The 113,156-nt window shown below is 68.3% G+C and carries 96 protein-coding genes and 2 pseudogenes (1 of these 98 cut by a window edge); 33 read left to right on the forward strand and 65 right to left on the reverse strand.

All coding sequences use genetic code 11. The features are described from left to right. Window positions 1-48: 48 nt before the first annotated feature. The 5 genes from phnK to phnG are packed head-to-tail and all read right to left on the reverse strand — an operon-like array spanning window position 49 to window position 3,743. Window positions 49-819: a phosphonate C-P lyase system protein PhnK gene (gene phnK / locus ACRDNQ_RS15470; protein WP_431829588.1), complete on the reverse strand. Its 771-nt coding sequence runs from the start codon at window positions 817-819 to the stop codon at window positions 49-51. Next, window positions 816-1,649: an alpha-D-ribose 1-methylphosphonate 5-phosphate C-P-lyase PhnJ gene (locus ACRDNQ_RS15475; RefSeq protein ID WP_431829589.1), complete on the reverse strand. Its 834-nt coding sequence runs from the start codon at window positions 1,647-1,649 to the stop codon at window positions 816-818. The genes phnK and ACRDNQ_RS15475 overlap by 4 nt, the downstream gene beginning before the upstream one ends. After that, on the reverse strand, window positions 1,646-2,734 hold the full coding sequence (locus tag ACRDNQ_RS15480) for a carbon-phosphorus lyase complex subunit (protein ID WP_431829590.1): 1,089 nt from the start codon (window positions 2,732-2,734) through the stop codon (window positions 1,646-1,648). Before ACRDNQ_RS15480 ends, ACRDNQ_RS15475 begins: the two co-directional genes overlap by 4 nt. Then, a complete protein-coding gene (gene phnH / locus ACRDNQ_RS15485; protein WP_431829591.1) occupies window positions 2,734-3,300 on the reverse strand; it encodes a phosphonate C-P lyase system protein PhnH in 567 nt (188 codons plus the stop codon). The genes ACRDNQ_RS15480 and phnH overlap by 1 nt, the downstream gene beginning before the upstream one ends. Continuing rightward, on the reverse strand, window positions 3,300-3,743 hold the full coding sequence (gene phnG, locus ACRDNQ_RS15490) for a phosphonate C-P lyase system protein PhnG (protein WP_431829592.1): 444 nt from the start codon (window positions 3,741-3,743) through the stop codon (window positions 3,300-3,302). The genes phnH and phnG overlap by 1 nt, the downstream gene beginning before the upstream one ends. 99 nt (window positions 3,744-3,842) lie before the next feature. Between phnG and phnF the strand changes: the two genes are divergently transcribed. Continuing rightward, window positions 3,843-4,595: a phosphonate metabolism transcriptional regulator PhnF gene (gene phnF / locus ACRDNQ_RS15495; RefSeq protein ID WP_431829593.1), complete on the forward strand. Its 753-nt coding sequence runs from the start codon at window positions 3,843-3,845 to the stop codon at window positions 4,593-4,595. Window positions 4,596-4,618: 23 nt separating this feature from the next. Next, window positions 4,619-5,797: an alpha-D-ribose 1-methylphosphonate 5-triphosphate diphosphatase gene (locus tag ACRDNQ_RS15500; protein WP_431829594.1), complete on the forward strand. Its 1,179-nt coding sequence runs from the start codon at window positions 4,619-4,621 to the stop codon at window positions 5,795-5,797. Between the two features lie 4 nt (window positions 5,798-5,801). Here ACRDNQ_RS15500 and ACRDNQ_RS15505 read toward each other — a convergent pair whose 3' ends face one another. The 11 genes from ACRDNQ_RS15505 to ACRDNQ_RS15555 form a co-directional block, all read right to left on the reverse strand. Next, on the reverse strand, window positions 5,802-6,419 hold the full coding sequence (locus ACRDNQ_RS15505; RefSeq protein ID WP_431829806.1) for an LbetaH domain-containing protein: 618 nt from the start codon (window positions 6,417-6,419) through the stop codon (window positions 5,802-5,804). Window positions 6,420-6,436: 17 nt separating this feature from the next. After that, a complete protein-coding gene (gene phnE / locus ACRDNQ_RS15510) occupies window positions 6,437-7,783 on the reverse strand; it encodes a phosphonate ABC transporter, permease protein PhnE (RefSeq protein ID WP_431829595.1) in 1,347 nt (448 codons plus the stop codon). Next, a complete protein-coding gene (phnE, locus tag ACRDNQ_RS15515) occupies window positions 7,780-8,652 on the reverse strand; it encodes a phosphonate ABC transporter, permease protein PhnE (RefSeq protein WP_431829596.1) in 873 nt (290 codons plus the stop codon). Before phnE (ACRDNQ_RS15515) ends, phnE (ACRDNQ_RS15510) begins: the two co-directional genes overlap by 4 nt. Window positions 8,653-8,710: 58 nt before the next feature. Continuing rightward, on the reverse strand, window positions 8,711-9,628 hold the full coding sequence (gene phnD / locus ACRDNQ_RS15520; RefSeq protein WP_431829597.1) for a phosphonate ABC transporter substrate-binding protein: 918 nt from the start codon (window positions 9,626-9,628) through the stop codon (window positions 8,711-8,713). Window positions 9,629-9,697: 69 nt separating this feature from the next. Further along, window positions 9,698-10,522, reverse strand: a complete 825-nt coding sequence (gene phnC / locus ACRDNQ_RS15525; RefSeq protein ID WP_431829598.1) for a phosphonate ABC transporter ATP-binding protein — start codon at window positions 10,520-10,522, stop codon at window positions 9,698-9,700. A gap of 108 nt (window positions 10,523-10,630) precedes the next feature. After that, window positions 10,631-11,872, reverse strand: coding sequence for a CoA transferase (locus ACRDNQ_RS15530; protein ID WP_431829599.1), 1,242 nt, complete (start codon window positions 11,870-11,872; stop codon window positions 10,631-10,633). Beyond that, entirely contained in the window at window positions 11,869-12,744 is an 876-nt protein-coding gene (locus ACRDNQ_RS15535; RefSeq protein WP_431829600.1) for an HTD2 family dehydratase, read from the reverse strand. The genes ACRDNQ_RS15530 and ACRDNQ_RS15535 overlap by 4 nt, the downstream gene beginning before the upstream one ends. Continuing rightward, the gene (gene sucD, locus ACRDNQ_RS15540; protein ID WP_431829601.1) at window positions 12,741-13,637 is read right to left on the reverse strand and encodes a succinate--CoA ligase subunit alpha; all 897 of its coding nucleotides are present in this window, start codon (window positions 13,635-13,637) and stop codon (window positions 12,741-12,743) included. The genes ACRDNQ_RS15535 and sucD overlap by 4 nt, the downstream gene beginning before the upstream one ends. 14 nt (window positions 13,638-13,651) lie before the next feature. Then, complete coding sequence (locus ACRDNQ_RS15545) at window positions 13,652-14,827, reverse strand: malate--CoA ligase subunit beta (protein ID WP_431829602.1); 1,176 nt, start codon at window positions 14,825-14,827, stop codon at window positions 13,652-13,654. Window positions 14,828-14,849: 22 nt separating this feature from the next. Continuing rightward, window positions 14,850-15,803, reverse strand: a complete 954-nt coding sequence (locus tag ACRDNQ_RS15550; RefSeq protein WP_431829603.1) for an HpcH/HpaI aldolase/citrate lyase family protein — start codon at window positions 15,801-15,803, stop codon at window positions 14,850-14,852. A 29-nt stretch (window positions 15,804-15,832) separates the two neighbouring features. Beyond that, window positions 15,833-17,035, reverse strand: a complete 1,203-nt coding sequence (locus ACRDNQ_RS15555) for a pyridoxal-phosphate-dependent aminotransferase family protein (RefSeq protein WP_431829604.1) — start codon at window positions 17,033-17,035, stop codon at window positions 15,833-15,835. 139 nt (window positions 17,036-17,174) lie between these two features. Here ACRDNQ_RS15555 and ACRDNQ_RS15560 point away from each other — a divergent pair, with 139 nt between their 5' ends. Next, on the forward strand, window positions 17,175-18,578 hold the full coding sequence (locus ACRDNQ_RS15560) for a helix-turn-helix domain-containing protein (RefSeq protein WP_431829605.1): 1,404 nt from the start codon (window positions 17,175-17,177) through the stop codon (window positions 18,576-18,578). A gap of 22 nt (window positions 18,579-18,600) precedes the next feature. Here ACRDNQ_RS15560 and ACRDNQ_RS15565 read toward each other — a convergent pair whose 3' ends face one another. The 7 genes and pseudogenes from ACRDNQ_RS15565 to ACRDNQ_RS15595 all read right to left on the reverse strand — a co-directional run bounded on the left by ACRDNQ_RS15565 (window position 18,601) and on the right by ACRDNQ_RS15595 (window position 28,814). Then, window positions 18,601-20,286: a calcium-binding protein gene (locus ACRDNQ_RS15565; protein ID WP_431829606.1), complete on the reverse strand. Its 1,686-nt coding sequence runs from the start codon at window positions 20,284-20,286 to the stop codon at window positions 18,601-18,603. A 33-nt stretch (window positions 20,287-20,319) separates the two neighbouring features. Further along, a complete protein-coding gene (locus ACRDNQ_RS15570) occupies window positions 20,320-21,720 on the reverse strand; it encodes a nucleotide sugar dehydrogenase (protein WP_431829607.1) in 1,401 nt (466 codons plus the stop codon). A gap of 112 nt (window positions 21,721-21,832) precedes the next feature. Continuing rightward, window positions 21,833-23,419 carry a glycosyltransferase gene (locus ACRDNQ_RS15575; protein WP_431829608.1) on the reverse strand — a complete coding sequence of 529 codons (1,587 nt, stop codon included), beginning with the start codon at window positions 23,417-23,419 and terminating at the stop codon, window positions 21,833-21,835. Beyond that, window positions 23,416-24,102 (reverse strand): hypothetical protein, encoded by a 687-nt coding sequence (locus tag ACRDNQ_RS15580; RefSeq protein ID WP_431829609.1) that lies wholly within the window; start codon window positions 24,100-24,102, stop codon window positions 23,416-23,418. The genes ACRDNQ_RS15575 and ACRDNQ_RS15580 overlap by 4 nt, the downstream gene beginning before the upstream one ends. 259 nt (window positions 24,103-24,361) lie before the next feature. Beyond that, the gene (gene bfr / locus ACRDNQ_RS15585; RefSeq protein ID WP_431829610.1) at window positions 24,362-24,847 is read right to left on the reverse strand and encodes a bacterioferritin; all 486 of its coding nucleotides are present in this window, start codon (window positions 24,845-24,847) and stop codon (window positions 24,362-24,364) included. 26 nt (window positions 24,848-24,873) lie between these two features. After that, a pseudogene (locus ACRDNQ_RS15590) lies at window positions 24,874-25,089 on the reverse strand ((2Fe-2S)-binding protein); the annotation flags it as partial. A gap of 119 nt (window positions 25,090-25,208) precedes the next feature. Continuing rightward, window positions 25,209-28,814, reverse strand: coding sequence for a hydantoinase B/oxoprolinase family protein (locus ACRDNQ_RS15595; protein ID WP_431829611.1), 3,606 nt, complete (start codon window positions 28,812-28,814; stop codon window positions 25,209-25,211). Between the two features lie 436 nt (window positions 28,815-29,250). Here ACRDNQ_RS15595 and ACRDNQ_RS15600 point away from each other — a divergent pair, with 436 nt between their 5' ends. Both ACRDNQ_RS15600 and ACRDNQ_RS15605 read left to right on the forward strand, forming a co-directional pair. After that, a complete protein-coding gene (locus tag ACRDNQ_RS15600) occupies window positions 29,251-29,562 on the forward strand; it encodes a MocE family 2Fe-2S type ferredoxin (RefSeq protein ID WP_431829612.1) in 312 nt (103 codons plus the stop codon). Between the two features lie 186 nt (window positions 29,563-29,748). Beyond that, window positions 29,749-30,864: a Gfo/Idh/MocA family protein gene (locus ACRDNQ_RS15605; RefSeq protein ID WP_431829613.1), complete on the forward strand. Its 1,116-nt coding sequence runs from the start codon at window positions 29,749-29,751 to the stop codon at window positions 30,862-30,864. Here the strand turns inward: ACRDNQ_RS15605 and ACRDNQ_RS15610 are convergent. The 3 genes from ACRDNQ_RS15610 to ACRDNQ_RS15620 are packed head-to-tail and all read right to left on the reverse strand — an operon-like array spanning window position 30,861 to window position 34,926. Beyond that, the gene (locus ACRDNQ_RS15610; protein ID WP_431829614.1) at window positions 30,861-32,303 is read right to left on the reverse strand and encodes an FGGY family carbohydrate kinase; all 1,443 of its coding nucleotides are present in this window, start codon (window positions 32,301-32,303) and stop codon (window positions 30,861-30,863) included. The genes ACRDNQ_RS15605 and ACRDNQ_RS15610 overlap by 4 nt on opposite strands. A gap of 3 nt (window positions 32,304-32,306) precedes the next feature. Beyond that, window positions 32,307-33,527 (reverse strand): FAD-dependent oxidoreductase, encoded by a 1,221-nt coding sequence (locus ACRDNQ_RS15615; RefSeq protein ID WP_431829615.1) that lies wholly within the window; start codon window positions 33,525-33,527, stop codon window positions 32,307-32,309. Then, entirely contained in the window at window positions 33,520-34,926 is a 1,407-nt protein-coding gene (locus ACRDNQ_RS15620; RefSeq protein ID WP_431829616.1) for an NAD(P)/FAD-dependent oxidoreductase, read from the reverse strand. Before ACRDNQ_RS15620 ends, ACRDNQ_RS15615 begins: the two co-directional genes overlap by 8 nt. Before the next feature lie 178 nt (window positions 34,927-35,104). Between ACRDNQ_RS15620 and ACRDNQ_RS15625 the strand changes: the two genes are divergently transcribed. The 11 genes from ACRDNQ_RS15625 (at window position 35,105) to ACRDNQ_RS15675 (ending at window position 47,135) form a co-directional block, all read left to right on the forward strand. Continuing rightward, complete coding sequence (locus tag ACRDNQ_RS15625) at window positions 35,105-35,860, forward strand: DeoR/GlpR family DNA-binding transcription regulator (RefSeq protein ID WP_431829617.1); 756 nt, start codon at window positions 35,105-35,107, stop codon at window positions 35,858-35,860. A 40-nt stretch (window positions 35,861-35,900) separates the two neighbouring features. Then, entirely contained in the window at window positions 35,901-36,467 is a 567-nt protein-coding gene (locus tag ACRDNQ_RS15630; protein ID WP_431829618.1) for a TRAP transporter small permease subunit, read from the forward strand. Further along, window positions 36,464-37,798 carry a TRAP transporter large permease gene (locus ACRDNQ_RS15635; protein WP_431829619.1) on the forward strand — a complete coding sequence of 445 codons (1,335 nt, stop codon included), beginning with the start codon at window positions 36,464-36,466 and terminating at the stop codon, window positions 37,796-37,798. The genes ACRDNQ_RS15630 and ACRDNQ_RS15635 overlap by 4 nt, the downstream gene beginning before the upstream one ends. A 109-nt stretch (window positions 37,799-37,907) precedes the next feature. Further along, window positions 37,908-38,957, forward strand: a complete 1,050-nt coding sequence (locus tag ACRDNQ_RS15640) for a twin-arginine translocation signal domain-containing protein (protein ID WP_431829807.1) — start codon at window positions 37,908-37,910, stop codon at window positions 38,955-38,957. A 94-nt stretch (window positions 38,958-39,051) separates the two neighbouring features. Continuing rightward, a complete protein-coding gene (locus ACRDNQ_RS15645) occupies window positions 39,052-40,416 on the forward strand; it encodes a glutamine synthetase family protein (protein WP_431829620.1) in 1,365 nt (454 codons plus the stop codon). 33 nt (window positions 40,417-40,449) lie between these two features. Further along, window positions 40,450-41,838, forward strand: a complete 1,389-nt coding sequence (locus ACRDNQ_RS15650) for an aldehyde dehydrogenase family protein (RefSeq protein ID WP_431829621.1) — start codon at window positions 40,450-40,452, stop codon at window positions 41,836-41,838. Beyond that, window positions 41,835-42,980 (forward strand): iron-containing alcohol dehydrogenase, encoded by a 1,146-nt coding sequence (locus ACRDNQ_RS15655; RefSeq protein ID WP_431829622.1) that lies wholly within the window; start codon window positions 41,835-41,837, stop codon window positions 42,978-42,980. The genes ACRDNQ_RS15650 and ACRDNQ_RS15655 overlap by 4 nt, the downstream gene beginning before the upstream one ends. A 282-nt stretch (window positions 42,981-43,262) precedes the next feature. Next, entirely contained in the window at window positions 43,263-44,375 is a 1,113-nt protein-coding gene (locus ACRDNQ_RS15660; protein WP_431829623.1) for an ABC transporter substrate-binding protein, read from the forward strand. Between the two features lie 65 nt (window positions 44,376-44,440). After that, a complete protein-coding gene (locus ACRDNQ_RS15665; RefSeq protein ID WP_431829624.1) occupies window positions 44,441-45,307 on the forward strand; it encodes an ABC transporter permease in 867 nt (288 codons plus the stop codon). After that, window positions 45,304-46,086, forward strand: coding sequence for an ABC transporter permease (locus tag ACRDNQ_RS15670; protein WP_431829625.1), 783 nt, complete (start codon window positions 45,304-45,306; stop codon window positions 46,084-46,086). The genes ACRDNQ_RS15665 and ACRDNQ_RS15670 overlap by 4 nt, the downstream gene beginning before the upstream one ends. Then, window positions 46,086-47,135, forward strand: coding sequence for an ABC transporter ATP-binding protein (locus tag ACRDNQ_RS15675; protein WP_431829626.1), 1,050 nt, complete (start codon window positions 46,086-46,088; stop codon window positions 47,133-47,135). Before ACRDNQ_RS15670 ends, ACRDNQ_RS15675 begins: the two co-directional genes overlap by 1 nt. Before the next feature lie 9 nt (window positions 47,136-47,144). Here ACRDNQ_RS15675 and ACRDNQ_RS15680 read toward each other — a convergent pair whose 3' ends face one another. From ACRDNQ_RS15680 to ACRDNQ_RS15710, 7 genes are all read right to left on the reverse strand, one after another. After that, a complete protein-coding gene (locus tag ACRDNQ_RS15680) occupies window positions 47,145-47,852 on the reverse strand; it encodes a response regulator transcription factor (RefSeq protein WP_431829627.1) in 708 nt (235 codons plus the stop codon). Window positions 47,853-48,588: 736 nt separating this feature from the next. Further along, on the reverse strand, window positions 48,589-48,795 hold the full coding sequence (locus tag ACRDNQ_RS15685; RefSeq protein WP_431829628.1) for a hypothetical protein: 207 nt from the start codon (window positions 48,793-48,795) through the stop codon (window positions 48,589-48,591). Window positions 48,796-48,877: 82 nt separating this feature from the next. Further along, complete coding sequence (locus ACRDNQ_RS15690; protein WP_431829629.1) at window positions 48,878-51,751, reverse strand: S8 family serine peptidase; 2,874 nt, start codon at window positions 51,749-51,751, stop codon at window positions 48,878-48,880. A 68-nt stretch (window positions 51,752-51,819) separates the two neighbouring features. Next, the gene (locus tag ACRDNQ_RS15695; protein WP_431829630.1) at window positions 51,820-52,425 is read right to left on the reverse strand and encodes a hypothetical protein; all 606 of its coding nucleotides are present in this window, start codon (window positions 52,423-52,425) and stop codon (window positions 51,820-51,822) included. After that, entirely contained in the window at window positions 52,425-52,979 is a 555-nt protein-coding gene (locus ACRDNQ_RS15700) for an RNA polymerase sigma factor (RefSeq protein WP_431829631.1), read from the reverse strand. The genes ACRDNQ_RS15695 and ACRDNQ_RS15700 overlap by 1 nt, the downstream gene beginning before the upstream one ends. Window positions 52,980-53,130: 151 nt before the next feature. Next, entirely contained in the window at window positions 53,131-54,078 is a 948-nt protein-coding gene (gene speB, locus ACRDNQ_RS15705) for an agmatinase (protein WP_431829632.1), read from the reverse strand. After that, complete coding sequence (locus tag ACRDNQ_RS15710) at window positions 54,075-54,698, reverse strand: TetR/AcrR family transcriptional regulator (RefSeq protein WP_431829633.1); 624 nt, start codon at window positions 54,696-54,698, stop codon at window positions 54,075-54,077. The genes speB and ACRDNQ_RS15710 overlap by 4 nt, the downstream gene beginning before the upstream one ends. A gap of 125 nt (window positions 54,699-54,823) precedes the next feature. Between ACRDNQ_RS15710 and ACRDNQ_RS15715 the strand changes: the two genes are divergently transcribed. From ACRDNQ_RS15715 to ACRDNQ_RS15735, 5 genes are read left to right on the forward strand one after another with little or no spacing between them, the layout of a single operon-like run. Beyond that, window positions 54,824-55,879, forward strand: coding sequence for an extracellular solute-binding protein (locus ACRDNQ_RS15715; RefSeq protein ID WP_431829634.1), 1,056 nt, complete (start codon window positions 54,824-54,826; stop codon window positions 55,877-55,879). A gap of 10 nt (window positions 55,880-55,889) precedes the next feature. Further along, window positions 55,890-56,744 (forward strand): ABC transporter permease, encoded by an 855-nt coding sequence (locus tag ACRDNQ_RS15720; protein ID WP_431829635.1) that lies wholly within the window; start codon window positions 55,890-55,892, stop codon window positions 56,742-56,744. Beyond that, complete coding sequence (locus tag ACRDNQ_RS15725; RefSeq protein WP_431829636.1) at window positions 56,744-57,514, forward strand: ABC transporter permease; 771 nt, start codon at window positions 56,744-56,746, stop codon at window positions 57,512-57,514. Before ACRDNQ_RS15720 ends, ACRDNQ_RS15725 begins: the two co-directional genes overlap by 1 nt. Continuing rightward, window positions 57,511-58,551: an ABC transporter ATP-binding protein gene (locus ACRDNQ_RS15730; RefSeq protein WP_431829637.1), complete on the forward strand. Its 1,041-nt coding sequence runs from the start codon at window positions 57,511-57,513 to the stop codon at window positions 58,549-58,551. Before ACRDNQ_RS15725 ends, ACRDNQ_RS15730 begins: the two co-directional genes overlap by 4 nt. 2 nt (window positions 58,552-58,553) lie before the next feature. Continuing rightward, window positions 58,554-59,285, forward strand: coding sequence for an MBL fold metallo-hydrolase (locus ACRDNQ_RS15735; RefSeq protein ID WP_431829638.1), 732 nt, complete (start codon window positions 58,554-58,556; stop codon window positions 59,283-59,285). Window positions 59,286-59,288: 3 nt separating this feature from the next. On the opposite strand, the gene ACRDNQ_RS15740 is transcribed toward ACRDNQ_RS15735, so the two are convergent. The 17 genes from ACRDNQ_RS15740 to ACRDNQ_RS15820 all read right to left on the reverse strand — a co-directional run bounded on the left by ACRDNQ_RS15740 (window position 59,289) and on the right by ACRDNQ_RS15820 (window position 80,710). Then, entirely contained in the window at window positions 59,289-62,390 is a 3,102-nt protein-coding gene (locus ACRDNQ_RS15740) for an efflux RND transporter permease subunit (RefSeq protein ID WP_431829639.1), read from the reverse strand. 4 nt (window positions 62,391-62,394) lie between these two features. Continuing rightward, window positions 62,395-63,567 (reverse strand): efflux RND transporter periplasmic adaptor subunit, encoded by a 1,173-nt coding sequence (locus ACRDNQ_RS15745; RefSeq protein ID WP_431829640.1) that lies wholly within the window; start codon window positions 63,565-63,567, stop codon window positions 62,395-62,397. 108 nt (window positions 63,568-63,675) lie between these two features. Continuing rightward, window positions 63,676-63,879 carry a formate dehydrogenase subunit delta gene (locus ACRDNQ_RS15750; protein ID WP_431829641.1) on the reverse strand — a complete coding sequence of 68 codons (204 nt, stop codon included), beginning with the start codon at window positions 63,877-63,879 and terminating at the stop codon, window positions 63,676-63,678. After that, window positions 63,869-64,690 carry a formate dehydrogenase accessory sulfurtransferase FdhD gene (fdhD, locus tag ACRDNQ_RS15755; protein ID WP_431829642.1) on the reverse strand — a complete coding sequence of 274 codons (822 nt, stop codon included), beginning with the start codon at window positions 64,688-64,690 and terminating at the stop codon, window positions 63,869-63,871. Before fdhD ends, ACRDNQ_RS15750 begins: the two co-directional genes overlap by 11 nt. 5 nt (window positions 64,691-64,695) lie before the next feature. After that, a complete protein-coding gene (gene fdhF, locus ACRDNQ_RS15760; RefSeq protein WP_431829643.1) occupies window positions 64,696-67,593 on the reverse strand; it encodes a formate dehydrogenase subunit alpha in 2,898 nt (965 codons plus the stop codon). Continuing rightward, on the reverse strand, window positions 67,590-69,107 hold the full coding sequence (locus ACRDNQ_RS15765) for a formate dehydrogenase beta subunit (protein ID WP_431829644.1): 1,518 nt from the start codon (window positions 69,105-69,107) through the stop codon (window positions 67,590-67,592). The genes fdhF and ACRDNQ_RS15765 overlap by 4 nt, the downstream gene beginning before the upstream one ends. Beyond that, complete coding sequence (locus tag ACRDNQ_RS15770) at window positions 69,104-69,583, reverse strand: formate dehydrogenase subunit gamma (RefSeq protein WP_431829645.1); 480 nt, start codon at window positions 69,581-69,583, stop codon at window positions 69,104-69,106. Before ACRDNQ_RS15770 ends, ACRDNQ_RS15765 begins: the two co-directional genes overlap by 4 nt. Window positions 69,584-69,673: 90 nt before the next feature. Continuing rightward, window positions 69,674-70,564, reverse strand: coding sequence for a LysR family transcriptional regulator (locus ACRDNQ_RS15775; protein WP_431829646.1), 891 nt, complete (start codon window positions 70,562-70,564; stop codon window positions 69,674-69,676). Window positions 70,565-70,654: 90 nt separating this feature from the next. Continuing rightward, the gene (locus ACRDNQ_RS15780) at window positions 70,655-72,139 is read right to left on the reverse strand and encodes an aldehyde dehydrogenase family protein (protein ID WP_431829647.1); all 1,485 of its coding nucleotides are present in this window, start codon (window positions 72,137-72,139) and stop codon (window positions 70,655-70,657) included. A gap of 10 nt (window positions 72,140-72,149) precedes the next feature. Further along, window positions 72,150-73,370: a saccharopine dehydrogenase family protein gene (locus ACRDNQ_RS15785; protein ID WP_431829648.1), complete on the reverse strand. Its 1,221-nt coding sequence runs from the start codon at window positions 73,368-73,370 to the stop codon at window positions 72,150-72,152. After that, window positions 73,367-74,863: an aldehyde dehydrogenase family protein gene (locus tag ACRDNQ_RS15790; RefSeq protein ID WP_431829649.1), complete on the reverse strand. Its 1,497-nt coding sequence runs from the start codon at window positions 74,861-74,863 to the stop codon at window positions 73,367-73,369. Before ACRDNQ_RS15790 ends, ACRDNQ_RS15785 begins: the two co-directional genes overlap by 4 nt. Next, window positions 74,860-75,579: a cupin domain-containing protein gene (locus tag ACRDNQ_RS15795; RefSeq protein WP_431829650.1), complete on the reverse strand. Its 720-nt coding sequence runs from the start codon at window positions 75,577-75,579 to the stop codon at window positions 74,860-74,862. Before ACRDNQ_RS15795 ends, ACRDNQ_RS15790 begins: the two co-directional genes overlap by 4 nt. Beyond that, on the reverse strand, window positions 75,576-76,862 hold the full coding sequence (locus tag ACRDNQ_RS15800; RefSeq protein ID WP_431829651.1) for a glycosyltransferase: 1,287 nt from the start codon (window positions 76,860-76,862) through the stop codon (window positions 75,576-75,578). The genes ACRDNQ_RS15795 and ACRDNQ_RS15800 overlap by 4 nt, the downstream gene beginning before the upstream one ends. A gap of 19 nt (window positions 76,863-76,881) precedes the next feature. Then, window positions 76,882-77,949, reverse strand: coding sequence for an ABC transporter ATP-binding protein (locus ACRDNQ_RS15805; protein WP_431829652.1), 1,068 nt, complete (start codon window positions 77,947-77,949; stop codon window positions 76,882-76,884). Beyond that, on the reverse strand, window positions 77,946-78,740 hold the full coding sequence (locus ACRDNQ_RS15810; protein ID WP_431829653.1) for an ABC transporter permease: 795 nt from the start codon (window positions 78,738-78,740) through the stop codon (window positions 77,946-77,948). The genes ACRDNQ_RS15805 and ACRDNQ_RS15810 overlap by 4 nt, the downstream gene beginning before the upstream one ends. Next, window positions 78,737-79,603 (reverse strand): ABC transporter permease, encoded by an 867-nt coding sequence (locus tag ACRDNQ_RS15815; RefSeq protein WP_431829654.1) that lies wholly within the window; start codon window positions 79,601-79,603, stop codon window positions 78,737-78,739. Before ACRDNQ_RS15815 ends, ACRDNQ_RS15810 begins: the two co-directional genes overlap by 4 nt. 63 nt (window positions 79,604-79,666) lie before the next feature. After that, window positions 79,667-80,710, reverse strand: coding sequence for a polyamine ABC transporter substrate-binding protein (locus tag ACRDNQ_RS15820; protein ID WP_431829655.1), 1,044 nt, complete (start codon window positions 80,708-80,710; stop codon window positions 79,667-79,669). A 180-nt stretch (window positions 80,711-80,890) separates the two neighbouring features. On the opposite strand from ACRDNQ_RS15820, the gene ACRDNQ_RS15825 reads away from it, so the two are divergent. Then, window positions 80,891-81,832: a GntR family transcriptional regulator gene (locus ACRDNQ_RS15825; RefSeq protein ID WP_431829656.1), complete on the forward strand. Its 942-nt coding sequence runs from the start codon at window positions 80,891-80,893 to the stop codon at window positions 81,830-81,832. Then, on the forward strand, window positions 81,832-83,151 hold the full coding sequence (locus ACRDNQ_RS15830; RefSeq protein WP_431829657.1) for a nucleotide disphospho-sugar-binding domain-containing protein: 1,320 nt from the start codon (window positions 81,832-81,834) through the stop codon (window positions 83,149-83,151). The genes ACRDNQ_RS15825 and ACRDNQ_RS15830 overlap by 1 nt, the downstream gene beginning before the upstream one ends. Here the strand turns inward: ACRDNQ_RS15830 and ACRDNQ_RS15835 are convergent. Genes ACRDNQ_RS15835 through ACRDNQ_RS15850 form a run of 4 tightly spaced genes read right to left on the reverse strand, consistent with a single transcriptional unit; the run spans window position 83,141 to window position 87,100 of the window. Beyond that, window positions 83,141-84,223, reverse strand: a complete 1,083-nt coding sequence (locus ACRDNQ_RS15835; RefSeq protein WP_431829658.1) for an ABC transporter ATP-binding protein — start codon at window positions 84,221-84,223, stop codon at window positions 83,141-83,143. The genes ACRDNQ_RS15830 and ACRDNQ_RS15835 overlap by 11 nt on opposite strands. Further along, the gene (locus ACRDNQ_RS15840) at window positions 84,220-85,068 is read right to left on the reverse strand and encodes an ABC transporter permease (RefSeq protein WP_431829659.1); all 849 of its coding nucleotides are present in this window, start codon (window positions 85,066-85,068) and stop codon (window positions 84,220-84,222) included. Before ACRDNQ_RS15840 ends, ACRDNQ_RS15835 begins: the two co-directional genes overlap by 4 nt. After that, complete coding sequence (locus ACRDNQ_RS15845) at window positions 85,061-85,984, reverse strand: ABC transporter permease (RefSeq protein WP_431829660.1); 924 nt, start codon at window positions 85,982-85,984, stop codon at window positions 85,061-85,063. The genes ACRDNQ_RS15840 and ACRDNQ_RS15845 overlap by 8 nt, the downstream gene beginning before the upstream one ends. A gap of 45 nt (window positions 85,985-86,029) precedes the next feature. Continuing rightward, window positions 86,030-87,100, reverse strand: a complete 1,071-nt coding sequence (locus ACRDNQ_RS15850) for an ABC transporter substrate-binding protein (protein WP_431829661.1) — start codon at window positions 87,098-87,100, stop codon at window positions 86,030-86,032. Window positions 87,101-87,283: 183 nt separating this feature from the next. Between ACRDNQ_RS15850 and ACRDNQ_RS15855 the strand changes: the two genes are divergently transcribed. Both ACRDNQ_RS15855 and ACRDNQ_RS15860 read left to right on the forward strand, forming a co-directional pair. Further along, the gene (locus ACRDNQ_RS15855) at window positions 87,284-87,991 is read left to right on the forward strand and encodes a GntR family transcriptional regulator (RefSeq protein WP_431829662.1); all 708 of its coding nucleotides are present in this window, start codon (window positions 87,284-87,286) and stop codon (window positions 87,989-87,991) included. Next, the gene (locus ACRDNQ_RS15860; protein WP_431829663.1) at window positions 87,988-89,385 is read left to right on the forward strand and encodes an aspartate aminotransferase family protein; all 1,398 of its coding nucleotides are present in this window, start codon (window positions 87,988-87,990) and stop codon (window positions 89,383-89,385) included. Before ACRDNQ_RS15855 ends, ACRDNQ_RS15860 begins: the two co-directional genes overlap by 4 nt. Window positions 89,386-89,433: 48 nt before the next feature. On the opposite strand, the gene ACRDNQ_RS15865 is transcribed toward ACRDNQ_RS15860, so the two are convergent. The 3 genes and pseudogenes from ACRDNQ_RS15865 to ACRDNQ_RS15875 form a co-directional block, all read right to left on the reverse strand. After that, window positions 89,434-92,139: a cation-translocating P-type ATPase gene (locus ACRDNQ_RS15865; RefSeq protein ID WP_431829664.1), complete on the reverse strand. Its 2,706-nt coding sequence runs from the start codon at window positions 92,137-92,139 to the stop codon at window positions 89,434-89,436. 66 nt (window positions 92,140-92,205) lie between these two features. After that, window positions 92,206-92,439: pseudogene (locus tag ACRDNQ_RS15870) on the reverse strand (SpoIIAA family protein); the annotation flags it as partial. A gap of 76 nt (window positions 92,440-92,515) precedes the next feature. Then, entirely contained in the window at window positions 92,516-92,947 is a 432-nt protein-coding gene (locus ACRDNQ_RS15875; RefSeq protein WP_431829665.1) for a hypothetical protein, read from the reverse strand. Window positions 92,948-93,111: 164 nt separating this feature from the next. On the opposite strand from ACRDNQ_RS15875, the gene ACRDNQ_RS15880 reads away from it, so the two are divergent. Beyond that, a complete protein-coding gene (locus ACRDNQ_RS15880) occupies window positions 93,112-94,473 on the forward strand; it encodes a PP2C family protein-serine/threonine phosphatase (protein ID WP_431829666.1) in 1,362 nt (453 codons plus the stop codon). Here the strand turns inward: ACRDNQ_RS15880 and ACRDNQ_RS15885 are convergent. The 3 genes from ACRDNQ_RS15885 to ACRDNQ_RS15895 all read right to left on the reverse strand — a co-directional run bounded on the left by ACRDNQ_RS15885 (window position 94,428) and on the right by ACRDNQ_RS15895 (window position 96,405). Next, complete coding sequence (locus tag ACRDNQ_RS15885; RefSeq protein WP_431829667.1) at window positions 94,428-94,886, reverse strand: ATP-binding protein; 459 nt, start codon at window positions 94,884-94,886, stop codon at window positions 94,428-94,430. The two genes, ACRDNQ_RS15880 and ACRDNQ_RS15885, sit on opposite strands and share 46 nt — an antisense overlap. A 42-nt stretch (window positions 94,887-94,928) precedes the next feature. Then, a complete protein-coding gene (locus ACRDNQ_RS15890; protein WP_431829668.1) occupies window positions 94,929-95,267 on the reverse strand; it encodes an STAS domain-containing protein in 339 nt (112 codons plus the stop codon). Between the two features lie 163 nt (window positions 95,268-95,430). Next, a complete protein-coding gene (locus ACRDNQ_RS15895; RefSeq protein ID WP_431829669.1) occupies window positions 95,431-96,405 on the reverse strand; it encodes a GlxA family transcriptional regulator in 975 nt (324 codons plus the stop codon). An 80-nt stretch (window positions 96,406-96,485) separates the two neighbouring features. Between ACRDNQ_RS15895 and ACRDNQ_RS15900 the strand changes: the two genes are divergently transcribed. The 6 genes from ACRDNQ_RS15900 to ACRDNQ_RS15925 are packed head-to-tail and all read left to right on the forward strand — an operon-like array spanning window position 96,486 to window position 103,509. Then, on the forward strand, window positions 96,486-97,646 hold the full coding sequence (locus ACRDNQ_RS15900; RefSeq protein WP_431829670.1) for an acyl-CoA dehydrogenase family protein: 1,161 nt from the start codon (window positions 96,486-96,488) through the stop codon (window positions 97,644-97,646). Between the two features lie 3 nt (window positions 97,647-97,649). Further along, window positions 97,650-99,683 (forward strand): acetate--CoA ligase family protein, encoded by a 2,034-nt coding sequence (locus ACRDNQ_RS15905; protein ID WP_431829671.1) that lies wholly within the window; start codon window positions 97,650-97,652, stop codon window positions 99,681-99,683. After that, window positions 99,680-100,465 (forward strand): carnitinyl-CoA dehydratase, encoded by a 786-nt coding sequence (locus ACRDNQ_RS15910; RefSeq protein WP_431829672.1) that lies wholly within the window; start codon window positions 99,680-99,682, stop codon window positions 100,463-100,465. Before ACRDNQ_RS15905 ends, ACRDNQ_RS15910 begins: the two co-directional genes overlap by 4 nt. 11 nt (window positions 100,466-100,476) lie before the next feature. After that, window positions 100,477-101,391: a beta-keto acid cleavage family enzyme gene (locus ACRDNQ_RS15915; RefSeq protein WP_431829673.1), complete on the forward strand. Its 915-nt coding sequence runs from the start codon at window positions 100,477-100,479 to the stop codon at window positions 101,389-101,391. Window positions 101,392-101,400: 9 nt separating this feature from the next. Continuing rightward, complete coding sequence (locus ACRDNQ_RS15920; protein ID WP_431829674.1) at window positions 101,401-102,042, forward strand: HD domain-containing protein; 642 nt, start codon at window positions 101,401-101,403, stop codon at window positions 102,040-102,042. 39 nt (window positions 102,043-102,081) lie between these two features. Next, window positions 102,082-103,509, forward strand: a complete 1,428-nt coding sequence (locus ACRDNQ_RS15925) for a carnitine 3-dehydrogenase (protein ID WP_431829675.1) — start codon at window positions 102,082-102,084, stop codon at window positions 103,507-103,509. Between the two features lie 4 nt (window positions 103,510-103,513). Here the strand turns inward: ACRDNQ_RS15925 and ACRDNQ_RS15930 are convergent, their stop codons facing one another. From ACRDNQ_RS15930 to ACRDNQ_RS15945, 4 genes are read right to left on the reverse strand one after another with little or no spacing between them, the layout of a single operon-like run. Further along, the gene (locus ACRDNQ_RS15930) at window positions 103,514-105,058 is read right to left on the reverse strand and encodes a trimethylamine methyltransferase family protein (RefSeq protein WP_431829676.1); all 1,545 of its coding nucleotides are present in this window, start codon (window positions 105,056-105,058) and stop codon (window positions 103,514-103,516) included. After that, complete coding sequence (locus ACRDNQ_RS15935) at window positions 105,055-107,499, reverse strand: GcvT family protein (RefSeq protein WP_431829677.1); 2,445 nt, start codon at window positions 107,497-107,499, stop codon at window positions 105,055-105,057. The genes ACRDNQ_RS15930 and ACRDNQ_RS15935 overlap by 4 nt, the downstream gene beginning before the upstream one ends. 47 nt (window positions 107,500-107,546) lie before the next feature. Continuing rightward, window positions 107,547-108,443 carry a homocysteine S-methyltransferase family protein gene (locus ACRDNQ_RS15940; RefSeq protein ID WP_431829678.1) on the reverse strand — a complete coding sequence of 299 codons (897 nt, stop codon included), beginning with the start codon at window positions 108,441-108,443 and terminating at the stop codon, window positions 107,547-107,549. Window position 108,444: 1 nt separating this feature from the next. Then, window positions 108,445-110,889, reverse strand: a complete 2,445-nt coding sequence (locus ACRDNQ_RS15945; protein ID WP_431829679.1) for a GcvT family protein — start codon at window positions 110,887-110,889, stop codon at window positions 108,445-108,447. Window positions 110,890-110,991: 102 nt separating this feature from the next. Here ACRDNQ_RS15945 and ACRDNQ_RS15950 point away from each other — a divergent pair, with 102 nt between their 5' ends. Continuing rightward, window positions 110,992-111,885, forward strand: coding sequence for a LysR family transcriptional regulator (locus ACRDNQ_RS15950; protein ID WP_431829680.1), 894 nt, complete (start codon window positions 110,992-110,994; stop codon window positions 111,883-111,885). Here the strand turns inward: ACRDNQ_RS15950 and ACRDNQ_RS15955 are convergent. Further along, window positions 111,870-113,156, reverse strand: partial view of an aldehyde dehydrogenase family protein gene (locus tag ACRDNQ_RS15955; RefSeq protein WP_431829681.1) — the 3' portion only. The gene runs 156 nt beyond the window's last position; only the last 1,287 of its 1,443 coding nucleotides appear in the window; its start codon lies beyond the right edge, outside the window; its stop codon occupies window positions 111,870-111,872. The genes ACRDNQ_RS15950 and ACRDNQ_RS15955 overlap by 16 nt on opposite strands.

The raw sequence follows: 113,156 nt of genomic DNA on the forward strand, positions 1-113,156 counted from the left end.
CTTCTCTTCTCAAGTACTCCGGGGGTGCGGGGGCGGCGCCCCCGCGTCTCACGCCTGCAAGACGCTCGACACAAGCAATTGCGTATAGCCGTGCTGGGGGTCGTCCAGCACCTGGTCGGTCAGCCCGGCCTCGACGACCCGCCCCGCCTTCATCACCATCAGCCGGTGCGCCAGTAGCCGAACCACGGCCAGATCATGCGTCACCACGATCGCCGACAGGCCCATCTCGCGCACGAGGCCGCGCAGAAGGTCCAGAAGCCGCGCCTGAACGCTGACGTCCAGACCGCCCGTGGGCTCGTCCATGAACACAAGGCGCGGCCCGCTGACCAGGTTGCGTGCGATCTGAAGCCGCTGCTGCATCCCGCCCGAGAAGCTCGTGGGCCGGTCGTCCACGCGGTCCTCGGCGATCTCGACACGTCCCAGCCAGTCGATTGCGGTGGCGCGGATCTGTCCATAGTGGCGCGCGCCCACGGCCATCATCCGCTCGCCCACGTTGCCGCCCGCGCTGACGCCCATGCGCAGCCCGTCGCGGGGGTTCTGGTGGACGAAGGCCCAGTCGGTGCGGCCCAGCATGCGCCGCTCGGCCTCCGACATCGCCAGCGTATCGCGCGGCCCCTCGGCGCGGGTGTCGAACAGGATGCGCCCGTCGTCAGGGCGAAGATGGCCCGCCAGGCAATTGAGAAGCGTGGACTTTCCCGACCCGCTTTCACCGACGATCCCCATGACCTCGCCCGGCCAGAGATCGAAGCTCACGTCCGCGCAGCCGATCCGCGCGCCATAGCGCCGGGTCAGCCCCTCGACCTGCAAGAGCGGGGTCATGCGGCCTCCTCGCGCGTCGCGCGGCAGAAATCGGTGTCGGAACAGACGAACATGCGGGTGCCGTCGTCGTCGACGATCACCTCGTCGAGATAGCTCGCCGTCGATCCGCACAGCGCGCAGGGATGGTCGGCCTTCGAGGGCTCGAAGGGGTGGTCCTCGAAGTCGAGGCTGACCACCCTAGTATGGGGCGGCAGGGCATAGATCCTCTGCTCGCGCCCCGCGCCGAACAACTGGATCGCCGGGCAGTCCGACAGCTTCGGGTTGTCGAACTTGGGGATGGGCGAAGGATCCATGACATAGCGCCCCTCGACCTTGACGGGATAGGCGTAGGAGGTGGCGATCGCCCCGTGCCGGGCGATGTCCTCGTAAAGCCGAACATGCATCAACCCGTAGTCCTCCAGCGCATGCATCGTCCGCGTCTCGGTCTCGCGCGGCTCGAGAAAGCGCAGGGGTTCGGGGATCGGCACCTGGTAGACAAGGATCTGGTCTTCGGTCAAAGCCGTCTCGGGGATGCGGTGGCGGGTCTGGATCACGGTGGCCTCGGCCGTGGCCTCGGTCGTGGCGACACGGGCGGTCTTTTCGAAGAACTTGCGGATCGACACCGCGTTCGTCGTGTCGTCCGCGCCCTGGTCGATGACCTTGAGCCGGTCCTCCGGCACCAGCGTCGCCGCCGTCACCTGCACGCCGCCCGTGCCCCACCCGTAGGGCATCGGCATCTCGCGGCTGGCGAAGGGGACCTGATAGCCCGGGATCGCCAGCGCCTTGAGGATTGCGCGGCGGATCATCCGCTTGGTCTGTTCGTCAAGATAGGCGAAGTTGTAGTCGGTCATTCCGCCGCCTCCTGCATCCCGTCCTGCATCGCCTCGCGCCGCAGCTTCCGGATCAGTTCAAGTTCGGACTGGAAGTCCACGTAATGCGGCAGCTTTATGTGCTCGAGAAATCCGGTCGCCTGGATGTTGTCGGCGTGGTAAAGCACGAACTCGGCGTCCTGCGCCGGAACGCCGGCGAACTCCTCGCCAAGTTCGTCCCAGCGCAGCGCGCGGTCGACAAGACTCATCGAGATGGCCTTCCTCTCGGACTGCCCGAAGACCAGACCGTAACCCCTTGTGAACTGTGGAGGTTCCGTCTTCGATCCTGTGAACTGGTTGACGGTTTCGCATTCGGTCAGCTCGACCTCGCCGATGTCGACAGCAAAGCCCAGTTCGGGGATCTCCATCCCGACCGCGACCCGGCCGATCCGAAGCTCGCCCACGAAGGCATGCGTCCGGCCATAGCCGCGCTGCGTCGAATAGGCCAGCGACAGGAGAAACCCCTCGTCGCCGCGCGCCAGCGCCTGAAGCCGCAGCGGCCGGTCGGCCGGCAGCTCAAGGGGCTCGCGCGTCAGGTCCCCCGGCTGAACCCCGGATGGAACTTCGTCCTGTATCAGGCCTTCACGGTTGAGAAATTCGACGACATGGGGTGTCGGTTCGCGGCGCGGATCGGCCTTGGGCGCGTGCGGCACCTCGCCCTCCGCCGCCAGCGCAAAATCGAGAAGGCGGTGCGTATAGTCGAAGGTCGGCCCCAGCACCTGCCCGCCCGGCACGTCCTTGAAGGTGGCGCTGATCCGCCGGTCGCAGGCCATGGCGCCGGTATCCACAGGATCCGAGGCGCCGAAGCGCGGCAGCGTCGTGCGATAGGCGCGGATCAGGAACACCGCCTCGATCAGGTCGCCACGGGCCTGCTTGATCGCCAGCGCGGCAAGGTCGGGGTCGTAAAGCGAGCCCTCGGCCATCACCCGGTTCACGGCCAGCGTCATCTGCTCGCGGATCTGCGCCACGCCCAGTTCCGGCACCGAGGGATCGCCGCGCCGTTCCTCGGCCAGCCAGGCGTGGGCATTCTCGATGGCGCGTTCGCCGCCCTTCGTCGCGACATACATCAGGCGGTCACTTTCGTGGTGCGCGGCAGGGCGGCCACCCGGTCGCCCGCGGTGAAGAAGAAATCGAGGCCCAGCGGAAAAAGCCGGGCGTTGGCCGCGAAGGCGGCGGCCTCGGGAAGCCCGAGCCGCGCCGCGCCGTCGATCCCCGGTCCGGTCAGGGTGGCGCCCGCGGCCTCAAGCCGGTCGACCTCGACGATCAGCGTGGCCGACCGGTCGGGGTATTCGGCGGTGCCCGGCCGATAATCCGACAAGGGCAGAAGCGCGTCCCACGTGCCAAGGGCGAAGACCGCGTCGGCGCGCCCCACCAGCGGCGCGCCGGTGTGAAAGGCGATCCAGTCGCGGACCCCGTCCCGGTCGTGCGAGGGGGCAAGGAACAGCCCCGTGTCGGGGTCGCACAGCGTCAGGATCAGCGTGCCCGCCGCCACCGACAGCGGCGCGGGCGGGCGCGCGCCCGACAGGGTCTCGATCCGGCCCGGCCGGGCCAGCGCCGTCATCGCCGCGCGAAAGGCCCGCGCGGCCTCGATCGGCGCCTCCGCGAATCCGCCTTCCAGTGCCGTCGCCTGCATCAGTCGTCCCCCCGGACCATGGTGAAGAAGTCGACCTTGGTCGCCGCCGCCCTGGCCGCGCGCGCGTCCTTCGCCCGGGTCTGGGCGGCTGCAAGCGGCGCGACCAGGCGCGCCTCGACCTCGGCCGCGCGGGGCGACTGCATCAGCGCGTCGGCAATGGCGGCGCGACGGGCCTTCTCGCGGCTGCGGCCCTGGACATAGGCATGCCCGACCTCGCCCGTGGCCAGCCGCAGCGAACAGCGCGTCACCGTCATCTCGCCCAGGTTGAAGGCGGCGCCCGTTCCCCCGGCGCGCCCACGCACCATGACTGTCCCGACCTCGGGCGCGCGCAGCCAGTCGAAGGCGGGCTCGGCGCCAAGATCGGGCCAGAGACGGTCCAGCGCGGCTTCGGGCGCCTTCGCGAGAACGCCCATCCATCTTTGCCGTGGGGTCTGGTCGGTCATGTCTCGACACCTTGCGGGGTTGTCTAATTGACTATACAACTAGACAAATCATTACCCGAACCGGCCGGATCGGGCAAGTCGTCCAGAGGTGAAGTTTTGATGACAGGCGCCCGCACGCCGCTGTGGCAATCCATCGCGACCGCCCTGTCGAACGAAATCGCGGCAGGCCATTACGCGCTTGGCGACCGGCTGCCGACCGAGGCGGTGCTGTCGGCCCGCTTCGGGGTGAACCGCCACACCCTGCGCCGCGCGCTGGGCGACCTGGCCGAACGGGGGCTGGTGCATTCACGCCGGGGCTCGGGCGTGTTCGTGGCGGCAAAGCCCACCGACTATCCCCTTGGACGCCGCGTGCGTTTCCACCGCAACCTTCGGGCCGCCGGGCGGCTTCCGGGCAAGGCGATCCTGGCGACCGAGACGCGCGCGGCAAACGCGGACGAGGCCCGCGCGCTGGCCCTGCCCACCGGCGCAATGGTGCATGTCCACGACGGCCTGTCGCTGGCCGACAGCCAGCCCATCGCCGTCTTCCGCAGCGTCTTTCCCGCCGCGCGTTTTCCCGATCTGCCGACCGCGCTTCACGACGAAGGCAGCGTGACCGCGGCGCTCGCGCGCTTCGGGGTCGCAGACTATACCCGCGCCTCGACGCGGCTCAACGCCGTGACCGCCACGCCCACCCAGGCGCTGCACCTGCGCATCCGCGAGGGCGCACCGGTCCTGCGCACCACCGGCATCAACGTGGACAGCGACGGCAGGCCCGTGGAATATGGCACCACCTGGTTCGCGGGCGACCGGGTGACGATCACGCTCGACCCCGAGGCCGAGGGGCGTCATGGTTCTGTCACCGAAGCGGACTAGGTCAGCCCGAAACAGGAGAACCCATGCCGCTTCCCCCGCCCCTTCGCCTGACCGGCGCGCAGGTCCTGCGCGACGGCGCATTGCGCGACGCCGACCTCGCGCTGGCCGAGGGCATCATCGTCGAGGGACCGGGGGCCGAGGTCGACCTGTCGGGCTTTCTTGTCCTGCCCGGCATCGTCGACCTGCACGGCGACGGGTTCGAACGCCACATCGCCCCCCGCCCGACCGCCCCCTTCGACAAGGCGCGCGCGCTGCGCTCGGCGGCGGCGGAACTGGCGGCGAACGGCGTCACCACCGCCTGGCTGGCGCAAAGCTGGAGCTGGGAGGGCGGCTTCCGCGCGGGCAGCTTCGCCGAGGACCTGATGGCCGCGCTCGACGCGGCGCGCGACTACCTCCTGCCGGACGTGCGTCTCCAGATCCGTCTCGAGACGCATGTGGTGCCGGAACACCCGGCAGTCCTTGCCGCCATCGACCGGCACGGCATCGACTATGTGGTCTTCAACAACCACCTGCCCGAAGCCCTTGAGATCGCGTCGGGCCGTCCCGACCGCTTCGCCGCCTGGGCCGCGCAGCACGGCCGCGGCGCGGACGAGCACATGGGCTATGTCCGCCGCGCGCTGGAACAGGAGGCCGAGGTGCCGCGCGCGCTGACCGCCCTTGCCGCACGGCTGAGCGAACGCGGCGTGCGCCTTGGCTCGCACGACGACGGCGACGCGGCGACGCGGGCCTTCTACCGGGGCATCGGCGCCCATGTCTGCGAGTTTCCGACCACGGTCGCGGCGGCGCAGGCCGCCCGCGCCGCGGGCGAACCGGTTCTGATGGGCGCGCCGAACGTGGTGCGCGGCGGCAGCCAGTCGGGCAACATCGGCGCCGAGGCACTGGTGGCCGCGGGCCTTTGTGACGCACTTGTGTCGGATTACTACTACCCGGCGCTGGCGCAGTCCGCCTGGCACCTAGCGGACGCAGGCACCCTGCCTTTCGCAGTGGCCTGGCAGGCGATCTCGACCGTGCCGGCGCGGGTGGCGGGCCTGTCCGACCGCGGCGTCCTGACCCCCGGCGCGCGCGCCGATGTGGTGGTCATCGACCCCGAGACGCGCCATGTCGAGGCGACCTTCGCCGCCGGGCGCATCGCGCATCTGAGCGGGCGGGCCGCGGCGCGCTTCCTGGCGTCGCGCGCGGCGGCGGCGCTGGCGGCGGAGTGACTGCCTAGCCTTCGTATTTCTCGAGGAATTCCTCGGCCTTGAGGCTGCGGAAATCGTGCAGCGTCTCGCGCAGGCGGTCGTGGCTCCAGTCCCACCAGGCCAGCGCGACCAGCCGCTCGGCGATGGCCGGGGGCTGGCGGTCGCGCAGCTTCACCGCGGGCGTGCCGGCGACGATCGCGTAAGGGGCGACGTCCTTCGTCACGATCGCCCCCGAGGCCACGACCGCGCCGTGGCCCACCGTGACGTCGGGCTTGATCTGCGCGGCATGACCGATCCAGGTGTCGTGCCCGATGGTCGCGCGACGCGCGCGGCGGCGGGCGAACCAGTCGGCGTCGTCGGTCACGTCGTCCCAGTAAAGCGCCGAGCGGTACATGAAGTGGTGCAAGCTCGCCCGGTCGAGCGGATGGTCCGTCGCCCCGATCCGCACGAAGGCCGCGATGTTGGCGTGCTTGCCCACGTCGGCATTGGCGATGTCGCAGTAGCGGTCGCAGTAGGAGTAATCGCCGATCACGGCGTGGGCGATGCGGCTGCCCTTGCCGATCTCCACATAGCGGCCGAAGCTCGCGTCGACGATATCGCAGTCGACATGGACGAAGGGACTATCGGGCGTGAGGCGCGGCATGGCACGGTCCGAAAGGATCACTGCCCCGCATCCGTGCCCTTGATCAGGCGCCGGCGCAAGAGGCCCGACAGCCAGTCCATCGCGACCACCATGAGCACGATGAGAACGATGTAGTAGGTGACCTCTTCCCAGTCCTTCTGGGTCTGCATCGCCTGGGTCAGGAACAGCCCGATCCCGCCGCCGGTGATCGCGCCGATGATCGTGGCCGAGCGGGTGTTCGATTCGAAGTAGTAAAGCACCTGGCTGAGCAGCACCGGCGTCACCTGCGGGATCACCCCGAAGCGATAGCGCTGCACCGCGCTTGCGCCGGTGGACTGCACGCCCTCGATCTGCTTCTGGTCCACGTTCTCGAGCGCTTCGGAAAAGCTCTTTCCGAAGCCGCCCACGTCGGTGATCAGGATGGCAAGCGTCCCGGTCAGCGGTCCGGGGCCGAAGGCGCGGGCCAGGATGATCGTCCAGATCAGCCCGTCGACCCCGCGCACGAAGTCGAAGACCCGCCGGACCCCAAAGCGCACCGCGACCAGGGGCGCGAAGTTCTTCGCGGCCAGGAAGGCCAGCGGCAGCGCCACGATGGCCGCGCCGAAGGTGCCGAGGAAGGCCATCAGCACCGTCTCGCCCATGGCCCAGGCGACGTCGCCGTGCCGCCACATCGCGTTGGTCCAGAAATCCTGGGCCGCGCCGGCCCAGTTCGTGCGCCCGGCGTCAAGCTGTGGGCCGAAAAGGATCTGGAAGGCCGACTTGCCGCTATAGGGGCTGTCGAGCATGAACCAGAACTGCTCCCAGCCGAAGGAATACTTGAAGACCTCGGCCTTCGAGCGGGTGAAGCTGACCCGGCCGGCGTCGGTGGTGATGTCGATCCGCGCGGCCGAGGCGCTGATCCAGTCGGGCATCCCCCCGGGCGCCAGATCGGACAGGTTCGACACGATCTCGCGCCCGTCCAGCGCGATCTCGACCGGGCCGAAGTCGGGGATGTCGTAGCGCAGCGCATGCCCGGGCAGGAAGCGTATGACGTGGCCGTCGTCAAGATCGACGGTCACGACATCGTCCTGCAGCGTGGCCCAGTCGGGGATCTGGCCCTCGGGATAGCGCCCTTTGGCCTCGCCCTCGATGGCGAAGCTCACCTCGCCCGAACGGTTGTCGCGCGTCACGTGCGTCTTGTAGCTGTAGCTGTCGGCGACAAGGATACGGGCGTTGTCCATGCGGGCGCGGTCGACCAGCCCCGGCACGTCGAAGGCGAAGACGATGTAGGCGAGATACGCCAGGATCACCACCGGCACGGCCAGCGCCGTCCGCCGCTTGGCGCCGATCAGGGCGATGGCCTGGGCGTGCAGGTCGCGCGGCGGGTTGGTGGTGGCGGTGGTCATGGGGCGCTCCCGTGGACAAGCCTGTTGCGGAAGTGGCTCGACACCTGGTCGAAGACGACGATCGTCAGGAACAGCAGGATGAAGATCGCCGCCGCCTCGTCGAACTTGCCCATGCCGAAGGTCATCGAGTTGCGCAGCTCGTACCCGATGCCGCCCGCGCCAACGAAGCCCAGGATGGCCGAGGCGCGGATGTTGATCTCGAACCGCATCAGCGCGTAGCTGAGGTAGTTGGGCGCCACTTGCGGCATCACCCCCAGAAGCATCCGCTGCGCCCAACTGGCGCCCGTGGATTGCAGCCCCTCGACGGGCTTGAGATCGGCGTTCTCGGCCACTTCGGAGAACAGTTTGCCCATCGCGCCGGCGGTGTGGATGGCGATGGCGATCATCGCCGGCACCGGACCGCCGCCCAGCACGAAGATCAGCACCAGCGCGATCACGATCTCGGGGAAGGCGCGCTGCACGTCCATGATCCGCCGCCAGAGCGGGATGAGCGCCGGCCAGGGCGCCAGTCCGCGCGTGCCCAGAAGCGACAGGATCAGCCCGCCGATCACGCCCAGAAGGGTCGAGACGGCGGCGATGTTGATCGTCTCGATCAGGGGCGGCAGGTAGCGGACCAGAAGCGCCGGCATGTCTGCGCGGTCGGCCCAGGCTTCGGCGATCACACCGGCGGGGAAGTCGAAGACCCGGTGCAGCCCGTCCCAGAAGCCGCCCGCGTTGCGCGCGTCGACCACCTGGAAGCCCAGGATCATCGCCACCACGAACAGCAGAAGCGTCAGCCCGCCGTAAAGGCGCTTGCGCCGGACAAGCTCCATGTAATGCCCATGGGCATCGTGGGGCAGCGCGGCGCGGCTTGCGGTGATCTCGGCCATGGGTCCTCGGAAAACGAAGGCGCGGCCCCGCCGGGCGGGGCCGCGCAGGAAGGGGGCCTCAGCCGCCGATTTCGCGGCGGCGGATCTCGATGATCGTCTCGTAGGCGTCGTGGCCGATCGGCGTGAACCCGGCCGTCTCGCCCGCCGCGACGCCGTAGGCACAATCGGGGTCGGTGGCGTGCAGGTTCGCCGTCAACTCGACCATCTTCGCCTTCACGTCCTCGGGCAGCGCCTTGCGCAGCACGATCGGGCCTTCGGGGATCGGTTTCGATTTCCAGATCTCGACCAGTTCGTTCATGTCGACGAGGCCCGCGTCGACCGCGCGGCGCAGGGCGCCCGAATTGTAGCCGTCTTCCCATTCGCCCAGACCGTCGGCCCAGGTCACGCCCGCGTCGATGTCGCCGTTGAACACCGCGACGATGGTCTGCTCGTGGCCGCCGGTGAACTTGACCTCGCCGAAGTAGTCGCCCGACTCCATCGAGGCGCCGGTCGCCTCGGGGATCTCGACCGAGGGGATCAGGTAGCCCGAGGTCGAGTTCGGATCACCGAAGCCGAAGACCTTGCCCTTGACGTCGGCAAGCGAGGTGATGCCCGAATCCGCCCGCGCGAAGCCGATCGAATGATAGGTGAAGGACCCGTCGAGATTGGTCTTCACCAGCACCGGTTCGACCGCCTCGGGGTCCTCGACATAGACCGCGGCATAGGCCGAGGCGCCAAGCCAGGCCATGTCGAGCGTGCCGCCGATCAGGCCCTGTATCACGCCGTTGTAGTCGGCCGCGGTGAACAGCCGCGTCGGCACGCCAAGCAGTTCTTCGGTGTAGGCGCGGAAGCATTCGTTCGACGCAAGGCGGTCCTGCGCGTTCTCGCCGCCAAGAAGGCCGATGCGGAATTCGGTGATCTCCTGGGCAGAGACCGGTGCGGTCAGGGTCGCGGTCAGGGCCGTCGTGGCCATCGCGGCAGCGATCAGTCGGTTCATGGTCGTCCTCTTTCTCGGGTTGCAGAAGTCCCGGAGGCCGCGCCCCCGGCGACGGGAAATTCGCAGGGCTCAGGTGCCGGCTTCGACGGCGCGGATCAGGCGCTGGGCCGGGGTTTCAAGCGTTTCGATGGCAGTCGAGGTGGCGGCCTCGCTGAAGGATGCGTCGGCGCCGTAGATGTCGCGGGCGACGCCTGTGGTCAGCTGCGCGGGCGTGCCGTCGAAGACGACGCGCCCATCGCGCATCCCCACGACCCGGTCGCAGTACCGACGCGCGGTGTCGAGCGTGTGCAGGTTCGCCACGACCATGCGCCCGTCTTCCTCGTGGATGCGGCGCAGGTCGTCCATCACGATCTGCGCGTTCATCGGGTCGAGCGAGGCGATGGGTTCGTCGGCCAGCACGATCCTGGGGTCCTGCATGATGGCGCGGGCGATCGCCACGCGCTGCTGCTGGCCGCCTGACAGCGCCTCGGCGCGCTTGGGCGCGTGCTCGGCGATGCCAAGACGCTCGAGGATGTCGATGGCGCGACGGATGTCCTCGTCGGGGTAAAGGTTGAACATCGCGGCCAGCGTCGAGCGGCGGTTCAGCGTGCCGTGAAGCACGTTCGACACCACGTCGAGCCGGGGAACGAGGTTGAACTGCTGGAAGATCATCGCGCAATCGGACTGCCAGCGGCGCACGGCGGCGCCCGTCAGGGCGGTCACGTCCTGCCCCTCGAAGAGGATCCGGCCCTCGGTCGCGTCGGTCAGTCGGTTGATCATGCGCAGAAGGGTCGACTTCCCCGCGCCCGAACGGCCGATGATGCCCAGCATGATCGGCCGGTCCACGGCGATCGTCACCCGGTCGACGGCGGCCTTTTGACCAAATCGCTTGGTCAGCGCATCGATGTGCAGCATGCGGTCCCCCTTGCGGTCCCGGGGTGGGTACCGGCAGGGGCACACGGTTTCTTGACGCTTCGGCGAAAGTTTTGTGACGGCGGCGGCGGGCCGCCGCCGGCCCGCGCCTCAGGACGCGAGGCGGCGCGGGGTGTTCGGTTCGGCCACGATCCCGGCGTCGAACAGCGCGGCGATCGCGTGGCTTGGCAGACGGGCGACGTCGGCCAGGATTTCCTCGGTGTGCTCGCCCAGGCGCGGGGCGCGCACCGGCGCCTCGCGCGGGAGGGCCGAGAAGCCAAGGGGCGAGCCCGGCACGAGGTAGCGCCCTATCCCGGGCTGGTCGATCTCGGAAAAGACCGGGTTCCGGGTCGACAGGTCGGGGTCTTCGGCCAGCGCCTGGGCGAAGCTGCGGAAGACCGACCAGGTGACGCCGGCGGCGTCGAAGTCGGCCGCAAAGTCGTCGACGCGGCGCACCGCGAACCAGGGCGCGAGGATTTCCGTGATCCGCGCCCGCGCTTTCCAGCGTGCGCCCTCGTCGGCGAGGTCGAGCTTCAGGTCCCGGCCAAGCGCCGCCATGGCCTCGGCCGTGCCAGTGACCTTGACAAGCCCCGCCCATTGCCGGTCGGTCAGGCCGATCACCATGACCCGCCGCCCGTCGCGGCACAGGAAATCCTGCCCGTAGGCGCCGTAAAGCGCGTTCCCGGCCTTGGGCCGGTCGACGCCGTTCACCGCGACCTCGCCGATGATGCCGAGGTTGCCCAGCATCGCCGCCGCCACGTCCTTGAGCGTCAGCACCGCCTCCTGCCCCTGCCCCGTCCGCAGACGGTGCCGTTCGGCGGCCAGAAGCGCGCTGACCACCATGTTGCCCGCAATACAGTCCCAGGCCGGCAGCACATGGCAGACCGGGTCGGCCGAGCCCTCGGGCCCTGTCGCGGCGGGAAAGCCCACCGCGGGGTTCACCGTGTAGTCGACCGCCGGGCGCCCGTGCCGGTCGCCCAGAAGCGTCACCATGCACAGGTCCGGGCGGCGGGCCGACAGCGTGGCATGGTCCATCCACCCCTTGACCCGCAGGTTCGTCAGGAACAACCCCGCGTCGTCGCCGGGGGCGGTAATGATCTCGGTGATGATTTCGCGTCCGCGGGGGTCTTTCATGTCGATCGCGATCGACCGCTTGCCCTTGTTGAGGCCGGCCCAGAACAGGCTTTGCCCCGAGGCGGTGACCGGCCAGCGCCCGGCGTCAAGCCCGCCCTCCAGCCGGTCGAAGCGGATCACGTCCGCGCCCATCTGCGCCAGCGTCATGCCGGCCAGCGGAACGGCGACGAAGGCCGAGCCTTCGACCACGCGCATGCCCTTGAGGATGCCGCCGCTCATGCGTCCCACTCCAGCCGGGCCTGCATGCCCTGGTGTCCGCTTGCGGCCGCGGTGCACAGCTCGGCCGCGCCCTCGCCCGGCACGCGGGTGCCGATCAGGCGCAGGTCCTGGTCGTGGAACATCGGATGCACCCCCTTGAAGCGGAAGCGGCGCGGCGTCGCGCCGAAATGGCGGCAGGCGGCCTCGATCAGAAGCGTGGCCTGCATCGGCCCATGCACGACGAGCGCGGGGTATCTCTCGATCTCGCGCGCATAGGGCAGATCGTAATGGATGCGGTGGGCGTTGAAGGTGGCCGCCGAATAGCGGAACAGCCGCGCCTCGGTCATCGGCACGGTCTCGTCGAAGTCGGCCGCCCGGGGCGCGGGGATCGCCTTCGGCGGGCGGAAGCGGTCGGGGATGTCGAGATAGACGATGTCCTGCTCTTCACTGATGCGGCCCTCGGCCCCCTCGATGTCGTGGCCCACGCGCACGAAGACCATCGGGCCGGTGGCCCCCTCCTTTTCGGTAATCGCCAGAAGTTCCGAACGGCGGTGCAGCACCTCGCCCACGGTCAGCCGGCCCTCCCAGGTCAGCTTGCCGCCCGCCCACATCCGCCGCGCATAGGGCAGCGGCGGCAGGAAGCCGCCAAGCGCCGGGTGCCCGTCGGCGCCCAGCCCCGCCATCGGCACGAACTCGGGGAAGGCCACCCAGTGCCAGAGCGGCGGCATCGGCGCGCCGGGGGTCAGGTCGCGCGCGGCCGCCAGCGGATGCGACAGCGTCGCCCCCAGCATCCCCGCGAATTCCGGCGTAAGCGCCCCTTCGCGCGTCTCGACCCGGCCGACCCAGACCTGCGGGTCGGCCTCGTCCTCGGGAAAGGCGTTCCGCTCGATCATGCCGCGGCCTTGCGCCCCAGCACGGCCGCCATCGTCGCGCCCATGGCCGAAGGATTGGGCGCCACGGTGATGCCCGCCGCGCTGAGCAGTTCGACCTTTTCCTGCGCACTTTCCCCGAAGGCCGAGATGATCGCGCCCGCGTGCCCCATCTTGCGGCCCTTAGGCGCCGACAGGCCGGCGACATAGGCCACCACGGGCTTCGTCATGTGGTCTCGGACGAAGGCCGCGGCCTCGGCCTCCTGCGGGCCGCCGATCTCGCCGATCATCATCACCGCGTCGGTGCCCGGATCGGCCTCGAACAGTTCGAGGATGTCGCGGAAACTCGATCCGTTGATCGGGTCGCCGCCGATGCCCACCGAGGTCGAGACGCCGATCCCCAGCGCCTTCATCTGGCTGGCCGCCTCGTAGCCCAGCGTGCCCGACCGGCCGACGATGCCGACGCGGCCCGGCATGTAGATATGCGGCGGCATGATGCCCATGAAGCCCTTGCCCGGGCTGATCACGCCGGCGCAGTTCGGGCCGATCAGGCGCATCTTCCTGTCGCGCGGATAACGGCGCAGGAAGCGCTTGACGCGCATCATGTCCTGCGCGGGAATGCCGTCGGTCACGCAGACGGCGGTGCGGATGCCGGCGTCGGCGGCCTCCATCATGGCGTCGGCGGCGAAGGGCGGCGGCACGAAGATCAGGCTGGCCTCGGCGCCGGTGGCCTCGACCGCCTGGCGCACGGTGTCGAAGAGCGGGCGGTTCAGCACAGTTCCGCCGCCCTTGCCGGGGGTGACGCCGGCCACGACCTTCGTGCCCGCCTCGATCATCTCCTGCGCGTGGAACTGGCCGATCCGGCCGGACATGCCCTGCACGAGGACCTTCGTCGTCTCGTCGATCAGAATTGCCATGATGTGCCCTCCTCTCAGGCGGCGGCGGACGTGGGGCGGGCGGCGACGGCGGCCTCGGCCGCCTCGGCCAGCGTGTCGGCGGCGACGATCGGCAGGCCCGAGCCGCGCAGGATCTCGCGCCCGGCCTCGACGTTGGTTCCGGCAAGGCGGACCACCACCGGCAGGGTCAGCCCGACCTCGCGATAGGCCTGCACCACGCCCTTCGCGATCCAGTCGCAGCGGTTGATGCCGGCGAAGATGTTGACGAGGATCACGCTGACGTTGCCGTCCGACAGCACCGTGCGAAAGGCCTGGCAGACCCGTTCGGGGCTGGCGCCGCCACCGATGTCGAGGAAGTTCGCAGGCTCGCCGCCCGCAAGCTTGATCATGTCCATCGTCGCCATGGCCAGGCCGGCGCCGTTGATGATGCAGCCGATGTCGCCTTCAAGGCCCACGTAGGCCAGGCCGTTGTCGGCGGCCATCGCCTCGCGCGGGTCTTCCTGGCTGGGGTCGCGCAGTGCGGCCACCTGCGGGCGGCGGAACAGCGCGTTGGTGTCGAAGCTCATCTTTGCGTCGAGCGCCACCAGATCGCCCGCGCCGGTCACGACCAGGGGGTTGATCTCGACCATCATGGCGTCAAGGTCGCGGTAGGCGCGGTAGCAGGCGCGCAGCACGTTCACCATCTGACCGACCTGCCCGCCCGAAAGGCCCAGAGCGAAGGCCAGTTCGCGGGCCTGGAACTCGGCCAGACCCACCGCCGGGTCGACGACCATGCGCACAAGGCTGGCCGGGTCGCGCTCGGCCAGATCCTCGATCTCCATGCCGCCATGGGCGGAGGCGACGATCATGATGCGCTCGGACTTCCGGTCGAGGACGAAGCCCAGATAGAGTTCGCGCGCGATGTCCGATCCTTCCTCGACCCAAAGCCGATAGACGCCCTTGCCCGCCGCGCCGGTCTGTTTCGTCACCAGCGCACGCCCCAGAAGCGAAGCGGCGTAGCTGCGGACCTCGTCTTCGGACCGGCAAAGCTTCACGCCGCCCGCCTCGCCACGGCCGCCCGAATGGATCTGCGCCTTGACGACCCAAAGCCTGCCGCCCAGTTCCCGCGCCCGGTAGGCCGCCTGTTCGGGGCTGTAGGCCACCCCGCCGCGCGGCACCGGCACGCCGAAACCGGCAAGGATTTCCTTGGCCTGATGTTCGTGGATGTCCATGTCGTTCTCCCCTTGCGGCCGCTCACGCCTTGGCGGCGATGGCGCGGGCCGTGTCGATTACGTTGCGCGCCATCTTTTCGGACGCGGCGTCGATCATCTTGCCGTCCAGCGCGGCGGCCCCCCGGCCTTCGGCCTCGGCCTTCCTGAGTTCCTCGATGATGCGGTTGGCCCGGGTCACCTCGGCCTCGGGCGGGCTGAAGACCTCGTTGGCCATGCCGACCTGGCTGGGGTGGATGGCCCATTTGCCCTCGCAGCCCAGCGCCGCCGCACGGCGCGCGCCGGCCTTGTAGCCCTCGGGGTCGCTGAAGTCGCCGAACGGGCCGTCGATGGCGCGCAGGCCATAGGCGCGGCAGGCGATGACCATGCGGGTGATCGAGGCATGCCACTGATCGCCCGGGTAGTCGGGGTTGAGCCCGCCGATGTTGACCGTGCGCGCCCGCATCGAGGCGGCGTAGTCGGCGACGCCGAAGTGCAGCGCCTCGAGCCGGCCCTGCCCCTGATTGGCGAATTGCGCGATCGCCTCGACATTGGCCATGCCCAGCGCCGTCTCGATCAGCGCCTCGAGGCCGACCCGCGTCTCGCAGCCGGTCGCCTGTTCGATCTGGCTCACCATGGCCTCGACCATGTAGAGGTCGGCCGGAACACCCACCTTCGGCACCAGAAGCGTGTGCACCCGGTCGCCGGCCTTCTCCATCACGTCGACGACGTCGCGGTACATGTAGTGCGTATCAAGCCCGTTGATCCGCACCGATACGGTCTTGCCCTTGCCGGTCCAGTCGATGTCGTTCAGCGCCTCGATGGCGTTCCTGCGCGCCTGCTCCTTCTCGGGCGGGGCGACGGCATCCTCAAGGTCGAGAAACACGAAATCGGCGGCGCTGTCGGCGGCCTTGTCGATCATCGCCGGGTTCGAGGCCGGAACGGCCAGTTCGGACCGCTGGAGCCTTTGCTTGCGCAAGGGATGAAGTGTGTGCGACATCGTCTTGTCTTTCCTGTCTTTTCAGATCGTCATTCGGCGGCAAGAGGCAGCCGCGCTGCGGCCCGGTCGGGGCCCGCGAACCACAGCTGGGCCGCCCCCACGCCCGCGCCGGGCTGAAGCTGCACGCCGGCGCGCAGCAGCGCCATTTCGGCCACTGAAAGCGCGGTCAGGCACATCGCCTCGTTCAGGTCGCCCAGATGCCCGATACGGAAGGCACGGCCCTGGAGCGGCCCCAGGCCCGCGCCGAAGGAGGTGTGGAAATCGTCATAGGCGATGCGCAGAACGTCGCGCGCGTCGACGCCCTGCGGCACTCGGATCGCCGAGACGGTGTCCGAGCACAGCGACGGATGCGCCGCGATCAGATCAAGGCCCCAGGCCGCGATGCCCCGCCGCACCCCTTCGGCCAGCCGGCGGTGGCGGGCGATCACGGCATCGAGCCCCTCGGCATCGATCCGGTCGAGCGCGGCGCGCAGGCCATGCAGAAGCGGTATCGGCGGGGTGTAGGGGAAATAGCCGCCCGCGTTCATGCGCACCATGTCCGAGAACTCGAAATAGGCGCGGCGCAGGGTGGCGGTGCGGGACGCCTCCATCGCCTTTTCGCTGACCGCGAGGATGCCCAGCCCCGGCGGCAGCATCAGGCCCTTCTGGCTGCCGGTCACGGCAAGGTCGACGCCCCAGTCGTCCATGCGGAAGTCGATCGAGGCGATCGAGGACACCCCGTCGACGAAAAGCAGCGCGTCGTGGAAACATTCGTCCAGCGCCCGGCGCACGGCGGCCACGTCCGAGGTCACGCCGGTCGCGGTTTCGTTGTGGGTGACGAAGACCGCGCGTATCCGGTCCTTGCGGTCGTTGCCAAGGTGCCGAGCGAAGTCGGCCACCGGGCAGCCCGCGCCCCAAGGAACGTCGATCACCTCGACGTCAAGGCCCAGCCGCTCGGCCATCTCGACCCACAGGGCCGAGAACTGGCCGTGCCGCGCCATCAGCACCCTGTCACCGGGGTTGAGCGTATTGGTGATCGCCGCCTCCCATGCGGCGGTGCCCGAGCCCGGGAACATCATCACCTGCCCCGTCCGGGTGCGGAACAGCCCCCTGAGGCGGTCGAAGAGCGGCAGCGTGAGGTCGCCGAAGTCGGACGCGCGCATGTCCTGCATGGGCACGTTCATCGCCTGGCGGACGCTGTCGGGCACGTTGGTCGGGCCGGGAATGAAAAGCTGAAGCTGTCCGGTGCGCATCTTGGGTCCTCCCTCACACGGCGGTCCCTAGATGCGCCCGAAGCCGCGAAACTCGAAATCCTTCCGGGTCCTGCTGTGAATGCGAGATTTTACAGAAGTCCCAAATTGTAAATCTGTGAAGTTTGCGGTATGAAAAGGGATGCTCAAGACCTTCATCGGACCACGCCTGCGCCGCCTGCGCCTTGAACATGGGGAAACCCAGGCGCAGATGGCGCGCGCGCTGGGGATCAGCACCTCCTACGTCAACCTGCTGGAAAAGAACGAGCGGAGCGTCTCGGTCCCGGTGATGCTCAAGCTCTTCGAGGCCTACGGCGTCGACTGGCGCGACATCGCCGAGGATGACGACACCTCGACCCTGGCCGACCTGCGCGCCGCGCTTCAGGACCCGCTCTTCGAGGTCCAGCGCCCGGATCTGACGCAGCTGCGCGCGGCCCAGATCCACAGTCCCGACCTGGTGTCGAGCTTTCTCAAGCTGCATCGCGCCTTTCTGGCCGCGACCGACCAGCTGCTCAGCCTTGCCGGGGCGGGCGAGGCGCGCGAGGTCCTGCAAAGCTCGCCCGAGGCGACGGTGCACAACTTCTTTCGCCGCAACCGCAACCACTTCGAGGCGCTCGAGGCCGCCGCCGGCCGGTTCTGGGAGGGCGAACGCGTGCCCACCGACGACGCCTATGCCCGGGTGAAGGCGCGGCTTCTCGACAAGCTGGGCCTGCGCGTGCGGCTGGTCACGGTGGCCGAGATGCCCGACACCCTGCGCCAGTACGACGAGGCGCGGCGCGAGGTGCTGCTCTCCGAGGCGCTCGACCATCCGAACCGGCTGTTCCAGCTTGTCCACGTGGCCGGCCTGATCGAGCAGCGCGCGGTGCTGGACGACCTGCTGGCGCAGTCGGGCATCGACGATCCGCACGGCCTTGCCCGCTGCCGGGTCGAGTTGGCCAACTACTTCGCCGCCGCCGTGCTGATGCCCTATGGCCCCTTCCTGGCCGAGGCGCTGGCGTCGAAATACGATTTCGACCACCTCGCCACCCGCTTCGGCGTCAGCTTCGAACAGGCCTGCCACCGCGCCACCACTTTGCAGCGGTCAGGCGCGCAGGGGGTGCCGTTCTTCTTCCTGCGCATCGACAAGGCCGGCAACGTCACCAAGCGCTTCAACGCGACGGATTTCCATCTGGCCGAATACGGCGGCGCCTGCCCCCGGCTCGAGGTTCATTCCTCGTTCCGCACGCCGGGGCGGATCGTGCCGCAGTTCGTCGAGATGCCGGACGCAAGCCAGTTCTTCGTCTTCGCCCGCACCGTCGACCGGCCGAGCTTCACGCGCCATTCGCAGGACATGCGCCTTGCGGTGGCGATGGGCTGCGGGGTCGAGCACGTGGGCCAGATCGGCTATGCCGAGGACCTGCGCCTTTCGGACGCGCGCACCACCCCGATCGGGATCAACTGCCGGGTCTGTCCGCGCATGTCCTGCGACCAGCGCGCGCACCAGGCCGCCGTGATCTCGGAGCCGCTGGACGAGCGGCGCCGGGGCGCCACCCGATACGCGAGCTAGGCCGCGCGACGGCCGGACGGGCCTAGGCCCAGTCGATCCCGGCTTCGACCAGCGCCGTGAAGGCAAGGCCGTCCATGCCGCGGAAGTTGTCGATCTGGATCTCCAGGTCGCCAAAGTCCAGAAGGCCGTGACCGCCCTCGATCAGGCTGAACGCATCGGCGAAAAGATCGGCCGGGTCGAGCCCGCCGAAGCCGAGGCCCACGAATTGAATCGTGTCGCCGGCCGAGAAGTCGGTGATGCGGTTGCGCGATCCGTCCGCGGCGTCCTTGCGGAACACGAAGACGTCGGCCCCGGACCCGCCGGTGAGAAGGTCGAAGCCCGCCCCGGCCTCGAGCTGGTCGTCGCCCGAGGTGCCCAGAAGCGTGTCGTTGCCCGCCCCGCCGCGCAGGGTGTCGTTGCCGCTGTTGCCGTTCAGAAGGTCGTCTCCGGCGCCGCCGTCCAGAAGGTCGTTCTCCGTGCCGCCCGACATCACGTCGTTGCCGGCCTGACCGAACAGGATGTCGTCGCCCTGTCCGCCCGACAGGACGTCGTTGCCATTGCCGCCGCGCAGAAGGTCGTTGCCGCTGTCGCCGTTGATCAGGTCGTCGCCGTCCTGTCCGTCGAGGGTGTCGTCGCCGAGGCCGCCGTAAAGCGAATCGTTGCCCTGGTTGCCGTTCAGGACGTCGTTGCCCTCGCCGCCGTGCATCTTGTCGTTGCCAAGGCCGCCGCGCAGCGTGTCGTTGCCGGTGTCGCCCCACATCTCGTCGTTTCCGTCGCCGCCGATCAGAAGGTCGTCGCCCGCGTCACCCGACAGGAAGTCGTTGCCCTTGCCGCCGTTCAGCACGTCCGCGCCCTCACCACCCATCAGGTCGTCGTCGCCAGCGCCGCCCTGCAGCGTGTCGGCGCCGTCGCCGCCCACCAGGACGTCGTTGCCGTCACCGCCCGAAAGGAAGTCGTTCCCCAGGGAGCCGGAAAGAACGTCGTCGCCCTTCCCGCCGTTCAGGCGATCGTTGCCCAGACCGCCGAAAAGCGTGTCGTTGCCCGAACCGCCGTCCAGCCGGTCGTCGCCGTCGCCGCCATCGAGATCGTCGTCGCCGTCGTCGCCGAAAAGCCGGTCGTTGCCCGCGCCCCCCAGAAGCACGTCGTGGCCGCGGCCTCCGCGCAGGGTGTCGTTGCCCATACCGCCGATCAGCCGGTCGTCGTCGTCGCCGCCATCGAGAAGGTCGTTGCCGTCCCCGCCGTCAAGCACATCCGCGCCCGCGCCGCCCCGGACGGTGTCGTTGCCGCCGTCGCCCGAGACGGTGTCGTTCCCCGAGCCCGCATTGATCGTGTCGTTGCCGTCCCCGCCTGCGATCTGGTCGTTGCCCGGCAGCCCCAGGATGCGCTCGGCCGACGCGGTGCCGGTCAGCACGTCGTCGCCGGGCGTGCCGCGCAGCGGCCCGCCGCCGTCGGCGGGGTTGCCCTTGGGCTTGTCGTTGCCCACGGGCTTGTCGTTGCCGTTGGGCTTGTCGTTGCCGTTGGGCTTGTCATTGCCGGCGGGATTGTCGTTGCCGGCAGGAGTGTCGTCGCCCTTCGGCTTGTCGTCGTCCTTCGGCTTGTCGTCGCCCTTCGGCTTGTCGTTGCCGTTCGTGCCGCTGTTGCCTGGCGCGGCACCCTCGCCGAAGATGTCGTCGAGAACAGGCGGAAATTCGGGCTGGAAGGCGGGGGGGAAGGCAGCGGGTTTGGCCATGAACGGGGTCTTTCCTGATCTGAAATGTGGGGGTTACCAGCCGATGCCGGCGTAGCCGCGGCCTTCCGGAGCAGTCTCGAAAAGCTGGACGACGTCGATCACCTGCACCGGCGCCCGAGCAAGAAGCGCGCGATAGATCGGCAGGCTGTGGGTGACGATCACCGCATCCGAGGCGGCGATCACGTCTTCGGGCGTGTCGCACAACAGCCCCGGCAGGCGGCGGGCAAGCCGCGCAAGCCCCGGCGCGCCGTTGCGTACATAGGCAAGCTGCTGTTCGATCGGCGTGTCGGGCGTAACCGCCGCGTCATGCGCCAGAAGCTTGACGCCGTCGTCCATCAGCTCGGACATCACATCGAGGATCGGGCTTTCGCGCAGGTCGTCGGTGCCCGCCTTGAAGGCGACGCCCAGAACGCCGATCCGCCGGGCGCCGGTCGCGCGGGCCAGCCGCAGGGCCTCGGCGATCTGGACCCCATTCGACGGGGCGAGGCTTTCGATCAGCGGCAGGTCGACCCCGTGGGCGCCCGCCAGATGGGTCACGGCGCGCACCTCTTTCGGCAGGCAGGACCCGCCGTAGGCAAAGCCCGGCTTGAGATAGTAGGGCGACAGGTTCAGTTTCTCGTCCTGGACAAAAACGTCCATCACGTCGCGCCCGTCCACGCCCATCGCCTTCGAGAGCCGTCCGACCTCGTTGGCGAAGCAGACCTTCATCGCATGCCAGACGTTGTCGACATACTTCACCATTTCGGCGGTCTCGATCGTGGCGCGGATCGGCGCCGCGTCGACGGGGTCGAAGATCCGCTCGACCATGGCGGCGGTGCGGTCGTCGGTGGCGCCGATCACGGTCTTCGGCGGGTTGTGGAAGTCGTCGACCGCGACGCCTTCGCGCAGGAACTCGGGCACGAAGGCCAGGCCGAAGCCCTTGCCCGCGACCTTGCCCGAGACCTCTTCGATGATGCGCCCCATGACCCCGCGGGTCGTCCCCGGCGGAACCGAGCAGCGCAGCACGACGGCGTGGAAGTCCGACTTGTCGGCCAACGCCCGGCCGATCTCGCGCGCGGCGGCTTCGATGTGGCGATGGTCGCAGCCGCCGTCCTCGGCGGTCGGCGTGCCCACGGCGACGATCGTCAGCGTCGTCGCGCGCACCGCGGCGGCAAGGTCATCGGTCGTTCCAAGACGGCCGGTCGCCACGCCGTCGGCCAGCAGGTCGCCCAGCCCCGCCTCGTGGATCGGCGCCTGGCCAAGTCCGATCATCTCGACCTTGCGGGGATCGAGGTCGACACCGATCACCGGATGCCCCAGCGCGGTCAGGCAGCCGCAGGAGACGGCGCCGACATAGCCAAGGCCCACGACGCTGATCGCGACCTTGTCACTGACGATCTGGGGACGAAACGATGCGGCAGTGTCTGCAATCAGCGCGGTGGTCGCGTCGAACATTCCGGGCACCCGTTAACCTTGAATTTCCGTTAACGTGAAATGACCGTGAGATTGGGTCAGAACCGGGGCAGAAACAGCGTATTTTTTGTGGTTTTTCAGGTCTGAAAAGCGATCAGAAGATCTGCGGCAGGGGCAGCATCCCGCCCAGGACGCCCACCAGGTAGATGAAGACACCGGCCGCCGTCACGAGCTGGTAGGTCGCGAAGACGGTCTTGGCGCCATCCCCCAGCCCCGCCCCTTCGCCCGCAGTCTGTCCGCCGCGGTTGGCCCAGCTCTGGCGGCGCAGGAAGAACTGCAGATAGGCCTTCACGCAGGCGTTCACGATCTGGTTGGCGTAAAGGAAGAACGGCCAGGCCAGATCGACCCGGCGGGCATAGCGGAACAGGTAGAGCGACAGCACCAGCCGGGACACGAGGACCCAGAGCACCGCGCCGGTGAGGTAGCCGGGTTTGACGAAAACCGCGAGGAACACCAGCGTCGGGCTGATCAGGGTGGTCCAGATCGCGATGCGCTGGTCGAGGACGCACCACCAGATGAAAGGCGGCACGCGGCGCGGGCCCAGCGCCAGCGCCCGCGCGCCGTTGCGCAGCATGTTGCCCGACCAGCGGCGCAGGTTCTGGATCATCCGGTTGATGCCGTTTCCGTGGATGATCTCGACCGTGGCGACGCAGGCATCGGGCACATAGCCCATCTTCGCCCCCCGGGCGAGAAGGTAGTACCAGGTGCTCTTGTCGTCGCCCGACAGGAACCGGAAACGCCCCCAGAGCCAGTGATCGAGGTGATCGGCCTCGATCGTGCGGACGAAGCCCTCGTTCACGATGTGGCGGGCGCGGAACATGCTCATCCGGCCGGTCAGCGTCAGGACCCGGTCGCTCAGGACGTGGCTTTGCATCGCCAGCCGCCGCTGGGTGAAGCGCAGATCGAGCCAGCGCTGCATCCAGCGCGGACCGTAGACCACGACCTCTTCGTCGGTGGTCAGGGCCTGAAGCTCGGGGTCGGCGCCGAACATCGCGCAGCAGCGCGCCAGCGTGCCCGACCCCAGGATCGAATCGCCGTCCATGAAGACGATCAGGTCGTCGGGATCGGGGCCCGAGCGGATGATCGCGCGCATCACCAGCCCGATCGCCATGCGCTTGCCGGGCTGGTTCTGCCGGATGAAGACGATCTCGGTGTCGAGGTCGGGGGCGTAGTCGCGCACGAAGGCGGTGATGACCTCTTCGTCGCCCGGCGCGCCGGTTCCGATCCAGATCGTCGCGGCAAGCCCCTCGTCCTGGACCTGGTCAAGGATGGCGCGGATCACGTGGCGCGTGATCGCGGGCTCCTCGCGGTAGGTCGTCATCTGGAAATGCACGTGGCGCGGGCGCCATCCCCCGGCCCAGACGCGGTCGCGGGCGCGGCGGATCTGCGGCCAGCGGAAGGCCATGAACTGTTCCGAGCGGCGGCCGTGATTGAACCACCAGCCATAGCGCCAGATCCCGATCGCACCGAGGACATAGGTGATCTGCAGGACCTCGGGATCGAAAAGGTGGTTCGGCAGCCAGGTCAGCGCGATCCAGAAGAACAGCACATAGGCCCAGAGATACAGCGCCTGACGCACCGACCACTTGGCCAGACCCCGGGGGCGCGGCCCCGAGATTTCGGCAAGCCTGCGGTCGATGTCGCCTTCCAGATCGACGGGCGTCGTGCGGGCGTCGGTCATTGCCCGCCGGCGGCCGGACGCCCCGCGCCGGTCGTGAGCGCCGCCTCGAAATTGCCCCCGAGACTGGCCGACAAGGCGCCGAGACCGGCGCCCAGAGGCGCCGCAGCGACGGGCGCGGGCGCCTCAGGGGCGCCGGTCAGTTCCATTTGCGTGATCGCGGGCGGCACAGCGGCCTGCGCGACCGGCTCGAGACCCGCGTTCAGACGCTCGACGACCGGCGAGATGATCGGGCTGTAAAGCAGCGCGCCCAGCATCCCGTAAAGCCCGATGACGGCGGCCGCGCGCATCGGACGGGGCATTCGCGCGGGCTGGGCCTTCGCCTCGGCCCGGGTCTGGGACATCGGCACCGGTTCGACCGGGATGTCCATCGCCGCGATCATGCCATCGACGGGCTCGGCGCGGCCGGTGACGATCTCGCGGTAGAAGTGGCGCAGGATGCGTTCCTTGCGGTCGTCAAGATCGACGAAACGCATCAGGTTGGTTTCGCTGTCGCGGCGCAACGTGACGTCAAAGGCGATCTCGAAGCCCTGGAACGGCAGGGTAAGGCGCGCCTCGCCCTCGCTTCCGCCCAGTCCCTGGGGCGGCTCGATTCCGTCAAGACTCCAGCGTTCGATGGTCACGCAAGCGCCTTCGCCCACCTCCATTCGAAGGGGCGCGCGGATCAGAAAGCTCAGATCCGACATGGGGCGCTCGTATCTTACACGCATTCGTTGGGTTCGCTCCGGCGCTGCGCGTTTACCGATTACCAACCAAGCCGGCGAAAATGTGGCGCATCAGAGACGATCGCAAGAATGCCGCGACAATCCCACCGGCGGCCGGGCGATTGTCACCGCAAGGCGCGCGAACTGCGGCGCAAGCGCATCCGAAGCGCGACGCGGGCGCCACGGGATGGCCATCGCCGGGGCGGCATGATTCGGGGCGCGGGTCGGGGCGCGGGTCGGGCTATTCGGCCTCGTCCATCTTCGAGGCATTCAAGAGCGCATAGCGTTCCGCGCCGATCCGGTCGAAGAGGTCGATCTGGGTTTCGAGGAAATCGATGTGGCCTTCCTCGTCGGCCAGCAGTTCCTCGAACAGTTCCATCGACACATAGTCGTTCACGGACTGGCAGTAACCGCGCGCCTCGCGGTAAAGCTTCGCGGCCTCGTGTTCGGCGGCGAGGTCGGCCTCGAGCGTCTCGCGCGGGGTCTGTCCGATCCGCAACGGGTCGAGCTTCTGAAGGTTCGGGTGGCCTTCGAGGAAGATGATCCGCGCGATCAGCTTGTCGGCATGGTGCATCTCTTCGACGCTTTCCTCGCGGCTTTTCTTGGCCATGTGGCCAAGGCCCCAGTCCTCTTGCAGGCGGTAATGCAGCCAGTACTGGCTGACCGCGGTCAGTTCGCTGCGCAGGGCGGAATTGAGATACTCGATGACCTTGGCGTCGCCCTTCATGGCTGGCTCCCTTTCTGGCGGTTCCCGCGCAGGGTGCGCAGGTCGGCCGGAACTTCAAAGCTGTCGCTTTGCCGCATCGTGTCGATGAAGTGCGGCAGGCAGCCCCCGCAATCGGCCTTCTTGCCCAGCGCCCGATAGACCTTGCCCGGCGTGATCAGCGTGTCCGGGTCCGCGGCGCGCATCCAGTCGACGGCGGCACGAATGTCGCGGTCGGTGATGTTCATGCAGTGACAGACGATCATGGCGGGGACCGGAGGAGTGGGCCAAGGGGGTAGCGCGAAGCCTGAGCTTTTTTGTCGACCTTGTCAATTCCGACAAAAGCAGTCGGTTTTGGGCGTCCTGTCGCACTCGGCCGCGGGCGTCAGCCGGGCAGGTAGCCGCCGGAGGTGGGGGTGATCACCGTCACCGCCTCGCCCGGGTCGAGCACCGTCTGCGCGCAGGCCGGCAGAACCTCGACCGAGCCGTCGCGCCGGCGCACCTCGGTCCGGCCCACCTGCCCGTCGCCGCCGCCCGCCAGACCGCGCGGCGCGCGGTCGCGGTGCGACGACAGGATCGCGCAGTCCATCCGTTCCAGAAACCGGATCCGCCGCTCGGTGCCGTCGCCGCCCCGGAAGGCCCCCGCCCCGCCCGAGGCCGGCCGCAGCCCGAAGTGCTCCAGCACGACGGGGAACCGCATCTCGAGTACCTCGGGATCGGTCAGGCGCGAATTCGTCATGTGGACATGCACGCCCGAGGTCCCCGCGAAGCCGGCCCCCGAGTTCATCCGGCCCGCAGGCGAGCCCGAGCAGATCGTCTCGTAATACTGGTAGGTCGCGTTGCCGAAGGTCAGGTTGTTCATCGTGCCCTGCGCGTTCGCCATCGCGCCCAGCGCCCCGAAGATCGCGTTGGTGACATGCTGGCTGGTCTCGACGTTGCCGGCCACGACCGCGCGCGGATAGGCCGGCCGCAGCATGCAGCCTTCCGGGATCACAATGCGGATCGGCCGCAGGCAGCCCGCGTTCATCGGGATCGGCGCCTCGACCATCACCCGGAAGCAATACAGGACGGCGGCCCGCGTCACCGGTTCGGGGGCGTTGAAGTTGTTCGGCCATGCCTCTGACGTGCCCGTGAAATCGACCGTCGCCTCGCGCGCGGCGCGGTCCACGGTGATCTTCACGCGGATCACCTGCCCGGTATCGGTGGGATAGGCGTATTCGGCATCCTCGAGCCGCCCGATCAGGCGGCGCACCTCTTCGGCCGCGTTGTCCTGGACGTGGCCCATGTAGGCCTCGACGGTATCGAGGCCGAATTCGTCCACCATGCGGCGCAGCTCGGCCGCGCCGCGTTCGTTGGCGGCGATCTGGGCCCGAAGGTCGGCGATGTTCTGCTCGACGTTGCGGACGGGATACGGGTGGTCGGTCAGCAGCTTGCGCAGCGCCTCTTCGCGGAACGTCCCCCGGTCGACCAGCAGGAAATTGTCGATCAGCACGCCTTCCTCGTCGACGGTCGTGGCCAGCGGCGTCATCGACCCCGGCGCGGTGCCGCCCACGTCGGCATGGTGCCCGCGCGCCGCGACCCAGAAAAGGATGCGCGCCCCCGCCCCGTCGAAGACCGGCGAGACCACCGTGATGTCGGGCAGATGCGTTCCGCCGTTGTAGGGCGCGTTGAGGGCGAAGACGTCGCCGGGGCGCACCCGGCCCGCGTTCAGCCGGATCACCGTCTCGACGCTGCGGTCCATCGAGCCAAGGTGCACCGGCATGTGCGGCGCGTTCGCCACCAGCGCCCCGGCCGCATCGAAGACCGCGCAGGAAAAATCGAGCCGCTCCTTGATGTTGACCGAATGCGCCGTGTTCTGAAGCGCCACGCCCATCTGTTCGGCGATGTTCATGAAGAGGTTGTTGAACACCTCGAGCAGGATCGGATCGGCCGCCACCGTCCCGGCCGCCGACTGCCGCGCCTGCGCGGTGTGGCGACGCATCAGGATGTGGTCGCGGGATGTCAGTTCGGCGGTCCAGCCTGGCTCGACCACGACGGTCTGGTTCGGCTCGATCACCAGCGCGGGGCCGCGCACCTGATCGCCTGCGGCAAGGTCCGCGCGCCGGAAGACTGCCGCCTGGACCCGGCGCCCGCCGGTGAAGACGGGCACCGCCTGCGCGGCCGCCACCTCGCGCCGTGCGGCCCCGGCCTGCCCGCCGGCATCCCGGGCGCGCCCGCGCTCGGTCCGCTCGACCTCGACGGCCTCGACGGTGACGGGCTTGCCGGGGCTGACGAAGCCGAATTGCGCCTTGTGCGCGGTCTCGAAGGCGGCGCGGGCGGCGGCGGGATCGCCGGTCCAGTCGACGGGAAGCGCGGTGTCGGTCCCGGCGTAGCGCAGGTGCAGCCGTGTCGCGGCCTCTGTCTGATCGGCGGCCACGCCCTGCGCGGCCAGTTCGTCCACGATGGCGGCGTCGAGCGCCTCCTGAAGCCGTGCGATGGCAGCAAGCGAGGCCGCCTCCAGCGGGTCGACCAGCGCCTGCTGGCGCGCGACCGCGACGGTGGCCTGCCCGATGCCATAGGCCGACAGAAGGCCCGACAGCGGGTGGATCAGCACCGCCTCCATGCCCAGCGCGTCGGCGACGAGGCAGGCGTGCTGGCCGGCCGCGCCGCCGAAGGCGTTCAGAAGGTATTTCGTCACGTCGTAACCGCGCTGGACACTGATCTTCTTGATCGCGTTGGCCATGTTCTCGACCGCGATGGTCAGGAAGCCCTCGGCCACCTCTTCGGGCGACCGGTCGCCGGCGATCGCGGCGAACTTGTCCGTCACCGCAGCGGCGTCCAGCGCCTCGTCCTGGCCGGGTCCGAAGACGCGCGGGAAGAACTCGGGCCGAAGCTTGCCCAGCATCACGTTGGCGTCCGTCACCGTCAGCGGCCCGCCCCGGCGATAGCAGGCCGGGCCGGGATTCGCGCCCGCCGAGTCGGGTCCCACGCGAAAGCGGCCGGGTTCGGCGTGCAGGATCGACCCGCCGCCCGCCGCGACCGTATGGATGCGCATCATCGGCGCGCGCATCCGGACGCCGGCCACCTCGGTGTCGAAGGCGCGTTCATAGGCGCCCGCCGAATGCGCCACGTCGGTCGAGGTGCCGCCCATGTCGAAGCCGATGACGCGGTCGAAGCCCGCCTCGCGCGCGGTCTCGACCATGCCGACGACGCCGCCCGCAGGGCCCGACAGGATCGCGTCCTTGCCCTGGAACCGGTCGGCGGCGGTCAGCCCCCCCGAGGACATCATGAACTGAAGCGTCGGCCCCGGCTGCCCGGGCGGGGTGGCCCCCAGCGCATCTGTCACCCGTGCCACGTAGCGGCGCAGGATCGGCGAGAGATAGGCATCGACCACCGTCGTGTCGCCGCGCCCGACCAGCTTGACCAGAGGCGAGACCTCGTGGCTGACCGAGACCTGCGCAAAGCCCATGCCGCGCACCATCGCGGCAAGCGCGGCTTCGTGCGCGGGGTTCTTCCAGGCGTGCATCAGCACGATCGCCACCGCGCCGATCCCGTCCGCACGCGCCTGTTCCAGCGCCCCAAGCACGCCATCGGCGTCAAGCGGCGTCTCGACGGCGCCATCGGCGCGCAGGCGTTCGTCGACCTCGACCACCCGCTCGTAAAGCTGTTCGGGCAGGATGATTTCCTTGGCGAAGATGTCGGGGCGGGCCTGATAGGCGATGCGCAGCGCGTCGCGGAAGCCGCGCGTGATCAGAAGCAGCGTCCTGTCCCCCTTCCGTTCGAGAAGGGCGTTGGTGGCGACCGTGGTGCCCATCTTGACGGTGCCGATGCGCGACGGCTCGACGCGCCCGCCCAGAAGCCTGCGGATGCCTTCGATGGCGGCGTCGGCATAGGCCTCAGGGTTCTCGGACAGAAGTTTGAGCGGATGCAGCGCGCCCTTCGGGTCGCGGCCCACCACGTCGGTGAAGGTGCCGCCGCGGTCGATCCAGAAATCCCAGGCCCCTGCGGTCATCGCGCGTTCTCCCGCGCCGGAAGGGCGCGCCGTTCAGAAGACGTGGTTCAGGGAAAATCGCCCGAAGATCAAGCGTGCTCGGGCCTTCCACCGGCGGGACGGGTCCCCTGCCGGATGCGCTGCGGGCGTGCGGTCATGGCGCAGGCGTCGGTCTGGACCCCGATGCGGGCTTCACCTGCGGCACGTGCAAGGACGGGAGGCGTAGGGTGCCGTTATTGAGTGGTTTTGAGGTGTTCCCGATCTCGGGCCGACCCAGACCACATGGCTTTTCTGCAAGATATGCCGGGCTTCGCCGGTCGCCCGCACCGCCCGACTTCGTCAAAACCCATCGAAACCGGATTGACAGCGCCGCGCGACTCGGACGAACTCGACGGGGCTGAAACGGGGCATCGGCGCGCCACGACGCGGGCCGACGACACGGCGGGGAAGGACAGGCATGACCGACTGGGTCGACGTCTGCGACGAAGAAGAAATCGATCTCGAGGATGTCCTGCGCTTCGATCACGGCGGCCGCACGTTCGCGATCTATCGCTCGATGGAGGGCGAGGTCTTCGCGACCGACGGCCTGTGCACGCACGAACAGGTGTACCTTGCCGGCGGGCTGGTCATGGATGACGTGATCGAGTGCCCCAAGCACAACGGCCGCTTCAACTACAAGACGGGCGAGGCGCTGCGCACGCCGGCCTGCGTCAACCTTGCCACCTACCCCGCCCGGGTCGCGGACGGGCGCATCCAGATCCAGGTCTGACGCCATGCCCGTGCCGATCCCCTGCCTGAGGGGCGGCGCAACGGCGTCGGCGGCGCGCCGGGCCACCGCACCCCGGGGACAGGCGATCGGTGGCCCGCCTGACCTCACGCCGCGGCACCGCGCGTTGCGCATTGTCGACCACGCTGCCGAAACCGCGGCAGCGACCCGCAGGCTGGAGCTTTTGCCATGACATCGGACGCCGCCGACACCGACACCTACGCCCTGAAATCCGCCGCCCTGCCCGAGATCCCGGCCCCGGATCTGCCCTATCGCCCGCCGATGCCCAGATCCTATCGCCCCGGGATCGGCATGATCGGCACAGGCGGCATCTCGGCAAGCCACCTTGACGCCTACCGGACGGCCGGGTGGCACGTCGCCGCGCTGTGGAACCGCACCCGCGCCAAGGCCGAGGCCAAGGCGGCCGACTATTGCCCCGGCGCGCGGGTCGAGGACGACTGGCGGGCGATCCTGGCCGACCCCGGGATCGACGTCGTGGATATCACGCTGCACCCCGAGCACCGGACCGAGATCATCCGCGCCGCGCTGACCGCGGGCAAGCACGTCCTGAGCCAGAAGCCCTTCGTCACCGACCTCGGCGTGGGCGAGGACCTTGTGAAGCTGGCCGACGACAAGGGGCTTCGGCTTGCCGTGAACCAGAACGGCCGCTGGGCGCCGCACATGGCCTGGATGCGCGAGGCCGTGCGCGCGGGCCATGTGGGCGAGGTGATCTCGGCCCATACGCTTGTGCACTGGGACCACGGCTGGACCGCCGGAACGCCCTTCGACGCGATCGAGGACCTGATCCTTTACGACTTCGGCGTGCATTGGTTCGACTTCCTCAATTCGCTTGTCGGCCCCCGGGTCGAGGCCGTCTTCGCCACCTCGGCGCGTGCGCGCGGGCAGTCGAACAAGGTGCCGCTCATGGCGCAGGCCCTGGTGCGGATCGACGGCGGGCAGGCTTCGCTCGTTTTCGACGGGGCGGTGTCACAGGGTCCCCGCGACACGACCTTCGTGGGTGGAACCGCCGGCAGCCTGCAGTCCGACGGATCGGATCTTGGCGTGCAGGCGGTCACGCTGACCACGGCCGCGGGGATCGCCCGGCCGGCGCTGGAGGGCACCTGGTTCAACGACGGTTTCCGCGGCGCGATGGGCGAGCTTCTGTGCGCCATCGAAGATGGGCGCGAGCCCGTCAACGGCGCGCGCGAGAACCTGCGCTCGCTCGCGCTGGCCTTCGCCGCCGTGGAAAGCCGGATCACCGGGCGCGAGGTCTCGGTCGGCGCCGCCCGGCGGCTGGCGGGTTAGGAGGCGGCCGCTTCCGCGCCGCGTGCACGGGCGCCGAAGGCCTGCACGGCGGCGCGGGCTTCGGTGAAGGTCGCGGCCCAGCCGGGCGGCACGGGCCGGGGCGAAAGCCGGACGCCGCCGGGCCGCCGCCCGATGGCCGCGCCGATGCCTTCGGCGGCCAGGATGGCGGTGCCCAGGGCGGTCAGCTCGGGCTCGTCCGAAACCAGCACCTCGCGCCCCAGAGCGTCGGCGAGGAACTGGCAGAACCAGCGGTTGCGGGTCATCCCGCCGTCGATCGAGACCGGCGCCGCGATGGGCACCGCGACCTCCATCGCCGCCACGACCTCGGCCGTGCGGAAGGCCACACCTTCGAGCACCGCCTGCACCAGATCGCGCGGCCCGGCATCCAGCGTCATCCCCATCCAGGCGCCCTTGGCGGCGCGATCCCAGTGCGGGCAGGCCAGCCCGGCGAGTGCCGGCACGAAGGCCAGCCCGCGCGAGATGGCGGGCGGGCGGTCGAAACCCGCGATCTCGTCCCAGTCGGAAAACAGCCCCAGGCCGCGCGCCCAGTTCAAGGCGGCGGCCGCGGCATGAACCCCGCCGTCCAGCGCATAGACCGGCCGCCCGTCCGCGCCCATCCAGGCGACGGTGGGCAGCGGGCCGCCCTGCGCCAGGGGCAGGTCGGGGCCGGCCACGGCCAGCACGAAGGCCCCGGTGCCGAAGGTGATCTTGGCCGCGCCGCGGTCGGCGCAGCCGTGACCGCGCAGCGCGGCCTGCTGGTCGACGATGCTGGCCGACAGCGGCAGCCCGCGGTCGCCGATCTCGCCCAGGTCACCCGAGGTCGCGGTGATGCGTGGCAGCGCCTCGACCGGCACGCCGAAAAGCGCGCAGAGCTCGGCGTCCCAGGCACAGGTGGCCAGAGACATGAGCGAGGTGCGCGAGGCGGTGGCCGCGTCGGTCTCGAACCGCCCCGTCAGGCGGTGGCGGAAGAAGGCGTCGGTGGTGCCAAGGCAAAGGTCCCCGCTGGCGGCAAGGCGCTGGGCCTCGGGGACCTCGCGCAGGAGCCAGCCCAGTTTCGAGGCCGAGAAATAGGGATCGAGCGGCAGCCCCGCGCGCGCCAGCGTCAGCGCCTCGGCCCCCGCGGCACGCAGCCGCGCGCAGTCGTCGGCCGTGCGTTCATCCTGCCAGACGATCACCGGGCTGACCGGGCGGCCGCTGCGGCGGCTCCACGCGAGGCAGCTTTCGCCCTGGTTATCGATGCCGACCGCGCGCGCGTCGCCGGCCAGCGCCACGGCCGAGGCGACGTTGGCCAGAAGCTCGTCCGGGTCATGTTCGACCCAACCAGGACGGGGATAGATCTGGCGGTGGGGGATCGCGGCGACCACCTCGGCGCGGCCGGCGTCATCGACAAGGACGGCGCGGGTGCTGGTCGTGCCCTGATCGACGGCGAGAACGCGCATGGGCTATCCTTCCTCGAAGACGACATCGACGCGGCCGCCCGGTGCCGGCAACGGCAGCGTCAGCCGCCGTTCAGGAAGGACCGAAAGGCGGCGCCCGGCGATCTCGTGCCCGTCGACGCGCAGCCCAAGCCGACCGTGGGCGCCATGGTCGGCCCGGATCTGGAACTGCCGAAGGGCGGGCGCGCCCTGCCCGCTCAGCCGTTGTGGAAGGGCGTATTTCAGTCCGGCCACGCCGATGCGGGTTCCGCGCGGCGCGGCGCCCTCGGCAAGATCGCGCGCGATGACGCGGGCGACGGCGCGGCCTTCGGCCCAGCACCAGCCCGCGGTTTCCACCGGGCGCAGAAGATTGCCGGCGGCGTAGTAGCCCGGCTCGGAGCAGCGTCCGCCTTCGTCGACCTCGGGACCGCCGGTGCCGGGATCGACCGCAAGGCCTCCGGCGCGGGGCAGGAAGGCTTCGGGACGGAACTGGCCGGTCACGACCACGCCGTCGGCGGCAAGGCGTTCGGGACCCTTGGGCGTGGACAGCACCACCGCCTCGACCCGGTCACGGCCCTCGATCGCCGCGATCCCGGTGGACAGCCGCAGCGGCACGCCCAGAAGACGCGGCAGCGCCGGGGCGGGCTGGCGCGCGGTGACCCGCGTGCCCGGATCGACCATCGCGACGGGGCGGATGCCGGCGTGGCGGCAGGTGAGAAGCGCCGAGAAAGCCACAAGCTCGGTCCCGAGGATCACCGGCGCGCGGAACGGGCGCAGGCCCGCGCCATAGACCAGGCTTTGCAGCGCGCCCGTCACCATGACGCCGCCGGGCTTGGTGCCGCCGATCAGGCGGGCGGCGCGCGGCGTCTCGCGCACGCCGGTCGCCAGAAGAACGGCGCGGGCCGCGATTCGCGCCTCGCCCGCGTCCGAGGTGACGGTCAGGACCGGGCCGGGATGAAGTGCCACGACCATGACGCCGGTGCGGATGTCGGCCCCGGCCTGCCTCGCCGCCGCCGCCAGCGCCCGGGCATAGGCCGGGCCGCGCAGGAGGCGGCGAAACTCGCGCAGGCCATAGGGCGAATGCCCGCAAAAGCGCGGCACGCCGCCGGCCTCGAGGTCGCGTTCCAGCACAAGAACCGAGCTTACGCCCAGCGCCTTCAGCTCGGCCGCCGCCGCAAGCCCCGCCGGCCCGCCACCGACGATCACCACGTCGGCCTCGGCCGGCAGGGCGGAGACGGGATCAGCCATGCGGCAGCGCCTCGGCGAGGGGCGCGTCGAAGACGCCCTGCGTCATCTCGGCCAGCCCGGCGGTGCAGTGGAACCCCTGGCAGCGGCCCATGGTGACGCGAGTGCGGCGCTTCAACCCCGCAAGGCTGCGCGCGCCAAGGGGGCCGTCAAGCGCGGCCGCGATCTCGCGCCGCGTGACCAGTTCGCACTGGCACAGGATGCCGCCGTGGCCGGGCGCCTGCCAGTCGCGCGGGGCGGCCTCGCTGATGTTCGGGACGCGGGGCCAATGCAGCATCTCCGGCGGGGCATAGCCGTGGCCCGCGGTGGCGGTCAGGCGAAAGACATGGGCCGCCGTGCCCAGGGCCGAGCTCAGCCCGGTGGACCGGATGCCGCCCACGGTGACATAGTTCAGACCCTCGTGCAGGCGGATGCAGTAGTCCTTGAATTCCGTCGCGGGGCGCAAGCCGGCGTAGATCGCCGTGACCTCGTGATGCTTCAGCGCGGGCAAGATCTCTTCGCCCCTCGCGCGCAGGCCAGCCAGGGCATCGGCGTCAAGGCCAGCGCGGTCGCGGTCGTCCTGATCCTCGGCCGTGGGACCGACCAGCAGGTTGCCGAAGGCGGTCGGGCAGACGACGACGCCCTTGGTGATCTTCGTGGGCACCGGCAACAGGATGTGGCGGACAAGACCGAAGGCGGGCTTGTCGTAGACGACGAACTGGCCCTTGCGCGGACGGATGGTGAAGTCGCGTCGGCCGATCAGCACCTCGTCCAGGCGGTCGCCGTAAAGGCCCGCAGCGTTCACGACAAGGCGGGCGCGCAGGTCTCCGCGCGTTGTGCGAAGCGTCCATTCGCCGCCCTCGAAGGCACCGCCGGTGACAGCGCAGCCCCGGCGCACCTCGGCCCCGTGGGCCAGGGCCTGCGCCAGGTAGGCCAGCGGCGCCGACCACGGGTCGATGACGTATTCGCACGGCACGCGGAAGCTGGCCCGGACGCCCGGCGCAAGGCCGGGTTCCAGGGCAAGCGTCTGCGCGCGGGTCAGCGGTTCGACATCGTCCACGCCGTTTTGTCGCGCCTGCGCGATGAGGTCGGGCAGCGTCGCCTCCTGATCCTCGGTCCAGGCAAGGACAAGCGCGCCGGTCCGCAGAAGCGGCAGGTTCAGGCGGTCGCGGATCGACAGGTATTCGGCATAGCCTTCGGTGATGCAGGCGGCCTCGACCGATCCGGGGGGCGCGTCGAACCCGGTGTGCAGGATCGCGCTGTTGCCCTTCGAGGCGCCATCGAGGATATCGGCGGCCTTTTCGAGCAGAACGACCCGCGCGCCTTCAAGGGCGTATTTGCGCGCCAGCGCGCAGCCGATCACGCCGCCGCCGATCACGGCGACGTCGAACGGCCCTTCGCCTGCTGGAGAGGTGGTCTGCATGCTCCCGCCGTCTCTGCCGCCCCGGCATCCGGGGCGGCCCTTGGCCGGACAATTGCATGGCGCGGCCGATCGGTCAATTTCCCGCCTGAAATCCGGTCATTCGGTCAATATCACGCCGGAAAACTGTTGACACGGTCATGTCCGTCGGGATGCACTGCGGCGCGACAGGGGGATACGGGTGAAGCCCAGGGACAGACAGGCGCGGATACTCGAGATCGTCAGCCGCGACGGCGAGGCGGCGGTCGAGGATCTGGCACGCAGCTTCGAGGTCTCGCACGAGACGATCCGCCGCGACCTTCAGGAACTGGCCAGCACCGGCGCGCTGCACAAGGTCCGCGGCGCGGCGCGGCGGCTCAAGCTGCACACCGAGGGCAGCTTCCGCGACCGGCTTTACGAGCATTCCGCCGAAAAGGCCGAGATCGCGCGCAAGCTGGCCGGCATCGTCGAAGACGGCGACACGATCTTCATCGACACCGGCACCACGACCCTGGCCTGCGCCGAGGCGCTGGCCGCGCGCGAGGGGCTGACCGTCATCACCAATTCGGTGCGCATCGCCCAGCGTCTTGGCGAACAGCCTGGCCGCGCCCGGGTCTTCCTGCTGGGCGGCGCGTTCGGGGCCGACAGCGCCGAGACGGTGGGCCCGCTGGTGATCGAGCAGGTCGGCCGCTTCCAGGCCGATCACGCGGTGATCACGGTCGCAGCGCTTGACCCCGACGGCGGCGCGATGGACGCGGATTTTGACGAAGCGCAGGTCGCCCGCGCGATGATCGGTCAGGCCAAGACTGCCGTCGTCCTGTGCAACTCGCAGAAATTCGGACGCCGCGCGGCGTTCAGAGTCTGTCGACTCGATGAAATCGATGTGCTTGTGTCGGACGCAAGGCCCGAGGGGCGGCTGGCGACGGCACTGTCGTCGGCGGGGGTGACGGTGCAATGACAGCGGTCGGCGCGCCCAGACGAACGGAGACGGGCTGACCATGCCAGGCGCGATCAGGGCCTATGTGCGGATCATGGACAGGATCGCCGACTGGATCGGGCTGATCGCGATGTACCTGATCTTCCTGATGATCGCGGTCCTGCTATTGGATGCGATCACGCGCAACGTCGTCCACATCCCGCTGCACTGGTGCGTCGAGTTCGCGCAGTTCACGCTGGCGGCCTATTACTTCATGGGCGGGGCCATGACGTTGAAGAACGACGATCATGTGCGCATGGACCTGATCTATTCGCACCTGTCGCCGCGCGGCCGTGACCGGATGGACCTGGTCACCGTCGCCTGCCTTGGCTTTTACCTTTGCGTGATGCTCTGGGGCTCGATCTCGAGCCTGCAATACGCCATCGAGACGGACGAGCGGCGGTTCTCGCTGTGGAACCCGTCGATGATCCCGATCAAGTCGCTCATGGTCGCCTGCATCGTGCTGATGCTGCTTCAGACGATCTCGCTGTTCTTCAAGCACTGGGCCGCGTTGCGGGGCGAGCCGCTGTCGACGCCGGTCGATCCGTCCGAGAACCTGCTGGCCCATCACGAGGAGCGTCGCCCGTGAGTTACGAGCTCATCGCGGGGCTGATGTTCCTGTCGATGCTGTCGCTGATGCTGACGGGCCAGCGCGTCTTCGCGGCGGTGGGCTTCGTGGCGGCGGGAGCGGCGCTTCTTCTGTATGGGACGGGCGGCATCGAGATGCCGTTCAACGCCACGTTCAAGCTGTTCAACTGGTTCCCGATGCTGACGCTGCCCCTGTTCATCTACATGGGCTACGTGCTGTCGGAATCGGGCATCGCCGAAGATCTGTACCGGATGCTGCACGTCTGGTTCGGCAAGTTCGCGGGCGGCCTGGCCATCGGGACGATCCTGTTGATGGTCATCATCTCGGCGATGAACGGGCTGTCGGTCGCGGGCATGGCGATCGGGTCGGCCATCGCGCTGCCCGAGATGTTGCGGCGCGGCTACGACAAGGTGCTGATCACCGGGGTCGTGCAGGGCGGCTCGTCGCTGGGCATCCTGATCCCGCCGTCCGTCGTCATGGTGCTTTACGGCGTGATCGCGCGCGAACCTGTCAGCCAGCTTTGGCTTGCGGGCGTTGGCCCGGGGCTTCTGATGGCGACGCTGTTCTGCCTTTACATCTATGTCCGCGTGAAGGCGAACCCCGCGCTTGCCCCCGCCCTGTCGGACGAGGAACTGTCGATGCCCCTGTCCGAGAAGCTGGCGCTTCTGCGGGCCGGGATCATTCCCTTCGCCATCTTCTTCACGATGACGGGCCTGTTCGTGATGGGTTTCACCAGTCTGGTCGAAAGCTCGGCCGTGGGCGCGACGGCGGCGACGCTGGCGGCCTGGTGGAAGGGACGCGTCAGCCGCGCGATGATCCACGAGACCGCGAAGAAGACGCTTGCGATCTCGTGCATGTTCCTGTGGCTCATCCTTGCGGCGCTGGCCTTTTCGGCGGTGTTCGACGGCATCGGCGCGGTCCGCGCGATCGAGAACGTCTTCATCACCAACTGGGAACTGACGCCCTGGCAGACCATCGCCCTGATGATGGCCAGCTTCATCGTGATGGGGATGTTCCTCGACGACACGGCGATGCTGGTGATCGTGGCGCCGCTTTACGTGCCGCTGGTCGACCGGCTTGACCTTGGCATCGACGGGCAGATGATCTGGTTCGGCATCCTCTACACGATGACCTGCCAGATCGCCTACATCACGCCGCCCTTCGGCTATAACCTGTTCCTGATGCGCGGCCTTGCCCCGAAGGAGATCACGCTGGTCGACATCTACCGGTCGATCTGGCCCTTCGTGATAATGATGGCGCTGACGATCGCGCTGGTGATGATGTTCCCGCAGATCGCGCTGTGGCTGCCCCAGACGTTGAACGTGAGGTGATGATGTCGAGCGACCAGACCCAAAAGGCCCCCCAGAGGCCGCAATCCGCAACAGAGGAGTGACGACCATGTCCGATCAGATCAAGAAACCCTCGCCCTCCGAGGCGATCCTGGCCACCCGCCGGAAGTTCCTGCAGAGGGCAGGGCTTGGCGGGGCGGCCGCAGCCACATCGATGCTGGCGGCGCCCGCAATCGTGAAGGCCCAGGCGCCGATCCGCTGGCGGCTTCAGACCTATTCGGGCGCGCCGCTGGGCGCCCATGTGATCCTGCCGCAGATCGAGGCGTTCAACGCCGCCGCGAACGGCGAGATGGAGATCGAGCTGTACTACGCCGACCAGCTTGTGCCCACGGCCGAGCTGTTCCGCGCGCTGCAGAACGGCACGGTCGATGCGGTGCAGTCGGACGAGGCGACGATGGCCTCGCCCGTCGACATCAGCGTCTTCGGCGGCTACTTCCCCTTCGCCACGCGCTACAGCCTCGATGTGGCGTCGATGTTCATGTACTACGGCCTCGACGAGATCTGGAAGGAAGCCTACGACGAGGTCGACAACGTCACCTGGCTGTCGACCGGCGCCTGGGATCCGCTGCACATCTTCACCGTCGACAAGCCGATCCGCAGCCTGGCAGACATGAACGGCCTGCGCGTTTTCGGCGTGCCGACCGCCGGGCGGTTCCTCAGCAAGTATGGCCTGATCCCTGTCACCGTGCCGTGGGACGACGTGGAAGTCGCCATGCGCACGGGCGAGCTTGACGGCGTGGCCTGGTGCGGCTTCACCGAAGCCTACGAGGTGGGCTGGGCCGACGTCTGCAACTACGCGCTCACGAACTCGGTCACGGGCGCATGGTTCGGCAGCTACTTCGCCAACACCGAAAGCTGGAACAAGGTGCCGCCGCATCTTCAGCAGCTTTTCCGCTCGACGATCGACCAGTCCCACTACTACCGGAACGTCTGGTACTGGGGCGGCGAGGCCAAGCTGCGCGTCGAGGGCGAGAAGATGGAACTGACCTCGATCCCGCAAGAGGAATGGGGACAGGTTGTCGCCGACGCCAGCGGTTTCTGGGACGAGATCGCCGCCTCGAGCCCGCGCGCGGGCCGGGTGGTCGACATCTTCAAGCAGTATGCGGCGAACCAGGAAGCGGCGGGCTATCCCTACCGCTGAGCCGCTGTTATAACACCGGGCGGGGCGCTTCGCGGCGCCCCGTCCCGTATCCGACGACCCGCCGCGCATGCGGCCAGAACGAAAGACACCGTCCATGCCTGCCAATCTGACCTTCGACGAACTCAAGGCCGCCGTCGCCGCGGGCGAGATCGACACGGTGCTGACCTGCATCGTGGACATGCAGGGGCGGCTCATGGGCAAGCGCTTTCACGCCGCGCATTTCGTGAATGGCGGACACGAGGAAACGCATGGCTGCAACTACCTTCTGGCCACCGACATCGAGATGATCACGGTCCAGGGCTATGCCGCGACAAGCTGGGAAAAGGGCTATGGCGACTATGTCCACAAGCCCGACCTGAGCACGCTGCGCCGGGTGCCCTGGCTGCCGGGCACGGCGATGGTGATGTGCGACGTGCTGGACCATCACACGCACGAGGAAATCGCCCACGCGCCCCGCACGGTCCTCAAGCGCCAGATCGCGCGCGCCCGCGCCATGGGCTTCGAGCCGATGATGGCCACCGAACTGGAGTTCTTCCTGTTCGAGCAGTCCTTCGATCAGCTTTTCGACGCCGGCTATCACGGCATGCAGACGCTGGCGCGCTATAACATCGACTATTCGATCATGGGCACGTCCAAGGAAGAGGGCGTGATGCGGGCGATCCGCAACGGGCTTTACGGCGCGGGCATCCCCGTCGAGAATTCCAAGGGCGAGGCCGAGGCCGGCCAGGAAGAGATCAACATCCGCTATTCGGATGCGCTTGATACCGCGGACATGCACGCGATCACCAAGAACGCCTGCAAGGAGATCGCCAACCAGCATGGGCGGGCGCTGACCTTCATGGCCAAGTACCGCACCGACCGGGCGGGATCGTCGAGCCACGTCCACCAGTCGCTCTGGTCCGGTGGCAAGCCTGCGTTCCTTGATGAAAGCGCCCCGCACGGCATGTCGGCCACGATGCGGCACTACATGGCGGGGCTTCTGGCCCACGCCTCCGAGACCACGTATTTCCTTGCGCCCTACGTCAACAGCTACAAGCGCTTCTGCGTAGGCATGTTCGCGCCGACGAAGGCCGTCTGGTCGACCGACAACCGCACCGCCGGCTACCGGGTCTGCGGCGCCGACACCAAGGGCATCCGGGTCGAATGCCGCGTCGGAGGGGCCGACCTGAACCCGTATCTGGCGCTGGCGGCCCTTCTGGCCGCGGGCCTTGACGGGATCGAGCGCAAGCTTGACCTCGAGCCCGAGCTATCGGGTGACATGTACCAGCGCGCCGGCATCCGCGAGATCCCCAAGAACTTGCGCGATGCGGCCAGCGCGCTGCACGGCTCGTCCATGCTGCGTGCGGCGTTCGGCGACGAGGTGGTCGACCACTACCATCGCGCCGCGCTTTGGGAGATATCCGAGCTTGACCGGGTCGTGACCGACTGGGAAGTGAAGCGCGGATTCGAACGCGCGTGAAGATGGGCCCCGAGCGGGCCGGAGGACACCACAATGACCAAGATGATCCAGTGCATCTCGCCCGTCGACGGGCGGGTCTATGCCGAGCGGCCGGCCCTGTCGCCGCAAGCGGCGGCGACGGCGGCGGCGCGGGCCAAGGCCGCGCAGCCCGCCTGGGCCGCCCTGCCCCTTGACGAGCGCATCGCCCGCGTGAAGGCGGGGGTCGCCGCGCTCAACGCGATGACCGACCCCATCGTCGAGGAACTGGCCTGGCAGATGGGCCGCCCGGTCCGCTATGGCGGCGAATTCGGCGGCGTGAACGAGCGCACCGACTATATGGCGAAGATCGCAGCCGAAGCGCTGGCGCCGATGGTCGTGGAAAGCTCGGACCGGTTCGAGCGGCGGATCGAACGCGCGCCGCAGGGCGTCGTCTTCATCATCGCGCCCTGGAACTATCCCTATCTGACGTCGATCAACACGATCGTGCCCGCGCTGATCGCCGGCAATTCGGTCATGCTGAAGCATGCCAGCCAGACGATCGTGGTGGGCGAACGGCTGGCGCAGGCCTTCCACGCCGGCGGCGTCCCCGAGGACGTGTTCCAGAACGTGGTCCTTGACCATGCCGGAACCGAGGCGCTGATCGCCGCGCGGTCCTTCGGCTTCATCAACTTCACCGGGTCGGTCGCCGGCGGCGCCGCGATCGAGCGCGCAGCGGCCGGCACCTTCACGGCGCTGGGGCTGGAACTGGGCGGCAAGGACCCGGGATACGTGATGGAGGACGCCGACGTCGACTGGGCGGTCGACGTGCTGATGGACGGCGCGATGTACAACGCCGGGCAATGCTGCTGCGGCATCGAGCGGATCTATGTCCACGAGACGCACTTCGACGACTTCGTGGGCAAGGCCGTGGCCTGGGTGAACAACCTGACGCTTGGAAATCCCTTCGACGCGTCCACGACTCTCGGCCCGATGGCCAACGCCCGCTTCGCGCAGACCGTGCGCGAGCAGACGGCCGAAGCCATCGCCGCAGGCGCAAAGCCATTGATCGAGAAGCAGAACTTCCCACAAGACGATGGCGGCGCCTACCTCATGCCGCAGATCCTGGTGAACGTCGACCATTCGATGCGCGTGATGCGCGAGGAAAGCTTCGGCCCCGTCGTCGGCATCATGCCCGTCAAGAACGACGACGAGGCGCTGCAGCTGATGAACGATTCGCCCTATGGGCTGACCGCCTCGCTCTGGACGTCGGACCCCGAGCGCGCGCTGGACCTTGGCCGGCGGATCGAGACAGGGACCGTCTTTCTCAACCGCGCCGACTACCTCGACCCGGCGATCTGCTGGACCGGCTGCAAGGACACCGGGCGCGGCGGGTCGCTGTCGGCGCTTGGCTACCACGCGGTCACGCGGCCGCGATCCTACCACCTCAGAAAGGTCAAGGCATGATCCCCACCGCCAACTGGTCCTATCCGACTGCGATCAAGTTCGGGCCGGGCCGAATCGCCGAGCTTCCTCAGGCCTGTGCGCAGGCCGGAATCGCGCGCCCGCTGCTGGTCACCGACCGGGGCCTTGCGTCGATGGCGATCACCACCCGTGCGCTGGATATCCTCGAGGCCGCGGGCTTGGGCCGGGCTCTGTTCGCCGAGGTCGATCCGAACCCGAACGAGAAGAACCTCGAGGCCGGACTTGCCGCATACAAGGCCGGCGGACACGACGGGGTCGTGGCCTTCGGCGGGGGATCGGGCCTCGACCTTGCCAAGATGGTCGCCTTCATGTCGGGCCAGACCCGGCCGCTGTGGGATTTCGAGGATATCGGCGACTGGTGGACCCGCGCCGATCCCAAGGGCATCGCGCCGATCGTGGCTGTGCCGACCACGGCGGGGACGGGCTCGGAAGTGGGGCGCGCGAGCGTCATCACCAATTCCGAGACCCATGTGAAGAAGATCATCTTCCACCCGAAGGTCCTGCCCACGGTCGTCATCGCCGACCCCGAGCTGACCGTGGGGATGCCCAAGGCGATCACGGCCGGGACGGGCATGGACGCTTTCGCCCATTGCCTCGAGGCCTATTGCTCGCCCTTCTATCACCCGATGAGCCAGGGCATCGCGCTTGAGGGGATGCGGCTTGTGAACCATTACCTGCCGCGCGCCTATGCCGATGGCACCGACCTCGAGGCGCGGGCGCACATGATGTCGGCCGCCGCGATGGGGGCCGTGGCCTTCCAGAAGGGTCTTGGCGCGATCCACGCGCTGTCGCACCCGGTGGGCGCGGTCTTCAACACGCACCACGGCACGACGAACGCGGTGGTGATGCCGGCGGTCCTGCGCTTCAATCGCCCGGCGGTGGAAGAGCGGCTGGACCGGGCCGCGGCCTATCTTGGGATTTCCGGCGGCTTCGAGGGGTTCTGCGCCCGCGTGGACGAACTGAACGCAATGCTGGGCATCCCGAAGGGGCTTGCGGCCATGGGGGTCGACCCCGCGCGCATCGACGAGTTGACGGCGATGGCGCTGGAAGATCCCAGCGTCGGCGGCAACCCTGTCGCGATGACTGCGGTCAACACCAAGGCGCTGTTTCTCGCCGCGATGTAGCGCCACGGACGGTCCCGGCGGCTGCGCCGCCCCGCCTCCTCGGGCGGGGCGTGCGAACTCGCCTTCGGGCTGAATGGCGACGGCCGTCCACAGCTTTCGGACTGCGCGCGCGGGCGGTAGGGGGGACCCAAAGGGCACCCTGGGGGGGCAACGTCATTTTTCTGTTGTCGGAGTGCGATTAACAGGATTTGCTTTCGAGTGCGGAAGCATGCACCCGGGAGAATCCCGTGACGGCGGGACACATGACCCGCGCGTGCATTGCCCGATCTGACGGAGACAGGGATGATCAAGATCACGACACGTACGATGATGGGGCTCGCCGTGGCGACCTCGCTTGCCATGCCGGCGCCCGTGATGGCGCAAAGCATGGACGAGCTTATGGCGGGCGCGCAGGCCGAGGGCCGGCTTTCGACCATCGCGCTGCCGCACAGCTGGTGCAACTACGGCGAGGTGATCGCCGGCTTCAAGGCGAAGTACCCCTTCCTCGAAATCACCGAACTGAACCCCGACGCGGGCAGCGCCGACGAGCTTGAGGCGGTGCGCGCCAACAAGGGCAACACCGGCCCGCAGGCCCCCGACGTGCTTGACATCGGGCTGTCGTTCGGTCCGGCGGCGCAGTCCGAGGGCCTTCTGCAGCCCTACAAGGTCTCGACCTGGGACACGATCCCCGACGACGCCAAGGACGCCGATGGCAACTGGTACGGCGACTACTACGGCGTGATGTCATTTGCCGTGAACACCGACCTCGTCGAGAATGTGCCGACCTCGTTCGAGGATCTGCTGAAGCCCGAATACGCCGGGATGGTGGCGCTGGCCGGTGACCCGCGCGCGTCGAACCAGGCGATCCTGGGCGTGATGGCCGCCGGCATGGCGCGCGGGGCCGAGCCCGGCGCGGCGTCGGCCGAGGCGGGCCTTCAGTTCTTCAAGGAGCTGAACGAGGCCGGCAACTTCGTCCCCGTGATCGGCAAGGCCGGCACCCTGGCCCAGGGCACCACGCCCATCGTGATCCAGTGGGACTACAACGCGCTGTCGACCCGCGACTCGCTGGCCGGCAACCCGCCGGTCGAGGTCGTCGTGCCGTCGGACGCGGTGCTTGCGGGCGTCTACGTGCAGGCGATCAGCGCCTACGCGCCGAACCCGAACGCGGCGAAGCTGTGGATGGAATATCTCTACAGCGACGAGGGCCAGCTTGGCTGGCTCAAGGGCTACTGCCACCCGATCCGCTTCAACGACATGGTCGCGCGCGGCGTGATCCCGCAGGAGCTGATGGACGCCCTTCCGCCCGCCGAGGCCTATGAGGCCGCGGCCTTCCCGTCGATCGACGCGGTCAACGCCAACGCCGATGGCGTGAAGGCCGGCTGGGACACGGTCGTCGGCGCCGCCGTGGTCGAGTGATGGACAGGTCCGGCGCGGTCCTTCGGGGCCGCGCCGGACCCCTTCCCCCACGCCCGAACAGCCGGATGCCATCACCCACATCGAACCGAGGATCGCTGCTGCGCTGGCTGGGCGTCGCGCCCTTTCTGCTGTTCGTCGGCTTCTTCCTGATCCTTCCATCCCTTTACATCGTCGTCGGCGCCTTTCGGGCGCCGGACGGAAGCTTCACCTTCGACAACATCCTTGGACTGAACACCCGCACGATCCGCAATGCCTACTGGGTGTCGATCCGGGTCAGCTTCTGGTCGGCGCTTCTGGGCTGCCTCATCGGCTTCGCGATGTCGGCGGCGGTGGTGCTGGGCGGGTTACCCAAGGCCATGCGCTCGCCCATGCTGACCTTCTCGGGAGTGGCGTCCAACTTCGCCGGCGTTCCCCTGGCCTTCGCCTTCATCGCCACGATCGGCCCCGCGGGCCTGATCACGCTGTGGCTGCGGACCGAGTTCGGGATCAACCTGCGCGCCTACGGGTTCAACCTGTTCTCGACCACCGGCCTGATCATCACCTACCTGTTCTTCCAGATCCCGCTGATGATCCTGATCATCACACCCGCCCTCGACGGGCTGAAGCGGGAATGGCGCGAGGCCGCGTCGGTGCTGGGGGCGACGGGGTTCCAGTACTGGCGCATGGTCGCGCTGCCGATCCTGTTTCCGTCGATCCTGGGCACCTTCGCGCTGCTCTTCGCCAATTCCTTCGGCGCGGTCGCCACGGCCTTCGCGCTGGCCGGGCCGCAGCTCAACATTGCGCCGATCCTGCTGTTCAGCCAGATCCGGGGCGACGTGCTGGGTTCGCCCGGGCTTGGCTATGCGCTGGCCTTCGGGATGATCGTCATCACCGGAGCGGCGAACGCGCTTTACATCTGGCTGCGCGCGCGCTCTGAGAGGTGGCTCAGATGATGCGCTTTCTGGCCTGGGGCGCGGTCCTGTTCGGTGCGCTATTCTTCGTTCTGCCGCTTCTGGGGATGACCGAGTTCTCGCTGTCGATGCGGCGCGGGGTCTATTCGCTCGACGCCTATCGCAGCGTTCTGGCCGACCCGCAGTTCGCCGCGACGCTGGGCTATTCGGTGGTGATGGCGCTGGTCACGATCGCCTTCGGGGTGCTGCTCGTGGTGCCCACGGCCTATTGGGTGCGCCTTCGGATGCCCGAGCTGCGGCCTTGGATCGAGTTCATCACACTTCTGCCGCTGGTGATCCCGGCGATCGTGATCGTGTTCGGCTATATCCGGCTTTACAACACCTCGTCCTTCCTGCCGCTGACGGGAACGACGATGGGCACGAACGTGCTTCTGATGTTCGGCTATGCCACGCTGGCACTGCCCTACATGTACCGCGCCGTCGACACCGGGCTGCGCACCATCGACGTCGTCACGTTGACCGAGGCCGCGCAAAGCCTTGGCGCGGGCTGGGCCACGATCCTGGCCAAGGTCATGTTGCCGAACGTCCTGGTCGCGGTCCTCTCGGGGGCGTTCCTCACCTTCGCGATCGTGATGGGCGAATTCACGATGGCCGCGTTGCTGAACCGTCCCGCCTTCGGGCCCTACCTGCAGATCGTCGGCGCCAACAAGGCCTACGAGCCGTCGGCCCTTGCCGTGATCGCCTTCGTCATCACCTGGGGCTGCATGGGGCTGATCCAGCTTGTCACGCGCTTCCAGAAACACAACAGGGTCGCCCGCTGATGGCATTCCTCGACATCCAGAACCTTGAAAAGTCCTTCGGCGCCAACCGTGTGGTCAAGGATTTCAACCTTGGCATCGAAGAGGGCGAGTTCGTTTCGCTGCTGGGGCCGTCGGGCTGCGGCAAGACCACCGTGCTGCGCATGGTCGCGGGGTTCGAGACGCCCAGCGTCGGCGCCATCCTGATCGACGGGCGCAACGTGGTGGGCCTGCGCCCGAACCAGCGCAACATCGGCATGGTGTTCCAGGCCTATGCGCTGTTCCCGAACCTTGCCGTGGCCGACAACGTGGCCTTCGGTCTGAAGATCAAGGGCGTCGGCCGGGCCGAGCGCGAGGCGCGCGTGACCGAGATGCTGCAACTCATCGGCCTTGGCGAGTTCGGCGACCGCTATCCGTTCCAGCTGTCTGGCGGCCAGCAGCAGCGCGTGGCGCTGGCGCGCGCGCTGGCGGTGCAGCCCAAGGTCCTGCTGCTGGACGAACCCCTGTCGGCGCTTGACGCCAAGATCCGCGTCAGCCTGCGCGACGAAATCCGCGCGATCCAGCGGCGGCTGGGGATCACCACGATCTTCGTCACCCACGACCAGGAAGAGGCGCTGTCGATCTCGGATCGGGTGGTGGTGATGAACGGCGGCATCGCCGAACAGGTGGGCCGGCCGCACGAGATCTACAACCGCCCCTCGACCCGCTTCGTGGCCGAGTTCGTGGGCACGCTGAACCTTCTGGAAGCCGAGGTGCTTGACCGCGCGACAGGCCGGCTGCGATTGGGCGGCGGCGAGGTGACGCTGGGGCGCCCCGTCGCGGCCGACCGCGCGACGGTCGCCATGCGGCCCGAAGTGCTGGGGCTTGGCCGCTCGGGCGAGGATGACCTTGTGCTGTCGGGCCGGATCGAGGATGTGCATTTCCTGGGATCGGTGATCCGCATCCAGGCCTCGGTGCCGGGCGGGCGGATCATGCTCGATACCTTCAACCAGCCGGGCTCGCCCCCGCCCGCGCCGGGGTCGGTGGCCGAGTTCGGGGTGAATTCAAGCCATCTTCTGGTTCTCGAAGGCTGATCGCCGTGCCTAGGCCGTGATCGGCGCCATGAACCGGTAGCCCACCCCATAGACCGTGTCGATCGCCTCGAATTCGGGATCGACCGCGCGCAGCTTGGTGCGCAGCCGCTTGATCTGCGTGTCGATGGTGCGGTCGTCGACCTCAAGATCGTCGCCATGCAGCAGATCGAGGATCTGCTGACGGCTGCGGACATAGCCCGGACGCTCGGCCAGGAAGTGCAGGACCTGGAACTCGTTGCGTGTGAGGCGCAGCGGCTTGCCGCCCCAGGTGGCCGAATGGCATTCGTCGTTCATCACCAGCGGGCCGCATTCCAGCCGGCGCGAGGGCGCCTCGGCCCCGTGCAGGGTCATGTCGCGCTCGGCGCGGCGGCTGCAGGCTCGAAGACGCTCGAGCAGCACCCGTGGCGAGAAGGGCTTGGTCACATAGTCGTCCGCGCCAAGGCGAAGGCCCATGACCATGTCGGTCTCGTCGGACACCGAGGACAGCATGACGACCGGCATCTGCGACCTGAGCCGGATGCTGCGCAGAAGGTCGAAGCCATCCATCCGCGGCATCTTCACGTCCAGCACGGCCACGTCCGGCGGACGGCGGGTCACTTCGCGCAGGGCCAGTTCGGGGTCGCTGTAGGTGTCGACCTCGTAGCCTTCGCTTTCAAGCATAACCGAGAGCGAGGCGAGGATGTTTCGATCGTCGTCGACAAGGGCCACGCGCTGCATCTCAGTTCTCCTGTACGGCAGAGGTTCGGGCCGGTGCGGACCGAAGGAAGTAGTCGAGGTCGCGGCGAAACGCGGCTTCGTGGCGGCGCCGCTCGGCGGTGCGGGCGGGCGCAGCCGGAAGTCGGCCCGGAAGGGCGATGCGCCATCCGCCGAAGGCTCCTGCCCCGACTGGAACAAGTCTGGCGGCCGCCCGCAAAAGCGGCGTGGGCAGATGGGTTTGGGCCGTCGGCAGCGGTACTGGCATCGTATTCCCCCCAGGGAACGGGGAACCCGGCCATGACCGGATCCCGGAAAAACGAAAGTGGTCGACGCAGGGCACACTCCATGCCCGCGCCGACCACCGACGTTTTTGCGCGGGCACCACTCACAACCGGCTTGCCCCTCACCCACCCGCGCTCAACGTCACCACGGGGGGGAGCCTTCCGGAAAGAACCAGATCACCGCTTACTCAAAAGGAACCGGCAAGGTCCCAAATTCACGCCCCCTGTCACCAGGACGTTGAAACCCGGTGACAGTCATGTGTCGGCCGGGCGCGGCAGAAGGTTCAAACTTTCTTCGGATTCTTTTTTCGCGCAAGAGGCGACGATGCGGTTTGCTGCGCACGGGCCCGGGCGCCCGACGGACGGACGACCGCCCCGGAAAGAAGAAGGGCCGGGATCGCCCCCGGCCCTGCCCCACCCATACATTTCGCACTCGTACTATCCGGAACTCCCGCGGGACCGCACCCGACCCTGCGTCAGGCCAGCCGCGCGCCGCCAGATCGCCGCGCGGCAAGGAAATAGGCCAGGTCGTCTTCGCAGCGCCGGCGCATGCGCTGCGACGCTTCGGCAAGACCGGCGGCGGAGCGGTCGACGCGCCCGGGCATGGTGGACCCGGCTTGGTCGCCGCCCTCGTGGCGCTGGCGCAGCGCGGCAGTCCGATCCTTGAAGAAAAGTCCGATCATCGCCTTCCCCTTCCGCGTTCGGTTACGACCCATGCAGGGATGTGTCGCAATTGCGGCGGTCGCGGTTCAATCTTTGGCGGATCTAGTTGTCGCCCGCGCAATCGGGCAGGCGGGGCAGGCCCCAGCCGAACAGCGCATCGCGCCCGCTGTCGCCCAGATCTTCGGAAGCGGTCTGAAGCAGCTCGCGAATCTGCGCGCTGTCGGTGACGCGGCCGGCCGCGATCTCGTGCGCGACAAGCGCCGAAAGCACCGCCGCGGCATAGGAGGTGCCGGTGCGGTAGGCCGTGCCATCGCCTTCGGCCACAAGCACGTCGACACCGGGGGCGGCGAACTCGACCTCGTCGCCGACGCTGGCGTTGCCGTAGGGCCGCTTGGCCGCATCCAGCGCCGTCACCGCGATCACCGCCGGGTCCGAGCCCGGATAGGCGACCTCGGCCGCGGCGTCGTTGCCCGAGGCCGCGACAAGGATGGCGCCCCGCGCCGCGGCGGTCTCCATGATGCGGCGCAGGACCTCGTTGCGGGGCCCGGCGAGCGACATGTTGATGACCGACACGTCCTGACCAAGCAGCCAGTCGATCGACCGGGCGATGCTTTCCATGCTGGCCGCGTCGCGCTCGTCGTAGCGTCCGAAGGCCACGGCCGACAGAAGCTCGGCCCCCGGCGCGATGCCGGCGAAGCCGTCGCCCGAAGGCGGCGCCGCCATGAGCGAAGCGATGCCCGTGGCGTGGTCGGCCGACCCGGTCGCGACGTCACGGCCGACGGCCGAGAACTCGGTCAGGGACAGCCCGGCCAGATAGGGGTTCGACCGCGCCACAGGGCCGTCGATCAGGCCGATCCGCACCGGCGCGGGCAGGCGGCAGCTGTCCACGGGCACGGCGCCGACAAGGCTGTTGGCATAGGTGCGTTTGCCCTGCCCGGCCTCGAACAGGTGGTTGGCGTCGAAAGCGGCGTCGATCCCGTCGGCCTGAAGGATCGCGCGCACCTCGGCCGCGGGCACGCCGCCGGACAGGTCGACGACCACGATCTGCAGCCCGAGGTTCGGCAACGACGCCCCCCGCAGCGCGGTTCCGCCAAGCGAGGCGACGATGTCGGCCGCGCCCGGCGTGGCGTCGATCGGCGCGAGGAAGGCGAATTCCGGTGCGTCGCTGGGCGCGGGCACGACAAGCGGGGTCGCGCGCAGGTCCGCGGGCAGGCCCGCGGGACCAAGGCCCAGGCTTTCAGCCAGCTCTTCCGGCGAGACGAGAGGCACGCCATCCGGCCCCGCGCCGATCAGTTCGACCACGGCCCCCGGACCGGTCGCCGCCGCGCCTTCGCCCTGGGCCGGATCGCAGAGGCGTCCACCGCCAAGGCTTTGAATTGGCAGAGCCGGAGACACCTCCGCCTGGGCAAGGTGAAGGTCCGACCGGCCAAGGCCCGCAAAGAGAGACAGCACAGCGCGCGCGGGAAGCGGGGCGACAAGCTGCCGGACGAAGGGGCGATCGACCGCGTCAAGGCGCGACAACTCGGGCCCGCCGTCGTCATCATCGTCACCATTGTCATCGTCACGACCGCCCGAGCTTCCGCCGTCAGAACCGCCGTCGGCGGGGTTGTCCCTTGACCCACCGCCCGAGGACGCATTCCCGTTGTTGCCGTTGTTCCCGTTGTTCCCGCTGTTCCCGCTGTTGCCGGGGCTTTCACCGGCCTTGCCAACATCCTTGTCATTGCCCGGGTTCCCGATTCCACCGCCCGGCGAACCGCCGCCCGACCCGCCTGTCGAACCGCCTGACGAACCGCCGCCCGAACCGGCGTCGTCGTCATCGTCGTCCTGACCGGAGCCGCCGCCCGAGCCGGCGTCGTCGTCATCGTCGTCCTGGCCCGAACCGCCGCCCGAGCCGGCGTCGTCGTCATCGTCGTCCTGGCCCGAGCCGCCGCCCGAGCCGGCCTCGTCGTCATCGTCGTCCTGACCCGAACCACCGCCCGAGCCGGCGTCGTCGTCATCGTCGTCCTGGCCCGAACCGCCGCCCGAACCGGCGTCGTCATCGTCGTCGTCCTGGCCCGAGCCGCCGCCCGTGCCGGCGTCGTCGTCATCGTCGTCCTGGCCCGAGCCGCCGCCCGACCCGGCGTCGTCATCGTCGTCGTCCTGGCCCGAACCGCCGCCCGACCCGGCGTCGTCGTCATCGTCGTCCTGGCCCGAGCCGCCGCCCGTGCCGGCGTCGTCATCGTCGTCGTCCTGACCCGAGCCGCCGCCCGAGCCGGCGTCGTCGTCATCGTCGTCCTGACCCGGGTCAGTGTCCTGGCCCGAGCCGCTCGATGGACCGCCGCCGGAGACCACGCCTCCGAACTCACGGGCCTCGCGGCGCTTGTCGGCCGGTCCTTCCTGAACGGACACGGGGCGGGACGATGCATCATCGTCGTCGTCGGTGCCGCCGCTTGCGGTGGTGCCGCTGGCCACGCCAGAAGCCGTCCGCGGGCCAGCCGAGGTACCCGATTGCCCGGTGGACCCAGAGCCACCTGGCGCGGGGGGCTGGCCTTCGCCCGGCACGCCACCTGCCACGCCACCCGTAGCCCCGCCGGGCGTGCCCGCCGTCGAGCTGTCCGATCCGCCCGGAGCCGCGACGCCATCCGGGCTGACCGCCGGAACCGCGTCGGACGCCACTAGGGCTGCGGCGTCGGAGGGTCCGCCGACGACCAATTCGTCTGTCAGGTCCGAGGCATAGACGGGCTCGGACGTCTGTGCGATCCGCTCGATCAGCAGCGCCAGTTCGGCGGGCGATTGGCCCGGGCCGGGGACGCTGAAGACCTCGAACGGCGTTCCGGCGGGAAGGGTTGTCAGCGGCACCTGGAAGAAGATCGAGTCGGTCGTCGCTCCGACGACACGGACACGCGTGCGCCCGCCCGGGTAAGCGATGGCAAGATGGGTGGGCGGGGTTTCAAGCCCCGCCGGGATCGGAAGCACGGCGATGGCGCCGGGGGCCACGCAAGACTGGGCGAGCGCCGGGACGGGCGACAGACAAAGAAGAAGAGTCGTCGTCCCGGCGAGCCGCCTCATGGAAGATCAACGCTTTCGACCACCTCTTGCCTGTCGCGCAGTTCGGCCGCAAGGGCCGCCAGGTCACGTCCGTCGGCCGGGGCCACACGATAAAGACCGATGGCCGACGGCCCGTCGACGATGACCAGACCGTATTCCAGAAGAAGATCGGACACGGCGGCCTGCGTCGCCTCGGGCTGGAAGGCAAGGGTGAGGGTTGAGGTTGCGGCATCTCCGGATGCCTGACGATAGGAGGCGTCCGGGTCGACGCCGAAGCGGCCAAGGCCCACGGCCACCAGGGCGATCGCCGCCGCGGCGGCCAGCCCCCAGGGAAGAAGCGTCGTCACCCGGCGCGGGCTGGCGAGTTTCGGCGCAGGCCGGGGCGCCGCGCGATCGATGTCGCGCATCAGCCGGGCAAGCCCGAACTCGCCCGGCGTCGGCCCGGTGTCGAGGTCACGCATCGCGCCACGGATCTGGCCAAGGGCATCGGCTTCTCGCCGAAGGCGCGCGTCGGCCGCAAGCGCCGCCTCGACGCCTGTGCGTTCGTCGCCGCGAAGCGTGCCGTTCACGTAGAACGGCAAAAGCGACTCGATCTCGGGCATGTTTCCTGCCACCGCCGCCATTACAGCGCCTCCTTGCCGATGCGTCCCGCCAGGCAGCGCAACATCAGCTGCTTGGCATGAAAGACCCTGGTTTTCACGGTGCCCTCGGGCACATCGGATATCTGACTTATTTCCCTGTAACTGAGGTCCTCGAAAAACGCGAGTTCGATCGCCGAACGGTGATCGGTCTTCAACGTCTCAAGACATGCGCGCACATGTTGGCCATTTTGTGACGCTAGCAGGCAAGCCTCGGCATCGGGGCTTTCGTCTTCGGTGTCGGGCAGGTCGTCCGTGTAATCGACCCGGCGGGATTTTCTGAACACGTCCATGGCCTTTCTGTAAGCGATGCCAAACACCCAGCTTTTCACCGAGGACCGGCCCTCGAAGCGGGACGCATTGTTCCAGACCTCGAGGAAGACCTCATGAACTAGGTCGGCTGCCTCGAACGGATCGTTCAATTTTGATCGCAAGAAACGGAAAAGTGGCCCTTCGAGCGCCCTGTAAAGCTCGGCGAAGGCGGATTTGTCGCCTCGGGCGGTCCGCGAAATCAGGTCGTTGAGATCCGCTTCAGCCATCGCCCCGGCACCGGCACACTCGCCAAGCCCACCCTGTTTTCCCAAGCCGCCCAAGACTATAGGCCAAGCCGGGGCAAAGAAAGGGGGCTTTTCGCCTTTGGTTTGACTCGATGCCAGAGGCGAGACGCCGCCTGCGCCTTGCTTCAGCCTGTCAGCGGCGCGCGACTTCGGGCAGGACGCACAGCATCTCGTAAAGCAGGTTCGCCGCGATAAGCGCGGTGTTGCCAGACGGATCGTAGGGCGGCGAGACCTCGACAAGGTCGCATCCGACAAGGTTCAGCCCGGCGCAGCCGCGCACGATTTCAAGCGCCTGCCAGGTGCTGAGCCCTCCGGGCTCGACCGTGCCGGTGCCGGGCGCGAAGGCCGGATCGAGGCTGTCGATGTCGAACGAAAGATAGACCGGGGCGTCGCCGATGGTGGCGCGCACGCGCTCCATCAGCGGGGTCAGCGACCTGTGCCAACACTCTTCGGCCTGCACGACGGTCCAGCCCTGCGCGCGGCCCCAGTCGAAATCCTCGGGCGAATAGCCGGTGCCGCGCAGACCGATCTGGAACACGCGGTCGTTCTGAAGGCAGCCGTCCTCCCACGCGCGGCGGAACGGGCAGCCATGTGCGACGGTTTCGCCGAACATGTGTTCGTTGATGTCGGCATGCGCGTCGACGTGGATCAGCGCGACCGGGCCGTGCCTTTCCTTCATCGCGCGCAGGATCGGCCAGGTCAGCGTGTGGTCGCCCCCAAGGGTCAGCGGAATCGCGCCATGGCCCAGAATGCCCCGATAATGCGCGGTGATGATGTCGACGGATTTCTTCAGATCGAAGGTGTTGATCGGCACGTCGCCGATGTCGGCCACCTGCAGACTGTCGAACGGGGCCGCGCGGGTGGCCATGTTGTAGGGGCGCAGCATCCGGCTTTCGTCGCGGATCTGGCGCGGACCAAGCCGCGTGCCCGACCGGTTCGAGGTGCCGATGTCAAGCGGGATGCCGACGAAGCAGGCATCAAGGCCCTCGGCCGTGTCCTGCGCGGGCAGGCGCATCATCGTGGCGGGGCCGCCGAAGCGGGGCATCTCGTTGCCGCCAAGGGGCTGATTGAAACGGCTCATGCGGGGTGCCGCGCGATCAGCGTGGCGATGGGGCGGGTCTGGGCGGCGACCCGGGCCTTGAGGGCATCAAGCGACATCTCGTCGTCCTTCACGAACTCGATGAACATCTGGTTGAGATTGTTGAACAAAAGCTCACCCAAGGCGCGTGCGTCAAGATCGCTCCTGACGTCGCCGCGCGCCTGAAGGGCGGCGATCAGGTCGGTCACCTGGGCGGCAAGACGCTGGTCCTGCTCGCTGTAGTGGCGGCCGTTGGGCGTGCCCGGCGCCTCGATCGACAAGGCCATCGCGGTGCGCCACATCTCTTTCGAGAGGTATTCGAGCGAATGGTCGTAGTACTGGAAGATCAGCCGCAGGATCGCCTCGTCCACGCCTCCGGGCGGGTCGGCGACAATCTCGGCCCCGGCATCGAGCACCTCTTCCACCTCCATCGCGACCGTGGCGATCAGGATGTCGCCCTTGGTCTGATAGTAGTTGTAGACCGTGCCGACCGACACCTCGGCCATCTCGGCCAGATCCTCGATCCGGACCGAGCGATAGCCGTCTGCCCGAAATTGCGTCACCGCCGCCTTCAGAATGCGCCTTTCGCGGTCAGCTTTCTGTCGTTCGCGCAGTCCGGCCATGCGGGGCCCTTGGAGAGATTGAGGTTCGATCTAAAAATAGTGTTGACTGCAAAAATGAATGACTTCAACTTTTTTCTCAACGAGCCGCGCCGAACGCGGACGCCAACCCCCAACGGGAGACCGACATGACCCGACTGACCCCTGCCCTGCTTGCCACCACCGCCCTGACCCTTGCCGCCGGCGCCGCCGCCGCGCAAGAGGAACTGAACGCCCTTGTCTGGTGCGACCACACCGATCCCGCCCTGATCGAACCCTTCGAAGCGGCGCATGGCGTCAAGGTGAACCTGCGCGAATACGAAGGCACCGGCGCCGCGCTGGCGCTTCTCGAGCAATCCCGCCCGGGCGACTGGGACGTGCTGGTGATCGACGGCATCGACGTCTTCCGGGGTGTCGAGGCCGGCGTGCTGGCCCCTCTGCCCGCCGACCAGTTGCCCACCGCAGACTTCTTCCCCGAGGTCGTCATGGCCGAGAACAACGTGATCGACGGCGTCACCTATGCCGTGACCGAGAAATTCGGCTACAACACGATTTCGTACAATTCGTCCAAGGTTGACCCGGCCGACATGGAGTCGCTCGCCACCGCATGGTCGGAAAAGTACAAGGGCCGGATCTCGATCTACGACTATTACCTGCCGGTGATGGGGCTTGCCGCGATCGCCCAGGGCATCCCCACCTCTGAAATCGGGACCGACGACCTTGACGCGATCGGCGGCGTGATGGCCGCGATGCGCGGCAACGCGGCGTCGGTCGCGGGCGTGGTCGCGGCGCAGACCGCGCTTGCCACCGGCGAGGTCGATATCGTCGTGGGCGGCGGCGAATGGCTGACCGCCGTTCTGGCGGCCGAGCAGCCCGAGCTAACCTGGACCATCCCGCAGGAAGGCGCAGTGCGCTGGGCGCAGTCGATCGGGGTGGTCGCGGGAAGCGAGAAGCCCGACCTTGCGCTTGAGTTCGTCAAGTACATCGTCAGCCCCGAAGGCCAGGCGCGGCTTGCGACCTCGTCGTGCTTCTGGGGGATGCCGGCGAACGCGAAGGCGGGTGAGTTCCTGACGGACGACCAGAAGGCCACGCTGCGCTGGGACGATCAGGCCGACTACCTTGCCCGCACCCAGCTTTACCCCGCGCCCGACGCCGACCTCGACGTCGAGATGCAGGACCTCTGGCTCGAGACGCTGTCGCAATGAGCGGGCCGGCGTGAGCGCCGCCGCAGAAGATCGCCGGAAGGGCTGGGGCTTTGTCGCCCCGGCCCTTCTGTGGACTCTGGCCTTCTTCGTGCTGCCCTTCCTTGTCATGGGCGCGATGAGCCTTGCGACGCTTGAGGGGCGCACGCTGATCTGGGGCGTGTCCTTCGCCAACTACGCCGAGCTGGCCGAAAAGGCGTTTCTCTGGCGCGCGGTCCTCGTCTCGCTCGAGATCACGCTGACGGTCACGGTGGTCTCCGTCGTCCTTGCCTATCCGCTGGCCTGGATCATCGCCTTCCGGGTGCCCGCGCGCTGGCAGCGTCTGGCGCTGCTGCTGGCGATCCTGCCGTTCTGGACCTCTTACGTCGTGCGGTCCTATGCCTGGCTTCTGGTGCTGGCGCGCGAAGGCGTGGTGAACCAGACCCTGATGGGGCTGGGACTGATTTCCGAGCCCGTGACGCTGGCCAACACCCGCTTCGCTACGGTCACGGGCTTCGTGCATTTCTTCGTGATGCTGCTGACGCTGACGATCTATGCCAACCTCGTGCAGCTGTCGCCCAACTACCGCCGCGCGGCGATGGACCTTGGCGCGAACGCCTTCCAGACCTTCCGCCACGTGATCCTGCCGCTGACGCTGCCCGGGATCGTGACCGGGGCCTTCCTGACCTTCGTGCTGTGCATCGGCGACTACGTCACGCCGCAGATCCTGGGCGGGAACACCGAACTGACGGTTCCGCAGGTCATCATGGTGCAGCTCGGTCGGCGGGCGGACTTTCCGCTGGCCTCGGCGCTGGCGATCGTGCTGATGGGGCTTGTGACGCTGGCCTACCTCGCCTCGGCGCGCTGGCTGAGGCTTGACCGGATATGATGCGCGCCCTGCCCTGGCTCTATCTCGGCCTGGCCTTCGTTTTCATCTACCTGCCGGTGGGCGTGCTGGTGCTGTTCTCGTTCCAGGGCAGCACCCTGCCCGTCCCGCCCTTCGACGGCCCGTCCTTGCGCTGGTACGCCGAGGTTCTGGGCGACGACGGCCTGACCGGCGCGCTGGGGAATTCGGTCGTGGTGGCGTTGGGGTCGTCGGCCGTGGCGGTGACGCTGGGGTTCCTTGCGGCCTATGGCCTGGCCCGCCACGCCCTGCCCGGATCGGGCGTGATCCGGGGGCTGCTGATCGCGCCGCTGACCGTCAGCTACCTGATCGTGGGGCTTGGCCTTCTGATCGTGCTGACGCGGGCGGGGCTGGGCCTGTCTCTCTGGACCGCCGCCATCGGCCATGTCGTGATCAACCTGCCGCTCGCCTTCGCGATCATCTATGCCTCGATGGGCGCGCAGCAGCAGAACGCCGAACGCGCCGCCCGCGACCTTGGCGCGGGCGAGGCACAGGTGGTGCTTCTGGTCACGGTGCCCATGCTGATGCCCGCGATCGCCGCGGCCTTTTTCCTGTCGATGACCTTCAGCTGGGACGAATTTATCATTGCCTTCCTGCTCACCCGCTTCGACGTGACCCTGCCGGTCGAGATCTGGTCGCTTCTGCGATCGGGCCTGTCGCCGCGGCTCAATGCCATCGGAAGCCTTGTCTTCCTTGTTTCGGTCACCGTCGTGCTGATCCTTGAACTTCTTGTCTTCCGGAGGCGTCGCGCATGACCGCGCCCGTGACCCTTGCGGCGATCAACCACTGGTTCGGCGAGCATCACGCGCTCAGGGACGTGGACCTTGCCATCGAGGCTGGCGAATACGTCACGCTTCTTGGCCCCTCGGGATGCGGGAAGACCACGCTTCTGTCGGTGATGGGCGGGTTCATCGCGCCCGCGCGGGGCAAGGTCCTGATCGGCGGGCGCGACATGACCCATGTGCCGCCCGCGAAACGCCCCACGACCACGGTCTTTCAGGACTACGCCCTGTTTCCACACATGAGCCTGCGTGACAACGTGGCCTTCGGGCTGCGGATGGCAGGCATGGGCCGGGCCGAGAGGCGCGCCAAGGCCCTTGAAAAGCTGGCGCTTGTGGGCCTCGACACGGCGGCCGACAAGCGCCCGCACGAGCTGTCGGGCGGCCAGCGGCAGCGTGTGGCGCTGGCGCGCGCGCTGGCGGTCGACCCCGATGTCCTGCTGCTGGATGAACCCCTGGGCGCGCTCGACCTCAAGCTGCGCCGCGCCATGCAGGACGAGTTGAAGGCGATCCAGCGGCAGGTCGGCACGACCTTCGTCCACGTCACCCACGATCAGGAGGAAGCGATGGCGATCGCCGACCGGATCGTGGTGATGAACGCAGGACGGATCGAGGATCAGGGCCCGCCGGCGCGCATCTATCGCCAGCCCGCGACGTTGTTCGCCGCGGATTTCATGGGCGAGATGAACCACATCCCCGCCCGGGCGACCGGCGCCGGTGTGGAAACACCCTTCGGACCTTTGCCTGTTGTCGCCCCGCGCCCGGGCAAGGCCGTGCTCTGCATCCGGCCCGAGGCCATCGGGACCGGCGATGGAGCCGTCAGGATCGGCCTGGCACGGGTCCGCGACGCTGCCTTCTTCGGCACCCACACCCGCGCGCATGTCGTCCCCGAGACCGCCCCCGACCTTGTGCTGGTCGCGCACCTTCCGCCCGCGCAGGTGCCTGCGCCGGGCGACACCCTGATCCTGTCGGCCAGCGCCGACACGGTGAGCGTCTTTGCGGCAGAGGACTAGGAATGGAACGCGCGCGCCCCGAGGACTGGTACCGCCTTCAGACCAAGGGCGACGGCGTCACCCTGATCGACGAGCCCTTCATCCACGCCTTCTACCGCTGCAACGTCTGGCACGTGCGCGGCCGCGACCGCGACATGCTGGTCGACAGCGGCATGGGCGTGGTGTCGCTGCGCGACTGGGTGCCGTTGGTCACCGAACGCGCGCTGACGGCGGTGGCAAGCCACACCCACTTCGACCACATCGGCTGTCATCACGAATTCGACGATCGCTGCGTCCACCGCGCCGAGGCCGATATTCTGGCCCACCCGACCCGCGCCGCGACCCTGGCCGAGCCCTATGTCACCGACGAGATCTTCGACTTGCTGCCGCCCCTTCCCTATCAATCCGCGACCTATGCGGTGAAGGCGGCCCCGGCGACACGGCTGCTTGAGGACGGCGACGTCGTCGACCTGGGCGACCGCCGGTTCGAGGTGATCCACACCCCAGGACATTCGCCGGGCGGCATCGCGCTGTGGGAAGCAGCGACCGGCATCCTGTTCTCGGGCGATATCGTCTATGACGGCCCGCTGATCGAGGACACCTATCATTCCGACGCGGGCGACTATCATCGCTCGATGGTGCGGCTGCACGATCTGCCCGTGCGCGTGGTTCATGGCGGGCACTTCCCCAGCTACGACGGCGCGCGGCACCGCGCGATCATCCGCGCCTGGCTGGACGAGAAGGAAAGGCGCTGACCCTCAGACCGCCTGGGCCGAGGCCAGTTCCTCTTCCAGACGCTTCTGCTCGCCCGCCTTGGTCGACGAGAAGCCGGCAAGCAGCAGGTAGGCGACCGGCGTCAGGAACAGGGTCGACAACGTCGCCAGCCCCAGACCGCCGACGATGACCCACCCCAGCGCCTCGCGCGCCTCGGCGCCGGCGCCGAAGGACAGCACCAGCGGCACGCCGCCCAGCACGGTCGAGATCATCGTCATCATCACCGGGCGCAGCCGAATCGTGGAGGCGCCGTAGATCGCGTCGCGCACCGACTGCCCCTGGTCGCGCAACTGGTTGGCGAACTCGACGATCAGGATGCCGTTCTTGGCCATGATCCCGATCAGCATCACCAGCCCGATCTGGCTGTAGACGTTCAGGCTTTGGCCCGTCAGCTGAAGCGCGATCGCCGCGCAGGCCAGGCCCAGCGGCACTGTCGCCATCACCACAATGGCCGAGATGAAGCTTTCGAATTGCGCCGCAAGCACAAGGAAAACCACGAGAATGGCAAAGCCGAAGGTGACGAGAAGACCTGCCGAGGTCTGGTCCAGCGTCGCCGCCTCGGCCAGCGGCACGATGCGGTTTTCCTCGGCCAGAACCTCGGCCGCCAACGCCTCGACCTGCGCCAGAGCGTCGCCAAGCGCCAGATCGGGCGTCAGCCCGGCCGAGATCTCGACCGACCGGTTCTGGCCTTCACGGTTCAGTTCGGGCGCGATCGCGCGCTCTTCCAGCGTCACGAAGGCCGACAGCGGCACCATCTGCCCGTCCCGCACCTGCACGAAGACGTTTTCCAGATCGCCGGGGTCGTCCACGGGGTCCGACGTCGACAGAAGCTGCACGTCGAAGTTTTGGTCGTCGACGAAGACGGACCCGATGCTGCGCCCGTCAAGCACCGCGCGCAGCGCGTCGCCCAGCCCGGTGATGTCGATGCCAAGGTCGGACGCTCGGGTGCGGTCGATCTCGACGAAAAGCTGCGGCTGCGTCGTCTCGTACTCGAGGCGGACCTGACCGAAGGCGGGGTTCTCCTGCATCTGTGCCACCAGACGCTCGGCCACGCCGGCCAGCTGGTCATAGTTGTTGCCCGTGATCGCGAAGGTCAGTCCGCGACCCGCGCCGCGGATCCCCAGCGAATTGGGCTGGATCGCGAAGGCGCGGACGCCCACCACCTGCTGCAGCTTGCCGTTGATCTCGGCCACGATCTCTTGCTGGGCGCGCGCCCGCTCGGCCCAGGGCGCCAGCGTCATCACCATGAAGCCGCGGTTGCCCGACCCGAAACCGGTGATCGAGAAGACGTTCGTGATCTCGCCCGTCTCGACAAGTGGCTGAAGCAGGCCCTCGATCTCGGCCATCCTGGCGCTCGTGTACTCAAGCGACACGCCTTGCGGCGCCGAGACCGACAAAAGCGCCACGGCGCGATCCTCGGGCGGGGTCAGTTCCTGCCGGATGCCGCCGGCGACGAAGACCGAGGTCGCGGCGAAAAGCGCGGCCACAAGGACCACGACCCAAGGCATCGCCAGCGCTCCGCGCAGGAGCCAGCCGTAAAGCCCCGCAAGGCCGTCGCCCAGACGCGCAATGGCCGAGCGGCGGGTGGTCTCGCCGTCGCCCGTCAGAAGCCGGCTGGCCATCACCGGCACAAGCGTCAGCGCGACGACCGACGACAGCAGCACCGCCATGGCCAGGGTGAAGCCGAACTCGCGGAAAAGCCCGCCTGCCTGCCCGGGCAGGAACGACAGCGGGATGAAGACGGCGGCCAGCGTCGCCGTGGTGGTGACGACCGCGAAGAACACCTGCTGGGTGCCAAGCACGGCAGCCGCGCGCGGCCCCATGCCTTCGGATCGGCGGCGCACGATGTTTTCCAGCACGACGATGGCGTCGTCGACGACCATGCCGGTCGCCAGCACCAGCGCCAGCAGCGTCAGGATGTTGACGGAGAACCCCGCAAGATAGATCGCCGCCAGCGTGCCGATCAGAGCGATCGGCATGGTGAGCGTCGGAATCAGCGTCGCGCGCCAGTCGCGCAGGAAGACGAAGATCACCACCACGACGATCGCCACCGCAAGGGCCAGCGTCTTCAGCACCTCCTCGATCGAGCCGTTGATGAAGACCGCATCGTCCGAGGTAACGAAGATCCGCACGTCGGGCGGAAGCGTCGGCTGCAAGTCGTCCACCACGGCGCGGACGGCGGCCGAGATCTCGAGCGTGTTGCTCGTGGCCTGCCGCACAACGCCGATGCCGATGCCGTTCTGGCCGTTGGCGCGCAGCACGGTTTCGTTCGGGGCCGGACCAAGCGAGACGCGCGCCACGTCGCCAAGGATGACGTTGGGCGCGATCTCGAGCGCCTCGAAGGCCTGCGGCGTCACCACGGCGGCCGTCGCGCGCACGTTGATCGATTGCCGATCCCCCGACAACTCGCCCGCCGGGGCGTCATAGGCGATGTCCTGAAGGGCGCCGCGCAGATCGCCCAGCGTCAGGCCCCGGCTGGCCAGTTCCAGCTGGTCGATATCGACGCGGAAGATCGGCTCGCGGTCGCCATAGATCTGGAGGTCGGCCACCCCGTTGATCGAAATCAGCCGATCCTCGACCCGGTCGCGCACGATCTCAGTCAATTCCTGCGGCGACCGCCCGGGCGAGGTGACGGCGACCCGCACCACCGGCTGGGCGTTCGAATCCGCCTTCACGATCTCGGGCAGATCGGCCCCGTCGGGCAAGGCATTGCCAAGCCGGGCGACCGCGTCGCGCGTGTCGGTGGCCGCGACGTCGAGATCGACGTCGTCCTCGAATTCCAGCGTGACCCTGCTGCGGCCGACCTGCGAAGAGGACGAGATGGTCCGCACGCCGGCCACCCGGCCCACCGCGCCCTCGATCCGGCTGGTGATCTCCTGGTCGACGGTTTCGGCCGAGGCCCCGGGGAAGGCAGTCGTCACGGTGATCACGGGGCGGTCGACGTCGGGCAGTTCGCGGATCTCGACCCCGTAAAGCGCAGCAATGCCGGCGATCACGATCAGGGCGTTCAGGACGAAGGCAAGGATCGGACGGCGCACGAACAGCGCCGTGCCACCCCCCGCGCGCGTCGATGGCGTGCCGGACATGGCCCTAGCCCCGCCCGGGTTCCGGGCCGCGCGCTTCGGCCCCGTCCCCCGGGCCGTCGCCAGGCACGACGACCTCGACCTCGGCGCCCGGACGCAGGGTCTGCACGCCCTCGGTCACGATCGGCTCGCCCACGGCAAGATCGGCCTCGACCAGCACGCTGTCGGCGTTGCGTTCGCGGATGACGACGGGCACCCGCGCGGCCTTGCCGTCACGCAGGACCCAGACGAAGGCGCCATCGCTTGACCACTGGATCGCCAGAGGATCGACCGAGGGCAGCGTTTCGCCCGGCAGCCGCAGCCCGACGCGGAAGGCCATCCCGGCGCGCAAGCGGTCACCCTGGTTCGGGATGGTCGCCTGCACGCGCAGGGTGCGGCTGGCGCGGTCGACCACGTTGTCGATCGCGGTGATCCGCCCCTCGATCTCGATCCCGTCGATCGCCAGCGGCGCGACCGAGACGGTCATGTCCGGCTCGATCAGGCCGATCACACGCTCGGGCACGCGGAATTCGATCAGAAGCTCGGAACGGTCGGTGATCACGGCCAGCGTGTCCTGTGCGGACACGCGGTCGCCTTCCTCAATCTCGAGAAGGCCGATCCAGCCCGAGATCGGCGCGCGCACGACCCTTTGCGCCAGATCGAATTCGGCCTCTCGCAGCCCAAGTTCCGCGGTGCGCAGCGCAAGTTCGGCCTCGCGCGATCGCACCTCGGTCACTGCGCCCGACCCTTCAAGCTGCGTCACCCGCGCCACGTCCTCCGACGCGTCGGCAAGGATCAGGCGGGCGCGATCAAGCGCGATCCGCTCGGCTTCGTCATCAAGGCGGACGATCACGCTTCCGGCGTCGACATAGCTGCCCGCCTCGTATTCGACCGCCGCGATACGACCGGTCGCCTCCGAGCGGACGGTGACCGATCGCAGGGCGCGGCCATCACCGACCGCCGTGATCGCGTCGTTGATCACGCCCTCGCCCGCCTCGGCCACGATCACCCGCGCGGCGCCACCGCCGAAGCGCGGGCCTCCGGGCGCGGCGTCGGTCGGCTCGGCGGGCTCGATCCCCAGCAGGGAAAGAACCCCCATGCGCTCAAGCCACGGTTTCGACGCGGGCACATAGACGACCCAGATCGCCAGCGTTGCCGCGACGAGGACCAGACCGATCAGAAGCTGACGAAGGACCGACATCCGCACTCCCGCGTTGCCGCGCCGGACAAGGGCGCGTGCCCTCTGAATCTAGCACGGATGCCGGAAACTCAATGACAAAGCCGCAGCGACGGGTTGTGGGAACGGAGGTCAGATCAGCCGCGCGGCCTTGCGCACGGTTTCGTCCAGGCCTTCGCCGCCCTCGCGGACATAGTCGACAAGCTGCGCGCGCATGCGCGGCTCCCAGTAGTCGCACAGATGCGCGGCGACACGCTGCGCCGGATCCGCGTCCGGCTGGCTGCGGAAGAAGATCGCGATCTGATTGGCCATGTGAACCATCTTCTCAGGCGACATCGGTGACCTCGTCGGCGATTCGGTGGGGGTGGGAATACAGATCGAACGCGCCGCCTCGCGCACAGGCGGCCAGGGTGATGCCGGCGTCCTCGGCCAGCCGCAGGCCGTGGGCTGTCGGCGCCGAGACGGCGATCAGCACCGGCACGCCCGCGACGGCGCATTTCTGCACCAGTTCGACCGAGACGCGGCTGGTCATCACGACGGCGCCGGACGCAGGGTCAACGCCTGCGCGCGCCAGCGCGCCGATCAGCTTGTCGAGCGCGTTGTGGCGGCCCACGTCCTCGCGCGCCAGCACGATTCCCTCGCGCGGCCGCAGGAAGCCCGCGGCATGGACCGCGCGGGTCAGATCGTGCAGCGGCTGGTGGCCGCGCAGCGCGTCGGTGGCGCCCCCGACCTCGGCCCGGGTCAGGCGCAGCCCGGTGTCGGCCACGCGCGGCAGGGCGCGCGCCGCAGCGTCAAGGCTGTCGATCCCGCAAAGCCCGCAGCCCACCGGCCCGGCCATGAAGCGCCGCCGCTCGGCAAGTGCCGTGCGCCGGTCTCCGCGCAGCCACATCCGCGCCTCGAGCCCCTTGTCATGGGTGACGACCTCAAGCGCCTCGATCTCGTTGGGGGTGGTCACGATCCCCTCGCTCAGCGCGAAGCCCACGGCAAGGTCCTCGATGTCGGCGGGGGTCGCCATCATCACCGCCAGCGTGCCCCCGTCGAAGACGAAGGCCACCGGGACCTCTTCGGGCAGCGTGCGATGGATCTGCGCCGACCCCTCGGGGGTCAGCGTCCGTCCGGGCCGGCTGATCGAGGCGGGGCGGGTCATCGCGCCTACTCCGCCGCCGGCAGGATGCGGCGCGCACGTTCGGCCTGGGCAGCGTAGTCCTCCTGCCAGTCCGACGGCCCGTTCGACAGGCTCACCTGCACCGCCGTGACCTTGTATTCCGGGCAGTTCGTGGCCCAGTCGGAATAGTCCGTGGTGATGACGTTGGCCTGCGTGCCGGGGTGGTGGAAGGTGGTATAGACAACGCCGGGGCTGACGCGGTCGGTCAGATGCGCGCGCAGCGTCGTCTCGCCCGAGCGCGAGGCGAGCCGAACGAAATCGCCCTCGCCCACGCCACGCACTTCGGCGTCGTGGGGGTGGATCTCCAGCACGTCCTCGTCGTGCCAGACCACGTTCGCGGTGCGCCGGGTCTGCGCGCCCACGTTGTACTGGCTGAGAATGCGGCCCGTGGTCAGCAGAAGCGGGAAGCGCGGGCCGGTCTTCTCGTCGGTTGCGACGTATTCGGTGACGATGAAGCGGCCCTTGCCACGCACGAACCCGTCGACGTGCATCAGCGGCGTGCCTTCGGGCGCGGTCTCGTTGCAGGGCCACTGGACGCTGCCCTTCTCGTCGAGCAGTTCGTAGGTGACGCCCGCGAAGGACGGGGTCGTCGCGGCGATCTCGTCCATGATCTGACTGGGATGGGTATAGTGCCAGCCCGCGTCCATGGCATTGGCCAGCATCTGCGTGATCTCCCAGTCGGCAAAGCCGTTGCGGGGGGCCATCACGCGGCGGACACGATTGATCCGACGCTCGGCGTTGGTGAAGGTTCCGTCCTTTTCAAGGAAGGTCGAGCCCGGCAGGAAGACATGGGCGTAATTCGCGGTCTCGTTCAGGAAGAGGTCGTGAACGATCACGCACTCCATCGCCGCGAGCCCTGCCGCGACATGGCGCGTGTCGGGATCGGACTGAAGGATATCCTCGCCCTGGCAATAGAGGCCCTTGAAGGTTCCGTCGACCGCGGCATCGAGCATGTTGGGGATGCGCAGGCCCGGTTCGGGGTCGATGCTGACACCCCAGGCAGCCTCGAAGATGGCGCGCACGTCGTCGCGCTTGACGTGGCGGTAGCCCGGCAACTCGTGCGGGAACGACCCCATGTCGCAGGACCCCTGCACGTTGTTCTGGCCGCGCAACGGGTTCACCCCCACGCCCCGCCGGCCGATGTTGCCGGTCAGCATCGCAAGGTTCGCGATCGCCATGACCGTGGTCGAGCCCTGGCTGTGCTCGGTCACGCCCAGGCCATAGTAGATCGCGCCGTTGCCGCCGGTGGCGAACAGGCGGGCTGCGGCGCGCAGGTCGGCGGCGGGCACGCCGGTCAGCATCCCGGTCGCCTCGGGGCTGTGGCGCGGGTCCGACACGAACTCGGCGAAGGCGAGGTATTCGTCCCAGTCGCAGCGCTCGCGGATGAAGGCCTCGTCGATGAGGCCTTCGGTCACGATGACATGCGCAAGCGCGGTCACGACCGCCACGTTGGTGCCCGGGCGCAGCGGCAGGTGATGCGCGGCCTCGACATGGGCGGATTTCACAAGGTCGATCCGGCGTGGATCGATCACGATCAGCTTCGCGCCCTGCCGCAGCCGCTTCTTCAGCCGCGAGGCGAAGACCGGATGTCCGTCGGTGGGATTGGCGCCGATCACGATGACGACGTCGGTCTCTTCGACCGAGTCGAAATCCTGCGTCCCGGCCGAGGTTCCGAAGGTCTGACCCAGGCCATAGCCCGTGGGCGAATGGCAGACTCGCGCGCAGGTGTCGGTGTTGTTGTTCAGGAAAACCGCGCGGGCAAGCTTCTGGACCAGGTAGGTCTCTTCGTTCGTGCAGCGCGACGAGGTGATGACGCCGACGGACTTGCGGCCGTATTTTGCCTGCAAACCGCGCAACCGGGTGGCGGCGAAGGATATCGCCTCGTCCCAGCTGACTTCGCGCCAGGGCTGGTCGATCGTGTCGCGGATCATCGGGTTCAGGATGCGATCCTGGTGCGTGGCATAGCCCCAGGCGAAGCGGCCCTTGACGCAGGAATGGCCCCGGTTCGCCTTGCCGTGCTTCCAGGGCACCATGCGCACAAGCTGGTCGCCGTTGAGTTCGGCCTTGAACGAGCAGCCGACCCCGCAATAGGCGCAGGTCGTGACGACCGAGCGCGTGGGCGTGCCAAGTTCGATCACCGACTTTTCCTGAAGCGTGGCCGTCGGGCAGGCCTGCACGCAGGCCCCGCAGGACACGCAGTCCGACGACAGCGCATCGTCGGTCTTCGCGCCGAACGAGACACGGCTGTCGAAGCCCCGGCCTTCGATCGTCAGCGCGAAGGTGCCCTGCACCTCTTCGCAGGCCCGCACGCAGCGCGAGCAGACGATGCAATTCGCCGGATCGTAGGTGAAATAAGGGTTCGAGTCGTCCTTGGGCAGCCATTCGGGGTTGGCTTCGCCGCTGGTGTCGCGGGGCGCGAAGTGGTTGGCGAGGCCGCCGTCTTTCGGCGCCTCGTAGCGCACGTCGCGCAGGCCCACGGCGCCGGCCATGTCCTGCAACTCGCAATCGCCGTTCGCGGCGCAGGTCAGGCAGTCAAGCGGGTGGTCCGAGATGTAAAGCTCCATCACGCCCTTGCGGATCTTGCGCACCTTGTCGGACTGGGTGCGCACGACCATGCCGGGGGCGACGGGCGTGGTGCAGGACGCGGGCGTGCCGCGCCGGCCCTCGATCTCGACCACGCAAAGGCGGCAGGACCCGAAGGCCTCGAGACTGTCGGTCGCGCAGAGCTTCGGCACCTGGATCCCGGCGTCGGCGGCGGCGCGCATGACGGACGTGCCTTCGGGCACCGTCACCTCGAAACCGTCGATCGTCAGGGTGACGGGCGCGCCGGCACGGGCAGGCGTGCCCATGTCGCGGTCGTCGTGGGGGATGATGAAGTCCTTCATTCCGCAGCCTCCTTCTGGCGCGCGAAGTCGTCGGGAAAGCGCGTGAGCGCGCTCATCACCGGATAGGGGGTAAATCCGCCCAGCGCGCAGAGCGATCCGTCCTTCATCGTCTCGCAAAGGTCGGTCAGAAGCGGGATCGCCGCCGCGTCGCCTTCGGCGATGCGGTCGATCGTCTCGACCCCGCGCACCGCGCCGATGCGGCAGGGTGTGCATTTTCCGCAGCTTTCGATGGCGCAGAATTCCATGGCGAAGCGGGCCATGCGCAGCATGTCGGCCGTGTCGTCGAAGACCACGACGCCCGCGTGCCCGATCAGGCCGCCCGCCCTATCGAATTCTTCATAGCCGAAGGCCGTGTCGAACTGGTCGGGGGCGAAGTAGGCGCCAAGAGGCCCGCCCACCTGCACCGCCTTGACCGGCCGGCCCGAGGCCGTCCCGCCGCCGATGCCTTGCACGATTTCTGCAAGAGTCAGGCCGAACGCGGTCTCGAACAGGCCCCCGAATTGCACATTTCCTGCAATCTGGATCGGAATGGTCCCGCGCGACCTGCCCAGGCCGAACTCGGCGTAATGCGTCGCGCCCTTCTCGAGGATCACGGGCACGGTGGCGAGGCTGATCACGTTGTTGACGACCGTCGGACAGCCGAAAAGCCCCTCAATCGCCGGCAGCGGCGGCTTGGCGCGGACGACCCCGCGCTTGCCTTCCAGCGAATTGAGAAGCGAGGTCTCCTCGCCGCAGACGTAGGCGCCCGCGCCGACGCGCACTTCGATGTCGAAGGCCTGGCCCGAGCCAAGGACATCCGGCCCCAGCACGCCCGCCCCGCGTGCGAGGCCCACCGCCGCCTCCATCACGCGGATCGCATCGGGGTATTCCGAGCGCAGATAGACGAAGCCCTTGGTCGCCCCCACGCCAAGGGCGGCGATGGTCATCCCCTCGATCAGGCTGAAGGGATCGCCCTCCATGATCATGCGGTCGGCGAAGGTTCCGCTGTCGCCCTCGTCGGCGTTGCAGACGATGTATTTCCGCGTGCCTGCCGCCTTGCGGACGGTGTCCCACTTGATGCCGGTCGGGAACCCCGCCCCGCCCCGGCCGCGCAGACCGCTGGCCTTCACTTCTTCGACCACGGCCGCACCGCCCATGGCGATGGCGTGGCGCAGGCCCCGAAGGCCACCGTGGGCCTGATAGTCGGCAAGATCGAGAGGGTCGATCACGCCGCAACGGGCGAAGGTCAGCCGGGTCTGACGCGCGAAGAAGGGAATATCGTCCACGCGCCCGAGGCCTTGAAGCGTGCCGTCAAGAAGCGCGGGCACGTCGGCGGGCGTCACCGCGCCAAAGCCCTCGCGCCCCTGTCCCCGGTCGATCTCGACCAGCGGCTCGAGCCAGATCATCCCGCGCGATCCGTTGCGACGGATCTCGACCTCGATCCCGCGGGCGTCCGCTTCGGCCGCGATCGTGGCCACGACCGCATCCGCGCCAAGGGCCTTTGCGGCGCTGTCGGCGGGCACCCAGATCCTCATGCCCGCACCTCGGCCAGAAGCGCGTCGATCCGCGCGCCGTCCACGCGGCCCATGACACGGCCATCGATCATCGCCGCCGGGCCGCAGGCGCAAAGGCCAAGGCAATAGACCGCCTCGACCGTCAGCGCGCCGTCAGGCGTCGTCCCGCCCCAGCCGACGCCAAGCTTCTTCAGCGTCGCCTCGGACAGGGCGTTCGCACCCACCGCCTGGCAGGCCTCGGCCCGGCAGATCTTCAGCACGTGCCGCCCGGCCGGTTCGCGACGGAAGTCGTGGTAGAAGGAGACCACGCCGTGCACCTCGGCCCGGGTGATGTTCAGCGCCTCGGCCAACAGCGGCACCGCTGCCTCGGGCACGTGGCCGAAGGTGTCCTGAAGGGCATGAAGGATCGGCAGAAGCGGACCCTCGAGCGCCAGATGCGCCGCGATGATCGCGCGGATTTCGGCCTCGGCGGCCGTGGGAGGGGGCGTTGCTGGCACCGGGCTGGCCTTCGTCTGAGCTCGGCAGCAGGATGGCGCCGATCCCATTTCGAAATCAATATCGCTGATCCGTCAAACGATAGGGTTTTCCTATCGCTTCAAGACCGACATCCGTCGCGCTTCGGTCAGCAGCGCCTCGAGCACCGGGGTATGGGGTTCGCGCCAGGGCGCGACCAGACCCACGACATGCCCCCGCCCCGCCCCGGTCAGCGGCAGGATCTCCATGTCCTTGCCCGCCGCCAGGAACCGGGCGATGTCCTCGGGCAGGACGGTGACCCAGTCGCCGCTTTCCACGTTGGCGACCAGCACCACGGTCGAGTTCGATTCGATCCGCGCCTCGGGCACGACCCCGGCGTCGATGAAATTCTTGTTGATGATCCGGCGGTTCTGCATGTCGGGCGTAAGCAGGCACAGCTTCTGGCCCCCAAGCTCGTTCCAGCCGACCGACGCCCGCCCGGCAAAGGGCGACGAGGCCCCGCAGACCAGCATGTAGCGCTCTTCGTAAAGCGGCTCGGTGCTGACGCGGCCCATGGGTTCGTTGTCGAGATACGAGATGCCCGCGTCGACATCGAGGTTGTCGATCATCGACAGGATCTCGATCGAGGTGCGCGACAGGATCGTGAAGCGCACGTTTGGATGCCGTTCGCCGAAACGGGCGGACAGCTTCGCGGCCCAGGTCAGCGCGGTGGGGATGACCGCGATGCGCAACTGGCCGGCAAGGCCGTGGCGGGTGTGGCGCATTTCCTCGCGCAGTTGCCGCGCGTCGCCCACGATCCGGCGCGCCCAGACCAGCGCCGACTGGCCCTCGGGCGTCAGCCCGCCATAGCGCGACCCGCGAAAGACAAGCTGCACGCCCAGTTGTTCTTCAAGCTGCTTGATCCCGGTCGACAGCGTCGGCTGCGTGATCCCAAGGCTTTGGGCCGCCCGACCGAAGTGCTCTTCCTTCGCCACCGCGATGAACATCTCGAGCTTGTCGAGCATGATCGGGATTCCTGATGAAGCCTGCGCAGGTCGATAGATAACCTGCGCGCAACCGATGCCGCAAGTCCGGCCCGACCGGACCAGACGGCCTCAGGCCCCCTTGATGTACCAGCCCCAGGTCTCGTCCTTGTCGAAGCGCGTGATCTGCTTGGTCTCGGTGAAGGCAAGATACCCCGCCTCGCCCAGTTCGCGCCCGATGCCCGAGGCCTTGTAGCCGCCCCAGGGCAGTTGCGCGAAGGTCGGCTGCGAGCAGTTGACCCAGACGATCCCGGCCCGCATCGCGCCGGCCACGCGCTCGCAGCGATCAAGATCGTCGGACATGACGGCCGCGGCCAGGCCATAGCGGCTGTCGTTCGCCTCTCGGATCGCGTCGCCCTCGGTGTCGAAGGGAGCGACGCAGACGACGGGGCCGAAGATCTCTTCCTTCCAGATCCAGGCGCCGGCCGGCACGTCGGCGAAGACGGTGGGCTCGACGAAATAGCCGTGGTTGAGGTGCTGCGGCCGTGCGCCGCCCGTCACCAGCCGCGCGCCGTCCTTCGTCCCGCGCGCGATCGCGGCCATGACCTTGTCGTACTGGCCTTTCGACACGATCGGTCCCAGCAGGATCCCCTCGTCCGTGCCACGCCCCACGGTGATCTTGCGCGCCTCCTCGGCCAGCCGGTCGAGAAGCGGAGCGTAGGCGGCGCGCTCGACCAGGACGCGCGAGGTGGCCGAACAGACCTGTCCCTGGTTCCAGAAGATGCCGAACATGATCCATTCGACGGCCTTCTCGATGTCGCTGTCGGCGAAGACGATGAAGGGCGACTTGCCGCCAAGCTCGAGGCTGACGGTGCGGATGTCGCGCGCGGCGGCCGTCATGACCTTGGACCCGGTCGGAACCGATCCGGTGAAGGCGACCTTGTCGACCATAGGGTGTTCCGAAAGCGGGGCGCCGGCATCCGGCCCCGTGCCGGTCACAAGGTTGAAGACGCCCTTGGGCAGGTCGGTGGCGTCGATGATCCGGGCAAGCTCGACGCAGCTGAGCGAACAGAGCTCCGAAGGCTTCAGCACGATGGAGCAGCCGGCCGCCAGCGCCGGGGCGACCTTCCAGACCGCCATCAGAAGCGGATAGTTCCACGGCGTGATCGCGCCCACGACGCCCAGCGGCTCGCGCCGGATGCTGGCGTCGAAGCGCGCGTCGCCCACGTCGACGGCGGTGTCGCCCTTGGCCTCGAAGGCCTCGGCCATGTCGGCGTAGTAGTCGAAGCAGAAGGCGGCGTCGCCCACGTCCCATTTCGCTTCGGGCAAGGGCTTGCCGTTGTCGCGCACCTCGATCAGGGCGATCTCGTCGGCCCGCGCGCGGATGCCTTCGGCGATCTGACGCAGGATGCGCGCGCGCTCGGTCGCGGGCGTGGCAGGCCAGCCGCCGGTGTCGAAAGCCCGGCGTGCGGCGCGCACGGCCGCGTCGATGTCCGCCGCCGCGCCCGCGCCGACATGGGCGAAAACCTCTTCGGTCGCGGGGTCGATCGCCTCGAAGCTGGCGCCCGATACCGGGGCCACGAACGCGCCGTCGATGTAAAGGGGGGTGGGTTCCATCGCTGACCTCCTAAGCTTCCTGCACGGTCAGGCTGACCGCGAACTTCCGTTTCTCGCATTCCGCAAGGTAGCCCGCGACCTCGAAATAGGACTCGGGCGCCCAGACGCCGGGACGACGCGGCTGGCTCAGCATGAGCTGCGCCGCGATCGAGGCGTTCATCGAGGTGCAGGCGTCGACATAGCCGTCGTAGATCGGATCGGGATGCACCTCGACCTCGCAGCGCACGGTCGCGGGCTTGCCGCCGATCCGGCCCCGGCCGATGGCGAAGTGGATCTCGTGCGACGACTGGTCGGGCATGCGGTGGGCGTTCTCGGCGATGTTGCGGTTGATGACCGCCGACAGAACCTCGAGCGGCGAGACCTCGACGCCCCGCACCGTCACCGGGTGGCGGAAGTCGCCGAAGCCGGCCTTGATCAGGCCGATCCAGGCCTCGTGTTCGCGGTGAGGCAGGTGCAGCTTCCAGGTGAACTCGCGGATGCCCTTCTCGGCGATGCCCGGGGCAAGGGGCACGGTCAGCTGTTCGGAGTGCGGCGAATACATGAACTCGCACCGGCCCCAGGGCTCGGGCAGGTCAAGCACCTCGACGCCCGAAAGCGGCGGGCACTGGACATGCGCGCCGTCGAGGAACTGGGTCGAGGGGTCGGCGTATTCCGCCAGCACGGTCGAGATCGAATAGGGCGGGCAAAGGACGGGGTTCTCGGGGCCCTCCAGTTCGGCCGCCCAGTACAGGTTGATGCTGTCGATTGCGTCCAGCCGGTCGGCCACGGCGCGGCAGATGACGTTCGACATCCCAGGATCGGCACCCGCGCCAAGAACCGCTGCGACGCCCGCTTCGGCGAAGCGGTCGCGCCAGTCGAGCTGCTTCACCGTGAAGACGCCCAGCCCCCCGAGGTCGAGGTAGTCGACCCGCGCCTCGAGCGCCGCCGCGAAGATCGCCATCTGGTGCCCCGCAAGCGTCGGCACCGCGTTGATGCAGATGTCAGCGCCCCGAAGCGCGGCCGCCATCGAGGCCGCATCGGTCACATCGACCAGGCGCGTGGTCATCCGCGGGTCGTCCATCTGGCGCGCAAGCGCCTCCATCCGGTCGGTTGCGGTGTCGCAGACCCGAAGCTCGGCGATGTCGATGATGGCCCGGTCGGACAGCAGATCGCGCACGATCCCCTGCCCCATCAGTCCCGCGCCGCCCAGAATGACCAGTGTCCTGCCTGCCAAGGTCGTCTCTCCGCTCATGTGTGCTTGCGCCCGCCGCCCTGGTCGAGGAACCAGTCGTCGGGATAGGGATACCACCAGTCCTGCCGAACCGGCCGGTGGTCCATGATGACCATTTTCGAGCGTCGGAAGGTCTCAAGTCCCATCCGCCCCAGTTCGCGGCCCAGCCCCGAGGCCTTCCAGCCGCCGAAAGGCAGCGCGTCGTTGTCGATGAGCGGGTTGTTGACCCAGACCATGCCGGCCTGAAGCGTCTCGGCCGCGGTCATCGCCTCGTCGAGCGAGGTGGTGAAGACCGAGGCGCCAAGGCCGAAGGCGCTGTCGTTGGCGCGCGCGATGGCTTCGGCGAAGTCCTTCACGCGGGTGATGCCGACGACGGGGCCGAAGATCTCTTCGTGCATCAGGTCCATCTCGGGCGTGCAGCCGGTCAGGATGGTCGGGGCGTAGAACCAGCCGGTTTCAAGGCCCTGCGGGATCGCGCCGCCGCATTCGACCCGCGCGCCCTTGGCCACGGCATCGTCCACGAGGCGAATGACCTTGGCGCGGGCGGCCTCGCTGACCAGGGGGCCGATCTCGACCCGGCCCAGCCCGTTGCCGATGCGCAGGTGTTCGGCCTCGCGCACGAAGGCGCGGACGAAGGCGTCGTGCACCTCGTCCACCACGAAGATCCGCTCGGTCGAGGTGCAGACCTGCCCCGACATGTGGAAGGCCCCGGTCACCGCCCCCGCCGCCGCCACGTCAAGCGGCGCGGAGGCCGAGATGATCATCGGGTCGGACCCGCCCGCCTCGATCACGGCGGGCTTCATGCGCCGCGCGGCCTCGGCCGCCACGGTCTGCGCGGCGCGGACCGATCCGGTGAAGGCCACGGCATGGGTCAGGGGCGAGGCCACAAGCGCCGCCCCCACCCCGGCCCCGCCCGGAACGCAGGCCACCAGATCCTCGGGCAATCCGTCGAAGAGGCCCATGAACGCAAGCGTCGACAGTGTCGTCGCCTCGGCGGGCTTGATCACGCAGGCGTTGCCGGCGGCAAGCGAGGCCGCCACCGTCCAGCACATCAGCAGGATCGGGAAGTTGAACGGCATGATATGGGCCGAAACGCCCAGCGGTTCGTAGCGGGCATACTGGAAGCTGCCCGCCTGCGTGGTGCCCGCGACCTTGCCGGCTTCGTCCCGCGCCATTTCGGCGTAGTAGCGGAAGATCGGCGCGCAGTTCGCGATCTCGCCGATGGCCTCGGGATAGGGTTTGCCCATCTCGCGGCTCATCGTGATGGCGCAGGCGGTCATGTCGGCGGCCTCGATCCGGTTCGCCAGCGCATGCAGGTGCTTCGCCCGCGTCTTGGCGTCAAGCGCAGCCCAGCGCGCCTGCGCGGCATTCAGGCGCGCCAGCACCGTTGCCAACTCCGCTTCGGTCGTGTCGGCGATGTGGCCCACGGTCTCAAGCGTCGCGGGGTCGATGACGGGGCGCGGGGCGCCCGTCGACGTGATGCGATGCGGGGTGAGGTAATGCGCGGGGGTCATCGGATCATGTAGACCTTGCGGATCGTCTCGTGCACCGTGCAGACGCCCTTCCAGTCCTTCGGGAAAAAGGCGGCGGTGTCGGGCGTGACCTCGATCACGTCGCCACTTTCGTGGACGTAGGTGCAGCGCCCGTCGAGGAAGTGGCAGAACTCGTCGCTGGTGACGTGGCACTCCCAGACGCCGGGGGTGCAGCACCACATGCCGGTTTCGCTGCGCCGGTCGGGGCGGCGGTCAAGAAGCACGCCGTAGACCCGGCTTTCGCCCTCGATCATCGTCGGGATCACGCCCCAATCGACCGTCTCGGTGATCGACAGGGGGTCGGTCAGGACCTTCGCGGTGGCGAAGTCGTCGGCGGGTTCGGCGGCGGTGAACATGTAGGCGTTGCGCATGGTCTCGAAGACCTCGGCCGTGCCCGACCAGCCGGCCGGGAAGGCCACGCAGGTGCCGGGGCCGACCTCGATCACCGATCCGTCGTCGCCGGTATAGCGCGCGCGGCCCGAGACGAAATGACAGAACTCGTCGCCGGGGATCGACAGTGTCCAGGTTCCGGGCGTGCAGATCCAGAGCCCGGTTTCCAGCCCCTCGCCCTTGGCCAGAAGACGCCCCGACGAATGCGAGGCGCCGGCCAGCGCGTTGGGCTGCGCGCCCCAGTCGGCAAGGTCGTCGAAGGTGGCGGCGCCGTGGATATGCGGGGCCGACGCGGCAAGGTTCGTCACTTCGACCCCTCCGCCAGAGCGACCAGAAGGTCGGCGGCCTTCTCGGGCCCGCTTTTCGACTGCATGTGGGCCGAGATCTTCGTCAGCCGATCCTTCATCGCCGGGTCGGTCAGCATCGCGTCGATCTTCGCCAGAAGCTCGTCCTCAGTCCATTCATAGCGGTCCATGCGGAAGCCGTGGCCGGTTTCCTGAAGCCGCATCCCGTTGTCGTGGCCGTCCCAGACATAGGACATGACGATGGCGGGTTTGCCGAAATAGAGGCACTCGGTGAAGCTGTTGTTGCCGCCGTGGTGGATCACGGCGTCGACCTGCGGGATGACCGAGGGCTGGGGGAACCAGCTGGCGATCTGCACGTTGGGCGGCAGGTCATCGTAGCTGTCGATGTAGTCGCCCACGTTCACCAGCGCCCGGTAGCGGCTTTTGCTCAGCGCCGCGATGATGCGCTTGAGAAGATCGGTGTCCCCCGCCCCGAGGCTGCCGAACGACACGTAAAGAAGCGGCCCGTCATTGTTCGCGGCGAAAGTCGGCACCTCGTAGGGCGCCTCCTTGCGCACGCAGCCTTCAAGGTACTGAAAGCGCGTCGGGTCCAGCGGATGGGCCCGCGTGTAGGTCAGCGGTTCGGGGTAGAGAAGAAGGTTGAGATAGGGCGAGGCCTCGAAGAACTGGCCCAGCGGATAGGGGTCTTCTCCGCAGTCGCCAAGGAAGGCGTTGAAGTCGTCGTGGATCGGCTTGATGACCTTGTTGAAGCGGGCGCGGAAGGCCGCGTGCCCTGCGGTGTCGGCCTCGCTCATGCCCGAAAGGTGCGGCGGGATCGCCTCGTCCTCGATCTCGTTCTCCGAGCAGGAGATGACGCGCACCCAAGGCACGCCATACTGCTTGATCGCGGGGAACAGGATCACGTTGTCGACGGCGATGACATCGGGCCTGATCCGATCCAGCACGTCAGGCAGGTCCTTCTGCGCCCATTTCGCGCTGTCGACGATCGCGGTCCAGCAATCCTTCACGTAGGTGTCGATCTGGTCGATCGGCTTTTTCGCGAAGTTCGGGATGTGGCCGTTGATGAAGTTCTCCCAGAACTTGGCCATCTCCTCGGCCGGCATCGGCTCGGACAGGGCCACTGGATGGGCCTCGAAGCCATAGCCTTCATAGACCGGGACGAACCCGGGGTCCGACAGGAACACCGCCTTGTGGCCGCGCGCGGTGACCGCCTGCGCGATTCCCACCGAGTTGAGCGCCGGGCCGAATGCGGCTTCGGGGAAGAATGCGAAGGTCTTCTGTGACATGGGTCGGGTCCTTCTTCTGTCAGGCTGGAAAGAGACGGGTGTGGGCGGCGGCCCAGTGCAGGGTCACCGGATCGCCCGGCGAAAGCGGACGCTCGGCCGCGACATCGGCGGTCAGGCGCACGGTCAGGGGGGCGGGCGCGGCGGGGGTGCGCACCCGCAGTTGCAGGTCGAGGCCATGATAGGCGGTGGCCTCGACCGTGCCGGCAAGGCGGTTCGCGCCCGCGCCGGCGTCAAGCGACAGGCGTTCGGGGCGGACGGCGGCCACGACCGCGCTGCCCTCGGGCGGCAGCGGCGCGTCGGCGCCGACCGCCGTGCCGTCCGCCAGGGCGACGGCGCCGGATCGCACCGCGCCGGGCAGGAAGTTCATCACGCCGATGAAGTCGGCGGCGAAGCGGTCGGCGGGGTGTTCGTAGATCTCGCGCGGGCCGGCGCATTGCACCAGCCGCCCGTCGCGCAGGATGGCGATACGGTCCGACATGACCAGCGCCTCTTCCTGATCGTGGGTGACGACGATGAAGGTGATGCCGAAGTCGTGCTGGAGCTTCTTGAGTTCCAGCTGCATCTCGCCGCGAAGCTTCTTGTCGAGCGCGCCCAGCGGTTCGTCGAGCAGCAGAAGCCGGGGCCGCTTGGCCAGCGCACGGGCCAGCGCCACGCGCTGTTTCTGCCCGCCCGACAGCTGATCGGGCTTGCGGCGCGCCAGCGGTGCAAGCTGGATCATCTCGAGCAACTCGTCCACCCGTGCACGGATCTGGGGGCGCGGCAGCTTCTCCATTTCGAGGCCGTAGGCGATGTTGCCCTCGACCGTCATGTGCGGGAACAGCGCATAGGACTGGAACATCAGGTTCACCGGCCGCTTCTCGGGCGGCACGCGCGAGATGTCGCGGCCCTCCAGCACGATCGTCCCGCCCGAGGGGTCCTCGAACCCGGCCAGCATCCGCAGCAGCGTCGTCTTGCCCGATCCCGACGGCCCGAGAAGCGAGAAGAACTCGTTCTCACGAATGTCGAGCGTCACGCCGTCCAGCGCCCGATGGGCCCCGAAGCACTTCGAAAGGTCGCGGATCGACAGAAGGGGGGCGGCGTCGGTCATTGTCCGGGCAGGCTTCCACGGTTGAGGCGCTGCGAGATCGCCAGCATCACCAGGCTGAGTGTCATCACGATGGTCGCCAGGGCGTTGATCTCGGGCGTCACCCCGAAGCGGATCATCGCGAAGATCTGCATCGGCAACGTGATCGAGCTGCGCCCCGCCCCGGCGGTGAAGAAGGCGATGATGAATTCGTCGATCGACAGCGTGAAGGCCAGAAGGGCCCCCGCGATCACCGCCGGCAGAAGCGACGGCAGGATCACCCGGCGCAGCGTCACCGTCGCCGGCGCGCCAAGATCGGTCGAGGCCTCGACGATCGACCAGTCGAAACTGCGCAGCCGCGCCCGCACCACCGCGCAGACGAAGGCAAGGTTGAAGACGACATGGCTGACGATGATCGTGTGCAGGCCCATGCGCACGCCGGCCAGCGAGAACATGCTGAGCAGCGCGATCGCCAGCACGATGTCGGGAATGATCATCGGCGCGAAGACCAGCGTCTCGACAAGCCGGCCCTTGCGGCGCCGCATCTCGATCCCGATGGCCAGAAGCGTGCCAAGCACCGTCGCAATCACGGTCGAGGCGACGGCGACGATCAGCGAATTCCACGCCGCCCCCATGATGTCGGCATTGCGCAGAAGCTCGCCATACCACTTCGTCGAAAAGCCGGTCCAGGCCGTGGGCAGTCCGCCCTCGTTGAACGACAGCGCGAAAAGGACCGAGATCGGCACATAGAGGAAGGCGAAGACCGCCCCAAGGATGGCCAGCATCAGACGGGTCTGGGCGCGCGAGCGGGTCATGACGCGGCCGCCCCCCGGCCGTCCCGATGGCCCGAGGCCCGTTCGGTCGCGTAGGTCTGGGCAAAGAGAAGCGCCATCATGATCGCGATCAGCACCATCGCGATCGCGGCCCCGAAGGGCCAGTCGTTCGCGGTCAGGAACTGGGCGTAGATCAGGTTGCCGATCATCTGGAACTGCCCGCCGCCCAGAAGCGCGGGCGTCACGAAGTTGCCGATCGACAGGACGAAGACGAAGACGGCGCCAGCGGCGATGCCCGGCACGCTTTGCGGCAGCACGACCCGGCGAAAGGTCGTGAAGGCCGAGGCGCCAAGATCGCGCGAGGCCTCGGTCAGTTCGGGGTTCATGCGCGCCAGCGGCGCATAACAGGCGAGGATCACGAAGGGCAGGTAGTTGTAGACAAGCCCCACTACCACCGCGCTTTCGGTGTACAGAAGGCGCGGCATCTCGCCCTCATAGCCGAACGAGCGCGCCAGCATCGTGATCAGCCCCTCGCGGTTCAGAAGCACGATCCAGGCGTAGGTCCGCACAAGGTAGTTCGACCAGAACGGCAGCACCGCCAGGAACAGAAGCACCGGCTGTCGGTGCCGTGGCATCGAGGCGATGGCGTAGGCTGCGGCATAGCCGATCACCACCGCAATCACCGTGGCCAGCCCGGCGATCCACGCGGATTTCAGGAAGATGCCCGCATAGAGCGGGTCGAAGACCAGCGCGAGGTTTTCCAGCGTGAAGGTGTATTCGATGCCGCCGTAGATCCCCCGCCGGAAGAAGGCGAGCGCCAGCAGAAGCGCGCAGGGGATGACCATCAGCGCGGTCAGCCAGCCCAGCGCGGGTGCCATCAGAAGCGTGGACTTTCGGTGGATCATGCGCCTGTCCGGATCGCGGCCGGCCGATGGACGGCCGGCCGCGCGCCTGTAGTTCGTCGGGCCTCAGTTGGCCGCGCGGATTTCGTTCACGGTGCGGGCATAGTCGCGCTGCGCCTCGCCCACGTCGCGCAGTTGCTCGAACTGGGCAAGGTCGGCGGGACTGTCGCCCATGTTGGGGAAGGTCTCGATCAGCGACGGATCAAGTCCGTCCATCGCGGCCTTGTTCGGCACCTTGTAAAGGATGTTCTCGGCCGCCCAGCGGTGGTTGCCTGCGTCGAGGATGAAGTTGACGAAGGCGTAGGCGGCGTCCTTGTTCTCGGAGTTCTTCAGGATCACCATGGTGTCGACCCAGAGATCGCTGCCTTCGGCGGGGATCACGTACTTGATGTCGGCGTTCTCGGCGATGCCGTAGTTGCACCAGCCGTCCCAGGCCTGGACCATCACCGCCTCACCCGAGACCAGCTTGGCGTAGAAGGTGGTGTCGTCGTAGGCGAGAAGCGTCTTCTTCGCCGCGATCAGGTCGTCGCGCACCTTGGCCAGCTTGTCGGGGTCGGTCTCGTTCACCGAAAACCCGTTGGCGAGCATGCCCGCGCCCAGAAGCCAGCGGTCGGTGGCCAGCATCGTCGTCTTGCCGGCGACGTCCTCGGACGGCGACAGCAGGTCGGCCCAGGAATCGGGGGCCTCGGCCATCAGGTCGGACCGATAGCACAGCCCAGTGGTGCCCCAGGCGTAGGGCAACGAGAAGGTGTTGCCGGGATCGTGCTCCAGCGCCTGCGCCTCGGGGTAGAGATTGGCGAGGTTTGGGATCTTCGCGTGGTCGAGCGTTTCGGCCAGACCGAGGTTGTGCAGCACCTCGGCGAAGGGCGACGAGACGAAGACCACGTCGTAGCCCGCGCCATTCGAGGCGATGAGCTTGCCCATGATCTCTTCGTTGGTGGCGTGCAGCACCAGTTCGGCGGCGTTTCCGGTCGCGGCCGTGTAGGCGTCGATCGCGTCGGGCGCCATGTAGCCGTCCCAGTTCGAGACGACCAGGGACTGTGCAAGGACGGGGGTGGTCAGAAGGGCGAGCACGGCTGTGGCCGCGCCTCGGGTCAGGATGCGTTTCATATCGAACCTCCATGCTGTCGGCGGGGCAGCCAGACTGCCCTCGGCTTTTTTCGGCAGCGTTTCCCCTGCCACTTTTGACAGTTTGATTTATCAAAATAATGCGTCAATCTGTTTTGACGGTCCTGTTTGCCCGACCCCAGGGAAACAGGGGCAAACCGCCCGAAATGAAGGACTCCGCCCATGCCCCGGTCACGGCGCAACGCCCGGCAGAACCACCTCGAGCTTGCCCGCGCGGTGGTGCGGCATGTGCAGGGACATGGGCTGAAACGCGGCGACCACCTGCCCGAGCAGCGCTTCGCCGAACTGTGCGGGGTCTCGCGCACCCCGATCCGGGCCACGTTCGAGATGTTGTTATTGCAGGGTTTTCTGACGAAGAGGCCGGAAGAGGGATACTTCCTTGCCGTCGATCCGGTCGAAGCGGACGCCGAAACCGTGCAGCGGCTCGAGCAGGCCGAAGACACGCTTGCCACCCGCATCCTGCGCGACCGCGCGGCCCGGCGCCTGGGCGAGGTGCAGACGGTCCGCGCGCTGGCCGAGCGATATGATGCGTCGCGCGCAGCAGTATTAAATGCGCTAAAAATACTGACACGTGACGGGGTCGTTTCGCAGCAGCCGGGGCAATCCTGGGTGTTCCAGCCGATTCTCGATTCGCCCCGCGCGGTCGACGACAGCCTGAGCTTCCGGATGATCCTTGAACCGCAGGCGATCCTGACGCCGGGCTTCGCGCTGGATCCCACCCAGGCCGGGACGATGCGCCAGACGCTGCAACGCCACCTCGACCAAAGTGACGTGCGCACCACCCAAGGCGGGTTTCTGCGGCTGGATACGGACTTTCACGGGCTGATCGCGCGCGCTTCGGGCAACCGGTTCCTGCGGGTCACGCTTCTGGCCCACCACCGGCTGCGGCGGAGCACGCAGAAGACCACGGCGATCCCGGAATTCCGGATGCGGCAGGCCATCGCCGAACATATCGACATCCTTGACGCGCTGATGCGCGGCGACCTCGAACTGGGCGCGGACCTTATGGTGGTTCATCTGCGGCGCTCGCAGAAGACGCGGCCCGACGCGGCGAACCGGGGCATTCCGCCGCTCACGCTTGCCATGGCGCGGGGCGAGGTCTGATGCGCCGGCCGGTCATCGCCTTCTTCCCCGAGGCAAGCTTCGGCGCGGCGCTGAACTGCGTGGGCATCGCGCAGGAGCTTGAACGCCTCGGCGCCGAACCGGTCTTTCTGTGCCACCCGGGCTTCGGCGGCGTCTTCGCCGACTACGGGTTCAAGGAATACCGCCTGTCGGGCGACGCACGCCCGGCGGACGCGTCGGCCGCCGAGACCTGGCAGACCTTCATCCGGGTGCACCTGCCGCATTTCGACTTGTCGCCCGCCGACCAGCTGGAGGCCTACGTGGCGCCGACCTGGGATGCGATCGTCGACTCCGCCATCGCGGTCGAGGCCGAATTGCAGGACGTGCTGGCCCGCATCCGGCCCGATGCGGTGGTCCTTGACAACGTGATCCTGTTCCCGGCGATCGCGCGGGCCGGCTGTCCCTGGGTGCGCGTCATCTCCTGCGCCGAGACCGAGCTGCCCGACCCGCTTGTGCCGCCGTATCTTTCGGGTTTGCCACCCGAGGATCGGGACGGGATCGCCGCCTTCCGGCGCGCCTATGCGCGCGCCACCGACCCGGCGCACCGGCGCTACAACCGCTTCCGCAGGGCGGCGGGACTGCCCCCCCTGCCCCGCGGCGAATTCCTTGAGCCCTCGCCCGTGCTGAACCTGCTTCTTGCGCCCTCGGCGGTGCGCTATCCCCGCGCGGTCCCGCTGCCCGAGGACCGCTTCGTCTTCCTGGAAGGCTGCGTGCGGCGCGAGGTGGCGATGGATATTCCCACGCTTCCGATGAACCGGGGGCCACTGGTCTATCTCAGCTTCGGCAGCCTTGGCGCCATCGACACCGGGCTGATCGGGCGCATGATCGACACCTTCGCCGGGATCGAGGCGCGCTTCGTCGTCAACGTGGGCGCCTTCGGCGAGCACTACGACCGCGTGCCCGACAACGTCTATCTGGGCGACTGGTTCCCGCAGCCCTCGGTCGTGGCGCAATCGGCGCTCTTCATCCACCACGGCGGCAACAACAGTTTCTGCGAGGCGCTGTATCACGGGGTGCCGTCGCTGATCATGCCCTATTGCTGGGACGGGCACGACAACGCGCAGCGGGCGGTGGCAACCGGAACCGGGCGGCACATGCACCGGTCCGACTGGCGGCCCGACGCGCTTTCCGCGGCGATCGCCGACCTTCTGGGGGACACGTCGCTCAGATCGCGGCTGGCCGCGGCCTCGGCGCGGATGAAGGCCGACCCCGGCCCCACCCGCGCGGCGAAGGCCATCCTTGCAGCGGCCGGGCTGGGTGTAACGGCAGGACTGGAGGCGGACGCCGAGGCTAGCGGCTGAGAAGCGACATGTTCGCGTAGTCGATGTCGAGCGTCACCGGAGACCCGACATCCAGCGCCATGAACCGTGCGGTTTCGGCGCTGCTGATCAGGATCTGCACCTGACGGGCATCCGCCAGTTCGACCTCGACGATCGAATTGTCGCCCTGATAGGCGACATCGCCCAGCGAAGCGGTCAGCTTGCCCGACCCTTCGGGCGCGGGTCCCGGGCTGAGCGAGATGAATTCGGGACGGATCGCCACGACGAGGTTGCCCGAAGGAATGGTCATGCCCCCCGCAAGGGGCACCGTCCCGATCGAGGCCGCCTGAAGCGTCCGCGCCGCGGTGTCGACCGAGGTCACGTCGAAAAGGTTCACCCGGCCGATGAAGTCGGCCACGAAGGCGTCGGCGGGCTTTTGGTAAAGCGCCATCGGATCGGCCAGCTGGCGCAGCCGGCCGTTGTTCAGAACGGCGACCCGATCGGCCATGGCAAGGGCTTCGGACTGGTCATGGGTCACCATGACGAAGCTCACGCCCACGGTCTGCTGAAGCTTCACCAGTTCCAGCCGCATGGCGTCGCGCAGCTTGGCGTCCAGCGCCGAAAGCGGCTCGTCCAGCAGCAGCACCCGGGGCCGCTTGACCAGCGCGCGCGCCAGTGCCACGCGCTGGCGCTGGCCGCCCGACAGCTGGTCGGGCATGCGCTTGGCGAACTGGGTCAGGTGCACCTGTTCCAGCGCCTCGGCGACCTTCGGACCGATCTGGGACGCCGGCAGCTTGTCCATCTTCAGGCCATAGGCCACGTTCTGTTCGACCGACATGTGCGGGAACACGGCATATGACTGGAACACCATGTTCACCGGCCGCTTGTTCGGCGGCACGTCGGTCATGTCCTTGCCGTCGATCAGCACCTCGCCTTCGGTCGGCATCTCGAACCCCGCGATGATCCGCAAAAGCGTGGACTTGCCGCAGCCGGAAGGACCAAGCAGGGCGAAGATTTCGCCCGGGCGAATGTCGATCGAGACGTCGTCGAGGGCCACGAAGTCGCCGAAGCGCTTGGTGACGTTGCGGATCGAGATGATCGGGGTTGAAGTCACCGTCTTTCGTCTCCGAAGCTCTGGAAGCGCATGGCGATGGCGGTCAGCACCAGCGTGATGAGGATGAGGACCGTCGACGCCGCGTTGATCTCGGGCGTCACCGAGAAACGGACCATCGAATAGACCTTGACCGGGAAGGTCACGGTGTCGGGACCCGAGGTGAAGAAGGTGATCACGAAGTCGTCCAGCGACAGCGTGAAGGCCAGAAGGCCGCCCGCGATGAGGCCGGGCTTCATATGTGGCAGCAGGATATCGCGGAAGACCTGGAATTCGGTCGCGCCCAGATCCTTCGCGGCTTCCTCCATCTCGCGGTTGAAGCTCGTCAGCCGCGTGCGGATCACCATCGCCGCGAAGGGGAACGAGAAGGTGATGTGCGCGATGATGATGTTCGTCAGGTTGAACGGCCAGGGCGTGCCCGGCGGCACGTAGAGGTTGAAGTAGGAATAGAAGACCGCGATCGCCACGCCAAGGCAGATCTCGGGAACGACGATCGGCAAGGCCACCAGACCCTCGTAGCCCGGTTTGGCCGGGAAGCGGAACCGCCACAGGACCACCGCCGTGATCGCGCCGAGGATCACCGAGAAGATGGTGGACACCACCGCGATCATCAGCGAGTTGCCGAAGGCCTCCATCAGCGAGGCATTGTTGGCCGCCTTCACGTAGTAATCGAAGGTGAACCCGCGCCAGACGACGTTGCCGCCGCGCCGCGAGTCGTTGAACGAAAAGATGATCAGGACGATGATCGGCGCGTAAAGAAAGATCGTCGACAGGAGGAAGACGATCTGCAACCAGCGTTTGCGCGCATAGTCGAAGGGTCCCGGACGCTCGGCTCGTGCCTTAGCCACGCGACATTCCTCCCTTCCGGCGCATCGAGGCGAAGGCCTGGATCGCAAGAATGATGAAGGTCACGTAAAGCAGGAACAGCGACATCGCGGCGCCGAAGGGCCAGTCGTTCGCGCCCTTGAACTGGCGTTCGATCACGTTGGCGATCATGTCGACCTGCCCCCGACCCAGAAGCGCGGGCGTCAGGTAGGACCCCAGCATCGGGATAAAGGTGATGATCGCGGCGGTCACGATCCCGGCCATGGTCAGCGGCACCAGCACCGACCGGAAGGTCCGCCACTGGCTTGCGCCCAGATCGAGGCTTGCCTCGAGGAAGGACCGGTCCAGCCGCTCGAGCGCGGCATAGATCGGCAGCACGGTGAACGGCAGATGGACATAGACAAGGCCGATGATCACCCCGCTCCACCGACCAAGGAAGACGATCGGCTCGAAGTCCTCGCCCATGATGTTATAGGCACCAAGGCCGATCAGGCTGAAGAAGCCGTCGGCCTGCGTCCAGAGCCATTCAAGCAGGTTGTTCACGCGCCCCTGCGTGCCGAGGATGTTCAGAAGCGCATAGGTGCGGATCAGCAGGTTGGTCCAGAACGGCAGGATCACGATCAGCAAGAGCCAGGGCTTCCAGTGCGCCGGCGCCGTCGCGATCACAAGAGCGATGGGATAGCCCATCACGAGACAGACGATGGTCGAAAGCCCCGCAAGCGCGAGCGAGCGCCAGAACAAGGTGACGATCTCGGGTTCGAACAGGCGGGCGTAGTTCTGCAGCGTCCACGTCGTCTCGACCTCGGTGAGCGAGACGGTCTCGCCGAAGCTGTAGAGAAAGATGATGACAAGCGGCGCGATGAAGAACAGCAGCAGCCAGCCGAAGCTGGGCGTGAAGAACGCCAGGAAGACCCGGAAATTGTTGCGGTAGCTTTCCATCGAAGCGAAAGGGCCGGCCGCCGGATGGCGGCCGGCCTGAAAGCCTTAGCCCGCTGCCCGGATGCGTGTCCAGGCCGCGTCGATCTTGGGCAGGACATCCTGGCCCGGGAAGATCGAGACTTCGGACTTCGCGATCACCTCGGCCGACGGGAAGATCGCCGGGTTGTCGGTGTACTCGGGCCCCATCAGCGCCTTTGCGGCGGCGTTCGGCGTCGCGTAGTAGATGAAGTCCGCGATCGCGGCACCCACTTCGGCGTCGAGCAGGAAGTTGATCAGCTCGTGCGCACCTTCGGGGTTCGGCGCCCCGGCCGGAATGCAAAGCGCGTCTTCCCAAAGAAGCCCGCCTTCACGCGGCACGACATAATCGAGGTCGTCGTCTTCCGACATCGCCTGAAGGATGTCGCCGTTCCACTCCTGCGCCAGAACGACCTCGCCCGCCATCAGCAGGTCCTGGCCGTTGTCGGGCGCAAACGCGGTGATGCGCGACTTCTGGGCGATGATCATGTCGGTCGCGGCGGCGATGTTCTCGTCGGACCAGTCGTTGAGCGACTTGCCCATGTACTTGAACGCCATCTGAAGGACGGTGGTCGGTTCGCCCAGCAGCGCGATCTTGTTGGCATACTGGTCCGAATCGTAAAGCAGACCCCAGCTGTCGGGGGTCGCGTCGACCTCGGACTTGCGATAGCCGATGCCGATGGTGCCCCACATGTAAGGCAGACAGAAGCGACGCTCGGGATCATGCGCCGGGCTCAGGAAGGCCGGGTCGATGTTCGCGATGTTCGGGATGCGGGCATGATCCAGCGGCTGAAGCAGGTCGGCCAGGATGAACCGCTCGACGAAGTCGTTTGTCGGCACGATCAGATCATAGCCCGGATTGCCGCCACGGAACTTCGCGAAAAGCTCTTCGTTGTCGGCGAAAAGGTCGTACTGGACCTGGATGCCTGTCGCTGCGGTGAAGTCCTCGATCGTGGTCTCACCGATGTAAGTGTCCCAGTTCAGGAAATTCACCGTGCTGCCCTGAGCCCGCGCCCCCGTCGGAAGCGAGAAGCTGAGACCGACGGCGCCGATCCCCTTGAGCGCCGAGCGGCGGCTCAGCGAGAGATTGCGTCGTTTCATTGTCGTCTCCCCATAGGTTTCCTTGTTTACGCGGCAAGCCACGTGTTATAACACATAACCTGTTCCGCGACCCCGGCCATATGTCAACAGGGATTCGCGGGCATTCACAAGTAGAGAGGCCGTTACCTTGCGCAACGGCAAGGCATTTGACCGGTTTTTCGGCAGTTTTGGAACGAGACAGCGATGACGACGCCGCGATCCGACACGCGCCAGGGCTTTCGCCCGCAGACCGCCGCCGACAGCATCGGCGCGCGGCTGCGCGAACGGCTGCTTGAAGGCGGGTTCCTGCCCGGAGAGTCGATCTCGATCCGGCGCGTCTCGGAAGCCGAGGGGATAAGCGTGATCCCGGCCCGCGATGCGCTGCGCGGCCTTGTCGCCGAGGGCGCGCTTCAATTCCGCGACGCCCGCACGATCTTCGTGCCGCCGCTTGATGCGGCCACCCTGGGCGAGATCCGCCACGCGCGGCTGGCCATCGAGGGCGAGCTTGCGCATCGCGCGTTCCCATGGCTTGCCCCGCAGGCGGCGCGGCTGGCCGCGATCGACGCCGAGGTGACGACGGCGCTGCGCGCCCGGGACGTGCCGGCCTACATGCGCAGCAACCACGCCCTTCATTTCGCAATCTACGAGCCCGCCGGCGCGCCTGTGCTGCTTGCGCTGGCGGAACTGCTGTGGCTGCGCTTCGCGCCCGGCATGCGGATCGTCTGCGACGCCTTCGACGGGCAACCCCCGCGCGCCGACCACCACGTCGGCGCGATCGAGGCACTTCGGGCCGGCGACCGTGACGGCTTTCGCCGCGCGATCGAGGCCGACATCGCCCAGGGCATGGACATGCTCCTGGATCACGCAACCCGGACGCCGGACGGCGGCGTCGCCAACGAAGGTGAGACATGAACATCCGAGCCAATCACCTGCCCACGGCCGAGCTTCAGGCGCTCGACGCGGCGCACCACATGCATCCGTTCTCGGACGGCGACGCCCTTGCCAAGCGGGGTGTGCGTGTCATCACCCACGCCGATGGCGTGATGCTGACCGATTCCGAGGGCAAGCAGATCCTTGACGGGATGTCGGGGCTTTGGTGCTGCAACATCGGCCACGGCCGGCGCGAACTGGCGGACGCGGCCCACGCGCAGATGCTGCAGTTGAGCTATTACAACACCTTCTTCATGACCTCGCACCCGCCGGTGATCGAACTGGCCGAGACCATCGCCCGGCTTGCGCCCGAGCACATGAACCACGTCTTCTTCGCGTCGGGCGGGTCGGAAGCGAACGACACCAACATCCGCATGGTCCGGCACTACTGGGCGGCGCGCGGCAAGCCCGAGAAGACCGTCATCATCTCGCGCAGGAACGCCTATCACGGCTCGACCATGGGCGGGGCCAGCCTGGGCGGCATGGGCGGCATGCACGCGCAAGGCGGCCTGCCGATCCCGGGGATCGTGCACATCGACCAGCCGAACTGGTGGGCCGAAGGCGGCGACCTGAGCCCCGACGACTTCGGCATCGCCCGCGCCCGCCAGCTGGCCGAGAAGATCGCCGAGATCGGCGAGGACAAGGTCGCGGCCTTCATCGCCGAACCGGTGCAGGGCGCCGGCGGCGTGATCGTGCCGCCCGACAGCTACTGGCCCGAGGTCAAGCGCGTGCTCGAGGCGCACGACATCCTCTTCATCGCCGACGAGGTCATCACCGGCTTCGGCCGCACCGGGCAGATGTTCGGCAGCCAGACCTACGACCTGACGCCCGACATCATGACCGTCGCCAAGGGCCTGAGCTCGGGCTATGCGCCGATCGGCGGCTCGATCGTGGCCGATCATGTCGCCGAGGTCATCAACGGCGGGGGCGACTTCAACCACGGCTACACCTATTCCGGCCACCCGGTGGCCTGCGCCGTGGCGATCGAGAACCTGCGCATCATCGTCGAGGAGAAACTGGTCGAGCGCGTGCGCACCGACATCGGTCCCTACCTGTGGGAACGCTGGAAGGCGCTGACGGATCACCCGCTGGTGGGCGAGGCGGTGCAGAAGGGCCTGATGGCCTCGATCGCGCTCACGCCGGACAAGTCGACGCGCGCCAAGTTCGCCTCGGAACCCGGAACCGTGGGCTACCGCTGCCGGGAACGCTGCTTTGCCAACAACCTGGTGATGCGCCATGTCGGCGACCGGATGATCATCGCTCCGCCGCTGACCATCTCGCATGACGAGGTCGACATGCTGATCGACCGTGCCACCCGGTCGCTGGACGAAACCTACGCCGGCCTGAAGGCCGACGGGATGCTCGTGTCGGCCTGACGGCCGGCGCGGACGGACGCGCGGCCCGTTCGCGGGGCCGCGCGTCCGCTAGCCGCCCCGCAGTCTGCGCCGGCGCCCGTGCGCCGCAAGCCAGATCTGACCCATGACAAGCGGCAGGACCCCTGCCCCAAGCGCGGTCACGAGTCCCGCGCGGCCGGGCCAGGGCAGACCCAGGATGCCGGCCAGCGACGGCACCCAAAGCGCAAGACCCAGCAGCCCGAGGCAAAGCGCGATCGCCCCCCAGACATAGGGATTGGCCGTCACGTCGTTGCGAACGAGGCCGGCGGCGGGATCGCGGACGTTGAAGACGTTCCAGAGCTGCGCCGTGGCCAGCGTCAGGAACGCCACGGTGACCGAAGCCGCGGCGTCAAGCTCCAGCCAGAAGAGCGCCAGCGTGAAGGCCAGAAGGGTCGCCACCGTGATCGCGGCCCCGGCCAGACCGATGCGCAGCCAGTGGCGCCGCTCGACGATGGCCTCGGACGGGTCGCGTGGCGGCTTCATCATCACCTGCGCATCCCCGGTCCCCAGTCCCAGGGCGAAGGCAGGAAAGACGTCGGTGACAAGATTCAGGAACAGGATCTGCAGCGGCAGAAGCGGTGCCGGCAGTCCGATGCCCACGGCGATGCCGACCACGAGGACCTCGCTCACGTTGCACGACATCAGGTAGACGACGAACTTGCGGATGTTGCCGAAGATCACCCGGCCCTGCCGCATCGCCTCGATGATCGTGGAAAAGGCGTCGTCGCGCAGGACCATGTGCGCGGCCTCCTGCGCGACCTGGGTGCCGCGCAGGCCCATGGCGATGCCGATGTCGGCCTTGCGCAGCGCGGGCGCGTCGTTCACGCCGTCGCCCGTCACCGCCACGACATGGCCCGCACGCTGGAACAGCGCGACCAGCGTCAGCTTCGTCTCCGGCGCGACGCGGGCAAAGACGTCGGCGGCAAGGATCTCGTCGCGCAGGTCGTCGCCCACCGTCACGGGGTCGAGCCCGACCAGCCGCGTGCCCTCGATCACCCGTGGGTCGTCGTCGGCCAGACCGGCCCGCCGGGCGATCGTCTGCGCGGTGGCGGCGTGATCGCCGGTCATCATGACGACACGCACGCCGGCCCGGCGGCTTTCGGCGATGGCTTCGGGCACGCCGTCCCGGATCGGGTCGAGAAGGCAGACCAGACCGACGAGAACGAGATCGCGGTAGGGATCGGCCCTTGCGTCGTCATCGTCACGAAAGGCCAGCGCCAACAGCCGCAACCCGTCCCGCGCGGCCAGCGCCCCACGATGCGCCCAGTCCTCGCGCTGGCGGGCGTCAAGGGCGCGCGGGCCGTCCTGCGAAAGCACCTGAGTGCAGCGCTCGAGCACCGCCTCGGGCGCGCCCTTCACGGCAAAGAGGTGCGCCCCGCCCCGTTCGTGGACCGTCGCCATCATCTTGCTGTCGGGGTCGAAGGCATGTTCGACACGCTCGGGATGCAGGTCCAGAAGGTCGGCGCGGGCGACACCCGCGTCCCGCGCGACCGACAGAAGGGCGGCCTCCATCGGATCGCCTGTCCGGTCGTCGTGCGAGCCGTCGCCAAGGCCGGCGTTGTTGCAAAGGGCCCCGATCCGAAGCGCCCAGGCAAGGCGTGCGTCCGCAAGCGGGCCGATGATCCGGCTGTCGACCGTGAAACTGCGGCCATCGGTGCCCTTCGCGACCTCGACAGTCGTGTCGTCCAGAAGATAGCGGACCGCCGACATGCGGTTTTCGGTCAGCGTCCCGGTCTTGTCGGTCAGGATCACGGTGGTGGCGCCCAGCGTCTCGACCGACGACAGGCGCGTGATCAGCGCGTTGCGCCGGCTCATCCGCCACATCCCGCGCGCAAGGCTGAGCGTGGCCACGACCGGCAACCCCTCGGGCACCGCCGCGACGGCAAGCGCGATGCCCGTCTCGATCATCCTGACCACGTCCTGCCCGCGCAGGATCCCCGCGCCGATCGTCACGGCGGCAAGCGCGAAGGTCAGCCAGACAAGGCGGCGGCCCAGCAGGTCAAGCCGGCGCTCCAGCGGGGCGGCCTCGCCCGAGGCGCTTTGGGCAAGGTCGGCGATCCGCCCGATCTCGGTCTGCATCCCGGTGCCGACGACCAGCCCCTCGCCCGCGCCCTGCGTGATCGCGGTGCCCTTGAAGGCCATGCTTGTGCGGTCGCCCAGCGCGGCGTCGCGGGCGACGGCGTCCACGTCCTTGAGCACGGGCACGGATTCGCCCGTGAGTGCGGATTCGTCGGCCTGAAGGTTCGAGGCCGCGGTCACACGAATGTCCGCGGTGACGATGTCGCCGGCTTCGAGAATGACAAGATCGCCGGGCACAAGGCCGCGCGCCGCGATTGCGCGTTCGGACCCGCCCCTGCGGACACGGGTGCGCACCTCGGCAAGGTGCCTGAGCGCCTCCATCGAGCGCGCCGCCCGAAGCTCGGTGAAGAAGCCGATGGCTCCGTTGATCAGAAGAACGACGCCGATCGCCAGCGCCTCGGCATGGTCGCCCAGAAGCATCGACAGGCCTGCCGCCGCCAGCAGCAGCCAGACGATCACGCTTACGAACTGGTGGCGCAGGATCTCGAGCGCGCTGCGCGGCTTCTGCCGGCGCAATTCGTTCGGACCATGCCGGGCAAGGCGCCGCTCGGCCTCGTCCGGCGCAAGACCGCGCACCGGGTCCGACCCAAGGTCGGCGGCGACCGCGCCGGCCTCGCGCGCGAAGGAGAAGGAAGTGTCGAAAGGGGTCGTGACCAAGGTCCTCATCCAAGCCGTGCGAAGGCGGGGGGCGCACCACGCCCGCGGCCTGCGTCTTTCGTCAGATCAGGACCGGCGGTCCCGGGATCGGTCGCCGGGGCCGTGGTCGGCCCGGTCGAGCCAGGCCCGGGCCTTGTCCTCGCGTTCGATCGGAGAGTACCGCACTTCGGCGCGGGCGAAAGGCCTGGCGATCGCGGCGCCCCATGTCTCGGCCCCGGTTTCGCCAAGGATCGCGGCGCGTTCGAAGGCGTCGGACAGGTGCATGTCGGACGGGACCCCGCGCCAAAGCGCTGCGAGGTCCCAGCCTCTGCAAGTCCCCGGGCGGCAGGATCATCGGGCGCGGGACGTCAGGTCGCGGCGCACGGCCGTGCCCGGGTCAGACCGGGGTCGCGTGACGAAGCCCGGTCGCGGCGCCGGCCCGCTTCTCGACCGATTCGAGCCCCTCCTTGCCGACCTCGATCTGCGCGTCGGACATGTGTCCGGCACAGCGCGTGCAGAACTCGATCCAGCCCTGAAAATCCTCGGCCAGACGCTCGACCGAGTCGCGCTGCCACTCGGTCAGCGCGCGTGCCGCGGCATCGGGACGGGCGCCGCCCGACCCCTTCATCGTCCGCGCCACGCCGATCGCGGCCTTCGTGGCCTCGTGCCGGCGCTGGAACCACCCCTGCGAAAAGGCTTCGGCCGCGTCCAGCATGCGATCCTGAGCGCGCCAGAACTGTTCCATCTGCGGCGCGGCCACGGGGTTGAGGGCCACCATTTCCTGCGCCTGCTTGACGACGTCGTCGAAAGACGTCCGGGATCTGGGCATGTCGCGTCTCCTTTTTTTTCGGGTCGCACGTCTGGTACAGCAGACCCGTCGATTGGTGCATTGACCTTGGTCAAGCGCGGCGCAGAAACCGGCCTGATGGCGACTTGCGGGGACGGTCGCCGTGGATCAGTCTGCCGCGACGGCGATCCGGGGGGCGATTTTCGATGGATGACGATGCGGGCGCGGTCGACACGGGAACGATCGCGACATTGCTGAGGCAGACACAGTCCTTCTCGGCCCTGACCGACGAGCAACGCGACCACATCGCGCGCTCGGGCCGCGTGCTGCGGCTTGGACCGGGCGAGGAATTCATCCGCCAGGGAGAGATGGCAAGTTCGGCCTTCCTGATCGTCGACGGCACGGTGAACGTCGATGTGCGCACCGCAGCCGGCCGCGTGACAGTGGCCGTTCTTGGCCGTGGCAACCTGGTGGGGGAAATCGCGGCCTTCGCGATGACCGAGCGCACGGCAAGCGTGATCTCACGCACGCAGGTGACGCTTCTGCGGATCGAGCAGTCCACGATCCGCGCTCTTCTGGCGCTCAGCCCCGACGCGGCCGTGTCGATCATCGGTGAGCTTGGGCATCGCCTGCAAAGCCTGAACGGAACGATCGCGACGCTCACGCAGGCGACGCGGGCGCTCGCGGCCGGCGCGTTCGAGCCCGACATGCTGGACGTGCTTCGCCAAAGCGGCGACCGCCTTGCGCATTTCGCGGGCGTCTTCGCCGAGCTGGCGCACGAGATCCAGGAAAAGCGGCTTCTGGCGCAGGAGATGGCGACGGCGGCCGAGATCCAGAGGGCCCTTCTGCCCCATCGGATCGACACACCGGGGGCGGGGGCCACCTTCGACATCGCCGCCGCGATGACGCCGGCGAAGGACGTGGGCGGTGATTTCTACGACTATTTCCTGCTGGATCCGCAGACCCTTGCCGTCGCCGTGGGCGACGTGTCGGGAAAGGGCGTTCCGGCGGCGATCTTCATGAGCGTCTCGCGCACGGTGCTGCGCACGGTGGCCCGGCAGCGCCTTTCGCCGGCCGAAACCCTCGCGCAGGTCAACGATCTTCTGGCCGACGGCAACGCCGAAAGCATGTTCGTCACGCTTGTCTTCGGAACGCTCGACCTGCGCAGCGGTCGCTTCGCCTGGGCCAGCGGCGGGCACGAGGAGGTGTTCTTCTGCCTGCCTGGCCTGCCACCCGAGAAGGCGGCGCCTTCGGGACCCGCGCTGGGGTTCTTCGACGGCGCGCGGTTCCTTCAGCACGAGCGGCACTTGCCCCCGGGCGCGACCGTGGTTCTGGCGACGGACGGCGTAACCGAAGCCTTCGACGGGTCCCGGCAGGTTTTCGGCGAGGCCCGGACGATGGCGGCGCTTGCACGGTGGGCCGGGGCCGACGCGGCCGCGCTGGTCAAGGGGATCGAGGCCGACGTGGCGGCGCATGTCGGGGCCGAGCCGGCGTCGGACGACCTGACCTGCCTTGCGCTGCGCTACCTTGGGTCCGCGCCCGACGCGGCGGCCGACCCCGGGGCCTGACGGTCGAAGCGCAGGGTCAGGATGTTCCTCTCGCCGTCGCGCAGGTAGCCCACCGACGAAGCGAGGCGGCGCATGATCCCGATCCCCAGGCCGCCGATGGGGGTGTCGGCGATGTTCTCGACCGGTCCGGGGTTTTCTACCGACAGCGGATCGAAGGGACGGCCGGCATCGACGAGGCGGGCGACGATCGCGTCGGGGGCCACGCTGACACGCAGATCGGCCCGGGCGGCACCGGGGTCGTCGAAGGCGTAGGACAGGACGTTGGTGACCGCCTCGTCGAGGCAGACCTTCACTTCGTCCGAAAGGGTCTTGTCGACGCCATGCGCCGCCATGACGCCGTCAAGCCAGACGTTCATGCGCATCACCTCGGACAGATCCTGCGCGATCGGGAAGTCGTGGTGGGACGGCGTCATGGGTGCTGGGGCCGTCCCCGGCGCAGGGCCCGCATGGTCATTTCAGCGGGTCACCGAGGCGATCGCAGCCGACTCGTCGTCGACAAGGTTGATCAGACCCTGGACCCCGGTCGATTCAAGCACCTTGCGCGGGGTCTCCTGCGCGCCGTAGACGGCCATGCGCCCGCCGCGTTGGGCGATGGCCTTGGCGGATTTGACCAGCACGCGGATTCCGATCGAGGCAAGGAAGTCGACGCCCGACAGGTCGACCACAAGCCGGCGCTCGCGTTCCGAGGCCGACCGGAACGGCGTGTCGGCCTCGGCCGCACCCGCGATGTCGAGCGCTCCGTGAAGCTCGATCTTCATGACGCCGTTCTCGAGGCGTTCCTGGCTCAGTTTCATGTCCGCTCTCCGTTGTGGGCGCTGTCGGGGACACCCTAGCGCGCCGGGGTCGGCCGCGCATAGCACTGCTTTTGTGACAGGACCATGACGGGCGGCCTTGGCAGGCGCGGACCCGACGATCCGCACCGGCCCAACCCAACCCGCCCCGGTCGACGCGTCCCGGTCACCCCGTTCCGGCGCCGGCCGCCCGTCGAAGGTCGCGCGGACTTGCGCCGAACTCGGCCCGGAAGGCACGCGTCAGGGCGCTTGGATCGGCATAGCCGCAGCGCGCCGCGATCTCGGCCACCGACATCGGCGTGCCTTCGGCCAGCCGCCGCGCCTCGCGCAGGCGCAGCCCGCGATAGACCGCCTGCGGCGTGAGCGCGAAGGCGCGGCGGAAGGCGGCCTCCAGCGCGCGCTGCGACACGCCTGTCGCCTGCGCGACGGCCGCGACGGGAAGCGGGGTCTCGACCGTGCGGCGCATCACCGACAGCGCCGCGTCGACCACGGGGGCATAGGGCGCGTGCCGCCCTTGCCCCTGGTCGGCGCGGCGGGCAAGCGGCCGGTCGCTGTGCAGAAACAGCGACGCCACATCCAGCCGCAGCATCGCGCCATGCTGCGCCTCGATCAGGTCGAGGATCAGGTCGAAGGTCGTCGTCACCCCGCCGCAGGTGATCCGGTCGCCGTCGATCACATAGCGATCGGGGCGCACGTCGACGTCGGAAAAGCGTTCGGCGAAGGGCGTGATCTCGTCCCAGTGGATCGTGGCCCGGCGCCCCAACAGAAGCCCCGCCGCCGCCAGAAGCCAGGCACCGGTGTCCATGCCCACCACCACGCGAAATCGCCGCGCGGCGGCACGCAGGGCCCGCAGGGTCGGCGCCGTGGAATGACGTCGAAAGCCGTAGCTTGGCATGACGAACAGGTAATCGCCGCCCGGATGCCGGGAAAGCGGCGCGTCGGGCTGTACCGGAAGGCCGCTTGACGACACGACGCCGGCGCCGTCGATGCTGAGAAACTGCCAGCGATAAAGCCCGCGCCCCGACAGCGTGTTGGCCGCGCGCAGCGGCTCGACCGCGTTGGCAAGGCACAGGTTCGAGAAGCGGTCGAACAGCAGGACCCCGATTTCGCGCGTGGGGCCGTGGAAAGGCGAATTCTGCATGATTGGCAGACTAATCCTGCATGATGATCCTGCGCAAGTCGGCATAGGCTGTCGCCGAAACGACAGGGATGTGCCGCGCCATGCATTTCGGGCTGAGCGAAGAACAGGAGATGATCGTCACCACCGTGAGGGCGTTCGTCGAGAACGAGATCTACCCGCACGAGGCGCAGGTCGAACGGACGGGCGTGGTTCCCGAGGAGCTGGCGCAGGAGATCAAGCGCAAGACGATCGAGCTTGGCTTTTACGCCTGCAACTTCCCCGAAGAGGTCGGCGGCGCGGGGCTGTCGCACCTGGATTTCACGCTGGTGGAACGCGAGCTTGGGCGCGGCTCGATGGCGCTGACGCATTTCTTCGGGCGGCCGCAGAACATCCTGATGGCCTGTTCGCCCGAGCAGCGCGAACGCTATCTTCTGCCTGCCGTTCGGGGCGAACGGATGGATGCACTGGCCATGACCGAACCCGACGCGGGCTCGGACCTGCGCGGGATGAAGTGCAGCGCGGTCCGCAAGGGCGGCGACTGGGTAGTGAACGGATCGAAGCACTTCATCTCGGGGGCGGCGCATGCCGATTTCGTCATCGTCTTCGTCGCCACCGGCGAGGACCAGACCCCGAAGGGCCCCAAGAAGCGCATCACCTGCTTCCTCGTCGATCGGGGCACGCCCGGCTTCACCATCCGCGACGGCTACCGGTCGGTGTCGCATCGCGGCTATCCAAACTCGGTCCTCGAGTTCGACGACTGCAGGCTGTCGGACGCGCAGGTTCTGGGCGAGGTCGACGCGGGCTTCGACATCGTCAACGAATGGCTCTACGCCACACGGTTGACGGTCGCGGCCTTCTCGGTCGGTCGGGCGCGGCGCTGCTTCGATCACGCCCTGACCTACGCGGCCCAGCGGCGGCAGTTCGGTCAGCAGATCGCCAAGTTCCAGGGCGTAAGCTTCCAGATCGCCGACATGATCACCGAGATCGACGCCGCCGACCTGCTGACGCTGGCGGCGGCCTGGCGGCTTGACCAGAAGCTGCCCGCCAACCGCGAGATCGCCTCGGCCAAGCTTTACGCGACCGAGATGCTGGCCCGCGTGACCGACGCGACCTTGCAGATCCATGGCGGCATGGGGCTGATGGACGACCTGCCCATCGAGCGCTTCTGGCGCGACGCCCGGGTCGAACGGATCTGGGACGGCACCAGCGAGATCCAGCGCCACATCATCAGCCGGGATCTGTTCCGGCCGCTCGGGGCCTGATCCATGCAGCCACTCGACCGCCTGCTGCGCCCCCGCTCGATCGCGGTCATCGGCGGCGGGGCCTGGTGCGCCAACATCGTCCGCCAATGCGGCACCATCGGCTTCGAAGGCGCGGTCTGGCCGGTGCATCCGACCAAGGCCGAGGTGGGCGGCCTGCCCGCCGTGCCCCGGCTGTCCGACCTGCCGGGGGCGCCCGACGCCACTTTCATCGGCGTGAACCGCGAGGCGACCGTGGGCATGGTGGCCGAACTGGCCGGCATGGGCGCGGGCGGCGCGGTCTGTTTCGCCGCCGGCTTCCGCGAGGCGCTGGCCGAACTTGCCGACGGCGCCGACCTCCAGGACCGCCTTGTCGCCGCCGCGGGCGACATGCGCATCCTCGGCCCCAACTGCTACGGGTTCCTGAACTACCTCGACGGGGCGGCGCTCTGGCCCGACCAGCACGGCGGCCAGCGCGAGGCGACGGGTGTCGCCATCGTCACGCAATCCTCGAACATCGCGATCAACCTGACGATGCAGCGCCGGGGCCTGCCGCTGGCCTATGCCGTGACCGCCGGGAACCAGGCGCAGACCGGCTTGTCCGAGATCGGGACGACGCTTCTGGAAGACCCGCGTGTGACCGCGCTGGGGCTTCACATCGAAGGGATCGACGACCTGGCCGCCTTCGCGCGCATGGCCACGACCGCCGCCCGCCTTGGCAAGCGCATCGTCGCGCTGAAGGTGGGCGCCTCGGAACAGGCGCAGGTCGCGACCGTGTCGCATACCGCCTCGCTTGCCGGGTCGGACGCCGGCGCCCGCGCGCTGTTCGAGCGGCTGGGGATCGTGCAGGTGGGCTCGCTCTCGGTCCTGCTCGAGACGCTGAAGCTTCTGCATGTCGCGGGGCCGCTCAGGACGGGGCGCATCGCGTCGCTGTCGTGCTCGGGCGGCGAGGCCAGCCTGATGGCCGACCGCGCCCTGGGCACGCGACTGTCCTATCCACCGCTCACCGATGCCCAGAAGACCGGCCTGCGCGCGGCGCTTGGGCCCAAGGTCGCGCTGGCCAACCCGCTGGATTACCACACGTATATCTGGGGCGATCAGGACGCGCTGACGCGGACCTTCACGGCCGCCGCCGACCCCGGCCTCGACCTGCTGTGCGTCGTGCTCGACTTTCCGCGCGCGGACCGCTGCACCTCCCCCGAGTGGCAATACGTGGTGAACGCCCTGCGCGCGACCCGGGACGCCACGGGGGTGCAGGTGGCGCTGATCGGCTCGATCCCCGAGAACCTGCCCGAGGACGAGGCACGGCGCGCGATCGACCTTGGTATCGTCCCCTTCTGCGGGATGGACGAGGCGCTGGAAGCGATGTCGGCGGCCGTGATGCCGGACCGGCCCTCGTCCCCCCCGCCCCTTGTGGCGGAGCTGCCGGCCGATCCCCGGCTTCTTGCCGAGGCCGAGGCGAAGGCCGCGCTTGCGGGCTTCGGCCTGGCGGTCCCGCGCATGGTGCGGGTCGGGGGTGCCGCCGGCGCGGCCGAGGCGGCCGAAGCGATCGGCTACCCCGTGGTTCTGAAGGGCGAAGGCTTCGCCCACAAGACCGAAGCCGGCGCCGTCGTGATCGGCCTGTCCGACGCCGATGCCGTGGCGCGGGCGGCGGCCGCGATGCCGGCGCCGTCGTTCCTGATCGAGGAACAGGTGACCGGCGCGGTGGCCGAGCTTCTGGTGGGCGTCGTCTGCGACCCGGCCAGCGGCCATGTCCTGACGCTGGGCGCGGGGGGCACGCTGACCGAACTGATGCGCGACCGCGTCTCGCTTCTGCTGCCGGTGACCGCGACCGACATCCGCGCGGCCCTCGAACGCCTCAGGATCGCGCCGGTGCTGCAGGGCTATCGCGGAAAGCCCGGCGCGAACCTCGATGCCATTGCCGAAGCCGTGCTGGCCGTGCAGGCTTACGTCGCCGCGCACCCGGGCCAAATCGACGAGGTCGAGATCAACCCGCTGATCTGCACGCCCGAACGGGCGGTGGCGGTGGACGCACTTGTCAGGAAGGGAGACCCGACATGACCGACGGACCGATCCGCACCGAACGGCGCGGCGCCGTTCTTGAAGTCACGCTTGACCGGCCGAAGGCCAATGCCATCGACCTTGTCACCAGCCGGATCATGGGAAAGGTCTTCACCGACTTCCGCGACGATCCCGATCTGCGCGTGGCGATCCTGACGGCGGCGGGCGAGAAGTTCTTCTGCCCCGGCTGGGATCTGAAGGCCGCCGCCGCCGGCGACGCGGTCGACGGCGACTATGGCGTCGGCGGCTTCGGCGGGTTGCAGGAATTGCGCGGGCTCAACAAACCCGTGATCATGGCGGTCAACGGCATCTGCTGCGGCGGCGGGCTTGAGCTTGCGTTGTCGGGCGACATCATCCTGTGCGCCGAGCACGCCACCTTCGCCCTGCCCGAGATCCGCTCCGGCACGGTGGCTGACGCCGCCTCGATCAAGCTGCCGCGCCGCATCCCCTATCACATCGCGATGGAGATGCTGATCACCGGCCGCTGGATCGACGCGGCGGAAGCCGCGCGCTGGGGCCTTGTGAACCGCGTCCTTCCGGCAGAGGATCTTCTGCCCGTGGCCCGCGCCATGGCCGACGAGATCGCGGCGGGCCCACCGCTGGTCATGGCCGCGATCAAGGAAGTCGTGCGCGAGGCCGAAGGCATGAAGTTCCAGGACGCGATGAACCGGATCACGAAAAGCCAGTTCGAGACGGTCGAACGCCTTTACCGGTCCGAGGACCAGAAGGAAGGCGCCCGCGCCTTCGCCGAGAAACGCGACCCGGTCTGGAAGGGCCGCTGAGGGAGGAACCCATGCCGCTTGCCATGAACCGCGAGGTCTTCATCACCTGCGCCGTCACCGGATCGGGGGGCACGCAGGACAGGTCCCCGCATGTGCCGCGCAGCCCCAAGCAGATCGCCGAAAGCGCGATCGCGGCCGCGAAGGCCGGCGCGGCGGTCGTGCATTGCCACGTCCGCGACCCCGAGACCGGCAAGCCATCGCGCAAGGTCGCCTACTACCGCGAGGTGACCGAGCGCATTCGCGACGCCGAGGTCGATGTGGTCCTGAACCTGACCGCCGGCATGGGCGGCGACATGGTCTTCGGCCCGCCGAGCGCGCCGCTGCCGCTCAACTCCGCGGGCACCGACATGGGCAGCGCCGAGGACCGGATGGCCCATGTCGCCGAATGCCTGCCCGAGATCTGCACGCTTGACTGCGGCACGATGAACTTCGCCGAGGCCGACTATGTCATGACGAACACGCCCGGCATGCTGCGGGCTATGGGCGGCATGATGACCGACCTCGGCGTCCTGCCCGAGATCGAGGCCTTCGACACCGGGCATCTGTGGTTCGCCAAGGAACTGGTGCGGGAAGGCGTGCTGAAGTCGCCCGCGCTGGTCCAGTTGTGCATGGGCGTGCCCTGGGGCGCGCCCGACGACCTCAACACCTTCATGGCGATGGTCAACAACGTGCCGTCCGACTGGACATGGTCGGCCTTCTCGCTTGGCCGGCACCAGATGGCCTATGTCGCGGCGGCCGTGCTTGCGGGGGGCAACGTGCGGGTGGGGCTCGAGGACAACCTCTGGCTCGACAAGGGGGTGCTCGCGACGAACGCGCAGCTTGTCGAGCGCGCGGTAGGCATCATCGAGGGGATGGGCGCCCGCGTCATCGGCCCGGCCGAGGTCCGCAAGAAGCTGGGCCTCGTGAAACGCGCGCCGCGCGGCTAGGGGGCTGCCTTGGACACGGTCAAATTCACCGCGATGAAGGATGGCGACAAGGACGACTACGACCTTCTCGCCCGGCACGAGCATGCGCATGTGGCGGGCACGGGCGACCGGCTTCTCAAGGCGCTTGTCGAGCTTGACGAAAGCTTCTCGGGCTACCGCATCACACGTCTTGGGCATTGCCTCCAGTCCGCGACGCGGGCCTGGCGGGACGGCGCGGACACCGATTGGGTGGTGGCGGCCCTTCTTCATGATATCGGCGACATCCATGCGCCCCACAATCACGACGAATATGCCGCGACGATCCTGAAGCCCTTCGTGCGCGAGCAATGCACCTGGGTGGTCGAGAAGCACGGCGACTTCCAGCTTCTCTATTACGGTCAGCACGTCGGTGCCGATCCAGACAAGCGATCGCGCCACGCGGGCCACCGCTATTTCGACGACTGCGCCGCGTTCTGCGAGCGCTGGGATCAGGCAAGCTTCGATCCCGACTACGCCACGCTGCCCGTCGATTTCTTCCGGCCGATGGTGGCCGAGGTCTTCGCCCGCACGCCCTACGACCCCGGCGTGATCCGGCCGGGCGTCCGGGTGCCCTTGGGGGACGCGGACGCGGCGCGCGAACGAGCGGCGCGGGACGACAGCCCCAATTCTTGAAGAATGACCCCATGGGGGTCGGACGAAGGACGAACGGACATGGCACGCAAGGCGGCAATCGTGGGCGGCGGGGTGATCGGCGGCGGCTGGGCCGCGCGGTTCCTTCTCAACGGCTGGGACGTGGCGGTCTTCGACCCCGACCCCGAGGCCGAACGCAAGATCGGCGAGGTTCTGGCAAATGCCCGACGCAGCCTGCCCGCGCTTTATGACCGGGCGCTGCCGCCCGAGGGTCGGCTGGGTTTCCACGCCACGGTCGAAGCCACGGTCGCGGGGGCCGACTGGGTCCAGGAAAGCGTGCCCGAGCGGCTGGACATCAAGCACCGCGTCTTTGCCCAGATCATGGCCGCCGCGCCGGCCGAGGCGATCATCGGCTCGTCCACTTCGGGCTTCAAGCCATCGGAACTGAACGAAAAAGGCGCGCGGGCGGTCGTCGCGCACCCGTTCAACCCGGTCTACCTGTTGCCGCTGATCGAGCTTGTGGGCGATGCCGCGACCTGCGCCCGCGCGGCCGAGGTGCTGCGCGGGATCGGGATGTTCCCGCTTCATGTCAAAAAGGAGATCGATGCCCATATCGCCGACCGCTTCCTCGAATCCGTCTGGCGCGAGGCGCTGTGGCTGGTGAAGGACGGGATCGCCACCACCGAGGAAATCGACGAATCGATCCGCATGGGCTTCGGGCTTCGCTGGGCGCAGATGGGCCTGTTCGAGACCTACCGCATCGCCGGCGGCGAGGCGGGGATGGAGCATTTCATGGCGCAGTTCGGGCCCTGTCTGAGCTGGCCCTGGTCGCGGCTGACCGACGTGCCGGAATTCAACGACGATCTGGTGACGCTGATCGCCTCGCAGTCGGACGCGCAATCGGGGCATCGCACGATCCGCGAACTCGAACGGCTGCGCGACGACAACCTTGTCGGCATCCTGCGCGCCCTGCGGCACACGCGATCGGGCGCCGGCGGCGTGCTTGTCGCGCACGAGGCCACCCTGCCCCCGCCCGCGCCGGTCGATCTTCCGGTGACGGTCGACCGGCAAGTGCCGGTGACCTGGACCGATTACAACGGCCACATGAACGAGGCGCATTACCTCGAGATCGGGGCGCAGGCCTCGGACCGGTTCATGGAGATGATCGGGGCCGACGCCGCCTATATCGCCTCGGGCAAGAGCTATTTCACCGTCGAGAACCACCTGCGCTACCTTGCCGAGGTGATGGCGGGCGACCGGCTGACGGTGACGACGCAGGTGCTGGGCGGGGGCGGCAAGAAGCTGCACCTTTTCCATCGCATCGCGCGCGCCGACGGGACGCTGGCCGCGACGATGGAGACGCTGCTTCTGCACACCGACCTGACCACGCGCCGGTCCTGCCCGCCCGAGCCCGGGGTCGAGGCGGCGCTGGCGCACCATGTCCGCGCCCACGCCGGGCTGCCGCGCCCCGAGGGTGCGGGACGCGCGATCGGACAGCCGGTCGGGTGACGCCTCAGAAGTGGATGTTGTAGGCCCCGCGCACCGCGCGGTCGATGTCCGAGGCCACCTGGCAGGGCGCCTGCGACAGGATCGCGTCGGTGCGCGCCATGGCGCGGTCCATGAGGCCGGGGCGGCCGGCCTCGACCCATTCCTTGGGACTCATCCGGTTGCCGACCTTGGGATAGACGTATTCCGTCTCCATCAGGCGCAGCGTCTGGTCGGCGCCAAGATAGTGGCCCGGACCGCCAAGGCAGACGTCCTTCATCACCTCGATCGAGACGCTGTCCTCGGTCACCTCGATCCCGCGCACGCAGCGCAGGACCTGCCCGATGATGTCGTCGCCCAGCACAAGGCTGGGCAGGCAGAAACCCAGAAGCGAAGCATGCATGCCGGCGGATTCGTAGACCAGGTTCAGGCCCGACAGACCGGCCAGAAGGTTGGTGATGCCCTGCTCCCAGCCCGCCTGCATGTCGGGCAGCTTGCTGTCCGAGATGCCGCCGGCGGCGCCGCCCGGCAGGCCGTAGAACTGATGCATCTGCGCGCAGCCCGCCGACAGCAGGCCAAGCTCGGCCGACCCGCCCGACATCGCGCCGGTGCGCAGGTCGCAGACGAAGGGCCAGGTGCCGAAGATCGCGGGATGGCCGGGCTTCATCGCGTTCACATAGACGACGCCCGACAGGCACTCGGCCACGGCCTGCACGATAGTGGTGGCCAGTGGCGCGGGCGCCGTCGCCCCCGCCTGCCCGGCCGACAGCAGAAGCACCGGCATGCCGGCGCGCACGCAGTGCTCCATCGTGATGCAGCTTTCCTCGGCGAACTTCATCGGCGGCACGACGAAGCAGTTCGAGTTCGACACGAAGGGCCGGGCGCGCCAGGCCTCTTCGCCGCCGGCGACCATGTGGATCAGCTCCATGCAGCCGGCGAAATGGCCGGGCTCGGAGAAGGACGTGCCGACATGCTTGGTCGTGCCCGACAGACAGGCGTAAAGCGTGTTCACGTCCATGTCGTAGTTGTCGGTCACGTCGCGGCAGACCATGGTGCGCTGGAAGAAGTGGATGTTGTCGAGGTGATGGGCAAGGCGCGCGGCGTCATAGAGGTCGCGCGCGGTGGAGTCGCGGTAGTTCCCCGTCACGGGATCGACGATGTGCACCGCCGCGCCGGCCGTGCCGAAATGAACGCGCGTGCCCGACAGATGAAGATCGTAGGCCGGGTCGCGCCCGTGCAGCGTGAGGTCGCGCGCCGCCACCGCCAGCATGTCCTCGACCAGGGCGCGGGGAAAGCGGATGCGCCCGTCGTCGCCCAGGATCGCGCCCGCGCCGGTCAGGATCTCGACGCCGGAGGCCGGGGCATTGGCCAGCCCGATCACCTCGAGCGCCTGAAGCGCCGCCTCGTGGATGCGCAGGACGTCGGCTTCGGACAGGGGCCTGTACTGCCCGCCCGACATGCCCGCCCGCACCGCGCGCTGCGCCTCGGGTTTGGCCGCTGCCCGCGCCGCCATCTGCGCCGCCCGACCGCCCGTCCGCCGTGGCCGTGCCACCTGTTCCACCGATCCGCTCATGCGCGTACCCTCTCTGCCTTTGGGTCATACATCGGCGCAAGACTTGCCACCGCCGCGTGGCGCCTTCCGGCAATCTCGATCTGATAGTCCGAGGCAAGGACCTCGTCCGCCGTCTCGCCGGCGCAAGGCACGTAGCCAAGGCCGATCGCCCCGCCCAAGGCGTGCCCGTAGTTGCCCGAGGTCACGATCGACACGATCTTCCCGTCGCGCACGACCGCCTCGTTGTGAAAGAGCATCGGTTCGGGGTCGGTCAGCCGGAATTGCAGAAGTCGGCGCTGAAGCCCCGCTTCGCGCTTGCGCAGCACCGCATCGCGTCCGATGAAGTTGCCCTTCCCCGTCCGCACCGCGAAGCCAAGACCGGCCTCGAGAACGTGGTCCTCGTCGGTGATGTCGTGGCCGAAATGGCGGAAGGCCTTCTCGATGCGGCAGCTGTCCAGCGTGTGAATGCCGCAGAGCGTCAGACCCATGGGATCGCCCGCCTCGACCAGGGCTTCGAAGACATGCGCCGCCTGGTCGGTGGACACGTAGATCTCCCACCCAAGCTCGCCCACATAGCTGATGCGGTGGGCCCGGGCCAGACCCATACCGATCTCGATTTCCCGTGCGGTGCCAAAGGGATGCGCGGCGTTTCCGAAGTCGTTGGGACTGACCGCACGCATCAGGTCGCGCGCCTTCGGACCCATGAGGCAGAACACCGCCTCGGATGCAGTCACGTCGGTGACCACCGCGAAGGCGCCGTTCAGATGGTCCTTAACCCAGGCGATGTCGCGGCGCAGCGTGGCGCCGGGGACGACCAGAAGGAAGGCCGTCTCGGACAGGCGCGTGATCGTCAGGTCGCTTTCGATTCCGCCCCGGTCGTTCAGCATCTGGGTATAGACGATGCCGCCGGGCTCGACGTCGACATCGTTGGCGCAAAGCTTCTGCAGAAGCGCGCAGGCGTCGCGCCCCTCGACCCGGATCTTCCCGAACGAGGTCATGTCGAAAAGCCCAAGTCCGGTGCGCACGGCCATGTGTTCGGCCCGCTGGTTGTCGAACCAGTTCTGTCGGCCCCAGTCGTATTGGTATTCGCGCTCCTGCCCGGGGGCGGCGAACCAGTTCGCTCGCTCCCATCCCGCGACCTCGCCGAAGACGGCGCCGCGCGCCTTGAGATGCTCGTGCACGGGGCTGCGGCGGACGCCGCGCGCGGTCGCGACCTGGCGGTAGGGGAAATGATCGGCGTAAAGCAGCCCAAGCGTTTCGGTCACGCGTTCCTTCAGGTAGCGGCGGTTCTTCTGGAAGGGCTGGGCGCGGCGGATATCGACCTCCCACAGGTCGAAGGGCGGCGCGCCTTCGGTGATCCAGTGCGCCAGCGCCATGCCCGCGCCCCCCGACGACACGATCCCGATCGAGTTGTAGCCGGCCGCGATCCAGTAGCCCCTGAGCTCGGGCGCCTCGCCCAGATAGTAGCGGTCGTCGGGGGTGAAGCTTTCAGGGCCGTTGAAGAAGGTGTGGATGCCCGCGTCCGCCAGCATCGGCATCCGGTTGACGGCGGCTTCGAGGATCGGCTCGAAATGCTCGAAATCCTCGGGCAGGCTGTCGAAGCAGAAATCGGCGGGGATGCCGTCCATGCCCCAGGGCTTGGCCACGGGCTCGAAGGCGCCCAGCATCATCTTGCCGGCGTCGGACTTGTAGTAGGCGCATTCATCCGGCACGCGAAGAACGGGCAGATGCCCAAGCCCGTCAATGGGTTCGGTCACGAGATAGAAGTGCTCGCACGCATGAAGCGGCAGTGTCACGCCGGACCGACCGGCAAGCTCGCGCCCCCACATGCCGCCGCAGTTCACCACCACCTCGGCCGCGATGTGGCCCTTGTCGTCGCCCGCGATCCAGTCGACCCCGGTGACCCGGCGGCCGTCGTCGGTGACGGCCAGAACCTCGACATCCTCGAGGATCGTGGCCCCGGCCATGCGCGCGCCCTTGGCCAGCGCCATGGCGATGTTGGCCGGATCGCACTGACCGTCGAGCGGCAGGTGCACCGCGCCGGTCACGCCTTCGACATTCAGGTGCGGATACATCGCGGTGACCTCGGCCGGACCCACCTCGTGCACCTCGACGCCGAAGGCGCGGGCAAGCGTGGCCTGCCGCAGCAGTTCTTCCCGCCGCGCCTCGGTCAGCGCGACCGAGATCGAGCCCACCTGCCGCATCCCCGTGGCGATGCCGGTCTCGGCCTCGAGCCGGACATAGAGATCGGCGGAATACTTCGCCAGGCGCGTCATGTTCTGGCTGCCGCGCAACTGCCCGATCAGCCCGGCGGCGTGCCACGTCGTGCCCGAGGTCAGCTTGCGCCGTTCCAGCAGGACGATGTCGGTCCAGCCCGCCTTGGCAAGGTGATAGGCGACCGAACAGCCCGAGACGCCGCCACCGATGATCACGACACGGGCATGGGTCGGGGGCAGCGTCATGTCGGGCGTCTCGTATCATGGGGGGTGTCGAACGGGCGGCGCATGGCTCAGACGATCCTGTGGCCGGCGGCTTCGAGGGCGCGGCGCAGGGCGGCAATATGCGCGGGCCCGGTCTCGCAGCAGCCGCCGACGATGGTGGCGCCCATGCCGACCCAGGCCATGACGTGCCGGGCATAGGCCTCGGGTGTCAGGTCCTCGCGCGCCGAAAGCGCATCGACGGTGGGCTTGTCTTGCAGGAATTCCTTGGTGATCCGGGTGAAACCGTTTGCATAGGCGCCGAAGGGGAGCCCTGCGTCCTTCATGGCGGCAAGGGCGGCGGGCATCGCCTCGGGTGCCGAACAGTTGGCAAGGATCGCCGCCGCCCCGCCCGACTTCGCCAGGGCCGCCGCTTCGGCCACCGGTTCGCCCGAGCGCAGGCGCGACCCATCCTCGTCGTCGACCGTGACCGACAGCCAGACCGGCTTGCCCGCTGCAAGCGCGCCCTCCAGCACGGCGCGGGCATGGGCAAGCGAGGCGACGGTCTCGCACAGAAGAAAGTCGACCGAGGGGCCCAGAAGGCGGGCGATCTCGGCGTACTTCGCAACGGCCTCGGCGTGCGGCGGGTGCCTGTCGGGGCGGTAGCTGGCCACAAGAGGGCCGATGCTGCCCGCGATGCGGCCGCCATGCGCCGCGCGGCGCGAGGCTGTCGCCTCGTCAAGCGCCTGCGCATGCAGGTCCGCGAAGCGGCCCTCGAACCCCGTGCCCTCCAGTCGGTCGTGGTGGACGCAGTAGGTGTTGGTCGTGGCGACGGTCGCGCCGGCGGTGAAATAGTCGTCGTGGACCGCGCGCACGAGGCCGGGATGCTCCATCATCACCGTCGTCGACCACAGCGGTGTCGGCCGGTCGCCCGCGCGGTGGATCAACTCCTGCCCCATGCCGCCGTCGAGAAGGACGATGTCGGTCATGTCAGGCCCGAAGCCTTTCGTTCGCCGGGTCCCAGAGCGGGCCGTCGCCATGGACAAGTGCGGGGCGGCGGTCGCCGAAGATCTCGACCTCGACGCGCGTTCCCGGCTGGGCAAGGTCGGGGCGAAGCTCGGCAAGCGCGATGGAGGCATCGACGCGATAGCCCCAGCCACCGCTCGTGACCTCGCCCACCACCTTGCCATCGTGCCAGATCGTCGACATCGACGGCGCATCGGCGTCGTCCGCGTCGATGGTCAGCACGGCAAAGCGTTTCCGCGATCCGCGCTGCTTCTCGGACAGAAGCGCGGCCTTGCCGGGGAAGTCCTGCGCCTTGTCGAACCGGATGAACCGATCGAGCCCGCCCTCGAGAAGCGTGTAGTCGGTCGACAGATCGCCTTTCCACGCGCGATAGGCCTTTTCAAGGCGCAGGCTGTTCAGCGCCCACATGCCGAAGGGTACGGCGCCTTCGGCCAGCACGGCCTCGTAGATCGCGGGGACGGCGTCGAGGGGGGCGTGCACCTCCCACCCCAGTTCGCCGGCGAAGGACACCCGCGCCAGCGCCGCCTCGCGGCCCGCGACGCGGGCCCTTTGGTGGCTGAGCCACGGCAACGCAAGGTCGGCATCCGAAATCCTGGCGAACAGCGCGCGCGCCTTCGGGCCGGTGACGATCAGCGTCGACATCTCGCGCGTCCGGTCGGTCAGCGTCAGCCGGTCGGGAAGCGTCTTCGCCAACCACTCGTAATCGTGCCATTGCGCGACCGCCGCCGTGATCAGGGTGAAGTCATCTTCGGCGTTGCAGGCCACCGTCATCTCGGTGACGATCCGCCCCCGGTCGTCGGGGAAATAGGCCAGCGCAATGCGCCCCGGTTTTGGCAGGCCGCCGGCAATCCGGGTGAGAAGCCACTCGCCCGCTCCCGGCCCCGTCAGGTGGAACCGCGAGAAGCCGGGCAGATCGAGAACACCCACTCCGTCGCGCACCGCCTCGCATTCCTCGCGGATACGCGATTCCCACGGGCCGGCGCGGCCCCAGGTCTGGGTCGCCTCTTCCGACGTGTCGTCGCCGCGCCGCGCGAACCAGTTCGCCCGCTCCCATCCCCCGTAAGCACCCATCTGACCGCCCAGCGCCTTCACACGGTCATGGACGGGCGAGACCTTGCGGTCGGGCGCGGCGGGCCAGCGGTGCCAGGGGAAGTGCATGGCGTATTCGTGGCCATAGACCTCGACCGCCTTGGCCACGCAATAGTCGTGGTCCGTGAAGTCGGTGAAGCGGCGCGGGTCGCAGGACCACATGTCCCATTCGGTGCCGCCCTCAATCACCCATTCGGCCAGCACCTTGCCGGCCCCGCCGCCCTGCGCGATCCCGAAGGTGAAGACGCAAGCCTCGAAGGCATTCGGAACCCCCGGCATCGGGCCGATCAGCGGGTTGCCGTCGGGGGCATAGGGGATCGGGCCGTTGATCACCTTGGCAAGCCCCGCCTCGCCCAGCACCGGCACCCGCGCCATCGCGTCGGCGATGTAGGGTTCCAGGCGGTCAAGGTCGTCGGGGTAAAGCTGGAAGCTGAAATCTTCGGGCAGGGGATCGTCGGGCGTGACCCAGTGTGGCCGGCAGGCGCGTTCGTAGGGGCCAAGGTTGAAGCCGTTCTTCTCCTGCCGCAGGTAGTAGGAGACATCGACGTCGCGCAGAAGCGGCAGCTTGTGGCCCACCGATTGCGCCCAGTCGCGCACCGCGGGCACCTCTTCGAAGACAAGGTATTGATGGCTCATCACCGCCATCGGCAGGCGCCGCCCGCCGAAGGGACGGAACCATTCCGCCACCCGCTGCGCGTAGTATCCGGCGGCGTTCACGACGATCTCGCAGCGGATGTCGCCCTTGTCGGTGTGCACGATCCATTCGCCGCCCTCGCGGCTGACGCCGGTGGCGGGGCGGAAGCGTTCGATGCGGGCGCCAAGGGTGCGCGCGCCACGTGCCAGCGCCTGTGTAAGCTGCGCCGGGTCGATGTCGCCGTCGGCGGGGTCGTAAAGGGCGCCGACGATGTCGTGGGTCTCGAGAAACGGATACTTCGCCCGGATCTCGTCGGGGCCGAGAACGTCGAGCGCCATGCCCTGATAGCGGCCCATGCCGCGGGCGCGCTCGAACTCCTGCATCCGCGCGCGGGTATGCGCCAGCCGGATCGAGCCGGTGACGTTGTAGTTCATCGGATAGTCGACCGCCGCGCCCAGACCGCGGTAAAGCTCGGTCGAATAGCGCTGCATGTTCATGATCGCCCAGGAGGTCGAGAAGGTCGGCACGTTGCCGGCCGCGTGCCAGGTGGACCCGGCCGTCAGTTCGTTCTTCTCGAGCAGGACGCAGTCGGTCCATCCCGCCTTCGCCAGGTGATAAAGAGACGAAACGCCGACCGCCCCGCCCCCGATGATCACGACGCGCGCGGACTCGGACGTCCCTGACATGCGTTTTCTCTCCTGTTTCACGGCAGACTACCCGCGCGCCGGGCGGGCTTTCAATTCCGCCGACGCATCGTTATTGATCGGAAATCCCGATCAGGAGCGCCGATGAACCCCGAACTGATCGACACCTTCCTTGACCTGTGCGAGACGCGCAGCTTCAACCGCACGGCGGAACGCCTTGGGGTGACGCAGTCGACCGTCTCGGGGCGGGTCCGGGCGCTGGAGAAGCTTTTGGGACGGCGGCTTTTCCAGCGCAGCCGGTCGGGAACCGAACTGACCACCGAGGGGCTGATGTTCGCCCCGCACGCCCGAAGCCTTCGCGTAGCCTGGGCCGAGGCGCTGCATGCCGCGCGGCATGCCGGCGACAGCGCGATGACGCTGCGCATCGGCCTTCAGCATGACCTTGCCGCCGCCCATATCGGCGACTGGGTCAACGCCTTCCTAGCCGCCTTTCCCGGCGTCTCGGTCTATGTCGAGGCCGACTATTCGGCGAACATGTGCGCCGACCTCGCGTCCGGCGGACTTGACCTGGCGATGCTGTTCACGCCGCAAGGCGGCCGCGACATCCACTTCGAGACGATCGGCGAGATCGGGTATCGCATGGTCTCGACCGACACCGAGCGGCTGTCCGAGGTCACGACGGCCCGCTACGTTCTGGCCAACTATTCGCCGGCCTTCGCGCAGACCCATGCGCAGCTTCACCCCGGCCTGTCGACCGCGCCCGTTTCGAGCGGGCAGAACGCCACCGTGGCGGGGCTTCTCGCGACGCTGGGCGGAACCGCCTATGTGCTGGACGAAACGGCGCTGGCACTGGCCGCGTCAGGTCAGGCGCGGCTGGTGGCGGATGCGCCCGCGATCACGCAGCCAGTCTATGGCGCGGTGCTGCTGCGCAACCGTCACCGCGCCAGCCACCGGCGACTGATGAAGCTTCTGCGCGCGCGCTTCACCCAGCGCCCGTCGCGCGCGGCGCCGCAACCGGGCCTTCAGTCCGCGCCGTAGCCGACCAGAGCCTTGACCTCGCAGAAGTCGTGGATGGCCCAGTCGGCGTATTCGCGGCCGTTCCCGGATTGCTTGTAGCCGCCGAAGGGCGCGAAGAGATCCCACTCCGGATAGTTGATCTGCACCTGCCCCGCGCGCATCTGGCGCGCGACGGCGCGCACCTGCGCCATGTCGGTGCCCTGCACATAGGCGGCAAGGCCATAGACCGTGTCGTTGGCGATGCGCACGGCCTCTTCGACGCTGTCGTAGGGAATGATCGACAGGACCGGACCGAAGATTTCCTCGCGCGCGACGGTCATGTCGTTGGTCACGCCGCCGAAGACGGTCGGGCGCACGTAGAAGCCCTGGTTCGTGCCGGCGGGCAGTCCCGGGCCGCCGGCGGCCAGATGCGCGCCCTCGGCGATGCCGGCCTCGATGAGACGCTGGATCTTGTCGAACTGGAGGCGGCTCACGACCGGGCCAAGGTCGGTGGCCTCGTCGCGCGGGTCGCCCACCTTCACGGTGTTGGCCACGCCGGCCGCGATCGCGACGGCCGCGTCGTGCCGGTCGGCAGGGACAAGCATCCGGGTGGGCGCATCGCAGGACTGGCCCGAGTTGGCGAAGCAGGCGTTCGCGCCCTCGGCCACAGCCGTCTCGAGATCGACGTCGGGCAGAAGGATGTTGGCGGACTTGCCGCCAAGCTCCTGCGCGACGCGCTTGACGGAGGGCGCGGCGGCGGTGGCCACGGCCGTGCCCGCGCGGGTCGAGCCGGTGAAGGACACCATATCGACCAGCGGATGGCGCGCCAGCACCTGCCCGACCTCGGGTCCGGTGCCGTTCACCAGGTTGAAGACGCCCTTGGGCGTGCCCGCCTCGTGCATGATCTCGGCCCAGATCAGGCCCGAGAGCGGCGCAATCTCGGAGGGCTTCAGCACCATGGTGCAGCCCGCCACGATCGCGGGCGCGACCTTGCAGGTGATCTGGTTCATCGGCCAGTTCCACGGCGTGATCAGGCCGCAGACCCCGATACCTTCGCGGATCAGAAGCGTCTCGCCGCGCCGTTCCTCCCAGTGAAAGCGCTCGGCCGCCTCGATCGTGGCGCCCAGATGCGCGCTGCCCGCCCAGACCTGGGCGTCGCGCGCGAAGGTGATGGGGGCGCCCATTTCCTGGCTGATGGCCTGGGCGATCTCTTCGGAGCGGGCGTCGTAGATCTCGAGGATGCGCTTGAGAAGCGCCAGCCGTTCGGCAAAGGGCACCGACGACCAGCTTGGGAAGGCCGCGTGCGCGGCGGC

Origin of the sequence: Saliniferula longa, from assembly GCF_050789285.1 — a bacterium.
Classification (GTDB): Bacteria; Pseudomonadota; Alphaproteobacteria; order Rhodobacterales; family Rhodobacteraceae; genus CAVPWP01.

What these genes read in the sequence shown, in the direction of transcription:
- phnK (WP_431829588.1), bottom strand. Translation starts at nt 819, where the DNA reads ATGACCCCGCTCTTGCAGGTCGAGGGGCTGACCCGGCGCTATGGCGCG.
- ACRDNQ_RS15475 (WP_431829589.1), bottom strand. Translation starts at nt 1,649, where the DNA reads ATGACCGACTACAACTTCGCCTATCTTGACGAACAGACCAAGCGGATG.
- ACRDNQ_RS15480 (WP_431829590.1), bottom strand. Translation starts at nt 2,734, where the DNA reads ATGTATGTCGCGACGAAGGGCGGCGAACGCGCCATCGAGAATGCCCAC.
- phnH (WP_431829591.1), bottom strand. Translation starts at nt 3,300, where the DNA reads ATGCAGGCGACGGCACTGGAAGGCGGATTCGCGGAGGCGCCGATCGAG.
- phnG (WP_431829592.1), bottom strand. Translation starts at nt 3,743, where the DNA reads ATGACCGACCAGACCCCACGGCAAAGATGGATGGGCGTTCTCGCGAAG.
- phnF (WP_431829593.1), top strand. Translation starts at nt 3,843, where the DNA reads ATGACAGGCGCCCGCACGCCGCTGTGGCAATCCATCGCGACCGCCCTG.
- ACRDNQ_RS15500 (WP_431829594.1), top strand. Translation starts at nt 4,619, where the DNA reads ATGCCGCTTCCCCCGCCCCTTCGCCTGACCGGCGCGCAGGTCCTGCGC.
- ACRDNQ_RS15505 (WP_431829806.1), bottom strand. Translation starts at nt 6,419, where the DNA reads ATGCCGCGCCTCACGCCCGATAGTCCCTTCGTCCATGTCGACTGCGAT.
- phnE (WP_431829595.1), bottom strand. Translation starts at nt 7,783, where the DNA reads ATGACCACCGCCACCACCAACCCGCCGCGCGACCTGCACGCCCAGGCC.
- phnE (WP_431829596.1), bottom strand. Translation starts at nt 8,652, where the DNA reads ATGGCCGAGATCACCGCAAGCCGCGCCGCGCTGCCCCACGATGCCCAT.
- phnD (WP_431829597.1), bottom strand. Translation starts at nt 9,628, where the DNA reads ATGAACCGACTGATCGCTGCCGCGATGGCCACGACGGCCCTGACCGCG.
- phnC (WP_431829598.1), bottom strand. Translation starts at nt 10,522, where the DNA reads ATGCTGCACATCGATGCGCTGACCAAGCGATTTGGTCAAAAGGCCGCC.
- ACRDNQ_RS15530 (WP_431829599.1), bottom strand. Translation starts at nt 11,872, where the DNA reads ATGAGCGGCGGCATCCTCAAGGGCATGCGCGTGGTCGAAGGCTCGGCC.
- ACRDNQ_RS15535 (WP_431829600.1), bottom strand. Translation starts at nt 12,744, where the DNA reads ATGATCGAGCGGAACGCCTTTCCCGAGGACGAGGCCGACCCGCAGGTC.
- sucD (WP_431829601.1), bottom strand. Translation starts at nt 13,637, where the DNA reads ATGGCAATTCTGATCGACGAGACGACGAAGGTCCTCGTGCAGGGCATG.
- ACRDNQ_RS15545 (WP_431829602.1), bottom strand. Translation starts at nt 14,827, where the DNA reads ATGGACATCCACGAACATCAGGCCAAGGAAATCCTTGCCGGTTTCGGC.
- ACRDNQ_RS15550 (WP_431829603.1), bottom strand. Translation starts at nt 15,803, where the DNA reads ATGTCGCACACACTTCATCCCTTGCGCAAGCAAAGGCTCCAGCGGTCC.
- ACRDNQ_RS15555 (WP_431829604.1), bottom strand. Translation starts at nt 17,035, where the DNA reads ATGCGCACCGGACAGCTTCAGCTTTTCATTCCCGGCCCGACCAACGTG.
- ACRDNQ_RS15560 (WP_431829605.1), top strand. Translation starts at nt 17,175, where the DNA reads ATGCTCAAGACCTTCATCGGACCACGCCTGCGCCGCCTGCGCCTTGAA.
- ACRDNQ_RS15565 (WP_431829606.1), bottom strand. Translation starts at nt 20,286, where the DNA reads ATGGCCAAACCCGCTGCCTTCCCCCCCGCCTTCCAGCCCGAATTTCCG.
- ACRDNQ_RS15570 (WP_431829607.1), bottom strand. Translation starts at nt 21,720, where the DNA reads ATGTTCGACGCGACCACCGCGCTGATTGCAGACACTGCCGCATCGTTT.
- ACRDNQ_RS15575 (WP_431829608.1), bottom strand. Translation starts at nt 23,419, where the DNA reads ATGACCGACGCCCGCACGACGCCCGTCGATCTGGAAGGCGACATCGAC.
- ACRDNQ_RS15580 (WP_431829609.1), bottom strand. Translation starts at nt 24,102, where the DNA reads ATGTCGGATCTGAGCTTTCTGATCCGCGCGCCCCTTCGAATGGAGGTG.
- bfr (WP_431829610.1), bottom strand. Translation starts at nt 24,847, where the DNA reads ATGAAGGGCGACGCCAAGGTCATCGAGTATCTCAATTCCGCCCTGCGC.
- ACRDNQ_RS15595 (WP_431829611.1), bottom strand. Translation starts at nt 28,814, where the DNA reads ATGACCGCAGGGGCCTGGGATTTCTGGATCGACCGCGGCGGCACCTTC.
- ACRDNQ_RS15600 (WP_431829612.1), top strand. Translation starts at nt 29,251, where the DNA reads ATGACCGACTGGGTCGACGTCTGCGACGAAGAAGAAATCGATCTCGAG.
- ACRDNQ_RS15605 (WP_431829613.1), top strand. Translation starts at nt 29,749, where the DNA reads ATGACATCGGACGCCGCCGACACCGACACCTACGCCCTGAAATCCGCC.
- ACRDNQ_RS15610 (WP_431829614.1), bottom strand. Translation starts at nt 32,303, where the DNA reads ATGCGCGTTCTCGCCGTCGATCAGGGCACGACCAGCACCCGCGCCGTC.
- ACRDNQ_RS15615 (WP_431829615.1), bottom strand. Translation starts at nt 33,527, where the DNA reads ATGGCTGATCCCGTCTCCGCCCTGCCGGCCGAGGCCGACGTGGTGATC.
- ACRDNQ_RS15620 (WP_431829616.1), bottom strand. Translation starts at nt 34,926, where the DNA reads ATGCAGACCACCTCTCCAGCAGGCGAAGGGCCGTTCGACGTCGCCGTG.
- ACRDNQ_RS15630 (WP_431829618.1), top strand. Translation starts at nt 35,901, where the DNA reads ATGCCAGGCGCGATCAGGGCCTATGTGCGGATCATGGACAGGATCGCC.
- ACRDNQ_RS15645 (WP_431829620.1), top strand. Translation starts at nt 39,052, where the DNA reads ATGCCTGCCAATCTGACCTTCGACGAACTCAAGGCCGCCGTCGCCGCG.
- ACRDNQ_RS15650 (WP_431829621.1), top strand. Translation starts at nt 40,450, where the DNA reads ATGACCAAGATGATCCAGTGCATCTCGCCCGTCGACGGGCGGGTCTAT.
- ACRDNQ_RS15655 (WP_431829622.1), top strand. Translation starts at nt 41,835, where the DNA reads ATGATCCCCACCGCCAACTGGTCCTATCCGACTGCGATCAAGTTCGGG.
- ACRDNQ_RS15660 (WP_431829623.1), top strand. Translation starts at nt 43,263, where the DNA reads ATGATCAAGATCACGACACGTACGATGATGGGGCTCGCCGTGGCGACC.
- ACRDNQ_RS15665 (WP_431829624.1), top strand. Translation starts at nt 44,441, where the DNA reads ATGCCATCACCCACATCGAACCGAGGATCGCTGCTGCGCTGGCTGGGC.
- ACRDNQ_RS15670 (WP_431829625.1), top strand. Translation starts at nt 45,304, where the DNA reads ATGATGCGCTTTCTGGCCTGGGGCGCGGTCCTGTTCGGTGCGCTATTC.
- ACRDNQ_RS15675 (WP_431829626.1), top strand. Translation starts at nt 46,086, where the DNA reads ATGGCATTCCTCGACATCCAGAACCTTGAAAAGTCCTTCGGCGCCAAC.
- ACRDNQ_RS15680 (WP_431829627.1), bottom strand. Translation starts at nt 47,852, where the DNA reads ATGCAGCGCGTGGCCCTTGTCGACGACGATCGAAACATCCTCGCCTCG.
- ACRDNQ_RS15685 (WP_431829628.1), bottom strand. Translation starts at nt 48,795, where the DNA reads ATGATCGGACTTTTCTTCAAGGATCGGACTGCCGCGCTGCGCCAGCGC.
- ACRDNQ_RS15695 (WP_431829630.1), bottom strand. Translation starts at nt 52,425, where the DNA reads ATGGCGGCGGTGGCAGGAAACATGCCCGAGATCGAGTCGCTTTTGCCG.
- ACRDNQ_RS15700 (WP_431829631.1), bottom strand. Translation starts at nt 52,979, where the DNA reads ATGGCTGAAGCGGATCTCAACGACCTGATTTCGCGGACCGCCCGAGGC.
- speB (WP_431829632.1), bottom strand. Translation starts at nt 54,078, where the DNA reads ATGAGCCGTTTCAATCAGCCCCTTGGCGGCAACGAGATGCCCCGCTTC.
- ACRDNQ_RS15710 (WP_431829633.1), bottom strand. Translation starts at nt 54,698, where the DNA reads ATGGCCGGACTGCGCGAACGACAGAAAGCTGACCGCGAAAGGCGCATT.
- ACRDNQ_RS15715 (WP_431829634.1), top strand. Translation starts at nt 54,824, where the DNA reads ATGACCCGACTGACCCCTGCCCTGCTTGCCACCACCGCCCTGACCCTT.
- ACRDNQ_RS15725 (WP_431829636.1), top strand. Translation starts at nt 56,744, where the DNA reads ATGCGCGCCCTGCCCTGGCTCTATCTCGGCCTGGCCTTCGTTTTCATC.
- ACRDNQ_RS15730 (WP_431829637.1), top strand. Translation starts at nt 57,511, where the DNA reads ATGACCGCGCCCGTGACCCTTGCGGCGATCAACCACTGGTTCGGCGAG.
- ACRDNQ_RS15735 (WP_431829638.1), top strand. Translation starts at nt 58,554, where the DNA reads ATGGAACGCGCGCGCCCCGAGGACTGGTACCGCCTTCAGACCAAGGGC.
- ACRDNQ_RS15740 (WP_431829639.1), bottom strand. Translation starts at nt 62,390, where the DNA reads ATGTCCGGCACGCCATCGACGCGCGCGGGGGGTGGCACGGCGCTGTTC.
- ACRDNQ_RS15745 (WP_431829640.1), bottom strand. Translation starts at nt 63,567, where the DNA reads ATGTCGGTCCTTCGTCAGCTTCTGATCGGTCTGGTCCTCGTCGCGGCA.
- ACRDNQ_RS15750 (WP_431829641.1), bottom strand. Translation starts at nt 63,879, where the DNA reads ATGTCGCCTGAGAAGATGGTTCACATGGCCAATCAGATCGCGATCTTC.
- fdhD (WP_431829642.1), bottom strand. Translation starts at nt 64,690, where the DNA reads ATGACCCGCCCCGCCTCGATCAGCCGGCCCGGACGGACGCTGACCCCC.
- fdhF (WP_431829643.1), bottom strand. Translation starts at nt 67,593, where the DNA reads ATGAAGGACTTCATCATCCCCCACGACGACCGCGACATGGGCACGCCT.
- ACRDNQ_RS15765 (WP_431829644.1), bottom strand. Translation starts at nt 69,107, where the DNA reads ATGAGGATCTGGGTGCCCGCCGACAGCGCCGCAAAGGCCCTTGGCGCG.
- ACRDNQ_RS15775 (WP_431829646.1), bottom strand. Translation starts at nt 70,564, where the DNA reads ATGCTCGACAAGCTCGAGATGTTCATCGCGGTGGCGAAGGAAGAGCAC.
- ACRDNQ_RS15780 (WP_431829647.1), bottom strand. Translation starts at nt 72,139, where the DNA reads ATGGAACCCACCCCCCTTTACATCGACGGCGCGTTCGTGGCCCCGGTA.
- ACRDNQ_RS15785 (WP_431829648.1), bottom strand. Translation starts at nt 73,370, where the DNA reads ATGAGCGGAGAGACGACCTTGGCAGGCAGGACACTGGTCATTCTGGGC.
- ACRDNQ_RS15790 (WP_431829649.1), bottom strand. Translation starts at nt 74,863, where the DNA reads ATGACCCCCGCGCATTACCTCACCCCGCATCGCATCACGTCGACGGGC.
- ACRDNQ_RS15800 (WP_431829651.1), bottom strand. Translation starts at nt 76,862, where the DNA reads ATGTCACAGAAGACCTTCGCATTCTTCCCCGAAGCCGCATTCGGCCCG.
- ACRDNQ_RS15805 (WP_431829652.1), bottom strand. Translation starts at nt 77,949, where the DNA reads ATGACCGACGCCGCCCCCCTTCTGTCGATCCGCGACCTTTCGAAGTGC.
- ACRDNQ_RS15810 (WP_431829653.1), bottom strand. Translation starts at nt 78,740, where the DNA reads ATGACCCGCTCGCGCGCCCAGACCCGTCTGATGCTGGCCATCCTTGGG.
- ACRDNQ_RS15815 (WP_431829654.1), bottom strand. Translation starts at nt 79,603, where the DNA reads ATGATCCACCGAAAGTCCACGCTTCTGATGGCACCCGCGCTGGGCTGG.
- ACRDNQ_RS15820 (WP_431829655.1), bottom strand. Translation starts at nt 80,710, where the DNA reads ATGAAACGCATCCTGACCCGAGGCGCGGCCACAGCCGTGCTCGCCCTT.
- ACRDNQ_RS15825 (WP_431829656.1), top strand. Translation starts at nt 80,891, where the DNA reads ATGCCCCGGTCACGGCGCAACGCCCGGCAGAACCACCTCGAGCTTGCC.
- ACRDNQ_RS15830 (WP_431829657.1), top strand. Translation starts at nt 81,832, where the DNA reads ATGCGCCGGCCGGTCATCGCCTTCTTCCCCGAGGCAAGCTTCGGCGCG.
- ACRDNQ_RS15845 (WP_431829660.1), bottom strand. Translation starts at nt 85,984, where the DNA reads ATGGAAAGCTACCGCAACAATTTCCGGGTCTTCCTGGCGTTCTTCACG.
- ACRDNQ_RS15850 (WP_431829661.1), bottom strand. Translation starts at nt 87,100, where the DNA reads ATGAAACGACGCAATCTCTCGCTGAGCCGCCGCTCGGCGCTCAAGGGG.
- ACRDNQ_RS15855 (WP_431829662.1), top strand. Translation starts at nt 87,284, where the DNA reads ATGACGACGCCGCGATCCGACACGCGCCAGGGCTTTCGCCCGCAGACC.
- ACRDNQ_RS15860 (WP_431829663.1), top strand. Translation starts at nt 87,988, where the DNA reads ATGAACATCCGAGCCAATCACCTGCCCACGGCCGAGCTTCAGGCGCTC.
- ACRDNQ_RS15875 (WP_431829665.1), bottom strand. Translation starts at nt 92,947, where the DNA reads ATGCCCAGATCCCGGACGTCTTTCGACGACGTCGTCAAGCAGGCGCAG.
- ACRDNQ_RS15880 (WP_431829666.1), top strand. Translation starts at nt 93,112, where the DNA reads ATGGATGACGATGCGGGCGCGGTCGACACGGGAACGATCGCGACATTG.
- ACRDNQ_RS15885 (WP_431829667.1), bottom strand. Translation starts at nt 94,886, where the DNA reads ATGACGCCGTCCCACCACGACTTCCCGATCGCGCAGGATCTGTCCGAG.
- ACRDNQ_RS15890 (WP_431829668.1), bottom strand. Translation starts at nt 95,267, where the DNA reads ATGAAACTGAGCCAGGAACGCCTCGAGAACGGCGTCATGAAGATCGAG.
- ACRDNQ_RS15895 (WP_431829669.1), bottom strand. Translation starts at nt 96,405, where the DNA reads ATGCAGAATTCGCCTTTCCACGGCCCCACGCGCGAAATCGGGGTCCTG.
- ACRDNQ_RS15900 (WP_431829670.1), top strand. Translation starts at nt 96,486, where the DNA reads ATGCATTTCGGGCTGAGCGAAGAACAGGAGATGATCGTCACCACCGTG.
- ACRDNQ_RS15905 (WP_431829671.1), top strand. Translation starts at nt 97,650, where the DNA reads ATGCAGCCACTCGACCGCCTGCTGCGCCCCCGCTCGATCGCGGTCATC.
- ACRDNQ_RS15910 (WP_431829672.1), top strand. Translation starts at nt 99,680, where the DNA reads ATGACCGACGGACCGATCCGCACCGAACGGCGCGGCGCCGTTCTTGAA.
- ACRDNQ_RS15915 (WP_431829673.1), top strand. Translation starts at nt 100,477, where the DNA reads ATGCCGCTTGCCATGAACCGCGAGGTCTTCATCACCTGCGCCGTCACC.
- ACRDNQ_RS15925 (WP_431829675.1), top strand. Translation starts at nt 102,082, where the DNA reads ATGGCACGCAAGGCGGCAATCGTGGGCGGCGGGGTGATCGGCGGCGGC.
- ACRDNQ_RS15930 (WP_431829676.1), bottom strand. Translation starts at nt 105,058, where the DNA reads ATGAGCGGATCGGTGGAACAGGTGGCACGGCCACGGCGGACGGGCGGT.
- ACRDNQ_RS15935 (WP_431829677.1), bottom strand. Translation starts at nt 107,499, where the DNA reads ATGACGCTGCCCCCGACCCATGCCCGTGTCGTGATCATCGGTGGCGGC.
- ACRDNQ_RS15940 (WP_431829678.1), bottom strand. Translation starts at nt 108,443, where the DNA reads ATGACCGACATCGTCCTTCTCGACGGCGGCATGGGGCAGGAGTTGATC.
- ACRDNQ_RS15945 (WP_431829679.1), bottom strand. Translation starts at nt 110,889, where the DNA reads ATGTCAGGGACGTCCGAGTCCGCGCGCGTCGTGATCATCGGGGGCGGG.
- ACRDNQ_RS15950 (WP_431829680.1), top strand. Translation starts at nt 110,992, where the DNA reads ATGAACCCCGAACTGATCGACACCTTCCTTGACCTGTGCGAGACGCGC.